The 115343-nt window shown below is 41.0% G+C and carries 89 protein-coding genes (1 of these 89 cut by a window edge); 39 read left to right on the forward strand and 50 right to left on the reverse strand.

The features are described 5' to 3' along the window. The 12 genes from B3P16_RS13600 to B3P16_RS13655 form a co-directional block, all read right to left on the reverse strand. Window positions 1-300, reverse strand: partial view of a purine-nucleoside phosphorylase gene (locus tag B3P16_RS13600; protein WP_286843274.1) — the 5' end (the start) only. The gene continues 516 nt to the left of window position 1, outside the view; only the first 300 of its 816 coding nucleotides appear in the window; the start codon lies at window positions 298-300; its stop codon lies off the left edge, out of view. A 119-nt stretch (window positions 301-419) separates the two neighbouring features. Then, a complete protein-coding gene (locus tag B3P16_RS13605) occupies window positions 420-1910 on the reverse strand; it encodes a sodium:solute symporter (RefSeq protein ID WP_115046435.1) in 1491 nt (496 codons plus the stop codon). A 37-nt stretch (window positions 1911-1947) separates the two neighbouring features. Then, window positions 1948-2760 (reverse strand): N-acetylmuramic acid 6-phosphate etherase, encoded by an 813-nt coding sequence (gene murQ / locus B3P16_RS13610; protein ID WP_046672659.1) that lies wholly within the window; start codon window positions 2758-2760, stop codon window positions 1948-1950. 22 nt (window positions 2761-2782) lie between these two features. Next, window positions 2783-3418, reverse strand: coding sequence for a polysaccharide deacetylase family protein (locus B3P16_RS13615; protein ID WP_286843276.1), 636 nt, complete (start codon window positions 3416-3418; stop codon window positions 2783-2785). 59 nt (window positions 3419-3477) lie between these two features. Next, window positions 3478-5304: a glycoside hydrolase family 9 protein gene (locus tag B3P16_RS13620; protein ID WP_286843277.1), complete on the reverse strand. Its 1827-nt coding sequence runs from the start codon at window positions 5302-5304 to the stop codon at window positions 3478-3480. Window positions 5305-5346: 42 nt separating this feature from the next. Further along, window positions 5347-7206, reverse strand: coding sequence for a PQQ-binding-like beta-propeller repeat protein (locus tag B3P16_RS13625; RefSeq protein WP_286843279.1), 1860 nt, complete (start codon window positions 7204-7206; stop codon window positions 5347-5349). A 143-nt stretch (window positions 7207-7349) separates the two neighbouring features. Beyond that, on the reverse strand, window positions 7350-9191 hold the full coding sequence (locus tag B3P16_RS13630; RefSeq protein ID WP_286802848.1) for a RagB/SusD family nutrient uptake outer membrane protein: 1842 nt from the start codon (window positions 9189-9191) through the stop codon (window positions 7350-7352). A gap of 13 nt (window positions 9192-9204) precedes the next feature. Then, window positions 9205-12696, reverse strand: a complete 3492-nt coding sequence (locus B3P16_RS13635; RefSeq protein WP_159333453.1) for a SusC/RagA family TonB-linked outer membrane protein — start codon at window positions 12694-12696, stop codon at window positions 9205-9207. 51 nt (window positions 12697-12747) lie between these two features. Beyond that, window positions 12748-13992, reverse strand: a complete 1245-nt coding sequence (locus B3P16_RS13640; RefSeq protein ID WP_286843281.1) for an exo-beta-N-acetylmuramidase NamZ family protein — start codon at window positions 13990-13992, stop codon at window positions 12748-12750. Between the two features lie 444 nt (window positions 13993-14436). Beyond that, on the reverse strand, window positions 14437-15084 hold the full coding sequence (locus B3P16_RS13645; protein WP_159333454.1) for an N-acetylmuramoyl-L-alanine amidase: 648 nt from the start codon (window positions 15082-15084) through the stop codon (window positions 14437-14439). A gap of 53 nt (window positions 15085-15137) precedes the next feature. Then, window positions 15138-16910: a SusD/RagB family nutrient-binding outer membrane lipoprotein gene (locus B3P16_RS13650; protein ID WP_159333455.1), complete on the reverse strand. Its 1773-nt coding sequence runs from the start codon at window positions 16908-16910 to the stop codon at window positions 15138-15140. 12 nt (window positions 16911-16922) lie between these two features. Continuing rightward, the gene (locus B3P16_RS13655; RefSeq protein WP_286843283.1) at window positions 16923-20084 is read right to left on the reverse strand and encodes a SusC/RagA family TonB-linked outer membrane protein; all 3162 of its coding nucleotides are present in this window, start codon (window positions 20082-20084) and stop codon (window positions 16923-16925) included. A gap of 594 nt (window positions 20085-20678) precedes the next feature. On the opposite strand from B3P16_RS13655, the gene B3P16_RS13660 reads away from it, so the two are divergent. Further along, complete coding sequence (locus tag B3P16_RS13660; protein WP_159333457.1) at window positions 20679-21326, forward strand: DUF6266 family protein; 648 nt, start codon at window positions 20679-20681, stop codon at window positions 21324-21326. Window positions 21327-21341: 15 nt separating this feature from the next. On the opposite strand, the gene B3P16_RS13665 is transcribed toward B3P16_RS13660, so the two are convergent. The 3 genes from B3P16_RS13665 to nagA form a co-directional block, all read right to left on the reverse strand. Then, complete coding sequence (locus B3P16_RS13665; protein ID WP_046672667.1) at window positions 21342-21896, reverse strand: acyl-CoA thioesterase; 555 nt, start codon at window positions 21894-21896, stop codon at window positions 21342-21344. A gap of 180 nt (window positions 21897-22076) precedes the next feature. Then, window positions 22077-23702, reverse strand: coding sequence for a glycoside hydrolase family 10 protein (locus B3P16_RS13670; protein WP_286843285.1), 1626 nt, complete (start codon window positions 23700-23702; stop codon window positions 22077-22079). A 94-nt stretch (window positions 23703-23796) separates the two neighbouring features. Next, window positions 23797-24906: an N-acetylglucosamine-6-phosphate deacetylase gene (nagA, locus tag B3P16_RS13675; protein WP_286843287.1), complete on the reverse strand. Its 1110-nt coding sequence runs from the start codon at window positions 24904-24906 to the stop codon at window positions 23797-23799. A 147-nt stretch (window positions 24907-25053) separates the two neighbouring features. Between nagA and B3P16_RS24260 the strand changes: the two genes are divergently transcribed. The 9 genes from B3P16_RS24260 (at window position 25054) to lipB (ending at window position 37133) form a co-directional block, all read left to right on the forward strand. Next, window positions 25054-25185 carry a DUF6728 family protein gene (locus B3P16_RS24260; protein ID WP_312128511.1) on the forward strand — a complete coding sequence of 44 codons (132 nt, stop codon included), beginning with the start codon at window positions 25054-25056 and terminating at the stop codon, window positions 25183-25185. A gap of 12 nt (window positions 25186-25197) precedes the next feature. After that, the gene (locus B3P16_RS13680) at window positions 25198-25584 is read left to right on the forward strand and encodes a RidA family protein (protein WP_159333461.1); all 387 of its coding nucleotides are present in this window, start codon (window positions 25198-25200) and stop codon (window positions 25582-25584) included. 3 nt (window positions 25585-25587) lie between these two features. Then, window positions 25588-26511, forward strand: a complete 924-nt coding sequence (locus B3P16_RS13685; RefSeq protein WP_286843289.1) for an EamA family transporter — start codon at window positions 25588-25590, stop codon at window positions 26509-26511. A 436-nt stretch (window positions 26512-26947) separates the two neighbouring features. Next, window positions 26948-30007: a SusC/RagA family TonB-linked outer membrane protein gene (locus B3P16_RS13690; RefSeq protein ID WP_286710261.1), complete on the forward strand. Its 3060-nt coding sequence runs from the start codon at window positions 26948-26950 to the stop codon at window positions 30005-30007. A 96-nt stretch (window positions 30008-30103) separates the two neighbouring features. Then, the gene (locus B3P16_RS13695) at window positions 30104-31774 is read left to right on the forward strand and encodes a RagB/SusD family nutrient uptake outer membrane protein (protein WP_070561324.1); all 1671 of its coding nucleotides are present in this window, start codon (window positions 30104-30106) and stop codon (window positions 31772-31774) included. Between the two features lie 304 nt (window positions 31775-32078). Beyond that, on the forward strand, window positions 32079-32504 hold the full coding sequence (locus B3P16_RS13700; protein ID WP_070561326.1) for a hypothetical protein: 426 nt from the start codon (window positions 32079-32081) through the stop codon (window positions 32502-32504). 65 nt (window positions 32505-32569) lie between these two features. Then, window positions 32570-34675, forward strand: coding sequence for an ATP-dependent DNA helicase RecG (gene recG, locus B3P16_RS13705; RefSeq protein ID WP_286843291.1), 2106 nt, complete (start codon window positions 32570-32572; stop codon window positions 34673-34675). A gap of 511 nt (window positions 34676-35186) precedes the next feature. Continuing rightward, on the forward strand, window positions 35187-36377 hold the full coding sequence (gene hflX / locus B3P16_RS13710; RefSeq protein ID WP_046672676.1) for a GTPase HflX: 1191 nt from the start codon (window positions 35187-35189) through the stop codon (window positions 36375-36377). Window positions 36378-36437: 60 nt separating this feature from the next. Next, window positions 36438-37133 (forward strand): lipoyl(octanoyl) transferase LipB, encoded by a 696-nt coding sequence (lipB, locus tag B3P16_RS13715; RefSeq protein WP_070561330.1) that lies wholly within the window; start codon window positions 36438-36440, stop codon window positions 37131-37133. 183 nt (window positions 37134-37316) lie between these two features. On the opposite strand, the gene B3P16_RS13720 is transcribed toward lipB, so the two are convergent. The 3 genes from B3P16_RS13720 to B3P16_RS13730 form a co-directional block, all read right to left on the reverse strand. Continuing rightward, on the reverse strand, window positions 37317-38537 hold the full coding sequence (locus B3P16_RS13720; protein ID WP_286843293.1) for a hypothetical protein: 1221 nt from the start codon (window positions 38535-38537) through the stop codon (window positions 37317-37319). Window positions 38538-38755: 218 nt separating this feature from the next. After that, window positions 38756-39136, reverse strand: a complete 381-nt coding sequence (locus B3P16_RS13725; RefSeq protein ID WP_070561333.1) for a hypothetical protein — start codon at window positions 39134-39136, stop codon at window positions 38756-38758. A 26-nt stretch (window positions 39137-39162) separates the two neighbouring features. Beyond that, window positions 39163-39579, reverse strand: coding sequence for a hypothetical protein (locus B3P16_RS13730; protein ID WP_070561335.1), 417 nt, complete (start codon window positions 39577-39579; stop codon window positions 39163-39165). A gap of 186 nt (window positions 39580-39765) precedes the next feature. Here B3P16_RS13730 and B3P16_RS13735 point away from each other — a divergent pair, with 186 nt between their 5' ends. Genes B3P16_RS13735 through B3P16_RS13745 form a run of 3 tightly spaced genes read left to right on the forward strand, consistent with a single transcriptional unit; the run spans window position 39766 to window position 42741 of the window. Then, entirely contained in the window at window positions 39766-41037 is a 1272-nt protein-coding gene (locus B3P16_RS13735) for a hypothetical protein (RefSeq protein WP_286727417.1), read from the forward strand. A 23-nt stretch (window positions 41038-41060) separates the two neighbouring features. Continuing rightward, entirely contained in the window at window positions 41061-41564 is a 504-nt protein-coding gene (locus B3P16_RS13740; protein ID WP_286843295.1) for a hypothetical protein, read from the forward strand. After that, window positions 41506-42741 (forward strand): HEPN domain-containing protein, encoded by a 1236-nt coding sequence (locus B3P16_RS13745; RefSeq protein ID WP_286843296.1) that lies wholly within the window; start codon window positions 41506-41508, stop codon window positions 42739-42741. The genes B3P16_RS13740 and B3P16_RS13745 overlap by 59 nt, the downstream gene beginning before the upstream one ends. Window positions 42742-42840: 99 nt before the next feature. On the opposite strand, the gene B3P16_RS13750 is transcribed toward B3P16_RS13745, so the two are convergent. After that, entirely contained in the window at window positions 42841-43479 is a 639-nt protein-coding gene (locus B3P16_RS13750) for an NAD-dependent epimerase/dehydratase family protein (protein WP_286752761.1), read from the reverse strand. A 76-nt stretch (window positions 43480-43555) separates the two neighbouring features. After that, window positions 43556-45133 carry a Na+/H+ antiporter gene (locus tag B3P16_RS13755; protein ID WP_286843298.1) on the reverse strand — a complete coding sequence of 526 codons (1578 nt, stop codon included), beginning with the start codon at window positions 45131-45133 and terminating at the stop codon, window positions 43556-43558. Between the two features lie 173 nt (window positions 45134-45306). On the opposite strand from B3P16_RS13755, the gene B3P16_RS13760 reads away from it, so the two are divergent. Next, the gene (locus tag B3P16_RS13760) at window positions 45307-45678 is read left to right on the forward strand and encodes a hypothetical protein (protein WP_112375059.1); all 372 of its coding nucleotides are present in this window, start codon (window positions 45307-45309) and stop codon (window positions 45676-45678) included. Window positions 45679-45680: 2 nt separating this feature from the next. Beyond that, a complete protein-coding gene (locus B3P16_RS13765; protein ID WP_201640018.1) occupies window positions 45681-47096 on the forward strand; it encodes a PLP-dependent aminotransferase family protein in 1416 nt (471 codons plus the stop codon). A 192-nt stretch (window positions 47097-47288) separates the two neighbouring features. Here B3P16_RS13765 and B3P16_RS13770 read toward each other — a convergent pair whose 3' ends face one another. From B3P16_RS13770 to B3P16_RS13800, 7 genes are all read right to left on the reverse strand, one after another. Continuing rightward, window positions 47289-48932, reverse strand: a complete 1644-nt coding sequence (locus B3P16_RS13770; RefSeq protein WP_286843300.1) for a PepSY-associated TM helix domain-containing protein — start codon at window positions 48930-48932, stop codon at window positions 47289-47291. Window positions 48933-48938: 6 nt separating this feature from the next. Further along, window positions 48939-49217 carry a hypothetical protein gene (locus tag B3P16_RS13775; protein ID WP_046672687.1) on the reverse strand — a complete coding sequence of 93 codons (279 nt, stop codon included), beginning with the start codon at window positions 49215-49217 and terminating at the stop codon, window positions 48939-48941. A gap of 10 nt (window positions 49218-49227) precedes the next feature. Further along, the gene (locus B3P16_RS13780) at window positions 49228-49560 is read right to left on the reverse strand and encodes a hypothetical protein (RefSeq protein WP_112375062.1); all 333 of its coding nucleotides are present in this window, start codon (window positions 49558-49560) and stop codon (window positions 49228-49230) included. Between the two features lie 29 nt (window positions 49561-49589). Next, window positions 49590-52007 carry a TonB-dependent siderophore receptor gene (locus B3P16_RS13785; RefSeq protein WP_112375063.1) on the reverse strand — a complete coding sequence of 806 codons (2418 nt, stop codon included), beginning with the start codon at window positions 52005-52007 and terminating at the stop codon, window positions 49590-49592. Between the two features lie 120 nt (window positions 52008-52127). Beyond that, on the reverse strand, window positions 52128-52844 hold the full coding sequence (locus tag B3P16_RS13790) for a DUF4198 domain-containing protein (RefSeq protein ID WP_286843301.1): 717 nt from the start codon (window positions 52842-52844) through the stop codon (window positions 52128-52130). Between the two features lie 389 nt (window positions 52845-53233). Further along, window positions 53234-54046, reverse strand: coding sequence for an MBL fold metallo-hydrolase (locus B3P16_RS13795; protein ID WP_286767509.1), 813 nt, complete (start codon window positions 54044-54046; stop codon window positions 53234-53236). Between the two features lie 76 nt (window positions 54047-54122). Then, window positions 54123-55550: an L-serine ammonia-lyase gene (locus B3P16_RS13800; RefSeq protein WP_286843303.1), complete on the reverse strand. Its 1428-nt coding sequence runs from the start codon at window positions 55548-55550 to the stop codon at window positions 54123-54125. A gap of 215 nt (window positions 55551-55765) precedes the next feature. Here B3P16_RS13800 and B3P16_RS13805 point away from each other — a divergent pair, with 215 nt between their 5' ends. After that, window positions 55766-57313, forward strand: coding sequence for a glycoside hydrolase family 10 protein (locus B3P16_RS13805; RefSeq protein ID WP_070561357.1), 1548 nt, complete (start codon window positions 55766-55768; stop codon window positions 57311-57313). Window positions 57314-57409: 96 nt separating this feature from the next. Here B3P16_RS13805 and B3P16_RS13810 read toward each other — a convergent pair whose 3' ends face one another. Beyond that, the gene (locus B3P16_RS13810) at window positions 57410-59116 is read right to left on the reverse strand and encodes a glycoside hydrolase family 3 protein (RefSeq protein WP_286843305.1); all 1707 of its coding nucleotides are present in this window, start codon (window positions 59114-59116) and stop codon (window positions 57410-57412) included. A 305-nt stretch (window positions 59117-59421) separates the two neighbouring features. After that, entirely contained in the window at window positions 59422-59964 is a 543-nt protein-coding gene (locus tag B3P16_RS13815) for a TetR/AcrR family transcriptional regulator (RefSeq protein ID WP_286843306.1), read from the reverse strand. A gap of 218 nt (window positions 59965-60182) precedes the next feature. Between B3P16_RS13815 and B3P16_RS13820 the strand changes: the two genes are divergently transcribed. Further along, a complete protein-coding gene (locus B3P16_RS13820) occupies window positions 60183-62924 on the forward strand; it encodes an outer membrane beta-barrel protein (RefSeq protein WP_286843307.1) in 2742 nt (913 codons plus the stop codon). Between the two features lie 47 nt (window positions 62925-62971). Here the strand turns inward: B3P16_RS13820 and B3P16_RS13825 are convergent, their stop codons facing one another. Continuing rightward, window positions 62972-63646 carry a response regulator transcription factor gene (locus B3P16_RS13825; RefSeq protein WP_070561365.1) on the reverse strand — a complete coding sequence of 225 codons (675 nt, stop codon included), beginning with the start codon at window positions 63644-63646 and terminating at the stop codon, window positions 62972-62974. Between the two features lie 121 nt (window positions 63647-63767). Then, window positions 63768-65204: a sensor histidine kinase gene (locus B3P16_RS13830; RefSeq protein WP_286843308.1), complete on the reverse strand. Its 1437-nt coding sequence runs from the start codon at window positions 65202-65204 to the stop codon at window positions 63768-63770. Window positions 65205-65323: 119 nt separating this feature from the next. On the opposite strand from B3P16_RS13830, the gene B3P16_RS13835 reads away from it, so the two are divergent. Continuing rightward, on the forward strand, window positions 65324-66691 hold the full coding sequence (locus B3P16_RS13835; RefSeq protein ID WP_201640011.1) for a DUF4270 family protein: 1368 nt from the start codon (window positions 65324-65326) through the stop codon (window positions 66689-66691). 3 nt (window positions 66692-66694) lie between these two features. After that, window positions 66695-67717: a Kelch repeat-containing protein gene (locus B3P16_RS13840; protein WP_046672697.1), complete on the forward strand. Its 1023-nt coding sequence runs from the start codon at window positions 66695-66697 to the stop codon at window positions 67715-67717. A gap of 548 nt (window positions 67718-68265) precedes the next feature. Here the strand turns inward: B3P16_RS13840 and B3P16_RS13845 are convergent. Genes B3P16_RS13845 through dnaG form a run of 3 tightly spaced genes read right to left on the reverse strand, consistent with a single transcriptional unit; the run spans window position 68266 to window position 71693 of the window. Further along, window positions 68266-69294: a glutaminyl-peptide cyclotransferase gene (locus tag B3P16_RS13845; RefSeq protein ID WP_286843309.1), complete on the reverse strand. Its 1029-nt coding sequence runs from the start codon at window positions 69292-69294 to the stop codon at window positions 68266-68268. Between the two features lie 30 nt (window positions 69295-69324). After that, window positions 69325-69681 (reverse strand): YraN family protein, encoded by a 357-nt coding sequence (locus B3P16_RS13850; RefSeq protein ID WP_286843310.1) that lies wholly within the window; start codon window positions 69679-69681, stop codon window positions 69325-69327. Window positions 69682-69689: 8 nt separating this feature from the next. After that, window positions 69690-71693 carry a DNA primase gene (gene dnaG, locus B3P16_RS13855; protein ID WP_286843311.1) on the reverse strand — a complete coding sequence of 668 codons (2004 nt, stop codon included), beginning with the start codon at window positions 71691-71693 and terminating at the stop codon, window positions 69690-69692. Window positions 71694-71919: 226 nt separating this feature from the next. Here dnaG and B3P16_RS13860 point away from each other — a divergent pair, with 226 nt between their 5' ends. After that, window positions 71920-73305, forward strand: a complete 1386-nt coding sequence (locus B3P16_RS13860; RefSeq protein ID WP_286752773.1) for a nucleotide sugar dehydrogenase — start codon at window positions 71920-71922, stop codon at window positions 73303-73305. A gap of 140 nt (window positions 73306-73445) precedes the next feature. On the opposite strand, the gene B3P16_RS13865 is transcribed toward B3P16_RS13860, so the two are convergent. Both B3P16_RS13865 and B3P16_RS13870 read right to left on the reverse strand, forming a co-directional pair. After that, window positions 73446-73766, reverse strand: coding sequence for a hypothetical protein (locus B3P16_RS13865; RefSeq protein ID WP_070561379.1), 321 nt, complete (start codon window positions 73764-73766; stop codon window positions 73446-73448). Window positions 73767-73893: 127 nt separating this feature from the next. Then, window positions 73894-76005, reverse strand: coding sequence for a M3 family metallopeptidase (locus tag B3P16_RS13870; RefSeq protein WP_286752774.1), 2112 nt, complete (start codon window positions 76003-76005; stop codon window positions 73894-73896). A gap of 170 nt (window positions 76006-76175) precedes the next feature. Here B3P16_RS13870 and B3P16_RS13875 point away from each other — a divergent pair, with 170 nt between their 5' ends. Further along, window positions 76176-77252 carry a DUF4407 domain-containing protein gene (locus tag B3P16_RS13875; protein WP_286843313.1) on the forward strand — a complete coding sequence of 359 codons (1077 nt, stop codon included), beginning with the start codon at window positions 76176-76178 and terminating at the stop codon, window positions 77250-77252. Window positions 77253-77358: 106 nt separating this feature from the next. On the opposite strand, the gene rmuC is transcribed toward B3P16_RS13875, so the two are convergent. Then, entirely contained in the window at window positions 77359-78681 is a 1323-nt protein-coding gene (gene rmuC, locus B3P16_RS13880; RefSeq protein WP_286843314.1) for a DNA recombination protein RmuC, read from the reverse strand. A gap of 222 nt (window positions 78682-78903) precedes the next feature. Further along, window positions 78904-80091: a formimidoylglutamase gene (locus B3P16_RS13885; protein ID WP_070561385.1), complete on the reverse strand. Its 1188-nt coding sequence runs from the start codon at window positions 80089-80091 to the stop codon at window positions 78904-78906. A 191-nt stretch (window positions 80092-80282) separates the two neighbouring features. On the opposite strand from B3P16_RS13885, the gene B3P16_RS13890 reads away from it, so the two are divergent. From B3P16_RS13890 to B3P16_RS13915, 6 genes are all read left to right on the forward strand, one after another. Next, window positions 80283-81254, forward strand: a complete 972-nt coding sequence (locus tag B3P16_RS13890) for an NAD-dependent epimerase/dehydratase family protein (protein WP_286843316.1) — start codon at window positions 80283-80285, stop codon at window positions 81252-81254. A gap of 104 nt (window positions 81255-81358) precedes the next feature. Further along, complete coding sequence (locus B3P16_RS13895; RefSeq protein WP_070561389.1) at window positions 81359-82651, forward strand: HAD-IB family phosphatase; 1293 nt, start codon at window positions 81359-81361, stop codon at window positions 82649-82651. 137 nt (window positions 82652-82788) lie between these two features. After that, window positions 82789-83373, forward strand: a complete 585-nt coding sequence (locus B3P16_RS13900) for a hypothetical protein (RefSeq protein WP_070561391.1) — start codon at window positions 82789-82791, stop codon at window positions 83371-83373. Window positions 83374-83375: 2 nt separating this feature from the next. Continuing rightward, the gene (locus B3P16_RS13905; protein ID WP_286752778.1) at window positions 83376-83507 is read left to right on the forward strand and encodes a hypothetical protein; all 132 of its coding nucleotides are present in this window, start codon (window positions 83376-83378) and stop codon (window positions 83505-83507) included. Between the two features lie 158 nt (window positions 83508-83665). Next, window positions 83666-87001, forward strand: coding sequence for a transcription-repair coupling factor (gene mfd, locus B3P16_RS13910; protein ID WP_286843317.1), 3336 nt, complete (start codon window positions 83666-83668; stop codon window positions 86999-87001). A gap of 219 nt (window positions 87002-87220) precedes the next feature. After that, on the forward strand, window positions 87221-88411 hold the full coding sequence (locus B3P16_RS13915) for a trans-sulfuration enzyme family protein (protein ID WP_286843319.1): 1191 nt from the start codon (window positions 87221-87223) through the stop codon (window positions 88409-88411). A gap of 91 nt (window positions 88412-88502) precedes the next feature. Here the strand turns inward: B3P16_RS13915 and galK are convergent, their stop codons facing one another. The 5 genes from galK to B3P16_RS13940 all read right to left on the reverse strand — a co-directional run bounded on the left by galK (window position 88503) and on the right by B3P16_RS13940 (window position 94025). Continuing rightward, window positions 88503-89654 (reverse strand): galactokinase, encoded by a 1152-nt coding sequence (galK, locus tag B3P16_RS13920; RefSeq protein ID WP_286843321.1) that lies wholly within the window; start codon window positions 89652-89654, stop codon window positions 88503-88505. A 1-nt stretch (window position 89655) separates the two neighbouring features. Beyond that, window positions 89656-90705: a UDP-glucose--hexose-1-phosphate uridylyltransferase gene (locus B3P16_RS13925; protein WP_201640007.1), complete on the reverse strand. Its 1050-nt coding sequence runs from the start codon at window positions 90703-90705 to the stop codon at window positions 89656-89658. 68 nt (window positions 90706-90773) lie between these two features. Continuing rightward, complete coding sequence (locus tag B3P16_RS13930) at window positions 90774-92048, reverse strand: metallophosphoesterase (protein WP_070561399.1); 1275 nt, start codon at window positions 92046-92048, stop codon at window positions 90774-90776. Window positions 92049-92060: 12 nt separating this feature from the next. Further along, window positions 92061-93095, reverse strand: coding sequence for a ferrochelatase (gene hemH, locus B3P16_RS13935; protein WP_286843324.1), 1035 nt, complete (start codon window positions 93093-93095; stop codon window positions 92061-92063). A gap of 81 nt (window positions 93096-93176) precedes the next feature. Then, complete coding sequence (locus B3P16_RS13940) at window positions 93177-94025, reverse strand: 4-hydroxy-3-methylbut-2-enyl diphosphate reductase (RefSeq protein ID WP_070561403.1); 849 nt, start codon at window positions 94023-94025, stop codon at window positions 93177-93179. A 285-nt stretch (window positions 94026-94310) separates the two neighbouring features. On the opposite strand from B3P16_RS13940, the gene B3P16_RS13945 reads away from it, so the two are divergent. Beyond that, on the forward strand, window positions 94311-94730 hold the full coding sequence (locus B3P16_RS13945; RefSeq protein WP_046672716.1) for a nucleoside-diphosphate kinase: 420 nt from the start codon (window positions 94311-94313) through the stop codon (window positions 94728-94730). Window positions 94731-94869: 139 nt separating this feature from the next. On the opposite strand, the gene ybeY is transcribed toward B3P16_RS13945, so the two are convergent. Next, entirely contained in the window at window positions 94870-95298 is a 429-nt protein-coding gene (gene ybeY, locus B3P16_RS13950; protein WP_070561407.1) for an rRNA maturation RNase YbeY, read from the reverse strand. Window positions 95299-95347: 49 nt separating this feature from the next. Beyond that, window positions 95348-95761, reverse strand: a complete 414-nt coding sequence (ruvX, locus tag B3P16_RS13955; protein WP_070561409.1) for a Holliday junction resolvase RuvX — start codon at window positions 95759-95761, stop codon at window positions 95348-95350. A gap of 322 nt (window positions 95762-96083) precedes the next feature. Here ruvX and def point away from each other — a divergent pair, with 322 nt between their 5' ends. Continuing rightward, on the forward strand, window positions 96084-97310 hold the full coding sequence (def, locus tag B3P16_RS13960) for a peptide deformylase (protein WP_286769196.1): 1227 nt from the start codon (window positions 96084-96086) through the stop codon (window positions 97308-97310). Window positions 97311-97434: 124 nt separating this feature from the next. On the opposite strand, the gene B3P16_RS13965 is transcribed toward def, so the two are convergent. Then, window positions 97435-98424 (reverse strand): aspartate-semialdehyde dehydrogenase, encoded by a 990-nt coding sequence (locus B3P16_RS13965; protein WP_046671587.1) that lies wholly within the window; start codon window positions 98422-98424, stop codon window positions 97435-97437. Window positions 98425-99001: 577 nt separating this feature from the next. Here B3P16_RS13965 and B3P16_RS13970 point away from each other — a divergent pair. The 10 genes from B3P16_RS13970 (at window position 99002) to B3P16_RS14015 (ending at window position 108092) form a co-directional block, all read left to right on the forward strand. Then, the gene (locus B3P16_RS13970) at window positions 99002-99949 is read left to right on the forward strand and encodes an NAD-dependent epimerase/dehydratase family protein (RefSeq protein WP_286843326.1); all 948 of its coding nucleotides are present in this window, start codon (window positions 99002-99004) and stop codon (window positions 99947-99949) included. 2 nt (window positions 99950-99951) lie between these two features. Beyond that, entirely contained in the window at window positions 99952-100677 is a 726-nt protein-coding gene (locus B3P16_RS13975) for a YebC/PmpR family DNA-binding transcriptional regulator (protein ID WP_046671585.1), read from the forward strand. A 121-nt stretch (window positions 100678-100798) separates the two neighbouring features. Then, entirely contained in the window at window positions 100799-101950 is a 1152-nt protein-coding gene (locus B3P16_RS13980; protein ID WP_286843328.1) for a hypothetical protein, read from the forward strand. Between the two features lie 65 nt (window positions 101951-102015). Then, the gene (locus B3P16_RS13985; protein WP_046673148.1) at window positions 102016-102759 is read left to right on the forward strand and encodes a DeoR/GlpR family DNA-binding transcription regulator; all 744 of its coding nucleotides are present in this window, start codon (window positions 102016-102018) and stop codon (window positions 102757-102759) included. Between the two features lie 23 nt (window positions 102760-102782). Next, complete coding sequence (locus B3P16_RS13990) at window positions 102783-104243, forward strand: lipopolysaccharide biosynthesis protein (RefSeq protein ID WP_286843330.1); 1461 nt, start codon at window positions 102783-102785, stop codon at window positions 104241-104243. Beyond that, window positions 104244-105116 carry a glycosyltransferase family 2 protein gene (locus tag B3P16_RS13995; protein WP_286843331.1) on the forward strand — a complete coding sequence of 291 codons (873 nt, stop codon included), beginning with the start codon at window positions 104244-104246 and terminating at the stop codon, window positions 105114-105116. Between the two features lie 3 nt (window positions 105117-105119). Beyond that, window positions 105120-106034, forward strand: a complete 915-nt coding sequence (locus B3P16_RS14000) for a glycosyltransferase (protein ID WP_201640001.1) — start codon at window positions 105120-105122, stop codon at window positions 106032-106034. A 5-nt stretch (window positions 106035-106039) separates the two neighbouring features. Beyond that, a complete protein-coding gene (locus tag B3P16_RS14005) occupies window positions 106040-106795 on the forward strand; it encodes a glycosyltransferase family 2 protein (RefSeq protein ID WP_286843332.1) in 756 nt (251 codons plus the stop codon). Continuing rightward, complete coding sequence (locus tag B3P16_RS14010; protein ID WP_046673143.1) at window positions 106795-107010, forward strand: DUF3820 family protein; 216 nt, start codon at window positions 106795-106797, stop codon at window positions 107008-107010. The genes B3P16_RS14005 and B3P16_RS14010 overlap by 1 nt, the downstream gene beginning before the upstream one ends. Window positions 107011-107105: 95 nt before the next feature. Continuing rightward, window positions 107106-108092, forward strand: coding sequence for a rhodanese-related sulfurtransferase (locus B3P16_RS14015; protein ID WP_286843334.1), 987 nt, complete (start codon window positions 107106-107108; stop codon window positions 108090-108092). Between the two features lie 128 nt (window positions 108093-108220). Here the strand turns inward: B3P16_RS14015 and B3P16_RS14020 are convergent, their stop codons facing one another. The 4 genes from B3P16_RS14020 to B3P16_RS14035 form a co-directional block, all read right to left on the reverse strand. After that, the gene (locus tag B3P16_RS14020) at window positions 108221-108916 is read right to left on the reverse strand and encodes a DUF937 domain-containing protein (RefSeq protein WP_286752789.1); all 696 of its coding nucleotides are present in this window, start codon (window positions 108914-108916) and stop codon (window positions 108221-108223) included. A gap of 129 nt (window positions 108917-109045) precedes the next feature. After that, on the reverse strand, window positions 109046-110308 hold the full coding sequence (locus B3P16_RS14025) for a DUF5689 domain-containing protein (protein WP_286769203.1): 1263 nt from the start codon (window positions 110306-110308) through the stop codon (window positions 109046-109048). Window positions 110309-110311: 3 nt separating this feature from the next. After that, a complete protein-coding gene (locus B3P16_RS14030; RefSeq protein WP_070561428.1) occupies window positions 110312-111781 on the reverse strand; it encodes a SusD/RagB family nutrient-binding outer membrane lipoprotein in 1470 nt (489 codons plus the stop codon). 12 nt (window positions 111782-111793) lie between these two features. Further along, on the reverse strand, window positions 111794-115045 hold the full coding sequence (locus tag B3P16_RS14035; protein WP_286843336.1) for a SusC/RagA family TonB-linked outer membrane protein: 3252 nt from the start codon (window positions 115043-115045) through the stop codon (window positions 111794-111796). Window positions 115046-115343 lie beyond the last annotated feature (298 nt).

Here is a 115343-nt window from a genome sequence, read left to right on the forward strand (position 1 = left end):
TTTCATGATAAGGATCGGAAAGGTAATTTGTTGCATATCGTAACCTTCATAATAATGCAACCTCCCCTGCATAGCAACCACATTGCGGCCACTCAATTTTCCAAAAATGAGCTTACCAGAATGAAATTCAACAGTCGAAATGGGGAAATTTGGTATATTGGAATACATCAGCTGATACTCGACTTCAATTTCATCCACCAACTTACCTAAACCAGTACCTAGGATGATACCGAATTCTGGAGTAAAATCTCCAATTTTTCTACGGATAAACTCCGTAGTCTCATTTATGCTATGATACATACGTACAGAAAAACTAAGTATATCAAACTTAACTTAATTTTTCTGTACGTACAAATCAAAATCAATACTTGTATTTACATCTTCTCACCAATGGAGAAACTTTTTATCACTGGAATGCATTAATTGTGGGACAATGCTTTTTCACTTGCTTTACCTGGAGAACTGATCAAAAGCATCACAAACGTGATAAAACCATTAATAATGATCAAATCCAATCCGATAACATAAGGTGTATACACTTCAATAACATAGGTTTTAAGCAAAAATAAGACGGTAGGCGAAAGTACACAGATATAAGGTACAGCGTTATCCCGCACGGCATATTTTGTGAATATTCCGAAAACGAATAAACCCAATAAAGGTCCATAGGTATAACTCGCCGCAGTAAAGATTGCATTGACGACCGAGTCATCATTGATCAGCTTAAAGACCAGAATAACCAACAGCATCACAATGGAAAAACCGAAATGCACATAGTTACGCTGCTTGATCAGCGCTGGATCATTGGGATTTTCTTTTTTATTGAAATTTAGAAAGTCCACACAGAAAGATGTTGTCAATGCCGTTAGCGCACTATCTGTCGTTGCAAAAGTAGCAGCCGTTAATCCCATCATAAAGATGATTGCAGGAACAATAGCCAAGTGGTTTAATGCAATTTCTGGGTACAAATAATCGCGTGTTGCCAGTTGAGTCACATCAATTCCGTTTTTAGCCGCATAGATATACAGCAAAGCACCGACAGCTAAAAAGAAAATATTAATGACCACAAAAACACTTGTAAAAGTGATCATGTTCTTTTGGGCTTCTTTAATGGTCCCCATCGATAAGTTCTTTTGCATTAGATCCTGATCAAGCCCAGTCATCGCAATGGTCACAAAAATTCCTCCCAAGAATTGTTTCCAAAAATTTGCTTTACTGCCGACAAAATCATCCCAGAAAAAGATCTTGGAATAACTACTTTCTTTTACAGCCTCGAAAGTATCGACGATACCAAAATCTAATCCTTTGGCCATAAAATAGATAGAGAGAATTACTGCGGTCACTAAAAAGGTAGTCTGTAGGGTATCTGTCACAATAATCGTCTTTAAGCCACCCTTGTTTGTATACATCCAGATTAACACCAAACATATAACGACCGTAATCGCGAAAGGCACATTCCAGGCATCAAAAATAAAATGCTGCAATACGATTGCGACCAGATAAAGACGAAACGCCGAACCGATCGTACGGGAAACCAAAAAAATAGCAGCACCGGTCTTGTACGTGGTGTGCCCAAAACGTTCTTCCAAATACGTATAAATGGAAGTCAAGTTCATTCTATAATAGAGCGGAAGCAATACATAGGCAATAATGACAAAACCAACGGCGTTCCCAAGAACAAATTGAAAATAGCTAAATTCAGACGCACCGACTGCGCCGGGAACCGAGATAAAAGTTACGCCGGAGAGCGCGGTACCGATCATCCCAAAGGCGACCATATACCATTTAGAGTTCCGGTTTGCGACAAAAAAGGTAGAGTTATCGGAAGCTCCCTTCGAGGTGAAGTGAGCTACAGCAAGCAGAACTGCAAAATAGATTATTATAAAAGATAATAATATTACTGGTGACATAGTTTGTTTTTAAATAGGTGATTTTAATAGGTTATGCTCAATGGGTATCCTGATAAGCTTCGATTGCCTGTCTTACATTACCAAATTGCTCAAGTAAAGCCGCAGCTTCTTCTTCAAGCGCCCCGGTCTGATCCATAATGATACGTACACCACGACCGACCAGCTTATGGTTTGACAATTGCATATCGACCATCTTGTTCCCCTTTACCCTACCCAATTGGATCATCACTGCGGTACTGAACATATTTAACACAAGTTTCTGTGCTGTACCCGATTTCATTCGCGTAGACCCGGTAACAAATTCTGGCCCAACAATAACTTCAACCGGATACTGCGCTATTTCCGCAATCGGGGACCCTCCGTTACAGACAATACAGCCCGTCACAAGCCCTTTCTCGTTTGCCGTTTTCAATCCGCCGATAACATAAGGTGTGGTTCCAGAAGCCGCAATGCCGATAACAACATCGTTTTCATCAATATCATACGCTTCCATATCTTTCCATGCTTGCTCCAGATCATCTTCTGCAAATTCAACTGCTTTTCTAATTGCAGTATCACCACCAGCAATCAACCCAATGATCCATTCAAATGGAACGCCGTATGTCGGAGGTAATTCAGAGGCATCCAGCACGCCCAAACGGCCACTTGTACCAGCGCCGATATAAAAAGTTCGACCACCAGCCTTCATTTTCTCCACAGTGACTTTGACTAATGCTTCAATCTGAGGGATAGCCTGCTCTACAGCAAGTGGCACAGATTTATCCTCATTATTGATATTTGTCAATAACTCATGCACAGACATCTTGTCCAAATCCTGATAATTCGAATCTTTCTCCGTTGTATTTACCATTATTAGTATATATTGTATTTCTTTATTTCAATAAATCGGGTACATCCACAAGTTGATACCCTTTCCCCTTTAATATGCTAATGATATCATCCAAATGATGATACAGCTTATCTTTCCGCCGATCATCAGTTCCCATATGAATCAATATCAAAAATCCATTGAGCCCATATCGAGCTTCGTAAGACCAGAGATTGTCGAGAATCGCTGTCGACGATAAATAACGCCCCCCCATTTCAGGATAGGTATAATCAGCCGCAGTCCGTATTCCTGGTGTATAATTAACCGAATTTAGACCAACTGCCTTTGCCCAGTCGACTGTTTCACTATTATACCATTCATAAGAAGGAATATAATAGGACAGCTGCTCTCTTTTGACACCCGCGCCTTCCAGTGCTTTCAGGTTTGCTTTTAGATCAGCGACAAAAGAGTCACGTTTGACCAAAAGCACCTCCCTACTCCCCCAGTCACTCACCAGAATATGTTTATCCGAATGCCCCGAAATCCAATGCCCATCGCTTAACATCTGACGGACATACGGCTTAAAACCTGGAGTTCTGAGATAATCGCCTGTCAGGAAAAAAGAGCCTTTAACGCCATTATGCTTTAGACTTGCTAATACCTCAGCAGTACCCTCAGATAAATCATGACCGGTAAACACCAGGGCCACCTGCCGTTTTGTCGAGTCGCCCCGGACAATAGCTCCAAAAATATCCCGTGTTACTTTTTTCCGGTAGGCTCCTCCATGGCCTTACCCTCCTTTGAAGCCAACAGATAAATCAACGAAGCGGTACCATCCATTGTCGGCTCATTCGTACTATAATCTCCGTAGTCGTCATGATAGACCGCCAGATCACTTTGAAACTCCGCATAGCTATCCGGATTATTCAACTTGATACCAATCAGATTGCGGTACGTGGATGCCATAATGGGCCCATCAACCAATCCGCCGTCGATCGGATGCTTTCCAAGAAAGGTAAACGCCGAATGCGGATCGACAGGTGTATCGCCTCCAGCCGGAAGACCATATACCATACTCGTGCCCCAAGGGTTCGCCCCGAATAACCAGTCAAAATTAGCTTGGGCTAGCTCATCAAAATGTGCATCTCCCGTCAATTCTTTATACCAGAGACATTGGATCGCAAAGGATACCGTTAAGTTGTTGCTACACCAAATAAAGGGAACTCCCCGAAAAAAAGCGTTTTTCTCAGCTCTCCGATTGACTTGCTCAATCCCCTGTTTATAATAGGAAACAATCTCCTCGCGATCTTGTCCTTTTAATCCTTTTGCCAACTCATAATGCCCAAGATTGATAAAAGGATACCACTGATAATGTGCAGCAGTATCGCTAACCATCCAAGGTGTAATCTTTTCTTGCCGGGCGAAGCGTAAGGCTTCTCGTGCAAACTTTTCTTTTTTTGTCATCGAAAAACCCATTGCAGCGGCCAACTGCATATCGTCTACCCAATTATCTTCGGCATAAATATAGGGCGATTTCACAGAAACTGTCTGTGTCACGCCTGGTTTTATATTGGCATAAGCATAGGCTGTTTCCGATTTCTTCGAAAGCAGCGTTGCATATTTCCGATCCTCTTTGTCAAACAACATCGCCCCCAGGCGAAAAGCACTACTAAATTTACCAGCAGTAGAGCTTGTCCCGGTTGTATTGTTCATAAACTTGCCACGCTGCTGTGGCTCGCCATCGATAAAATACACCGGTCTCTCAAATCCACGACCATAGTAAGGATCTTCCTTTGGCATCCGCATGCTGGCATGATCCCGGTCATCACCAATCTGATTGTACATTTGGTTGGCCTTGGGATGCATTTTCAACAGCCAATCCAAGCCCCATTTTGCCTCATCGAGCACATCGGCCCGGCCATTTTTTCCATCAAGACCATTTGCTTGCTTTAGATCACCAAACACCTTTGGAAAATCGCGGTAAGCCGCTAACAGATGAAATGTTGCATTTGCTGACGTTGTCGCATATTGCAAATAATCAGAAGCATCATGCCAACCGCCACCCGCATCGATACGGGAGCTATCGGGAATGCCAACCTTTCCTGCATACAGCGCAAAGCCATCGTGTGTATGGCAGCTATCGTTCAGAAAAGGGTTGAACAATGTCCGTTGTTGCCGCATATAACGCAGTACAAAATCTGCCGCTCCTTTATAAACGTCCCGAGCGATTCGGAATGTTGGAGACTTCACATCTCCGGCCTGAACAAAAAAGCGTCCAGTATCCTGCATGGAAGAGAAATCAAAACGAAAGCTCTGAACAAAAGGACCATAAGCCCCATAATCTTTTCCAACAGGATGTACATAGACTGTTTTACCCGTTTGTGCGTTTTTAATTTCAAAAGAACGAAGCTGCCTGATTGATTTCCCACCCCATACCGCGACCTTCTTGCCCGCTGGAGTATAGCCCAATTGGTTTATTCTAATCCAAGCATTTTGCTGTGCTTTCGCAAAGTTACAAACAAAACATGCAAAAACAAGCAAAAAAGCTTGACGTAAATTTAAGAAGTTTAGACATTTTTTTATCATATCAAGGCATTTATTTTCAAAAAGATCATTTCAATCGATTGCTTAAAACTGTAATGAAACTATTTTGCCATCCATCGTACTCGCTATCACGGTATTTCTCCCATTTAGTGCAACGGGATTAACCATTCCATTGGATATTTTATATTGCCATACTACCGCGCCTGTTTTTGCGTCAACTCCAGATAGCAAACCCGAATGACTCGGCACAAAGACCAACTTGCCATTGGATGTAATTGCAGAAGGTGTCAATTCGTAGGGCAATTTAAGTTTGGACTTCCAGGCAACATCCATACGATCACCAGCAACCGAAATACCTAAAAGATCCCCATCCATCGTCTTCACATAAACCAATTTATCATCTGCAGCCAACCCCATAGACTCGCGCACCCGAATGGTATCTTTCTTTTCCCGCCAGATGACCGCACCGTTCTTCGCATCCAGTGCTGTCATAAAACGATCCGGTGCAACTACAAAAACACGATTGTTTACCCCCACCGGATTGCATGCCGCAGCAGAAAACATCCGATTGGCCTGTCCATTATTCCACTCCCACGAAAGCTTACCCGTTTTGGCATCCAAAGCATAGAATCCATTGCTCCAGGAACCAAAAATTACATTCCCCAAATAATACGTTGGCAGCGTCGATACAAATCCTTTGACCTGGTCAAAACTCCACTTTACAGCTCCCGTCTTGATGTCCAGCGCTCTAAACTTACCATCCGAGCCACCGATAAAAGCCACGCCATCATGTAGCAAGGGTGAACCCAAAACCGCCTTCTCAGTCTCCACCTTCCACAACAACTTGCCATTACCGGCATCTACCGCATAAATTGCATGATCCGATGATCCCGCCACGACAATCCCTTTCCACACAGCTGGCGTAGAATAAACTTTACCGCCGGTACGGTATGCCCATAGCTTTTTGCCAGTTTTTAAGTCAAGCGCAAAGATATCGCCCGCGGTATTTGATGTAATCACGCTATTTTTGTAAACGGCTAGTCCCGCCCCGATATCGCTGGCGTCTTCAAACGTCCAATTAACTTTAACCTGGTCCGCATATTTTGCGTTCACAGCATAACTTGGTCTCGGGTAGCTTATCGTTTCATTTTCATAATGATGGTCGAACATTGGAACAACAACCCAAGGTTTCTCCTGCATTCCTACACCGGGATTACGTTCCTGATAACTGGCTTTGCCATCGGCGATGGTCACGATATTATAACCCCCAACCGCTTTATTCGCACGCAGATTAGACCGTCCCATCACCCCCGGAATTCCTTCCCAATCGTATAATTTATTGGCATGACCATGCCCACAAAGCGCCAACTGGACATTCCGCGTTTTAACTCTTTTCAGTGCGTCAAACCAGTTATTTAACGATGAATCCTGTGGATAATGATTAATATAGATCAATGGTAGCTGTTTATCCGGATTCGCTGCAAAAATGGAATCCATCCAAACCAGGTTTTCCCGAGGAATTTGACCAGGACTCATGCGCATATTGGGGCCTGAATTGGTTCCAATGAATGCGTAGCCTTTATGCTTAAAGAAAAAGGTTTCGCCACCAAAAACGGTGCGAAACGTGTTGGCTCCATTTTCTGACCAATTACCATCGTGATTTCCCGGAATCACATACCAAGGCAGCTGCAAACTATCTAAGATTCGCTTCGCAAGCTTTAACTCATGATCAGCACCAAACTCGGTGATATCTCCGGAGACTATAACAAAATCAATATCTTTCAATGTATTCAGGTCCTTTACAGTACGTCGCAAATCCTCCTCACCTGTTGCACCACCGACATGCGTGTCTGTTACGTGGGCAAATTTGAAGGACTGCTGTGCTATCGCAACGTTAAAAACGCAGGATAATGCAATAAAAAAGGTGATAATTGGAAACCTCATGCGTAATGTTTTCTTAAAAATAGCGTTTTTATGCATAAAACAGAAATGATATTGCATTTTTATGCATCTTCATATAAATCAAAATTCATTATGTATTAAAAAGCCTTTCTGAAATTCAGAAAGGCCTTTTAATACAATGCTATCTATTGCCAGCCTGGCGTCTGTGTTAAGATATAGCCCAAATTTGCATATTGTTGAATCTGATTCAGTCCAACAGGAGCCAAGTACGACCGATCGGTAAAACTTACCCTGTTTGCAAATTTCGGAACAACGTAATATCCCACCATAGCATCGGCGTTTTTACCATTGTACGTGATTGTATTTCCTGCTGCGTCACGGACTTTCAAAACACCTTCGTAAGCTTTTGTCAAACGATTTGGAAGATCCTTTTTGATATTTACCCAGGGACCCAATGAATAATCGACATTGCGCGAAAAGTTCATATAATCCAATTTTTTCCAGCGACGGATATCATTCAATCGCGCATACTCATATACAAATTCCATTCTTCGTTCGCGTCTGATTTCCCACATCAACGGCGATATATCCGCATCGCGGCTTGGATCGTTCGGCAGGGAATTTAATGTCAAAGGTGCCGTTTTCTTTACCCCTTTAGCTATGGCATCTGCGTCTAGCGGCCTATTCCGTACCGCATTGATTGATTTATCCAAATCACCTTGGGTAACAGCTGCTCCACCAAAAAACTCCGCAAGAATCTGCCTTGCCTCAATCCAATTCAACACAACCTCACCAAGACGCACAATCGGAGCATCATTTGTATTTGTATTACTACTCCATTTTGCTGGATAAGTTTTTCCAATATACGTCAAGGCTTCTCTAGCAGCAAATTTATGACCGTAAGCAAATGTTGATGAAGCTGTATTAACGGTATCCATCAACGAAGCTTCAAACCGTGGGTCTCTCGTTCTCGCCAAAGATTTCATCGAAAAGTCCGAAGCATTTGTGAGCGCTGAGTTTTGCCAAACCTTTCCATCGTTACAGATAAAAGATTTCAACAAATCCAAGTTAACGCCCTTCTGCCCTTCAGTACCATTACTGTAAGAACCTACGGCGTGCGTTACTTTCAAGGCATCATTATAAGTTCTGAAGAAAATTACCTCTGGATTGCTTGAAAGATCTTCAGATGCGAACAGGCTTTTAAAATCACTTCCAAAAGACCACTTTCCACTATTCATGACAACTTCGGACGCTTTAACCGCAAGCGCGAGATACTTTTTCGCACGATCTTGATCCAAGCCATGGTATTTTTCCCAGGAACCTTCAAACAACATGAGGTTAGAAATAAGTGCCGCTGCTGCATATTTATTTACATAACCTTTTCCGTCATCAGCACGCATATTATCAAGCACATACTCAAAATCTGTATAGACTTTATCCATAACCTCCCCGCGCTTGGTACGTTCCTTATACATTGTAGCCTGATCCATCGGATCAACTTCAACATCAAAATAAGGCACATCACCAAACACAGAAACTAACCTACTATATTCGTAGCCTCTAAAAAAACGAGCTACTGCAGTCCAGTGCTTATACTCAGCCTCTGACAATTTTGACTTGGCCTTTGTTTCAATCCTGGTCAACATCACATTAGCCTTTCTAACCCAGTAAAAATTCCAGGTCGGCCCTGAGTAGGTCGTCAACATATCAGGTGTCACCGTACTCGCACCTCTACTCGTCGGAACAACTGACTCAAAGCCACCTTGCGTTCCTTCAGAAGTAAAGTCATCTGCATAGTTATATCCCACTAAGGGAGCATAGGCCGTACCATAAAAAGTATTATAGCCAACAAAATAATTTAAATAAAAATCATTTGCATACAAACGAACATCAGCTTCATTTCTCCAAAAGTTTTCATCGATTACTTTAGTTTGATCAGGCCTATCCAGCACATCCTTACTACAGCCCACCCCCAATAACATGGCGGAAAGCATGATAGATCCAATTTTTATTCTATTTAATTTCATCTGTCAAATTCGTTTAAAAGTTTAACTGAACACCAAATGAGGCACTCTTAAATGTTGGTGTTCCAACACCTGTACGTCCACCGTTGTAATTCGTTTCATTAAAAATCGAGAAGCCTTCCACCTCTTCCGGATCAATCGGTAAGCCACGAAGCTTATCCCAAGTGAAGAAATTCTCCAACGAAACATAAACACGTAAGTTATTTATCTTAGCTCGTTGCACGATATGCTGAGGAATTGTATACCCCACAGTTAGGTTCTTAATTCTCAAATACGACATATCCAACAGATAGCGGGACTGAACTTGCATATTATTGACATTCGCACTACCGCCGTTGTTGAATGCAGCCGGATAGAATGCTCCTTGATTATCTTTCGTCCAGTAATCGTTTACAAAGCTTGCAGGCATTGCTCCATCTGAAGTGTTAAATCCTGGAATCGCCAAGAATCCTGCTCCCCAAACTTTACGTTGCCCCACACCTTGGAAAAATGCTGAAACATCGAAGCCTTTCCAATCAGCACCAAATCTAAAGCCATACTGATAACGAGGCGTCGAATTACCAATGATCTTCATATCGCCAGGATTATCGATCGTACCGTCACCATTATCGATCTCGCCGTCACCATTCAAATCTTTGAATTTAACATCCCCAGGACCAAAATAGAAATTAGTTGAATTTTGGAATCGTGGCTGATAGACAGGCTTTTCACCATTCGGCCCCTCTTTCAAGAGATAGACGTTATCTGTACTTCCATAATATTTGGTCATATCTGCATTTGGTTTTACCAACTGCGGATTGTTATTTCCATCCAATACAAAATCATTGTATTGGTACAGACGGTCTGTCTCATACCCCCAAATATCACCATATACCCGACCATTATAATTCACACCGGTAGTGCGTAATGACGTATAGCCACTAAAAACAGATTTAGAGTCATCCAAATTAGCCCTAAAATTAATACCCAATCCATTCTCAAATCGGTGATTAAAATCGATGGCCAATTCGAAGCCTTTGGTCGTCAAGGTACCGAAGTTACCCCAAGGCGCCGCAGAACCCAAGGTCAGTGTTGTTCCTTCCAAAGGAGCAAACATATTTTTGGTCTTCTTCTGATACCAGTCAAACGTCAAACCTAATTTATTCTTGAAGAATCTGGCATCCGCACCGAAATCCAGGGTTTCCAGATCTTCCCACGTAACGTTTGGCCAATTCAGTTTTGGCGTACCCACAGAATTCAACAATGCGCCATTGACGATGTAATTAATCTGACCCGCATCCATGTTTGAAACATAAAGATCAGAAGGTACCGTTTGATTTCCGATAACACCCCATGAACCTCTAAACTTCAACTGATTTAATGTAGCCCTTGACCAGTCCATGAATTTTTCTTCTGAAACTACCCAGCCTGCTGAAAAGGATGGAAACCATCGCCATTTCAAATCTGTTGGAAACTTGGAGGAACCATCATAACGGATATTACCTTCAAATAGATACTTATTCTTATACGCATAGTTCACACGGCCAAAATACCCTAATTGTGATTCCCAATACTCACCACCGCTACCCGTAATTTGGCCCACAGCCAAATCAAACTGAGGATTTGTGATATCCAATAAATCAGCACGCTGTGTCCAATGGTAAGAACCATCGTTTGTTACTCTATTTAAACCAAGGATAAATTTAAAGTTATGATCATCATTCAAGTCGAGCTCATACGTTGTAAATGCATTGACAGTATGCTTATGTTCATTTTGTGAACGCATATAGATATGATCTTGCGCAGAACCATTCGCTGTATACATATCATTGGAAAGATCATAAGCTAAAGTTGCATCAGCATCTCCCTTATTGACAACAGCTCCTTCTTTATTGACATAAACTGGATTTCCTTGTGCATCAAACCGTTGTTTAGCTGCTACCCAAGAATTGGCTGCTGTATATCTCGTCCCGTTTTTACGCCAGCTATAATCCTCATTGGTAAATGTATAGTCTACATCTACTTTCCAATTCTTCATTATATTAACTGTAGCACCAGCGCTTAAATTAATATAATTGCGAAGCATGGAAGCTTGGTTTGCCGCCTCATTTTCACTCCATGGACTCCTTATTGGGTTGTTATTTTCGTCATAGCCCATTGGATAAAGGGAACTCCAGCGATACATGTACAACCATGGATCGGCCGTTGTTGAGTTTGTCGCATAAGGATAGATCTTGTTCCGTTGTGCAAACATCGCTCCACCCCTAATAGTCACATATTTATTCAGTTCGGTATTTAGTCTTAATGCAGCATTATACCGTTTAAACTTATCCGAATCGCCGGCCTTTAACATACCGCTTTGGTTTAACGAACCAAATGAAGCTGTATATTGTGTCTTCTTAATGGTACCATTTAAAGACAAGTTATGTGTTTGTGTGGGAGCCCACTCGCGCACCATATAATCATATGGATCATACGTTCTAACACCGTACTTTTTCGTCGGCGACCCCGGATCTACATACCAGTCTCTGCCATATACCGTTGGATCATCTTTCCCGATTGAAGATCCATATTTTTTATCCCACTCCACTGCGCGTTCATAACTTTCTCTATTTACTTTATAGAAAGCACCAGTTTCGGTTCCGCCAACTCTTTCTAATGCGTCAATGGTATATTTCAAGGCATTAACACGTCCCATTTCCAACTTTTTATATGGATTTTGGAATGAGAAGTTATTGGAATAATTTACGGTAACCTTTTCCGCACTTCCACCTGTTTTCGTCTTAATCAATACGACACCAAAAGCAGCTTTCGCACCATAGATGGACGAAGAGGCAGCATCTTTTAATACGGTGATCGACTCAACATCATCCGGATTTACATATTGGATACTCGGGATTTCCACATTATCCACCAAGATCAATGGACTACTATTCCCTTGAATGGAAGATATTGCACCACGAATACGCATGGTAGGATCAGATCCAACCTCACCACTCGGTACAGTAACACTAAATCCTGGTGTCGTTCCTTGAATTGCCCGGCCGACATCGGCGATCGGACGACTCTGTAGATTCTCCTTCACATTGATCGATGAAACCGCACCAGTAAGGTTACCTTTTTTCTGGGTACCGTAACCGACAACGACCACTTCGTCCAACGCTTGATTATCGTCAGCTAGCGTTACATCAAGCGTAGCTGAAGTAACGGCAACCTCCTTTGTCACGTATCCTACAAATGAAAAACGCAACTTGCTCCCCACGGCAGCTGTAATTTTAAAATGCCCCTGAGCGTCAGTCTTAGTTGACGCAGTACCGCCAATCACAGACACACTTACCCCAGAGACTGGACCTTTTCCATCCTTTACAGTACCTTGCACCGTATTTTGAAACGCATTTTTTGCAGAAGAACTCAGAAAGGCGCTTGTTAAATTGTCGCGATTCAAAGCACCTTCTTTTTTTGCAAAAGAATAGGATTCAGAAGGAAAACTCAATCCAAGAGCAACAGAAAATAGTACAAATTTTCGCATTGATTATAGAGTTTTAAAATAAATGATTCTAGTTAATATTGTTAGTTATTGCTATTCGAAATCAGTATAAAGCAGATACTTTTTACGCATTTGCTTATAGGCTTTCAGGTCATCGGACCAAGAAGCACGAATCTGAGCTTCAGATTGTCCGGCAAGGATTTGCTTACGTAATTGATCTGTCCCCGCAAGCTTATCAAAAAATTCAGGCCGCGCGAAGAAAGTGGATTTATCAGGTGTCTTTTGATAAAAGTCCAACAGATATTTTAAGGTAAATTTTTGATGATCAGCATCCAGACCGCGCAAATCAACACCATAATTGACTGTTCCTTTACCCTCCACATGTTTGGACATACCGTGACGTTCGCCCGGTGTAAACGTAAAAGAGCCATAGACCGGATTTGTATAACCTAATACCTGGAACGGCCAATCCGTGCCCCGACCTACCGAAATATCCGTACCTTCAAAAAGACATAGTGAAAGGTACAACCGAACAGAAAGATAATTTGGCAGACTTGGCGATGGGATGACTGGCAGCTCATACCTGCTATTATGATCCCAATTTTTGACCTGTACAATCGTTATATCGGCCTGGCGGCCATGCTCAAGCCAGCGCTCTCCATTGATCATCTGCGCCAGTTCGCCGATTGTTAAACCATGGATCATGGCTATTTTATGCCAGGAAACATCTGATTTAAACTTATCATCATGCCTTACAGGTCCATCCACCTGGTCGCCATTCGGATTTGGACGATCCAGTACAATTAATTTTTTATTATGCTTTGCACATAATTCCATTACACGGTGCAAAGAAGTGATGTATGTATAAAAGCGTGCCCCGACGTCCTGCAGGTCGAAGATCATCACATCAATTGAATTGACGATAGAATCTTGTTTCTTATTACCTCCATATAATGTAAACAGCGGCAAACCAGTCTTTTGATCAACATCATTCCCAAACTTCTCACCACGTTCAACGTTCCCGCGGAAACCATGTTCAGGCGCAAAGGCAAACTTCAAATCAACCTTATTATCGATCAAGACATCGACAAGATGTTTTTTATCAGCCCCTACAATGGAAGTTTGATTTCCCATTATTCCCACTTTCTTACCTTTTAGTTGTGGTAAATACAGCGTAAGTTGATCTGCACCCGGAATAACAACTTGGCTCGTTACCCGGCCGGTCATGCTGTTTACTGCGGTTTTGCTCGCTTGCGTAGACTTCAACGAATTCCCACAGGAAACCCAAGCAACAACAGAAATTAAAAAGGATAGCTTTAATAAGGCATTTTTCATCATAAATAGACTCTTAGATCATGCACAAATTGCAGTTTTATGCACGAATAATTGAAAATCAGAATAAAAGTAAGTAGAACTTTTCGTTTTTAAAACTTAAAGCAACATAAAAACGCAAAAGAAAGTAAGTATTCACTTACAAATTACTTCTGTAACAGGAATTAAACCGCAATATATTAGTTGAGACTGAAAGCAAAAATACATTACAACAAACTGAAAAACAGTCGATTACAATAAATCAGACGATTAAAAAGCAAAATAAGTAAGTGTGCAGAGCACACGCTCACGTAACAAATCAAATACAATTAACATTTTATTAACAATGCAGCAAAATACAGCAAACCAGCAAAATATATTGCAAAACGATCACCAATTGCACACTTATTACTTATTCCTGTAGGAAAACGCAATTTACCTGCAGAACGAAATTCTTCGATTAGGCATGATTTAAGGTAGGGGGTTCAATTTCAGATCGACAAGATGCTTTCTTAGCTCATGCATAAATTTATCTCCCGGATCATCTTTACCCGTGATGTAATTGGGATCAGTTTCTTTCCACCAGCTTGTTTTCTTAAAACGTTGGTACTCATGGTGACCTAAAACAAATTCGATGGGATATTTTTTACTGAGGTAACGGATAAGCTCTTCGTTCGCTTTCAATTGTGCATCAGTCAGTGGGTTCTGGCGACTACCTATATTTTCTATCCCTATTGCACAATAATTGAGACCTATGGTATGCCGTGCAAAAATAGAATCTGGTAAAAACTGATAAATCGTACCGTCACGATCGATGACAAATTGCGAAGATACATTCAAGGCACTGGCCTTGGTCAGTTCCGGACGCCCCGGAAGCCGCGTAGGATTGAATGTATTAAAGGTCGCTTTCACGCTGTTATTCGCGGTCCAATGCACTACCACCATTTTGGGATGGATAACCGGAGTCGACTGCGATAGACCGTGCCGATTTTTGAGGTACTCCAATGAAAGTTGAATACGGTCCTTATCCCAGGTAATCGGTTTTTGAATAATTTTGGGTGATTGTGCAAAAAGCACAAATGGTATAAAAAGAAGAAGGAAATTAATACAATATTTCATAACAAAAACAAACTAGATAAAGAAAGCCGCAGTTGCGGCTTTCAAATTTAAAATTATTCTTTAGTATCCCACCAAACCGGGAATGACCAGATATCGTCATTTAACGCATTCGGATGAGATGCTTTTAAATTATCGGAATTGTAGTTGATCTCATGCGAAACCTGACGTACTCTTCTGAACTGCTTTCCTTGCGGTATTTTAGTTTGTGCTGCTGCGGTCACCGTGTACTCATAGGGAACTGACCAACCGGGATAGACTGAACTGCTAAAATCATAGCGACGCATATCATTCCAGTTTTGCTGTGAAAACGAAAGTGCGATAAATTTTTGCGTCATAATTTTAGCCAATGTAATATCTCCCGCCGTACCAATGCCATTGTTCAGAAAATTATCGATCTTGGCCTGGGTCATTGGCGATTTGCTCGGACTGGCGTCTGCATAAGAACCCAGCTTTATATTCATTAAGTCAATATGTGCTTTAATTCCCTCTTTATAGGCATTGAAGGCACCTGCTTTATCTCCCTTATTAAATAAGACCTCAGCTTTAATAAAGCACATTTCGGGGTATGCAACCAGATGGGTAGGCGCATCGGGACGCGAATAAAATGTACCTGAAGCAGCCACGGTACCATCTTTCCATCTATAGGTATCTGACACATCGCTGTCATATCCCTTGGAACTACTTTTAATGGATACATAAACGGTATCTCCCCAACGTGCTGTATTGGCACTGTTAATATACCAGGAGTGTGGGTTTACCGTACGGCCATTACTCTGAATAGCCACATCTTTATCATTATAAGAGGACGCTATAGGCCCGGAGTTCATGCGGATAGTAGACTGCATATCTACTCCCTTGGAACGGATCATCTTTTTGGGATAACCGTATTCTGCCCAAGGCAATAATTTGTCTGCCCGCGGATCCTCTATGCCTTTATTGTCAAAATTGGTTAATAAATTCTCATACCATTTCGTAACCAAAGTATTGGTATTCATACCCGCATTATTAAAAACGATAGAGGTTTTTACAGGATCTGCAAATAGGATATCCCCGATATTATCAGTCGCATCATCCATATGAGTTATTACTGTACTTTCTCCCACCGAAGTGGCAGCCTTATTTAACGCCGCCAATACATCATCCGGTTTGTACAAAGCGCTCTTTTTCGATAGGTTATTCAACCATCGCGCTTTTAAGCCATAACACATCTTCAGCCACTTACTTACATCGCCACCATTCCAGCTGTCGCCGGCCGACAAGGGAGCAGCAGTGCCAGGCTGCGTCATATTAAAGTATTCAATTGCCTTATCAATATCAGCAAGACAACCTTCGAAAATCACTTTTCCACCATCAAATTTTGGCGTTATGATGGTACCCAAGGCCTCCGTGTAAGGCATCTCACCATACCAATCCGTCATTAGCATAAAACCCATGGCACGGATAGCATGCAATGCACCAAGATAATGGTAAGCCTTATCGGCCGTAGCCTTATCTTCCATATCCTTAAAATTTGCCCCTGCACCGACAAAGAAAAACTGATAAGGTGTGGTCGACATACCTGCCGCAGGGTTCCAGCCAGCAATCATACTGTTTGATGCAGTACCGTTGACAAATGTCAGTTGCTGTGTCACAAACCCCGCCCGTGTCCCCGCTGTCCCTTGTGCATACATATAATAATGCTGTATCCAAGCCAAACGACTCTGGACCGAAGCCACGGTGCTGGATGGCGTATTCGGGTCTATATTGATATCCAACCAATTCTTACTACAGGACGAAAATAAAGTTAGAACCAACAGAAATGAGACTATTCTCTTATATTTATTCATGACTTTTCTATCTTAAAATCTAAAATTTAAACCAAACATAACACCGGCTGTACTTGGCACACCGTTGTAATCAATACCTACCGAACTAGATCCCGTTACACCAGATCCGGCAGCGGAGGCCTCCGGATCAAGCCCTTTGTAGTTGGTCAACAACCAAAGATTAGTACCAGTCAAAGTAGCTGTAAGACCTTTTACCACTTTGGAAACACCGGCATTCTTCAGGACACCGTCCGAAAAGTTGTAGGACATCGAGATATTCCGCAAGCGCAACCAGTTTGTTTTCACCATAAAGTTCGCACTTTCACGGGCGTAGAAATCACTCCAATAATCTTGGATAATCTTCCGTCCGCTTGTTGACACACCTTTAATCGTGTACATCTGGTCGGCCAAGAAAGTGAATGTTTTGTTTTCGTACACCGGAGCGTCGTTTGTTCCGCCGTTACGGATGGCTCCGTCCAAAATCAGCTGATCACGATCTTCGGTTCGCTTGCTCATTCCATTAATCGTCATCGCATAATCTGTACCGTTATAGATATCGCCACCTATACGGAAATCAAACAGGAAGGACAGATTAAAATTTTTATAAGTCAAGCTGTTATTGAATCCACCTGTCAGCTTAGGCTCACGGTTTCCGATATTATATGTCGTCTGGTTGTCACTTGTTGGCATACCCGTATTAGCGTCCAAAACAACTTTTCCATCAGGTGTACGGGTCCATTGCGAACCTGAGATCCCCATAAAGTTTCCTCCGTTAAAGGATGCAGCTTTCGCATTCCCTACCTGCACGTCTGTGACATACAAAATATTGACCCCTGCGAGCAAGTTATCTACTGTCCCTTTGTTTCTGGACATGTTTAACGTAGATTCCCAAACAAAGTCGTTTTTCACAATCGGCTTACCAGTTAAGGACAACTCCATCCCTTTATTGTAGATATCGCCACCGTTGACTGAGATGAAAATATATCCTGTCGATTGTCCTAAACGTGGAGACAGAATCTGGTTATAGGAATTATTGGTATAGTAGGCATAATCCACGCCCAATCGCCCCTTAAAAAAGCGCAATTCAGCACCGACTTCAAACGAACCTGTTGTTTCAGGTTTCAAAAACGGATTACCTTTCTGCCAGTTATTTCCCGCGCCTACAATTCCACCTAAATATTCAACAGGCTTCCAAAGGTAGGTATTGGTTACATACGGATTTGCGTCCTTACCCACGCGCGCCCAGGAAGCTCTCAGCTTTCCAAAATCCAACCAGTCTGGGCGACTGTCTTTCATGAGTTCGGTAAACACAAAGCTACCACCAACAGAAGGATAAAAATAAGACCTATTGTCTAATGGTAACGTCGAGGTCCAGTCATTTCTTCCCGTAACATTCAAAAACAACATATTTTTATATGAAGCTCTTAACTCACCGTACAAACCAAAAAGACGTTTTTTTGTATTGTTTACTGCGAACTGTTTATTCGCTGCTGCTATATTTTCGAAGCTGTAAAAATTGTCTACCTCAAAATGATAGCCCATACGGCGGTTTGTTGTCGTCTTGGTTTGTTCCGAGAAAAATCCCACTAAAGCGCCTAAATCAAAATCACCTACCTTTTTATTGAAATTGGACATGATGTTGGAAGACCAATAGTTGTATTTGAAATCACTTTCCGACATCATACCTTTTTGCCAAGGTTTCTTAATTGCACCACCTTCACCGATAATAGTTGAGTTTTTAGTCAGATAACTATCCATCCCGACACGATAGGTCAGGCTCCACCAATCGAAGATGGGCATACTTGCATTGATACTACCTGTAATACGCTCAGTGTTATCGCCCAAAATATTTTTATTGATTGTCCAGTATGGATTTTCGACATCAGATTCTAGCGGCTGGCGGCCTTCAAACATCCGATACTTCGACCCGTCATCGTTGAGGTATTTCTTCATATTATCACTTCTTGACCAGCTGTACAGGGACTCCATCGCTCCTGTACCACCTGATCCCCATAGCCCCGCAGAAGTTAGGGTTTTATCTGTATTTGCCAGCGAATACCCCACATTAGCGCCCACCGTCAGTTTACCAAATTTTTGATCCCCATTAAAGCGGAACGTGGTTTTATCAAAGCTTGTATTAGGTACGATACCCTTTTGATCAAAGCGGGAACCAGACAAATAGAATGATCCATTTTTATTTCCGCCGGATAAATTAACGGTATTGTCAAATACCGTCGAATGCTGGAAGAAATCTTTCACGTTGTTATAAACAACATCATTACTTCCAAATTTTTCGCCCCAGGATTGCGTGGTATAATCATCCAGTACACCCGCACTGTTATAATAGCCACGTTTGTATTTTCCTTGCTGCTCTGGCAAGCGATTCACCCAATTATTTGAAAATCTACTTGAAAAACCAATCTCCGTACGCCCTTCTTGTCCCTTTTTCGTCGTAATGATAATAGCTCCCGCAGCAGCTCTTGACCCGTATAAGGCTGCCGCAGCCGGACCTTTCAACACCGACACATTGTCGATATCTTCGGGATTAATATCCATCACCCGGTTACTGTTAGAGGTTGCTGTTGCTTGAGCGCCATCGAAGGCACTATTTCCTCCAATAACCGTAGAGTTATCGTAGATCACACCGTCTACAACAAACAAGGGCTGGTTGTCGCGCTCAAGAGAAGTTCCGCCGCGAAGAATAATCTGCGCTCCGGCACCGGCAGAACCCGAAGCCTGTGTTACATTAACCCCTGCAATCTTCCCTGCCAATGAATTAACCACGTTTGCCGTCTTATTCTTCATCAACTCATCCGATTTTATGTCCTGAACAGCATAGCCAAGCGCCTTTTTTTCCTTCTTAATTCCCATGGCCGTCACAACCACCTCTTCAAGCGCCTCCTCACTGCCAGAAAGCGTAACATTGATCGTTGCATTTGTCCCAACCAGTTGTTGTCTTTCCTGAGAACCCACGGCTCTGAAAATCAAAATATCGCCTGGCTCCGCATTGATGGTGAAACTTCCATCAGGCTTAGTTTGTGTACTGACAGATTTACCTTTGATGCTTACGGTTACATTAGGCATTGTACCACCATCAGAAGCATTCGTCACTTTACCCGTTACAGTTTTGGTCTGTGCCCATAAACTGGTTGACAGCATCACCCCTGAACAGAATAAGAGAATTTTTTTATTCATGGTTTTTAGTTAGTTGTTAATAATTTTCCATAACGGGCGGTTCCAACCCTAAGTTTATATCAATTACTACACAATAGTATGAAAAGCTTCCTATTTTTGCAAGCTTATGCATAATTATTTGAAAAAGAAATAACAATAAACACATTAACGCACAATCTGACAGCAAAAAAACCATTAATTCCTATAAAAACAGATACAAAAACGCATAGCACAGCAAAATAAAAACCAAAACATCTTATAAAAGCATTTAGCAAGACCTTTTCACCGAATTTGATAGCAGAAAACAAACATTAGCACAACAAAACCACCAATAGCATGCAGCATCCAACACATAACAGCGTGCTTATGCAAAGGAATATTCGATTTACACCGCCATTTTAGACTAATTATTAGCTACTGTATTCGGAGATTACTCGGTGCTTCTTCGGTGCTTCTTCGGTACTCCTTCGGTGCTTCTTCGGTTGCAAGCGAATAAAGTCCGACTAAATTCCGTTCAAGATTCGTTGTAAATCCGAAAAAAGGTTGAATCTACTATTGATCAATACCTATTTATTTTGTAACTTAAAGAAAAATCAATCGCAATTAACTTAGATTATGGCAGTCATTAAAAACGGTGCCAATGGCACGCTTTCGGGCAAAGCAGGATCAGTAGTATTTGTTACCAATGGAAATACAACCTATGCAAGGGGCTTACCTAAGAAAAGTAGAAAAAAACCTTCTGCAGATCAAATTCAATCAAGGTCACGTTTCTCCCTCATCCAAAAATTTATCTCCCCAATGCTAGATTTAATACGGGTCGGATTTAAAAATTATAACCCCGAGAAGAAAGCATATGGCAATGCGATGTCTTACAACCTCAATAATGCCGTAGAAAAAACGGCAACTGGCTATGTCATCAATTTTGAAAACTTTCGCGTGAGTAAAGGAACCCCCAATCCCATTTCCACCCATACATTTCAGGTAGATGAAGAGACAGGAACATTTACACTCACCTGGGAATATGATGCAGATACTGCATCACAACATAACATCAGCTCGAGTAATTGCCGTTTGCTGCTATACAATCCCGATGAGTGCGCTTTCACAAATGAAAGCATGAATCCTCTTACGCATAAAACACAGACAGCTATCCTATCCCGACAGCAAACCGTCGGCAACTATCATGTCTATGTATTTTTCTACAAAACAGACGGAAGCGATGAATGCACAGACAGTAAATATCTAGGGACATTTGAATGGTAAGAAAGGAAAGAAGGCCTAGGAGCTCAGACTGATCTTCACATCAAAATGCTGCTTGATATAGGCCTGCTGCTCCGCAGAATCTGTCTCCAGATCATGAATAGCACGGTCTCTTTCTTTGTCGACTTCCATCTTCACCACACAGCGGTAGAAACGAAATACATCTTTTTCGGTCTCCAATATTAACCTTGGCACCCGGGCGGGCTTGCCTGTTTCATCTTTTGCCACCATCGTAAAATAAGAGGAATTACAATGCTTGGTTTCGCCCGTCTGAATATTCATGGCTTCTACCCGAATACCGACTTCCATAGAAGAGTTACCTACATAATTCACAGAAGCGATCAATGTCACCAATTCGCCCACCTCAATAGGCTTCAAAAAATCAACTTTGCCAACGGAGGCCGTCACACAATAATGTGCAGAAAATTTAGATGCCACCGCAAAAGCGATCTGATCCATCAAAGATAAAATATAACCGCCGTGAATTTTACCGCCAAAATTAGCATTGGAGGGCAACATCAGCTGTGACATCCGAATCACAGATTCGCTTACCGTTTTATAGATTTCTTCCATACCCATAAATTTACTTTGGATAGATTACAATTCAAAACAAAACCTGAATGAATCACATGGGCTTACGTACACGCGCCAACAGAAGGTTCGTCCTGACCATTACCGATAGATAATGATACAAAAAAGGGATATCCAAAATTCAGATATCCCTTTTTTACGCGTTGATGAAACAACAGCTCGTTATTTTATCTTCTCTGCGGCATAAGGACCTTCGTTGCTCAAACGGTCAACAGCCTTTACCGCAACATACTGTAGTTTTTTGTTGTTCAATGTCGTTGGGATGTCCTTACCTGTAACCCCAGGCTCCAATATTTCATATTGCCACACGCCACCGTAGTTGAGATACAATACCCATTTTGCAACCTGATCAATTTGCTGGTGCTGCCATTTCACAAAAGTAGTACCCCCCTGTGGAGTTACCAGCAAAGTAGGTTTCAACAAAGGATTTGCATTTAACCAAGGACTTGTTGGTACCAATGCTTTCACCTGATAAGGCCCATTCACCAAAGCTTGTGTCATGGCCGGGTTTTTGGTAAGCCCTGCCAGACTCCAGTGGATCACCCCTTCTCGGTTATCAGGCAATAGCGTACGTGCTGCCTCCACTTGATTAACAATTTCCTGAACATATTCCGGACCACGTCTGCCAACCGTATTGATGCCCGGCCAAAGGTGGCGTCCCATGGTATTCTCACTTTCCCACCATTTTAACAAAGCCGTATAGCTTTGTCTGGCTGGCTGTATAGGCCAATACAACTGGGGAGCAAAATAGTCTATCCAGCCTTTGTTCAACCATAATTTAGCATCTGCGTAAAGCATATCATACTGGCTAGATCCCTGGATTCCTGACGGATAACCCGGTTTCCAGATACCAAAGGGGCTGATACCGAATTTTACAAAATTCTTCTCTTTCTTAATATCCTTATAAATCCGTTCGATAAAGGTATTCACACTATTTCTGCGGAAGTCTCCGCGTGATAGATCCCCGCCATTACGTTTGTATTCATTGTAACTATCCGAATCCGGGAAATCCTGTCCACCATTATATTCCGCGTAAGGATAGAAATAATCATCGAAATGTACACCATCGATATCATAACGCTTGACAATATCCATAACCACACGTGCAGCGTGGTCCTGTGTAGATTGTTTGGAAGGATCAAACCAATAATAGCCCTGCTTCAATTTGACAACCGACTCAGGCATTTTACGTGCCATGGAAGCTGAAGTAACAGCACCGCCAGCAGTATGATGAGCACGGTAAGGGTTCAACCAAACATGCAGCTCAATTCCTCGTTTATGCGCCTGCTCAACCCAAAAATCAAGCGGGTCATAATAAGGGGAAGGTGCCTGTCCTTCTGTACCTGTCAAAAAATAAGACCAGGGTTCAAGATCACTTTTATAAAATGCATCGGCTGATGGACGCACCTGAAAAACAACAGCATTAAAATTATTGTTTTTCAAAAAATCCAAAATACCAATTGCTTCCTGTTGCTGCTCGGCGGTACTCAGGTTATTTTTGCTCGGCCAATTGATATTGGCAACAGAAGCCACCCAAGCGGCGCGAAACTCGCGCGGTAATACCGGAAGATCAACAACAATTTCCTTCTTCTTTTCTGCAACCGGCTGTTCTTTTGTTTCAATTGTATTTTTCACCCGTTCGCGCTTGGGTACCGAAGGCGGATCTTTTTTTACAATTTCGACATTTGTAATTGTGGTATTGACAGGCTCTTGTTTTTTATTTTTCTTGGATGAACAAGAAGATAAAACAAAAAGTGCTGTCGCTAAAAATAATAGGGAACGTTTCATCAAGCTATAGAATAGTGTTTTTTCAAAATAACGAACGAAGATACATATAATATTAGTCAATCACGGCCAATCGGTTAATCTTCTCCGACATAGATCAACGCTTGAACTCTCCTTTGAAGATCACCTGCTTCAGCTTAAAGTCGTCGTTAAAGACAATGACATTCGCTATGCTCCCCTGATTGAGGTTTCCAATATCCGTCCTTTTTAAAAGATTTGCGGGATACCGTGTTGCCATTCGGATCGCTTCATCAAGCGATATACCAACTTTTTGCACAGCATTTTTTACCCCCTCAAGCAAGGAGATTGCCGCTCCTGAGATGGTGCCATCAGGCAGGGAATAATAGCCATCGTTCAATACGTGATGATAGATGTCTTTATCGCAGGCGGCTACAGCATCTGTAATCATAAACAGCCGCTCAGCCATCTGACGTTTCGCAATTTTTACGGCTTCAAAGCTGACATGATGTCCGTCGACAATAATACTTGCTTGTGCAGTCGGATGATTAAAAATTGCGCCGACTAACCCGACTTCGCGATGATGTAACGGCGACATGGCATTAAACAGGTGGGTACTTGTTGGAATCCCCAGATCATAACCGTGGGTACCTTCCTCAAAAGTCGCATCACTATGTCCGGCACTGAGCAATAGATTATAGCCCTGCAAATGCTGTAAGATATCATCAGCGATACATTCTGGCGCAATGGTCATCATCTTGACAACCTGATTTCCGGACAAAAGATCGTCAATCTTTTCCTTTGTAGGCTCGATAATTAATTCCGCGGGATGCGCACCCCGTTTTTTAGGATTCAAAAAGGGACCTTCCAGATGCAATCCTAAAAATGCATCGTGCCGAAAGCCTTCTGCCACCCGAATGGCATCCTTAAATACGGGAATGGTATTGGTCGCTAAGGTCATCATAAAAGAAGTTGTGCCTTTACGGACCAAACCCTCAGCGATGCGTTCCAAAGAGGCTACACTACGTTCGGCAGAATACAAGTCCGATCCGTCACCATACAATTGAAGGTCAATCAGCCCAGCACAAATATTAGACCCGCCGACTGGATAACTGGTATAATCTGCAGGCACCTCATCATCATGGACAATCGCTACAATTTTGCCTTCGCTGATCAGCAATGCTCTTTGCTCCAAAATCGACTCACCAGTGTATATTTTGCCACCAATTAATGCTATCTTATTATTCATATAAATTCTATTTCATTACCAAGTTACCAAAATTCAAAAAAAACCTGTCACTTGCATAAGATTTTGTTTCGTAGCCTACAAGAAATCCGTTCAAAGTTTTTGATCTTTTCATTTTCACTTTCTAATTTACTGTTGTAACTTAGTTCCATGTACTTCTTTAGAAAGCGTAACGCCGATCGCCCCACAAATGGCAGCATAAAAGCTATGCATATTATTAATGCAACGGCCATTATTGTCTTTTTATTGGGCCTGATCTACAAAATATTTTTTACTTCCTAAACACTGTTATCCATGTCAAAAAAAGAAATTTTAAATACCGACAAAGCTCCTGCTGCAATAGGACCATATAACCAGGCAATCAAAGCCGGTAATACATTATATGTCTCTGGACAAATTCCTCTGGTTCCCGAAACAATGGAATTAATTTCATCGGGTGTGAAAGACGAAGCGCATCAGGTACTGAAAAATGTAGAAGCTATCTTGACCAATGCGGGATATACTTTTGAAGATGTTGTCAAAGCTTCGATTTTCTTAAGTGATATGGGCAATTTTACCTTAGTCAATGAAGTCTATGCCGAATATTTTAAGGAAGCGCAACCAGCACGTGAGTGTGTTGCGGTAAAAACCCTTCCTAAGAATGTAAATGTCGAAATTTCGGTCATTGCCTGGAAAGATTAATCCGTGGAAAATAACAACGAAACAGCAAGCCGCGGAAAATATCTTTTCGCGGCTTTTTTGGCCCCTTTTATCTGGGGTTTTATGTCTATCCCTGTACGCTGGATACGCGTCTATCCGGCCGAGGATCTTCTCTATTTTAGAATAATAACTGCGCTCCTGATCCTTTGGATATACCTGCTGCTGTTTCGAAGAAAAACCTTTAAAGCTGATATTCTTAAGTTTCAGCTTCTACCTCGAGTGGGCAAGATCCGTCAAATTTGTCTTACCTTCCTCGCTTCGGCGTTAATCTTTGGCAACTGGTTTACTTATATCTATGCGGTCAACCATATTAGCATTCAGTCTGCGGCATTGGCTTACCTGACCTGCCCCCTGATCACGGCGGCGGGTGCCTATCTCATGCTCCAGGAAAAGCTAACGAACTGGCAAAAAACAGCGCTTTTTATTGCCTTTGGCAGCGTTTGCCTCCTTGCAAATGGCTCGCTTCATGATGTCCTATGGGCTATCACTATTGCCACCTGTTACGCTTTTTATCTGATCGTACAACGGGTATCTACGGGTTTCGATAAACTCAATCAATTGGTGGTCCAGCTCAGTATATGTGCATTATTTGTGATCCCCAAACTAATCTATAATCATCATGCAATTCCTACAGACCCCATATTTTGGAGCACCATAGTTCTTATCGCATCGCTATTCACGATTATCCCCCTATTCCTGAGCATGTATGCACTCATTGGCATTTCATCAACAACGACTGGCGTTCTGCTCTATATTAATCCACTGATCGCTTTTACTTTGGCTGCAACCTATTTCGGAGAACCCGTTTCTCCAATCAAATATGTCGCTTACGGAATTATACTGGTTGCGATCATGCTATTTAATGCTGCAAACATCAAACAGGTTTTTGCAAGGCCATCACGCGGTTAAGCACAATGATACCCAATGCAATAGGAAACTTCATCCACATGGAATGGCCAGTTTCTAGCAGAAAACAGTTATTTTATTCATATCCACCAACCAGCTAAAATGCGACAAAAAAAATGACAAAACACAAAATACACTGATTATCAAAATATTAAACACTAAAAACAGTTAAAGTGTATCATTTTTGTTTCATAAAATTTTTGATTTTTGCTCAACTATAGTAAATTAGATCTTTATTAAGGGAAATCATACCGCTCTTTTTTCTTATAACAGGTATTGAATAGCAAACACACTATTACAAATAATCACTTATTTTGCCCCCCGATTATTCAATATCTTCTCTTCTAACCAAAATGCTAAATGGAATTAGCCCATTTCATTAAAATTTCACCGTTATGAAAATATGTATATAAAAAACTGAATATAACACATATACTATATGAATAACAAATTATACTCTACATTAAGGGTGTTAGGTATTGTTCCAACAATACTTTTTTCAGCATCTTTATTGCACGCGCAAACCAGCCAAGTAAAGGGAACTGTTGTAGACGCTAAAACCAAAGCTCCTATTCCAGGTGCCACGATCAAAGTATTGGGCACTTCCAACGCAAGTTCTACGGACGTTAAAGGTGCATTCCAGATCAATGTCGATGACAAAAACCGCATATTAAACATCAGTACGGTCGGCTATGAAAACAAAACGGTAACTCTTGGTCCTGGCGAAACGACAGTGACGGTAAGTCTGGACGAACAGACACAGCAACTGGAAAGCGTGGTCGTTACTGCTTTGGGTATTAGCCGTGCACAAAAATCATTAACATACTCTACACAACAGGTCAGTGGTGACGAATTAAACAAAGTTAAAAGCACCAACTTGGCGAATAATTTAAACGGTAAAGTTGCAGGTGTTAACATTGCTTCCAGCTCTTCTGGACCAGGTGGTTCAGCAAAAGTTATTTTGCGTGGTAACAAATCGGCTTCTGGGAACAATCAAGTACTTTATGTTGTCGATGGTGTTCCGATCAACAATCAGACATTAGCAAGCCAGCCAGACAACGTTTTCGGCGGACAACGTGATGGTGGCGACCCTATTTCATTGATCAACCCAGAAGACATCGAAAATATCTCCGTATTAAAAGGAGCATCCGCGGCGGCATTATATGGTAGCCAAGCGGCCAACGGCGTTATCTTGGTAACAACGAAATCAGGTAAACAAGGCCGCACAACGATCAACTTCTCCTCAAGTGCACAGATCGAACAGGCTGTATCGACACCGAAATTCCAAAGCCAATATGGTCAAGGTTCAGGTGGCAAAAACAGTAACACCAGTGTATTTAGCTGGGGCGACAAAACCAATGGTGCCGACTATGATAACTTAGGTGAATTTTTCCGTACGGGTAGCAACTTCACCAATTCATTGACTTTGTCAGGTGGTAACGAGAAAAACCAAACGTATTTTTCTTATGCCAATACCCTTGCAAAAGGTATTCTTCCAGAAAATGACCTGATGCGTCACAACTTCAATCTCAAGGAAAGTGCTTCATTCTTTGATAATAAGCTGACCGTTGAAGGAAGTGCCAATTACATTACGCAAAAATTAGATAATGCACCTACTTCAGGTTTCTATTATAATCCATTAGTGGGAACCTACCTATTACCTCGCAGCTTAAATATTGCGGATTATAAAAATTTCGAAACGTTCAACACAGGCCGTAATCTTTACGATCAAAACTGGTTTACGCTTTCGGACGACGAAACCACCCAACAAAATCCTTGGTGGATTATGAACCGTAATTCTACACGTTCAACACGTAATCGTTTGCTCTTGAATGGTAGTGCGAAATACAAAATTGCACCTTGGATCAGCGTGCAGGCCCGCGGTAGTGTAGACCGTACCAGCGAAGTATGGGACCGGAAAGCTTATGCCGGCACACAGCACATTTTAGCGCGTGAAAATGGAGCTTATAGCTATACCAATACCACGATCACCCAACAATACGGTGATTTAACGGCCAACATGAACTTTAATATTGGCGATAAATTACAAATTACAGGATTGGTTGGAACGAGTATCACCGACTGGAAAACAGAAGGTACAGATTTTACCAGCGGCAAAGATGGACTCAAAGTTCCCAATCAGTTCTTTATCCAAAATACGACAACTCCGGTCACTTCGACATTGTCTGCAAACCGAAGACAATTGCAATCGGTATTTGCATCGGCTAACTTAGCCTATGACAACTGGATTTATTTGGATCTGACTTCGCGTTGGGATTGGTCGAGCACATTAGCCTATACACCGCAAAACCCATACGCTTATCCGTCGGTCGGTTTGGGCATCGTTTTGAACGACAAGCTTAATCTACCTGAATTTGTGAATATGGCCAAAATTCGGGGTTCATACGCAAAAGTCGGAAATGATCTTCCTCCTTACACTACCTTGCTTACCAACCGGGTAGACCCATATGCGGTACTAACCGTGAATGATATTGCCTTTTTGAAGGAATTAAAACCAGAAAAAACGGCTTCCTTGGAGATCGGTACGGAATGGCGCATGTGGAATAACCGTTTGAATGTGGATGTTACTTATTACAAAACAAACACCACCAATCAGTTTTTCAAAATTGCAGCTGGAAATGCATCCCTCAACAACATGTATGCAGTTAATGCCGGCGACATTCAAAATCAAGGGGTAGAAGCATTGGTATCATTGGATGCGATCAGAAATGACAATTTTAAATGGACAACCAGCCTCAACTTTACGTATAATAAAAACAAAATTGTAAAACTTGCAGACGGTATTTCTGAATTTACCCTAACAGGTGAGGGACGTAATAATTTTGCATCTAAATTGCAAGTTGGTGGTTCTTTCGGAGACATCTATGGTCAAGATTTTATACGTGACGACCAAGGAAGGATTCTTATTTCCGAGGACGGTATTCCGCAGAAAAACAACACCTATACCAAACTCGGAAATTCGAACCCAATTTGGCAAATGGGCTGGAACAACAGTTTCAATTATAAAAATTTCAACTTAAGCTTCCTGATCGATGGTAAATTTGACTACGAAGTGATGTCCGTGACGCAAGCGTTGCTTGACGGTTACGGTGTCTCGAAAGCGAGTGGCGACGCCCGTGCCAATGGCGGTGTTAGCATCAATGGGGTTACACCAAGCGGTAAAGCCGTAACAACAGTGGACGCCGAAAAATGGTACACTTCCACGGCTGGTATGGGTCCGGTTAGCAGCCAATATATTTACGACGGAACGGTTGTGCGGTTGCGTGAATTGACTTTCGGTTATGACTTCAATATTAAAGACAGTTTCTTCAAAAAACTTCGCGTAAATGCTGTAGGAAGAAACCTATTCTATATTTCGAAAAAGGCTCCATTCGATCCTGAAGTAACGATGTCTACAGGTAATTCCTTAAGTGGGGTGGATATCTTTATGATGCCGGCAACACGTAATTATGGTCTTACACTAAATGCGACTTTCTAAACGACCAACAATGAAATATCCCTCGTTAAAAAACACATATATCGGTAAAAATGACGAGGATATTTTATATAGTCTTAAAATACAAACGATTAAAAGATGAAATTTAACATAAAAAACATATCCAAGTTCTCACTCGCTTTTTTAATGCTTGGCGGCACCTTAAGTAGTTGTACCAAGAATTTTGAGGACTATAACAAAAATAACATTGGCGTTACGGATGAGGATTTAAAAGGTGATGGCCAAGATCTTGTCATTTTCTTGCGAAATGCACAGATGTCTATTTACAATTTCTCGGGCGCGGGCGATCCCAATTCCTATCAGGTACAACAGAATCTAAATGCGGATGTATTTTCAGGTTTCTTCATGTCTCCTACTCCGTTTAATAGCGGGCAGAACAACCTGAATTACGCCATGGTAAATGGATGGAATGGAGAACCATTTAAAGTACTCTATTTGAATGTTATCAAATCTATTGAAAAGCTAAAAAGCAATGGACTTGCAGAGACTTACCCTGCATTATGGGGTTCGGCTTTGGTGATCAAAGTAGAAGCTGCCAGCCGAGTGACAGATATCTATGGTCCTATCCCCTATAGTAAAGTAGGCACCTCCAATACTGTTCCATACGACAAACAATCCGATGTATATGCTGCTTTCTTCAAAGAGCTCGATGAGGCTGTAACAGCATTAAAATCATACAAAGCGGATAGCCCAATGGCTGCTAAAATAGACCAGATCGATTTGGTATTTCCGAATACCGATAATCAGGTCAGATTTAAAAATTGGCTAAAAATCGCCAATTCGTTACGTCTTCGTTTAGCGATGCGTTTGGTTAAAATCGATGCAACTTTAGCAAAAACACAAGCTGAAAAAGCATTGGATCCAGCAAATGGCGGTGTATTGGAAAGTAATAGCGAAAACTTCAAGATCACTGTACCAGCAGACGGAACCTACAGCAACCCACTTTGGTTTATTTCCAAAAACTGGGCTGACACGCGTATCAATGCGACACTTTCGTCTTATATGACCGGATTGAACGACCCTCGTATCTCTAAGTATATGTCTCCCGTCATTAAAGACGCAACAACAACAGCTTTCGCGGGAAAATATATCGGAATCCGTGCAGGAGCAGACGGCATCGAAAAGGATAAATACCAAAAGCTATCGGCATTGAATACTGAAGGTACAACGCCAACTTTCGTAGCGACTACAGCACCGATATTAATGACTGCTGCTGAGGTTTACTTCCTCCGTGCCGAAGCAGCATTGAGAGGTTGGAACAATGCTGGGGGAACAGCGCAATCACTTTATGAAAAAGGAGTGGAAACGTCCTTTACACAATGGGGTGTATCAGCTGGGTTAAGCACTTATCTCAATGATAATACAAGTAAGGCAGCGGCTTACGAGGATCCTTTCAACGCGAAGAATAACGCAGCTTCACCTAGCGCACTGACCATCAAATGGAATGAGGGCGCTACCAACGAAGAAAAATTGGAACGTATCATTACGCAAAAATGGTTGGCGATCTTCCCTGAAGGACAAGAGGCCTGGAGTGAATTCCGCCGTACAGGATATCCGCGTCTATTCCCTGTTGTGGTCAACAATAGCGGTGGACTGATCGATACTAAAATACAGATCCGTCGTTTACCGTTCCCACAAAATGAATACAATACAAATGCAGCTGAAGTACAATCTGCAATCTCCTTGTTGGGCGGACCTGACAACGGCGGTACCAGACTTTGGTGGGATGTAAATAAGGGTAATTTCTAATCAAGAGATTAGCCGAGATAAATCTCAAAAAGGGGCAATCCATAGCTGGATTGCCCCTTTTTTATGATATCTTGAAAATTAATCAAAGTTTCCAGACTGTTGTTTCTATATTACAAGTCAACTAAATTATGTTGTTTTAAAACTACATTTTTACCAACATATTGTTGTTTCGAACCTACAATACAACAGAAATCATCCACAAAAGATTTCAAAATCAAATTTCTCTTAACAAAAACTTAATAGAAAGTTCCTGTAGCAGAGATAAAGAATTACCCGTTCAATTAAAAAAACCAAGAAGAATATTATGAAAAATCTCTCAATCCTGGGTTTTATCACCCTCCTGGCATGTTGCATGCTATTTGTTGTTTGTAAATCAGAATCACATTTAGAAAATCCCTACAAGGACAAAACAGAAAAGGAACTCGAATCCCTATCCGATGAAAAATACAGTAAAATCATTGCCTTTGCGAGCCCTAAAGCATGTTCTGATGCCACAGAATGGGAAATGATAGAAATACGGACAGTATGTGGAACAAGTTACCTCCCCTATCATAAATCGGTAGACAAAACAACCTTGCAAAACATGATCAATGACAACAACCGACTAATGGAAATATACCAACCAATGATGGCGCCCAAAATAAATTGTATATCTTATCGCAAACCATTGGGCGTGATCTGTAAAGAAGGAAAAGCGGACATTAAATATGAAGAATCCGCTTCAAAATAGTTACTCGAGCCTAAGAAACAGCTCCATAAACGCATAAATTTTTCGTAATTTAGCCATCAAGAAGAATGGCTGAATTACGTTTAATTACCCCGATAGAATACCTCAAAGGTGTAGGTCCACAAAAAGCAGATGTACTCAAAAAAGAGCTACAGGTATTTACGATTGGTGATCTATTGACACAGTATCCTTTCCGTTATATCGACCGTACGGAGTTTCATAAAATCCGGAAACTTCATCCCGATATGATGGCTGCACAGGTGCTGGGCCGTCTGGTTTCTTTACAGCTCGTGGGCGAAAAGAGAACGAAACGTCTTGTTGGCTCATTCAAAGATGAGACCGGCTCCATGGAACTGGTCTGGTTTCAGTCCATCCCCTGGCTTCAAAAATCATTGAAAGTCGGATCCGCCTATATTATATATGGCAAGCCGAGCGAATTCAATGGCCAGCTATCCATTACCCATCCCGAAATGGATCTGTATAACCCGCAGGTAAAACAGATCGGCAATATGAGTTTACAGCCGGTTTATTCATCGACAGAAAAACTCAAAAAGTTTAATCTGGATACCAAGGGAATCCAACGTTTACAACAGACTGCATTGGAAACCGTATTCCGTAGTATTGACGAATCGCTTCCCCAGGATGTGCTTGCTAAACATGGTCTCATTTCCAGGCAACAGGCTTTCGCTTCCATCCATTTTCCAAGCGATCAAAAGGAGCTGAACCAGGCCATCAAACGCATCAAATTTGAAGAGCTATTCTTTATTCAGCTCAAGCTGCTCAACAACAAGCAGCTCAATACACAGAAATTTAGAGGCCAGCGGTTCAATAAAGTCGGTGAAAAATTCAACACGTTCTTTAACGAGCGCCTTCCATTTCCTTTAACAGGAGCGCAGAAACGCGTTGTAAAGGAAATCCGCATAGATACCAATACAGGTGCACAGATGAACCGCCTGGTACAGGGCGATGTAGGTTCCGGGAAAACAGTTGTTGCCCTCATGAGCATGCTGCTTGCTGTCGACAATGGATTTCAGGCTTGTATGATGGCTCCTACAGAAATCCTGGCGACACAGCATTATCATGGACTAAAGCAGCTCGTGGGCGATGACATCGTCAATATCAAGCTACTTACAGGATCCACAAGCACAAAGGAACGCCGTTTGATCCACCAGGCACTGGAAGATGGCAGCTTAGATATTTTAATTGGCACCCACGCCCTGATCGAGGATAAGGTACAGTTCAAGAACCTGGGCTTCGTTGTTATTGACGAACAACACCGCTTTGGCGTGGAACAACGGGCCAAACTCTGGCGCAAGAATGTCATCCCACCACACATGTTGGTCATGACAGCGACGCCAATTCCACGGACATTAGCCATGACCATGTACGGTGACTTGGACATTTCCGTGATAGACGAATTACCTGCTGGTCGTAAACCGATTAAGACTGTTCACTTTTTTGAAAGCTCCCGTTTACGGATGTTTGGTTTTATGCGCGAGGAGATCGCCAAGGGCAGACAGGTCTACGTGGTATATCCCCTCATCAAGGAGAGCGAAAAACTGGACCTGATCTACCTTGAAGCAGGTTTGGAGAACTTACAGCGTGAATTTCCCCTTCCACAATACAAGATCAGTATTGTTCATGGCAAGATGCCTGTAAAAGACAAGGACTTTGAGATGCAGCGCTTTGTCAAACACGAAACACAGATTATGGTTGCCACTACCGTTATCGAGGTGGGCGTTAATGTTCCCAATGCATCGGTGATGGTCATTGAAAATTCCGAACGATTTGGATTATCCCAGCTGCACCAATTACGTGGTCGTGTAGGCCGTGGTGCTGAACAGTCTTTCTGTATTCTGATGTCGGGCAATAAGCTGAGCAAAGAAGGACGATTAAGGCTGGATACCATGGTGCGTACCAATGACGGATTTGAAATTGCAGAAGTCGATCTACAGTTACGTGGCCCGGGCGACATCTCTGGAACGCAACAATCGGGTGTTCTTGATCTCAAAATGGCAAATTTAGCCACAGATCAAGCGTTGCTCACTGAGTGCCGTAATACCGTTATCGAAATCTTCAAAGAAGACCCGACGCTCCAAAGCGAAAAGAATCATTTGCTCCGAAGCTTCCTCGCCAGAAAATCAGATGGTATCGCCTGGGATAAGATTTCTTAATCGTATGTCATTTTCGAAATAAAAAACGGGGCCAGCAAATAAATCAACAACGCGTTTAAGTGAATAAACAGAGCACAGTGGAATCTAAAGGCCGCTCGTCAACATAAATAGGATACGAATTGTTGTTAATTAGCTCTTGAAGACAATTTATCTTTTTTGTATATAAAACCAAATTTATTTACTTTTGCATCATTATGAACATGATATAGAAAAATATCCCTTCTTTTACTAGGCAAAAGATGGCGACCGAACGCTTACATATTTTGAGTTGCCCTGGTAAGCAAATCACAGGAAATTTATTGGTTAATGGAGAATTATGTCATAATCGGCATCAGTCTTGTGTGGTGTACAAACGCATAAATTCTTAAATTTACCTTTTCAAACAAAAACCGGGCTTACAAGCTCATTGAAAATAATTTAAAAAGTGAACGTATAACAAGAGGTAGGCAATAGCATACATTGCAAAGCTTAATGACCTCCCTACTTCACTTGAAAGACTTAATAGTACAAAATGGCCAGAATTAAAATACACGATACAGCAATAAAACCCGAAACAGCCGTCTTGGTGAGTGTGATCACGCCAAGTGTGACGGAGACAAAAGCAAAGGAATATTTGGAGGAACTTGAATTTTTGGTACAGACTGCCGGTGGCGAGACCAAAGGCATGTTTACACAGAAACTGGGCTTCCCAGATCGCGCTACATTTGTCGGCAGTGGAAAGCTGGAAGAAATAAAAGCATACGTTGAAGCGGAGGAAATTGACATCGTTGTTTTCGACGATGAGCTTTCACCTTCGCAGCTGCGTAATATTGAGAAAGAATTGAAACGCAAAATATTGGACCGCTCCAACCTTATCCTGGACATCTTTGCCCGACATGCCAAAACTGCTCAGGCAAAGACACAGGTCGAATTGGCACAGCTGCAATATCTATTACCACGTCTGACCCGTATGTGGACCCACTTGGAACGTCAGCGCGGGGGTATTGGTATGCGTGGTCCGGGGGAGTCACAGATCGAGACCGATAGACGGATCATCCTGGACAAGATTTCCCTGTTCAAAGAACGCCTAAAAGCAATCGACAAGCAAAACGAGACACAACGAAAAAACCGTGGCGAGATGATCCGTGTAGCTTTGGTAGGTTACACCAATGTCGGAAAATCAACGATCATGAATATGATCTCGAAGTCTGATGTACTGATCGAGAATAAACTTTTCGCAACATTGGATACGACGGTACGTAAAGTTGTGATCGACAACCTTCCTTTTTTGCTTTCAGATACCGTTGGTTTTATCCGCAAACTGCCACACCACCTGGTGGAATGTTTCAAATCCACATTGGATGAAGTTCGGGAAGCCGATGTCCTGATCCATGTGGTCGACATCTCGCATCCGAATTTTGAAGATCATATCCAGGCGGTAAACGAAACATTGAAGGACCTTAAAGCACTTGACAAACCGGTGATTACAGTGTTCAACAAAATTGACCTTTATAAACCGGCCGTCGAAGAAGGACACGATGGTGAGGAAATCGAGGTCACGTTGGATGATTTTCGTAATTCCTGGATGGCAAAAAATTCTGATCCAGCAATCTTTCTATCAGCAACGAATAAAACGAATATCGAAGAGTTCAAACAAAAACTTTACGATATTATTGTGAAAATGCACAATGAACGCTACCCTTACAATAACTTATTGTATTAATTTTGACAAACAATGCTGTGAACGGGCCTTATACCTGTTCACAGCTTAATAAAATACGAAATGAACAAAGAGGTGCAGTTTCAAGATTGGGGCCTTGTCGATTATCAGGAAGCCTGGGACAGACAAGAATCCATCTTTAAGGGCGTATTGGACATCAAACATGACAATAGAGTCAATGCAACAGCAGCAAATACCCCAAATTACTTGATCTTTACAGCACATCCCCATGTTTACACCTTAGGGAAAAGCGGGCACGAGGAATACCTGCTCCTAGATGAGAAAGGACTGGAAGAGAAAGAGGCCAAATTCTACAAGATCAACCGTGGTGGCGACATTACCTATCATGGTCCGGGACAGATTGTCGGTTATCCGATACTGGATCTCGACAACTTCTTTACGGATATCCATCTGTATCTGCGTACACTGGAAGAAGCTATCATATTGACCTGTGCGGATTATGGTATCGAAGCAGGGAGATATCCCGGGTTTACGGGAGTATGGATAGAACCGGATAAACCAACTGCACGCAAGATCTGTGCAATGGGCGTGCGTGCTTCACGCTGGGTGACCATGCATGGCTTCGCATTCAATGTCAATACAGATCTTGATTATTTCGGCAACATCATTCCTTGCGGCATCGACGATAAGGATGTAACGTCTTTAAAACGGGAGCTTGGCAAAGAAGTTGATATGGAAGACGTGAAAGGGAAACTTAAAGGCCATATTGCCCAACTCTTTGAAATGCAAATAGTGTAATTTAAGTTTTCAATAACATACAAAGGCCCTTTGAAAGCGGAATTTTAATCTCCTTTCAAAGGGCCTTACTTTTTTGAGCATCCCTGTTCCTCATGGTTAATAAAACCCCTACTAAAGACACAAACGAGGGACATTTTCAGACACTTGGAGGTCTTTACGTGACCCCGACGCTATTTCCGAATATCAACAATAATACATACACTCATAGCTGGCGAGTTTCCCATCAACAAATCTGAAAATAAATAATCCTGCATCGCCATTTTGAATATAGAAAGTATGTGGCGTTGAAATCCAGTCTGCCGAAAGCAGTTCACCAAAGTGGTTTACAAAGTCTCTTTCCGCATAATTGGCATCCATCCGCTGGTCCCCCAACACAATAGCTTCACCCGCACTAAAAAATAGCTTATACAAGGTTCCGACCACTTTGCCTTTATAATTTTCTTCAAAGGCAACGATCATATTCGGTGTTTTATAATAATACCGCGGCTCCCAGCCACATTCGGGCATATCGGGGATTTCGGTAACCCGCTGCAGCGCCAGTTGCTTCATTTGTCCATCTGTGATTTTACCATCAAATAAAGACACTCCTTTCCATTCGAAATGGAAGTTTAAGGCCTTCAGTTTCTTTGCGTACACTTCGGACTGGAACTCATGTTGAAATTTATCGGCCATTAACAGTTCAAAATCGATATCAACCTTGGGGTCCACTTTTCCCGCTTTGTCGTAAGATTCCTTCCAATAGGTAAGCGCCTGTTTTAACTTGGAATACTTCGTCCAGCCGATTTCACGTAGACGGCCTGCCTGTATCAGTTCTTCCTCCTGGTCCTTCCCTTTGACAGCCAAATATTCTTTAAGGACCTTGTCATAGCTTAACTCAGCACCCAAAAATTTCATCTGAATGTACTCCGGATTTTCATGGAAGTGGTCTCCGATGTAGACCCATCCATCTGTGTAGAGCGGCACATAATCGATACATACCATTTCATTGAGCCCCGCCCTACGCACAGCGGTACTTGTGGTATTGGGTGCCTTACGCACGCGCAATTGCGAGACCTGTACATAGAAATGTGGGCATTGAGCGCCTTCGGTTCCGCGATAGAAATATTGTTGTGGTTCTCCGGCAGACCTTTTTCCATCCATGGCACTTTTCAGAGGCTGACGGTCTATAAAACCGATATCCCCATTATTCACCTGCACTTTGTACTGCGTGTTGGTGGAATCCAACAGATACACAGGTGCCTCTGTTGGAAAAACTCCCAAGAGGTCTTTATTATTTCCTGCTTCACGGAAAAGGTGCCCCCATGTTGAGGTATAAAGTGGCCGTTGACCCGCTGGCTGTCCTACTGCGTGATGCACAAACCAACTAACAAAAAAGCAGAGTATGAGTAATCCTTTTTTTGGCATAAAATTAATTCTTTGAATACATGACCAGTGGTCGCTCCATTGCGATCAACAGCAGGGAACGAGACATCAATAAATGCAACAGAAACTTTTCCTGGCTACCGGTCAAACACGCACCGTTGCAATAACGAAATTAATACAAAAAGGAGGCCAATGAAATCACCGGAATCAGGTATTTTTTTGGGCAGGAGATTGTTTGGTTTCTAAACTACGCAATGTGGCTATTTGCGCTGTAATAAACTTACCTGACCTTCCAATGAGAGGATTGTTTTTTCCTGTGCCTTGACCGTTTGCTCTAAGGCATTAACCAGCTGTTTATAAATACCAAGACCTTCGGCAGTGACATGAGCTGTTTCGGCAGGTAGAGCACTGAGTGCCCCCTTCTCATCCTTTCGCATCATAGTCCCTTCACCCATGAGCAACCAGGCTGGGCTAATGTCAGGATGTTTGGACAGTATAGCCACCATAGCATCTGAACTGAGTGCAGTATTTTTCTGCCCTCCCTTAAAGTTTGCATAGGAAAGTTGCACATCTTTGAAAAATTCGGTCTTACTGATGCCTTTGGTTTCAGCGATCAGCAGCACACGTTCCTTTACATTCACTTATAGCTTTTTTAAATGTTGGCTGTTTATTTATTTCTTAACGATTTTATTTCTTGCTCTTGAATCGACAATAATCGCTCCAACGAAATAATTGTCTTCTCCTGAGATTTAATTGTGATATTTTGTGACGATATAACCTGTCTTAAGGAGTTGACAACGGCATTAGTAACGCCCTCAATTTCATTTGTCACATAACCCTCCTTTTCTTCTTCCTGAGCAAGAACGGGCTTTAGCATCTCACCTTCGCCTTTTAACAACCATTCGGAAGAATATGCAGGATATTTTTCAACAATACTAACTAACCATTTCGCCTGTACATCTGTATTGTTGGTTAAGGCACGTGTAAATACGCCTCTACTAGCTCCAACGGCAGTTTCAAAGGCTGTCACGCTCAGTCCTTCTCGATCTGCAATAACTTTAATTCTCGTTAAAAAAGAACTCATAATCAATAATTATCAATATAAAATTTGATTAATTGAAAATTAGTGTTTAAATTAGTTTAACTATTGATAATTATAAACACATCATTCACCAAAAACTAACAAATGAAACCAACAGGGCTATAGATCAGTGCACAGATCATTATGAGCCCAAGCAGCAGTTTCATCAACTTTAAAACATATAATCTGATGAAAAATACGCAAAAGAAACTAAAAGCGAAACATTTTCGCTATTTAACCCAAGAACACATCGACGATCCGATGAAATATCTCATTGGGTTCTTTGAAAGCGAAACATCCATACGTGACTGGTTAGCGGACCTAAATACGCTAATTAACGCGGCTTCAAACGCAAAGATGAACCCACCACGTTCCTCTACCGGATATCTCACTAGAAAATTAATTGAACAGGTGGAATTGGCCTATGTTATTTTTAGGAAATGTAAACTAAAAACAATAGAACAACCGCTGAAGTTCAACAAAGGCGTTTCAGACTACTGGAATCAGCTATTAGCAATAGACTCATCGGCAAGCAATATTGATACTGCAGCAGACAGCATTAGCCGTTTTTTTTCTTATGAGTCTTTACAACAATGGTACAACATTCTTGATGATTTATGGATAAGTTTAGGAGACAGAGATAATGGCTTTTTAGGCGACAACGGCCATGAAATTCTTGCTATAAAAGAATTCCTACTGCGCCTAGCTGCTGCTCTCGGAAAGATCTATGAAGATCAAATACTTCCAAACAATGTTATAGAAAATCAAGAAGACATTACAGATGCGCAGCGCCAAACCCAGCAATCTTTGGACGAAACAGAAGACGAAATACTTCATCCAAAAAAACGCATTATATTGCCCGACTGGCTTGCTTCCCAATCTTACTCCGTCTCAGCATTAAAAGATTTCTTTGATAGAGACGATCTAAATGGCTGGCGAGAAGATATCCGATATTGGTACAAAACGGTCATCGACGAAAAAAAATTCTGGTCTGCTGATCATGAAAACAGTAAATTTTCGGGGGCACATCTACTCTTTAACTACGCCTGTCTTTACTCCTTATTAGAAATGTTATCCAATAAATCTGAGGAATCCCCTATTCTTCCAGTCTGTATGGACAATTCATTTTCGATATTGCCCGAATGCCAATCAATTTTGATTAGGCATGCAAAAGAGGAGATTATACTTTATTATGTATCGAATGAAGAATTAGACAATCCTTTGTCAGCACTATTGGCAACAGTTAAAACATACGATCAGCAAGAATGGAATGAAATCTTGTATGAATGGATCAACTATGGCCTCGCCAAAAACCGATATACCGGTGCCTATTCAGACTACAGTACACGAATTTACCAGACTATGATCAAAATATTAGAACTGGCCTATTTAACAGCTTTTTCTGAAGAGATAGAATTCCCCAATCAAGAACAAATAGCTCCAATAGAAACAAAAATATAACCTCCATTTATTCAACCCATATTATGAATACCGATATTAACCCTATTATCGAGGCAATCCTTCGTGCTGTTGCTGTCGATGAAATCTACCAATGGACTTTTGACCACGATGGTAAAAAGTATCAGATGCTACAGGTCAATCTTACCTCAAATGCCGGAATTCGATTTTCCGACGCCAACAGTCTGATAAACAAAACTGTTGGCTCCTATCCCAATGTGTATATCAATGTGAACTTCACGCACGAAATACAACAAAAAGTGGATCAAGGTTTAGGCCGGGCCTATCTTATTTGCCAACCTGAAAACCGCATTTATCAGAATCCTGTGCAAGAGATTCCCCTTGTCTTACCCAATAATAAAAGTGACGAAGTCATCGAAAAAACACGGACATATATCGAAAAGGAAAAGAGCAAGATTCGATCTTTTATTGATGGCTACAATTTCTATTTTGAGCATAAACGCAGCATTCATGCTACATCAAGCTTTGGAGCTTGCATTTCGAACATCCGAAAATATCCTCGTTGTTGAGGATAAGAAGTCCCATTCCTTAAAAAACCATATAAACTATCTCAGAGCTTTCGACGATCGCCTCGGTACACTAGCCGATAATAACGAAAAAAAACAAGCTTTGGAGAAAATTAACAAGGCTTACATCGACTATCGATATCACTTTGGTTATTTTATCGATGAAGATGTATTAGAAACAGCCTATCAGATTGCGATCAATACATTAAACTGGATATACGATTATTCCAATCTTCTCTACGAAGAAATAAGGGTAAAACTAACCATTCTTCAAAATAGTAATAACGAAGTTGAAAATTACAAAAATAACAATGATATATACAAAAAAGATTATTGTAACTCCAATTTTCGGGATCTTATTCTTAATGCAATTGAATGTTATTGTACACCTGCTTTGGTTGCTTGTTTTGGTTATGACTCTGATTATCACAGACACCATAATGCGCTCCAAAGAGCCAAAAAGGACCACATCACCCATTCCTACTATATTTTTGTTGCTTATGAGACTTTAAATGGCGAACTCAATAATTTAACACAATTCATTGCGGATATGCTTCCCAACAATGTGTCGCTCACGCTGGCCCTGGAAAACTCAGCCGTTTTCAGCAAACAGTTTTCAAAGGGTCATCCCTTTTTTCTTTCACTCCTGAAAGCAGGTGACATCTGGTTGCAAAATACATCCATGGCCAATATCGATCTGGAAAGCATCGTTGCCCCACAGCTAAATCTAGATTATGTACGTCAACAATGGAAGACGCGCTATAATAATGCGCGCACATTATACTTGCCTTATGAGGAATACTGCTCGGCAATAAGTATAGAGGCCGTATATTTTATGCTATCTCAAGCGCTGGAACAAGTTTGTCTTGGCGTAATCAATACCGTACTTCAATACAAACCGCAACGGGTCAACCTTACTTTCCTCATGCAACTCTGCAAATTGATAGTTCCTGATGCCTACTTCATTTTTTGCTTGGATCATCAAGATCAGCTTAACGCCTTCAAAAACATTACGGAAGCACAGCAGGAATTTAGATATAATGCAAATTATAAAGGAAATCCACTAACAATTATAGAATTGCAAAAACGCACAAAAACGTTTATAGAAAGGTGTAACCAAGAGATGGAAAGCTATTTCGAGAAAATTTCTAGCCAACAGCTGGTCGAACAAGTTGAATAGAAGGCCGCTTATGAAGGAATAAACCAATTATAATTATGTCAAATAATTTGCAAATAATCGGGATTATTCCGATTGCTATATAAATATTTAACAAAGCGGTCAAGCAAGGGCCCGAATATCTTTAATCTCCAATATATTCTTAACGTTATCTCTTTCCACTGCATGTATCATGGCACGTCCGACTTCATGTAGGGAAAGTACTGCTGAAGGGGCAAAAAATTTGATTATTTTGGCCACAAAAGCAAAGGGATTGGCATGCTTTTGCCCTGAAACAGTCGTCATTGCTCCTGGTCTAAAGTTATACTCCTTTTTGAACGGTAATTTGGCAAGATCATTCTCTGTTTTACCCTTAACCCTAGCCCACATCACTTTGCCTTGCTCCGTACTATCGGTGCTTCCTCCGGAAACATAAATAAAACTGATCTCCGAATTGATTTCCAGCAGGGACTTTGCAAAAGCTAGTGTTGTATCATAAGTAATATAACGGTACTTGTCTTCTTTCATTCCCACAGAACTCACGCCAGCACAGTAAAAGCAGGCATCATAGCCTGCAATCGCATCTCTAAATAGCGAGAGTTTAGTAAAGTCTTCGACCAAAAGTTCCTTTAATTTTGGATGCTGAATGGCAGCAGTCCGACGGGAAATGCTCAGCACGGCTGTTACCTTTTCATTTTGTAGACATTCCAGCAAAACGCCTTCGCCAACCATTCCGGTGGCTCCTGTTATAATTACCTTCATATTTCAGCATGGCTCCTCATTGGAACCTTTAGTTAAAAATACATTATTGCCCTGAGGCATTTATAAAATTCTATGACTAAATCCGCCGCAACCGCTCTTCTTCCAAGTCCAGTTGATATAACTGCGAACGAACAATCCCCTCATCAATGGTCGACTCGCAGTTTAGCTTCTGAAGATATTCCCGTTGCACATCCAAAAGCTCCATAAATATCACTTTCGCTTTTTCATTCATCCAGGAATCATCGGCCGCATTCACCTTTTCCTCCCAATGTTTCAAAATGCGGTCCATAACATCACGGTTGTGCAGTTCTTTCTCATGTTTATCTTTCAGAAATTGGTAAACATGATGTTTCAATCCTTGCTTCATGCGACTTCGGACCTGCTCTTCGGGCTCTTCTTCAAACGTTTCGAACAGCCTAGTCCTTCTGATTAAGTAGGGCAAGGTAAGCCCTTGTATCAAGAGCGTGGATAAGATCACGACAAAGGTGATAAATAAGATCAGGTTTCGCTGCGGAATAGCCACACCATTCATAACGACAGGAATGGATAATGCTGCTGCCAATGACACCACACCACGCATGCCGGTCCAGCCCAACAAAAGAGGCATTAGAAAACGCTGTTTGGTAGATCTCGATCTTGGCGCCACACCCGGGCGAAAAATAAGGGTAGCAATCATGGCTGCATACGAGCTGATAATACGGGCAAGGATCAATACTCCCGTTACCAAAAGACCGTACCCGATGGCTTCCAACAGCGACGTTCCATTGGACCGCAAACCCGCAACAATCTCCGGAAGATCTAATCCAATAATAAAAAATACGATACCGTTCAGGATAAATACAAAACTCTCCCAGACACTCAGCCCCCGCACCCGGCTCGTACTATTGAGAAATGTCAGCCGCTGACCGGACATCAAAAGGCCACCGGCAACGACAGCCAACACCCCTGAGCTATGAAATTGCTCTGCGATCCAATACATAAAGTAAGGTTCAATCAAGGTAAGTGCAATATCCGAGGGCGCATCTGTCGGTAGACGCTTGTGTGCCTGTATAAAAAACCAACCCAATAACAGGCCAATACCCACACCACCGACCAGCATCCAGATAAAGGATACCGCAGCTTGTCCCCATACAAATTGACCTGTCCCAACAGCAATAAGAGCAAAACGTACAATGATCAAGGAAGAAGCATCATTTAATAGGCTTTCGCCTTCCAGGATCGCAGAAGTAGCTTTGGGAACTTTCACAAATTTCATAATCGCTCCTGTGCTGACAGCATCTGGCGGTGACACAATGCCTCCCAGCAGAAAGCCCAACGCTAGTGTAAACCCCGGTATATAATAATTGGCAACAACCGCGACAGAAAGTGCCGTAAAGAATACAACCAAGAAGGCAAAACTCCCGATAATACGCCACCATTTCTTCATCTCCTTAAACGAAATTGACCAAGAAGCCTCGCAAAGCAAGGGCGGTAGAAAAATGAGAAAGATGACGTCCGGATCAATCGTCACTACGGGCAAAGTGGGAATAAAACTAATGAATAGCCCCGCCAGAACCAAGAGAATGGGATAGGCTACCCGTAGTTTGGTCGCCCACATTTCGATCAATACGATGATCGCAATCATTGCGATAAATAAAGGAAATAAGCTGTGCATACTACTTCATAATTATAGATCCGGAGATATCCTTTTCGTAGTGTAAAGATCTCAAATGGAAATTACAAAAATCACCGGACAACCTAATTTTTTTCTGTACCCCTATTTTAACGGCACTCTGTACCTAAACAGCATCCTGTACCCTACTTAAATTAGCAAAAAGATTTATTCTTATGGCGACAACTGCACATCAACCGTATCTGATCAGACAAGTGGATCTTTCTGATTTAGCGCTTATCAAAGAAATACAAAACAAAAAGCAGGTAGATACAGCACGCATAAGCATGCCTTTCCTGGTGCTCGACCAAGGCAATCAATTAAAAGCCTTTTCGTCTGTAATACTCTGCAGAAAGAATTTACTGTCGGTCGAAATGACCTACGACGGTCCTATTTCGGATACGCTTTCCAACGTATTTATGAACAAAGCGCAATCCTTCTTTGAGCAACAGTTGATGAACCTATTTGGTTCGGAAGAATCGCTCAGAAAAGGAATCCGCCGATATAATAACTGGTTAAATCAAAACAGAAACAGTAAATTAGCATAAGGATGGAACAGCAACTGTTATATAAAAAAATAGCCAATATTGTTGAAAACCAGATCAAAAATGGTTCCTTGGTCTATGGCGATCGTTTACCTTCTGTCCGCAGCGCTCAGAAATTATACAATGTAAGTTTAAATACGGCAAAAAGTGCCTATATGGAACTAGAGAGTCGATCGCTCATTGAATCACGCCCCAAATCAGGCTATTTCGTTAGCCGATCCGGGCTTCGTCGGATGGCTATCCCGTCCATTTCTACCTTCAAAATCGACGAAAAGAAACAAGATCCCGCGGCATTGATCGATAAAGTTTTCCACTCCCTGGAAGACAAGGAAATTACACGCTTTTCACTGGGTTTACCCAGTGCATCATTACTTCCGATTCAGAAACTCAATCGATGCATTATAGAGTCGGTTCATGAGCTGCATGATTACGGTGATCAATATGGACAGGTACAGGGAAGTCCGAGCTTACGGAAAGAAATTGCCAAATGGTCATTGGTACTTGAGGGAAAAATAAGTGACGAGGATCTTATTATCACGTCGGGCGCCATGAATGCCATCTACAGCTGCCTTCGTGCCGTCACTAAACCCGGCGACACCATAGCGGTAGAAAGCCCCCTTTACTTTGGCTTTATTCAGGCTTTTCAACTACTGGGCCTCAAGACCATCGAGATTCCGACCCACCCTATTACGGGAATTGAATTGGATGCCCTGAAAAAAGTTATTCATAAAATTGATGTCTGTTGTTTTGTCACCAACTTTAGCAATCCATTGGGCGCACTCATGCCTGAGGAGCACAAGAAAGAGCTTGTCAAACTGCTCGCACACCACCATATTCCATTGATTGAAGACGACCTATATGGAAACATCTATTTCGGTTCGTCACGGCCCAAACCATGCAAATATTTTGACGAAGAGGGACTGGTGATGTGGTGTGGATCATTTACCAAAGTATTAGCCCCAAGTTTTCGGCTCGGTTGGGTTGAGCCCGGGCAATACAAAGATAAGATCCTAAAACAAAAGCTCATACAAACGATTTCGCAGCCTGCAATTTACCAGGAAGCTGTTTCCAAATTCTTACAGATCGGCCGGTACGACCACCACCTCAATAGCTTCAGAAAAAAACTGTACAGCAATTATGTCAATTTTAGAAACAGCATTGAGGCCCATTTTCCGGAAAATACCAAAATGTCGCAGCCCGAAGGTGGCTTTGTACTTTGGTTAGAGCTGGACAAAAAGATAGACTCAACGGTGCTCTACGATTATGCGCTTAGGCAAAAGTTGAGTTTTGCACCGGGAAGGATGTTTACACAGCACGATCAGTTTAAGAACTGTATTCGGCTTAACTATGCTGTGGACTGGAACGAAAAGACAGCACAGGATCTGATGCGCCTCGGCCGATTTTTTAAGGCTGTATTGTAAGAGGAAATTTCCGCGATCATCAGTATGGTATCCTTGGATAAGAATTGCTCTGCGCCATGAGGCGTTGTCTACCAGGATCTGACCTTAAAGGTATTTAAGCCGTACCCTATAAACGTTCCAAGGGCACCTTGTGAGCACCCTTGGAATCAAAAAACAAAGTGTATACACTTCGCAGAGAGAAAAGAATCTTTGTTAACGAATCGTCTCAAAGAATTTTTTAGTCTTGTTATAGGCGATTACACCAATTATACCGATCATCAGCCATAAAAAGTCGACGACGAAAATATCCCGCTGTCCATTGCGGAAGGTATCCCAGATCCAGTTACCAGTCATAAAACCATTGGCAAGTGGAATAAAAAATGCCAATATGCTTCCAACCAGCAATGTTTCGCGATTGGTTCTGCGTATGCTTCTCCGGATAATGTAATACAGTGAAAATAGGAGCCAGCTATAGAAATAAACGCGGTATATAAAATCCTGATTGACCTCAGGGCTCAATTTAATAGCAATGAAAGTCAATGCAGTGACAGGTAACATCGTCAAACATATTGCCGTGAAAATATTGGCCGCCCAGAAATTGAATTTTCGTTTTCGTGGAATTACGTTGTTTTTGTCACGCGCTACCAACCAGATCAATATACCCGAGATAATAACAAGACACCCCATAACTCCCAAAATAAAGTACACCATCTTGAGCGGATAGCCTCCATAATCGCCATAATGCAACCGGTATATAATGCTGCGCACCCCATCTGCATAGCTAGCATCGCTAACTGGTGATTTCTCGGCAACAACTTTATTGTCGGCCGCTCGCACAGACAACAGCCCCGAGCCAGCAAAGCTTTTGTTAAAATGCGGTTCCAGCTCCATGATAACATGCATATTGGAGTCTGCGTAGTTTTTGATCGTAATACGCTGAAAATCGGCTTCCGGCCATTTGTGTTTTGCCAGATCTAAAAATGGAGCGATATTAATGTCTGCATTTAAAGGTTTGTAGGTATAAGGAAAATTGGTTTCGGCACTAACCCCCATCTCCTGATACATTTTTTGCTGATCACCATCATACAACAACTTGCTCAGCGGCAAAGCGAGTACTGAATTGATGATCAAGAACGTACCTGTTACCGCGAAGATAAATTGAAACGGAAAACCAATGACGCCCAATGCGGTGTGCATATCGGTCCATACCGTTTTCCATTTACTGAAGGGTCTGAACACAAAGAAATTTGAGACGATCTTATCCCAATGCAGCAATAACCCGGTAATAAGGGCAAACAGAAAAATAAAAGCGGTAATACCTGCAATAAGATAACCAAATGGCGCTATGCCTACCCGAATCGGCACCTGATTGAGCTGGGCCAAGAAATGCAAACGAAATAAAAACTCGCCCATATCGTAATTCTGCACATAGTCTCCAGCCTTTTTATTGGTAAAATTATAGGTAAAGTTCTTTGAATCATCATCTCCACCCCTTCTGCGGCTATTCTTTTTTGCAGCTTTTTGTTCAGGCGTGATCTTCGCCAGGTTTTCTTTATTGAGTATACTATCGTTGGATGCACTCAAGCCCACGTAGGCTGAAGTCCCTTCCCGGTGCATATAAAAGGTAATATCGCGTCCATGCAAATTTGTTTGTCCTTTGAGTGAGTCGAGCAAATGATCAACGTTTTTATGATCTTCGCGATAAGTCTTATACGACGTGTTATTCTGCCAGGCAGCGATTTCGTTTCTAAAAAATGCAAATGATCCGGCAAAAAATATCACATAGAGGATGGCGCAGATGATAATGCCGCTAATGGTATGTGTATTGAAGTAAATATTATAATTTCGGTTATTCATGATGACTTACAGTTTGAAGAAATAGGGCAGGGAGAAAAGGACAGCCAACACTAAATATATCCCCCATATTTTCCATCCACTCTTAGCAAGAAAGGCCAATAAGAGCAGTACTGCCCATAGGAGATAGCCCGTGAAGCAAGCCGTGGCAACAACATCCTTTTTCTCAAAAATATGAGTGACCAACACGTGGAAAGAGATCATGACGACATAACCACCGATAAATCCGGCTGTAATTTTCAGGAATCGCTGAAAGGGCGTACTGAGGTATTTTTTATTAGCAGGCATATTTAATCGGTTAAGAAATCAATAATTCAACACAAAGGCTAAATACATACAATCCCATAATTGGGTATAATTTGAAATAGCGATAAGGATTTAATAGGACCACAAGACACATCATGCACATGAAATAGGCAAAAAAAGCAAAAAAACCTGCTCCAAAGCCTTGCAGATAAAGAACAGCTATAAATGGAAAGATCAACAGTAGCATGCTCAATGTGCGCACAAACTTCGTTTGTGCGCACAATTTTTCGAGCCATTGTGGTCTAGGGCCAAACTTCACCTTTTTGCTCGTGTTGTAAAAAAGATAGGCTCCCATGAGTATAACGATTAACAGTGTACTATACATCGATTCTATAATTTATCTGGATCGGTCCGTTAAAATTTATAGGTCACTCCCATGCGGAAGTTACGTCTGGCTTCGACGATATAGGAATAATAATCCACACCACCGAGCTTCTGAACGGCCGCACTTGCTTTGGAGATCGATCCAGCAGTCAGCAATTTGCGGTTGTCCAACACATTATTGATTACGACCGAAATGGCATACTTCCCTTTTTGATAGCTGATGCCTGCATCGGTACGCAGATAATTCTTGAAATTACTTTCTTTTGTTGTCCCAACTGCACGGTCAAACATTCCCTGAACACTTCCCATAAAGCCAAGTCCACGCACTTTCCCATCCTGAATACGATAGGATACAAATGCATTGGCTGTATGTTTGGCCGTATTCGGAGTGATATTACCTATATTTTCTTCTTTGGTATCTTTGGAGATCTTCGAATCTGTCAAGGCATAATTTGCATTCACATTCAGCCCCTTAATAATTTCACCGGTGACATCAAATTCGATACCCTTGCTTCTGGTTTCTCCCAATTGGGTCTGGAATGACACACCATTAACGACGTGACTCGGATCGGGGTCAGCTACCAGCGCATTTTTACGGGCAATAGTGTAGGCACTTAACGTGGAGATCCATTTTCCACCCATCCACTCTTTCTTAACACCTGCTTCTAAATCATTTCCGCGTATTGGTTTGAAAGCATTACCTTCCCAGTCGGTACCAGCGACAGGAACAAAAGATTGATCAAACAAGCCATATACACTCATGGATTTATCGATCGAATAGCTCAACCCTACCCTCGGCGTAAATGCTTTATCGGTTCTGTCAGCTACAGACGTTTTTCCTATGGTCTCATTAATTGTATAGCGTAAGCCAAGCGATAAACGCAATTTCTCTTCCAGGAACGCCAATTCATCGTGCGCGTAGAATGACATATAGTTTGTTGAAGTCACGTAGTTGCTACCGCCCGCACGGACCTTTACACTCTGCGAACGATCCAGCGTAGGGAATACACTGCCTGGAATACCGTATTTAGGATCATAGACGTTGAGCGGAGCTGAAGGAATCGAATCTAAAATCGTTCTAAAATCGCCCCAGAACTTCTTATTACCATAGTCGGCTCCCACCAAAATCCGATGACGAACGCTTCCGGTATATTCTTCTCCGTTTAAAGAAACCTGACCAAAACTATTTTCACCATGTTCGTCGGCAATACTGTAATAACGTGGCATATCGCCATTGGCTTTCATGTAATTCAGCCATGTACTGGTGGCTTTCATATCAAAATTGAAATAGGCCATCTGTGCATGCAATTTCCAGTTTTCGTTTAGTTTGCGATCCAGGTAAATATAGGCACTATGGTCTTTTAGCTTTCCGGGCTCCATGGAGGGATCACCATAGAAGAAGTCATTGGCAATACCCGGATCGGCAAATCCTTTGGGTGAGAACGTATAATTACCATTTGATAGGTAGGTAGACCCTTGGTAGGTGTATTCAAATGTTAAGTTCGTCAAAGAATCTACTTTATAGGTAACCACTGGCGCTATAACAAGCCGGTTACTGTAATTATATTTTGTAAAAAAATCTTTTTGTTGTCCGGCCACATTCAGACGGTAAAGCAGTTTGCCATCTTTGCGCAATTTACCATCCAAGTCAACGGCAGCGCGATAGGTACTGAAGCTCCCTGTATTCAGGGTAACAGACCCCTTGGTATTACCGGTAGGTTTTTTTGTTACCACATTATAAAAGCCGCCAGGTTCGCCATTGGCAAGCATAAAACCGGCTGGTCCTTTTACAAATTCGATCCGTTCGATCATACTTGCATCTTCGGCTGTAGGCCCCCAAGAAGCTTCAATGTTCATCCCATTACGGAATGCAGGGATCTTAGAGCCACGCATACGGATATTGGCATATTGGTTGTCCCAATGGCCCTGACGTGTTGCGCCACTAACATTACGCGTAATACCATCAACAATGTCGAAAACCTGTTGATCTGCCATTAAATCGGAAGAAATAACCTGTATATTTTGAGGCAGCTCTAGGATTGGTGTTTTAAGGCGTAACGATCCGGAGATACTGTCAAACTTATAATGCTCATAGTATTTACCATAAACCGCAACTTCGTCAATAGCTTGCGATTGGTCCTTTAAGATAATGGGACCAAGGTTTGCCGTCTCATCTGTTACGTTCACTTCCATCGTATGCTTACCGTAACCGATCGCTTTAATCTCGATATGGTAGGTTTTGGATGAAAGCTTATGAAAAGCGAAATGCCCCTCACTATCTGTGCTGGTGGTCACACCTGTATTAGTTAATTTTACTGTCGCTCCTGTGATAGGTTCGGATTTTTCATTGATAAGAATTCCTTCAATGACTTTGTTCGTCTGTGCTTGTGCAACAGAAAAGACCGAACTAATCATAGGAATAGCCAAAAAGGATAAAGTTTTATTCATGAATGTAGTATGGTAGATGTTTTATTATAGTAGATTTTTCTTAGATATTTTTTTGTAAGGACCCATTGGTGTTGCCATCGTTTCAGATAGATCCTTATGCTGTCTGCGCTATAGCTGCGATTATTTGACGGTAATGAAAGTTGTACTTCCCTGCCATGCCGAAGCATAGGCTTTCCCTTCATGTTCACCTGCAGTTTCAGCAAACGTACTTGCTTCCAAGACGTATGGACCAGCCCATATTGCGTCAAATGTCAGGATGCCATGCTCGTCCGCAACAAACTCTTTTCCCCAACCGGTAGTCGAAAAAACAGAAACTTTGGCCTGTGGAACAGCTTTGCCGAAGCTGGTGATCTTTGCTTGTATACGTTGCCCCTTTTTTGCGTTAGCCGCACCAAGCAACTCAATTTGCAATGGGCTTTTTACATTTTTATAATCGAGTGTTGCAGACTTTCCTACGATAACAGGCACTAAGGAAGAAAATTCATATTTCGTTTTACCGCCTAGATCTTTAGGTGCTTTAACAATGGATAGGAAATAGGTTCCGGCTGCTGTAGGTTGGAATGAACCGCTAAAGTGATCGCCTTGATTCGTCAATTGAAGCTTGACGGGTTCCTGTCCCGGGGCATGCAACATTAATGAGAAGTCCTTCACGTCGGAGTACCATTTGTCGACCTGATCTCTTTCATTCGTTGCAAACTCGCCGTAATATACCTTGACTTCATGGGATTGGTTTAACGTTCCATAAGAAGATGATTCAATCCAAAGGGCATGGGCATGACTAGAGTGACTACACAGTAATACCGTAAGGAATGTAAAAAATGAAATTAAAATTTTCATAATATGTTGATTGATGTTTAGTTTTCTTCAACTTATTATGGGAGAATTTGCAGGTTTTGCATATGCTTAACAACGAATAAAATAATAAAATTCGTTATCTTGCAAGTTCTTCCATATCGTATATCGGGAGTAACTGACACAGCGTGCTGTTTCAGTCATCTACATGCAGTTGCCGCTGTATGTAGATTAACGCCATGTGATAGATTGCCGTCTATTACATGGTGTTTTTTGTTTCTTGTTGTCCAAATAAGTATAAAAGATATTATTTAGACTGATTAAAAACAAAGCAAATATAACAGGAAATCTTTTTAAAACAACTAATTTTTTCATTTTACAGTATTCTTACGCTTTAACTGAAGAAATACAGCGAACAAAAAGAGCGTTGTTAGTTAGGAAGAGAGTGCGGAAAGGATTGAAAAAGATGCCACATGGTTTTCCAGCACAAGTTTCAGGTCGAATAATTCTGTTTCCTGGTAACGTGTCGCGACATGTAGCTGGATACGTTCGCAATGTGGTTCGAAAGTTTGCTGTACCAGATCGACGGTATTATTTTCGCCGGAGAGGTGAGTGAGGATAAGATGTTTAAGACGGTCGGTTTTATAGGCGTTAAACAGTTCGACGGCAACACGATTTGACAAGTGTCCCCAACCACTGCTGATCCGATTTTTCAGAAAATAGGAATAGCGTCCTGTACGCAACATCTCCTCGTCATAATTTGATTCCAGGAGCAAAACATCCGAATGTTGAATAACATGCTGCACATTTTCGCAAGGTCGTCCAATATCTGTCAGGACACCGATATTGTATGTTCCATCTGAGACAAGAAAGCTGCAGGGTTCTTTGGCATCGTGATATTTGGGAATACCATACACCTTAAGCCCTCCAATTTCAACAACCTGATTAGGAGAAATGATATGGACCAAATGGGATGGAAGATGCAAACGGGTACCATCGTAACTCCCCTTGGTAATATAAACCGGTAAATTATATTTTTTGGCAAATACAGATAGGCCCCTAATATGATCAGAATGTTCATGGGTAATGAAAATTGCTTTGATCTGAGTCGGTAAAATACCCAGGTTGTACATCCGCAGGTGCATATGCTTGCTGTTGATTCCAGCATCTATCAGGATAGCAGAATCATCTTTAGCGACATAATAACAGTTCCCATTACTTCCGGAGGCGATTGCACAATATTTCATTCGTTTACGCTATTTATAAGAATAAATCTATTTTACCGCGTCAAAGATACGAAAAACGAGAAAACTTCGGCAGTCATTAACATTCCGGCAAACTCAATGGAATATTGACGGCCAATCCACCGTCTGCTGTTTCCTTATATTTGGCATTCATATCCAAAGCAGTCTCCCACATAGTTTTAACCACCGTATCCAAACTTACTTTTGCTTTATCCGGATTCGATTGCAGTGCCAATTGTGCAGCAGTAATTGCCTTGATGGCTCCCATTGTGTTACGTTCGATGCATGGAATTTGTACCAGTCCACCGATTGGATCGCATGTCAATCCGAGGTGATGTTCCATGGCAATCTCGGCAGCCATCAGCACCTGGCGCTGTGATCCGCCCAGCACTTCTGTCAGCGCCCCGGCTGCCATCGCTGATGAAACGCCAATCTCGGCCTGACAACCGCCCATTGCGGCTGAAATGGTTGCATTTTTCTTAAATATCGATCCGATCTCGGATGCGGTAAGAATAAATTGGATAATTTTATTTTCACGCATTCCGTCGTGGAAAGTAATGTAATATTGCAATACTGCTGGGATAACGCCTGAGGCTCCATTGGTAGGTGCTGTAACCACACGCCCGAAAGAGGCGTTCTCCTCATTTACGGCAAGTGCAAAACAACTTACCCAATCCAGAATATATTGAAAGTTTTGGCCGCCCTCGCGAATGGCCGCTACCCAGGACTCATAATCTTGATAACTTCGTCCCTGCATTAACTTCTTGTTTAGCTTGGCTGCTCTACGTTCGACATTTAAGCCCCCAGGTAATGTCCCGCCAGTATGACAGCCGCGGTAGATACATTCATGTATTGTTTTATAAATATTCAAAACGCCTGCCACGGTTTCACTTTCTTCACGCCATGCACATTCATTTTCAAGGACCAGCTCCGAGATTTTCAGACCCGTTTTCATCGTCCAATGCAAGAGTTCCTGTGCAGTATCGACAGGAAACGGAAGGTCCACTTCAGACAAAACACCTTCAGTATCATTTTCCTGCACCACAAAACCACCCCCTATCGAATAATAGGTTTCGGTCATTGCCTTACCATTGGATAGGAATGCCTGAAAGGTCACTGCGTTGGGGTGAAAAGGTAAACTTTCCGCATATAGAAACAAGAGGTCTTCCGGATAGGAAAAAGGAATCGTCCGTTCGCCAGCGACTTCCAGTTCGCCGACTGTCTTAATATGCTCGACTTTGGGCATCACGCTATTGACATCAAAGGTAACCGGATCATCTCCACTTAGTCCCAGGAGCACAGCAATATCGGTACCATGTCCAGCACCGGTTTTGGCCAAAGAACCATACAGCAGGATTTTGACTTGTTCGACTTCATGCAAGACACCTTTTGACCTGAGAACAGCTGTAAATTGCTGGGCTGCACGCCAAGGTCCCAAGGTATGCGAACTCGAGGGTCCTATACCAATCTTAAACATGTCAAAAACGGATATTTGTTCTTTGCTCATAATCTTTTTTATTGCGGTCAGCCGATCAAGCCATTGCTTTTGTGAAAACCGCATCTAAATTAGCACAAATAAAGTACAATGTTACTTGTATTTGCATTATTATCAATTTGAAAACCAAGCTCAGGTTCTTTTAACAAGTATCCAACAAACATCTTACATTTTTTAGGGAAAAAGTAAGAAATGCTTCCCTATCTTTGTTGGCTATAATTTATAGAATGACGGGAAAAACATATTTATATTCTTTTTTTACCATTGTTATCTGTTTATTTTCGATTAGAACGTATTCCCAGCAACTACCTAAGCGGGAGTTTCGTGGCGTGTGGGTTGCAACCATAGGTAATATAGACTGGCCCTCTGTCAAAGCGGGCAATAATGTCGCACAGCAAAAACAGGAGTTTATTGATTTATTGGACCAGCACCGCAGCGCGGGACTGAATGCCATTATTTTGCAGGTACGTCCGGCTGCCGACGCATTTTACGCGAAGGGCAGAGAACCATGGAGTAGATATCTAACCGGGAAACAGGGATTACCACCTTCGCCATTTTATGACCCCTTGGAGTTTGCCATCACCGAGGCCCACAAGAGAGGAATGGAACTACATGCCTGGTTCAATCCGTATCGTGCTTCGACAACATTAAATCCGGCCCATTTTTCGGATGAGCATATTACCAAGCGTCACCCGGAATGGTTCTTCACCTATGCTGGCAAGAAGCTTTTCAACCCCGGTATTCCGGAAGTTCGCAAATATATTATTGATGTCATCATGGATGTGGTCAAAAACTACGATGTAGATGGCATTCATTTCGATGATTATTTTTACCCCTATCCCGATAGCAGAAATACACCGGTACCGGATCAGATTACCTTTGGTCAATATAATAATGGGATCGAGAAAATTGACGACTGGCGACGCAACAATGTCAACGTACTGGTGCACGATCTTGGTGTTGCCATCAAAAAGATAAAACCATATGTCAAATATGGCATTAGTCCTTGTGGGGTATGGGACAACAAAGAAAATAACAGTGCCGGATCAGATACCCGTGGTCTGAGCGCTTACCGGGAACTGTATGCTGACGGTGTCAAATGGATGCAGGAAGGTTGGATCGATTATATCAATCCACAGATCTACTTTCCATTCAAAAATCGCGCAGCAGCCTATGAGATCTTGGTTGACTGGTGGCAGAAACACACCTATGGCCGTCACTTTTATGTCGGGCATGGAGCTTATCGTGTTACCGAAAATAAAATCGGCTGGACAGACCGTAGTCAGATCCCCAGACAGGTACGCCACTTAAGGGAGGAGCACGATGTGGAGGGAAGTATTTATTTCAGTTCCAAATCACTTACGGACAATCTTGTTGGATTGCAGGATTCCATGCGAAATGACCTGTACCGTACACCGGCTTTACCCCCTACAATGCCTTGGTTAGATAGTATCCCACCCAATGCCCCCTTCGGTCTTCTGGTGAAAAATTCGGCCAATGGTAAAATGAACACCTTATTTTGGCAAAAACCCGATGTGGCCAATGATGGGGAGTCGGCTTATGGCTATGTGATCTATCGGTTCAACCTCGATGAAAAAGTAAACATTAAAGACCCTGGAAAAATCATTTTTATCACCTTTGATGGGGATAAGCTTCAATATACCGATGACGATATCAAACAGCATCAAAAGTATAAATATGTCGTGACGGCGATCGACCGTATGAAAAATGAAAGTAAGCCATCCGATAGCAGGTCCGCCCATGAAGAGATTTAAGTGCTGCTAAAAAAAATACCCCTTCCGAAATGGCTTTGCAATTGCAGGAGGGCCATTTTTGGAAGAGGTACCGTGTTGGTGTGATTTTATAATGCTTTATTTCCCCTGTCCGTATTTAAATTTTTTGTTTATCGTAACAGGGAGTTTTCCTTTCGGCGTATTTTGCCCTAAAATAGTTTTCACTGCCGCTTTCTGCATGAAAGCATCATTTTGATAGGCCAGCAAAATTGTTTTTGCTTTTTTGGATGCTTCAAATCCATCCACAGCATAGGCATTGGTAAATAAAGTCAGGATTGATTTTTTTGCAAATTTCTTCATCAGGCCCTGAACATCTTTATTTAATACCATGGTCGGACGTGGACGAAGTCTCGTATCGTGTACGGCAATAATAAATTGTTTGTTCTTCTTGATTTCTTTGGTAAGACGCTTGATATCATCCTTACTTGTGCTATCCGTGATGAAATATTGTGTTTCATTGGTCAGCGCACTCGCTAATTCATGCTGGAAAGTCTGATTAGCTGTAATTCCGATATTGATAATAGCGGTAGGTAAATCCTTTTTGAATGATTTTATTTTTTCGGTAGAATTTAATGCCGTGATCGCTGCATTTGACAGTTCGTCAATGAGCTGAACCGCTGAGGCACGATGTAAATCATTATATAGATTCTGTTGTGCTGTCGCCTGATATTTATCTAAACCAAGCCAGAGCTTAGCGGCAAGCACTCGTTTTACCCGCGCATCAATATCGGCCTGTGCTATGCGTCCCTCTTCAATGGCTTTTACAATCAAATCGATCGCACGCTTGCTATTCTCCGACACTTCAAGTAAATCATGCCCTGCAATAATCGCCTGTACGTCGGCTTCTCCATTTGGAAAAAACTTCTTTACACCTTTCATGTCCATTGCATCAGTAACTGTTAGTCCTTTAAAGCCAAGTTCATTACGCAAAAGATCGGTTACAACCTTTTTAGAGATGGAAGATGGCATATTAGGCGTGTCATCTAAACTCGGAATATTCATGTGGGCCACCATAACAGCAGGTGCACCGGCTTTAATAAGCTCTTTGAACGGATACAACTCCAGGGTATCCAAGCGTTTTTTGTCAAAAGGTAGTTGCGGCAGATCATAATGAGAATCCACATCTGTATCGCCATGCCCCGGGAAGTGTTTAATGGAAGCCAGGATACCACCATCCACCATACCGTCCATATACGCTTTAGCTTTCTGGGTTACATTATATTTATTATCACCGAAGGAGCGGATACCGATAACGGGATTTTTAGGGTTATTGTTGATATCCACATCAGGGGCAAAATTGAAATGCATACCTATACGTTGGAAGTCTAAAGCAACCTCACGTCCCATGCGATAAATCAGCTGATTATCCTGAACGGCCCCTAAAGTCATCTGATAAGGGAACGACAAAGTAGAATCTGGCATACGCATGCCTAATCCCCACTCGCCATCAAATGTCACCATCAATGGGACCTTGGACAGGGATTGATACCGATTGAACATATCAACATGGCGGACAGGACCGCCCTGAAAAACAACGAGACCGCCCAAATGTTGGTCCTGTATAACCTGAGCTACGGAGTCAATATATTTCTGTCCTAAATTGGTGTGTGCCCTAACCAAAAATAACTGTGCAACTTTTTCTTTTGGCGTCAACGTATTGAATACCGCATCGACCCATGCATGCTGGGAGTTCATGTATTTCACAAAATCTTTTTTGTCCTGAGCTTTCAAAAAAGAAATTGTGCCGACTAATGCCAATATTCCCAGACCGAGTTTTTTGAACATAAATTAGTTTGTATAATGTATTTAAAATAGAAATACTAAGGACGTTATTATTTTGGACAATATGAAATTGTTTTTGCAACAATTTCATATAAACACGCATAAAACAGCAATTCGTAAGGTGCAGAGCTGAAATATACCGCATGTCAATTGGTGGGAGCAATACTAACACTTAATATATAGAAAAATAACAGCGCCGGAATACAACTGCCATCCAACGATTACAATTCAATTATCGGTTTGATAAGCACGAAAGAACTTTATCAAGGAATAGATGTTTAGAAAAGACTATAATTCAGCTTTTTAAGCTAAATCAGGTTATATTTTTTCTCTAGAAACAGCGTCAACTCCATCACATTTTCCAATTCACCTATCGCTTCCTTTTTCCACAGCTTGTCGATAATCAACAAGAGAAATTGTGTTTCGAGATCTGGATTTTCATAGTTCAGATCTTCAAAAGCACGATGGATAATGGGCTGCACAGGCTTCATAAACTGCTCGTGCTGTTGTTTGGAAAAGGGGTGATGAGACAAACGCTCCTGCAATTTCCAAAATAAGGGTTCCGCGGTAACCAATTTATTGGGTAGATTGATCATTGTGCGCAGAAATTCCCTTGGTTCACGATAGGTCATCATTCCGCGGTGGTGCGTAAGAACCTTACGATAACCTGATTTAATCAAATAAACCAACAGTGCGTCTTTATTCCCAAAATGTTTAAAGATTAATGCTTCGGAAACTCCTGCATTTTGGGCAATCGTTTTGGTAGAGGTATTCGTATAGCCTTGATCTGAAAAAAGCAACAAGGCTTCTTTCATAATACGCTCTTTTCTACTCAAAACACTTTCTTTCATCTTTTATTTTTTTAATCTATATCCGCATATCACTCGATCGTTATACGGACTTGTTCAGTTGATTTTATAATTCTACTGCAAATATATCTAATCTTTCCATTCACTTGGGGTTATTGTAACTAAAATGATAATAATTCGTAACAAATAGTGCCATATTTTTGGGAAATAAAATTATATAACCGTCAACAACACATTAAAACACATTTGCACCTCGACCGATGAAGATCAAACTTTGGCCCATTTTGTTCTTTTCTATCTGCTTATCGCTATTGGGGAAAAACGGGCAAGCCCAACAGTATATTACGGGCAAGCTGCTTGACAATACGACTTCGCAGCCTATCAGAGGTGCAAGCATCACCATTATAGCGGTAAAAGATTCCAGTAAAGTCCAGGTTCCGACAGACATTTTGGGCAGATTCAGCAGCAGTACACTTCCCAACGGAGATTATTTGGTCAGTACACAGCCGATGGGATACAGCATGGATCTTCGGCGTGTAAAACTAATCGGGCAAACAATCGATTTAATGTTTAAACTCACTAATGCCGAGATTGTACTGGATGAAATTAACATTTCTTCGAGCAGTATACAGGTTAAAGGAGATACGCTGGAGTTTGACACCAAGAAATATATCACGCAGGATTTTGCAGATGCTGACGAATTGGTCAAACAGATTCCTGGTGTTGAAATTGATGAAGATGGCAATGTAAAAGCGCAGGGCGAACCTGTCAATAAGATTATTATTGATGGTCGGGAGTTTTTTAGTACCGATCCTAAGGTTGCTCTAAAAAACCTTCCGGCCGATGTTATCGCCAAGATCCAAATTATCGATGACAAAACCGAGCAGGCCAAGTTTAGTGGTTTTGACGATGGAAAACGCATGAAAGTGATCAATATTGTCACCAAGCCTGATAAAAGAAAATCCTATTTTGGCAAGCTCTCCGGAGGTGCGGGTCCCGACCGAAAATATGCCGTCAATACACAGGTAACCAAAATGAACCCCAAACGGCAATATTCAATTGACATCAATACCAACAATGTTAATCAGCCCAATGGTTTTGCGACCCGCGGAAACACCAGAGGACGTACCGGACAAGGGGTGACGACGCGCTTTAACGCCGGTTTCAACTACTTGGATCGCTTTTTCGATGACCGCATGGACTTCAATGCGAATTATACCTACAACTATACGGACAATAACATCGTCAGCCAAAATAAAACAGAATATACGGCAGGTAACCGGGCCAACCAAATCAACAATCAAGATCAATTAAACAGTACTTACGGCAACAATCATGCTTTATCTATCCGCGCAAACTGGAAGATAGATTCGATTCAGAAACTGGACTTTCAGCCTAATTTCTCCTATCAAAGTAACGATAGGAATACAAGTTCCACAGGCAATACCTTGTTAAATCTAGCAGAAATGCTGAATAGTTCCGACCGTAGGAATAAGAGCTTTGGAGAAAACTTCAACTGGGGCGGAGACCTAACTTACATGCGGAGACTCAACAAACCTGGGCGCACGATCAGTTTTAATTTCAATGGCTCATTTAACAGCAACAAGAGTCATGCGGAAAATTTTGCACTAAACTCCTATTATAAAGAGGGCTTATTCAGCCGGGTCGACACCGTCAACAATAGGAACTATACCATGGGTGACAATAACGGCTTTCGCTCAAAGATAGCCTATACCGAGATGCTCGGTAAGTATTCCCGGTTGCAAGAGAATTATACTTTTCGGAATACGGCACGCTATTCGGACCGCAGGACCTATGAATTTCTGGCCGAAACAGGCCAGCTAGGGGAATTAAAAAATCGTCTTTCCAATGAATTCCGGAATGATTTTGTTTACCATAGTGGTGGGGTTTCCTACTTATTTAACAAAAAGGATAGCATAAGATTTCAGATTGGTTTAGATTATCAGACGGCTTCACAGGTCAATGATAAATTGTTTCCGAATATACTGACCACAAAAAGCCGCTTCAATAGCCTACTACCTAACCTCAACTTCCAATATAATTTCAATAAGGATACTCGGGTCGAGTTTCGGTATAATGCAAAGACAAATACCCCTTCCATCGAGCAATTGCAAGATTTTATAGACAATCAAAATCCACTACGCATTAGCTCGGGAAATCCGGATCTTAAGCAAGAATATGACCATAACCTTGTGGTACAATTTAGATCGATCAATAAAGGCTCGGGCAGAAGTTTCACCTCTGACATTACAGCAGATTTTATTGAACATAAAATCTCCAATACCATTTTCACCACAGATTCAGCATTTACGATCGCAGCGGATGTTATACTCGGGCCTGGTGGGCAATACATCAGGCCCGAAAATTTCAATGGGGTCTATAATCTCAAATGGCAAAATAGCCTTGGATACCGCCTTGAACCATGGAAACTTAACTTCAACCTAAACAATAACCTCTATTTCAACCAGAATTACACCTTATTGAATCTCGAAAAGGTCAATGCGCAAACGTACGGCCTGAGTCAACGGGTCGGTGTAAACACGGCATTCAGTAAGGATGTCATTATCGGACTGGATTACAATGGAAACATCGCCTTCTCCAAGAACTCAGCCAGCGAAAAATCGAATTATTCGGTCTATAAACATACCATTGGTAATTCCATTGCATTGACTTTATTAAAAACTTGGACGCTCAATTCAACGTTCAACTACCTTTACAATGGCAGCATCCTGAATTCACCAAGTACGACAAGTTTGTTGTGGAATGTCTCTATCGGCAAGAAATTGTTCAAACGTAGGAATGCCGAGATCAATCTCACGGTATTTGATCTATTTAATGACAATAAAAACATCAATCAGCAGGTCAATGATCTTTGGGTACGTGTATCCCAATCAAATGCAATAACACGCTACGCCATATTAAGTTTTACCTACCATATTCGGGGACTCGGCAGAAAAGGAGAAATGAAAACCCGTCGTTAATATGCACCATTGCCAATCCACGTGGAACACTCCGATCAATCAATCAATCAATCAACAGTAAGCATATAGCCAACTCCTCTGACATTGGTAATCTTGATGCGGTCATCCTGACTGAGGTATTTTCGTATCCGGCTGATAAACACATCCAAGCTTCGTCCCGTAAAATATTTATCATGACTCCAATAGGCACGCATGATATCCTCGCGTGGGATGACCTTATCTTTTTGTTCGTATAACTTCCGCAGCAGTTCACTTTCACGGAAAGACAGCTTAAGCACCTCACCTTGATAGGTCAACTGATGTTTTAGGCTATCGAGGCTATAGTCTCCTATCATTAGCTTTTGGCCGAACAGCATTTTGGGGCTATTTTTTAACAGGGACTCTATCCGCACAACCAATTCTTCAATCTTAAACGGTTTTTTGACGTAATCGTCTCCGCCCAAACGAAATCCCTTTACAACATCCTCTGTCTGCACTTTGGCCGTCAAGAAGATAATGGGTATCTGCGTGTCTGATTCGCGTATTTTTGTTGCCAATGTAAAGCCATCCATGACGGGCATCATGACATCTACGACCAAAATATCCGGCCGAGCCGCTGTAAATGCTTCCAAGGCTTCATGACCATTGCTACAATGGGTGACATTAAATCCATTCGCCTCCAGGCTATCGGCAACGATCATCCCAAGACTTGGCTCATCTTCTACATATAAAATTTCAATCATAGCGTTGTCATTCAATCAAAATATATTTCGGCTTTGTTTCTAAGAAATCTTTAGGATAAATCAGCCTAATTACTGTCCGATAAACGGCCCTACTTTCTTTCTGAAATATAAATATTGCTTTTTATTTGTAAGGTAATCGGATATTAAAGGTACTCCCTTTTTCCAGCTCACTGTCCACTGTGATCTTGCCCTCGTGCCTTTTTACAACCTGCTTGACATAAGCAAGCCCCAAGCCAAAACCCTTCACATCGTGCAGATTACCGGAAGGAACCCGAAAGAACATATCAAAGATTTGATTATGGTATTCTGCGGATATTCCGTTACCATTATCTGTAATACGAATATGGACATTTTCTTTCATTTCCTTCACTTCTACCTCGATATAAACGTGCTGTCCAGCATATTTTATCGCGTTTTCCAGTAAATTATTGATCACATTTTTTAAGTGGGCTTCATCGCCATTGATCCTTATCTCACTTGGAACGGCAATGAGCTTAAAGTCCACTTGCTTGGCCTTATTCAGCTGCGCAACTTCAATGGCTCCTTTCACCATCGCGACAAGATCAAAATCAGAACGCTGCAGCACAATCCCTCTCGTTGCATCAATATCCATCTGAAGCACTTTTTCAATCATATTGGACAGATGCTCCAGTTCTTTTTTGGAGATATTCAGATAACGATTCATCTTTTCCCGGTCATCCTGTACACCATACAACTGTATCGCTTCTATAGCTGCCATCACAGTGGAAACCGGTGTTTTTAGTTCATGCGTCATGTTATCGACAAAGTTCTTACGCAGCTCGGCCATCTTATTTTGGTTGAGAATGGTTTTCATCAAATAGAAGAATGTCCCAAGCAGCAGTCCAATCAAAAGCAGTGAGATCAACAGCTGCCAACTTAAGCTATACAGCAAATACTTCCAATCCTCCTGAAACTTGATAACAAGAAATTCATTTTTTATGGGATTAACCATCATGGGTCTCGTCCAAGCAAGATTTGCTTCGCGGTATTTGCGTCGTACATCTTTGATTTGATCGTGTGGAATCGTGACAATAGCCATTTCAAATGGTACTGCTATGCTCTTATTGTTCAGGGATTCTTTAAACTTCCTTTCGATCAAATCCAGATTAGCTTTGTTCATCTCAAAGTCCCGGAACAGAAAGGGCGGGATAATTGCGCCTTGCCCTTCGCGGTCTTTGGGAAACATTTTCTCCCGCCTACTGTGGATCTCGCGATCAAATCGCTCGTTTTTAGGCCGTTCGGCGCTTACACGTTGTAAAGCCTTATCGAGTTCAGTAGCTGGCAATAAGCCCAGAAGCTCTCGTTTTACATCTTGGAGGAGGCGATTCCGATCAGCCTCGGGGCCATCTAACTTCCGATCACCATTACGCGCTTGGTATGCCTCCTGAACAGCATTGAAGAGTGAACGCTCTGCGGTAGAAAGGAACAGGTCGCGACGATTGGTATAACTTCCATAAAGCCAAAAGCCTAGCACTACAGTAATTCCTGCCCCTATTAAAACGATCAAACTGATCAGTAATTTAAATCTTCTACCCATAACTAAAACAAATTTAAATTACTAGATTTGCAATCGCTGTGGTAATTAACCATATTTAACAAAATATAACACTGATTAACAGTTCGCATTGATTACTTTTGCACTATTCAAAAATTAATATGATTAAAGACTTTAAGAGACGTAGTATTCAACTTTTACTTCCACTTTTTACATTGGCCGCTTTTGTTGGTTGTAATAAAGACATTTCGCTCTCATTGGATAGTTCAAGAGATGAAACAATCGGTTTAGTACCAATTGATACGGTTTCCGCCAAAGTTTCGACTTATCAATTGGACGATATTCCGACTTCTGCTACTGGAACAATGCTCGTAGGAAAGAATAGCAATGCTGTTACGGGTAGTATGAAGTCTACCGCCTATATGCGCCTAGGAGTAGGAACGATAAGTAATGCTTCTATACCTGACGATGCTACCTTGGATTCTGTGACCTTGGTATTAAAGCCAAACAAATATTTTTACGGTGATACAACGAAAGTACAAAAGATAGCAGTACACCGTGTCACAGAAGAAATTACGCAAACACAGATTGATTTAACCAAACCTGTTGATGAACGTCCTGTTTTTGTCACTTCTGCGGCAATATTCAGTAAACAAAAGTTTGCTTATGAAAATACGCCATTGGCACAACTTTCCTTTAAACCGCGTATACAATCGGCAGATTCTTTATTTTTTAGATTCAACAACAGCATTAGCAATGAGTTGTTTACAATGATCAAAAATAATGACAACCGGATTCAAAATAGTACAAGTTTCCAAGAGTATTTCAAAGGATTGGCACTTGTCCCTGACAATAGCAATACGGCAGTTATTGGATTCAAAGACACTGTATTTTTACAGGTCCATTATTCATTCCTGAATAATGAAGGTACAAAATCTGTTGGCAAACAATATTTTTCCATTGACAACAAAGCTTACCAGTACAATCAAATTGAAGCGGATCGCTCTGCAACAAAATTTGCACCGTTGACCTTAAAAAATCCTCAACTTGCGAGTCAACAAACTGATGGAAATGTATTTTTAGAGGGCTCAACTGGTGTTGTAGCAAAAATTGAGTTTCCAACGTTATTAGAATTGGTGAACAATCCATCCATTGCGATTAATAAGGCAGAGCTTGTCATTGAAGTCCCTAATGGCGCCGCAAGTATTTTTGATCAGCCTCAAAGTTTGGTTTTAATGGTGGCAAGTAATAATGGGAATCCGATCAGTTTGTTAACGTCTCCATATTCGACAACAACGCAACAGGCGACATTAGTGCGCGGCAATGATTTTGGTTCTAATGGTACTTATACATTCAATTTGATTGAATATTTGACAAAAATTAAAACAACAGCATACAATAATACTTCATTATATCTATCTTTACCAACATCGGGTTTGTTTTCAACTGGAAATAGATTAATATTGGCAAAAGATAATGAAAATGATCCGAAAATTAAATTAAACATCCTTTATACTAAATTTCAATAATTTATGAACAAGAAAAATTGGCTACTCGTTTTATTAGCTTTTGTATTTACAGTTACAACTATCTCTTCTTGTAAAAAAAGTGACGACAGCACAACCAAATCAGATGAATGGTTTGCAAAAGCTGCTTTTAAAGGGCCACAAACTTCATCTGCTGCTAGCTTTTTGATAAATAACGTTGCATATGTCACTACTGGTCTAGCAAGTAACGCTGGTGGTAAACCATTCCGCGTGAAAGACACGTATGCGTATGACGCAGCATCAGATACTTGGGCTGAAAAAGCACCTTTCACAGGTGTTGAGAGAAACGGTGCCATCGGTTTTTCCATTGGTAATGTCGGTTATGTTGGTGGTGGAAATGATGGAACAAACAACCTAACAGATTTCTACAAATTTGACCCTACAGCTAACGGCGGAAAAGGTGCTTGGTCAAGCATTGCTCCACTTCCTATTGCTTTGTCTAATGCAGTCGCTTTTACTTTAAACGGTGCGGCTTATGTTGGAACAGGTGAAACTGTCGTTAGTGGTGGAACAACAAATACCAATGAGTTCTACAAATATGATCCTGCGGCGAATACATGGCAAGCAATCAGTGATGCTCCTTTTTCAGCGAAAAGAAAGGCAGCTTTCTCTTTTGTTGTTAACAATGTAGCTTATGTAGGTGGTGGTATTTCTAACGGTTCTTACCCAAAAGATTTCTATAAATTTGATGGTAGCAAATGGACTAAATTGAACGATATCAATAGAGCTGATAATTCATATACTTACGATTTGACTCGTTCAAATGCTTCTGCTTTCGCAATCAATGGTACGCCATTCGTTGTTGGTGGTTACAAAAATGCAGTAATCAACAGTACATGGAAATATAATATTTCTGGTGACTACTGGACGAATGATAACGGCGCTTTCGCTGGTTCAGCACGCCAAGATGCTGTTGGTTTCGCTGTAGGAAACAACGGTTACATCACGACTGGACTTAACGGTTCATCTCGTTTTGACGATACTTGGATGTTTACTCCGATTTATTAATCGAAATAAAATCAATATAAAAAAAGGGATGGAGTTTCAAACTTCATCCCTTTTTTTGCTTCAACTATTTTGCTTCTATTGGCTGAAAAGAATTTCTAGTTTCCTTTTATAACTGCCTACTCTAGCGAAATCAGCCATCAATAATAGCATATAACCATCAGCTATATTGATGTCGGGTAAACTCTGCTCTTCTTTATTAGAGAGGCACGCTCCCGGAGATCTGCTCGCCATAATGTTTCATTCGCTCCATACAGTTCTAAAAGCAATCTGTCTCAGCCCTTGAGGTGTCATTATACAAAAGATTGAATTGCATGCCTCATACGATAACATCCATACTTCAAAAAAGGATGGGGCCAATAAAAAAGAAAATGCCCAAAAAGCCAAATCAAACCCCTTGAGAATTGAATCTCTAAAATGATGTGGCATCGGAATACGTATAAAGTTGCATGAAAAAGGGGTTATCCAATCTTTTGAATAACCCCTTCTAATTTTACACGAACTTGCAATACTGTCGACCTTACGAAGAAGGATCAAGACTTGAAGTTCATTTATTTTTCAACTGTCTTGATCTCAAATAATGTATTCCATAACTTCCCTGTTATAAAAAGACGTTTTCCAGCTTGGTCGTAAGCAATTCCATTCAATTCATTGTCATAAGCGGAAGTATGCTCATAGATACCGACAAGATTAATCCGTCCTTCTACCGCTCCTGTTTGAGGATTGATAATAACAATAACATCTTTTTGATAGACATTTGCGTAGACTTTGCCGTCTATATACTCCAGTTCATTAAGTTCATCCACTGGTCCAGCTTCATCGTAAACTCCGATAGCATTTAGCTCTTTACCGGTCGTTGCATCTAAAAAGAACAATTTATTGGATCCGTCAGACTTTATCAAATGCTGCCCATCGTAGGTCAAGCCCCAACCTTCTTTACTATTTTCATATTTAAAGGAATTTTCCTTGACAAAAGAGTTTTTATCAAAGACATATCCTTCTCCCTGTTGCCAAGTTAACATAAATAACTTATTACCTACCAATGTCATTCCTTCGGCAAAAGTCTTTTCATCAAATTTGATCTCCTGTAGTACTTTGCCTGTTTTTAGATCGACCTTTCTCAAGTTGGACTCTCCATAACGGCCATTGGATTCGTAGAGAATACCATCCGCAAACTGTAGCCCTTGTGTAAAAGCTGTGGTATCGTGCGGGTATTTGTTGACAACCTCAAAACCATAGTTCTTCGCATTTTCAGGTACAACATAAAATGTACTTGAAACAGAATCGGGTTTTCCAGCATTGTATACCAGGGCGGAAATATTACGTGTACCATAGGCCATGTCTTTGGTATCAACCGTAATTGCCGTTGTATCTGTTGATGACCCTACATGTTTATCATCTACAAAATAAGCCACAGAGTCCATTGATACAGATTCAAATTTCAATTTCAATTGGACCTGAGCACCTTTTAAAACAGCTTGATTTGCTCCAGGAGAGGCAAATTCCAAACTTGATTTTTTTGACTTACAAGAAGCAAAAGCTAGTGCTGCAATTGCCATAAAATAAGTTATTTTTCTCATCTATGTATAGTTATTTATAAGTACGTATCCTCAACTATCCCAAAACGCATCTTTGATATGATTGAGTGCTGTTTTGGGAGATTTTGTTATTGCGACAACATCAAATCTGACTTCACCGACATAACCTGTTTTAAGAATATAAGCCTGAGCTGCACGAATCAGTAGACGCTGTTTTTTGCGATCCACAAATTCGTAAGGTTCGCCGAAATCCGTTCCCGACCGCGTTTTTACTTCAACAAATACCAAGGTATTCTTGTCCACGACAATCAAATCTACTTCTAAATTCTTAAATCGCCAATTTCTTAACACTATTTTATAGCCTATCTTGACGAGGTATTCCATGGCCATTTGCTCGCCCCATTCGCCCGTTTCAAGATGCTTTGCCATATCAAAGATTACTTTACAATAGTGTTGCCCAGAAAGCCGCCTAATAGACGTTCGGCTTCTTTTAATTTTTGATATTTAAAAATAAGGACTTCCAGGTTGGCCACATCTTGTTCATGTTTCATTTCTTCGCGAATATGATGCATTTCTGCTTCGATCTTACGTTTCTTGATCCGATAGATCGCTGTAACGACAAGTTGTTTTAGATGTTCGTATTCTTGCGTTACATAAATTTTACGCTTATCGTCATTCCAATTTTCGCTGAGCGAATATTTACTGGCAACGCAATTGATCGCCAAATCTGCTATAGCAGGGTCAGAGTTTGAATAGAATTGTTTCGTATCTGGAATTTCGTATTTTTCCGCAGCTTCTCTATAGACGTTTAAAATATAAGCCGCAGCTTTATCCTTAAATTCAATGTCGCTGATATTTCCCAATAGCAATCCTGCAACTGGAATATCACCGTCACCTTCCCAGGTTGCCAGATAATCACCATAGTTGATTAAAATTCGGACGATCTCACGTTCCTGGAGAATTTCCGAAGTCAGCTGTGCAGGCTGTTCTACAGACTCTATGGGAGGTAATCCCGCCCTTTCATCATCTGTCATAAAGAAATCCGGCGGTGGCCCGTCCATTCCGAAAGGGGGCATCCCTGTATTTGGCGGCGGACTCTGAGTTTTACGAGCAGCATCCTTATCCGCCTTCTTTGCTCTATTGAGCCTAATCTTGTTGAGTTCAGCCAACAAAATACGCTCTTCGATATCCAAAAGGCTGCTACATTCGCGGATAAAAACAGAAACCTTAATTTCATCGGGAATCAATGCAATACTTTCGACCACATCGCGAATAACCTCGGCCCTTTTTATGGGATCGTTATTGGCATCGCGAAGCAGAATATTCGTTTTGTAGAAAATGAAGTCCTGCTGATTGGATTTGACATAATCTTTAAAAGCCGTGGCACCAAACTTTTGCACGTAAGAGTCGGGATCATTACCGTCGGGAAAAAGCAGCACCTTCACGTTTAAGCCTTCTTCGAGCAGCATATCTGTACCTCGTAGGGAGGCTTTGATCCCCGCTTCATCCCCATCATACAGTATGGTCACATTTTTGGTGAATCTGGAAATAAGCTTGATCTGACCTGTTGTCAACGAAGTTCCCGAGGAGGAAACAACATTTTCGACTCCAGCTTGATGTACCGAAAGAACATCTGCATACCCCTCTACCAAGTAGCAATTATCCTCTTCCATAATTGCTTTTTTGGCAAAATTCAATCCATACAGTACATCGGATTTATGGTAGATTTCGCTTTCAGGAGAGTTTACATATTTGGCGACTTTTTTGTCGGTCTTTAGTGTCCGACCACCAAAGCCAATGACACGTCCTGTCAGGTTATGAATCGGAAACATGACCCGGCCACGGAAACGATCATATAAAGATTTATCATCGCGTTCAATAGCCAAACCACTCGCGGCCAAATAATCTGGGTGAAAACCCGCTAACTGTGCTTTATCGACCAATGCCGTCCATTCCTCAGGCGAATAACCCAATTCAAATTTTTTGATGATATCCTCACGGTAGCCGCGCTCCTTGAAATAGTTGAGTCCGATCACCTGCCCCATTTCAGTTTTCCAGAGTTGCTCGGCGAAGAATTTACTGGCCCAAGCGCTTAGCACATATAGACTTTCCCGTTTATCCTGCGCGGCAAGCTGGGCTGGAGAACGCTCAACTTCTTCAATTTGAATGGAATATTTATCGGCTAAATAACGAATGGCTTCGGGGTATGAGAACTTTTCCAGTTCCATGACGAATTTAAGGGAATCCCCACCGACACCACAACCAAAACACTTATAGATGCCCTTCGAAACAGAAACGTGGAAGGAGGGTGTCTTTTCATGGTGAAAAGGACAATTTCCGATCAAAGAAGTTCCCCGTTTCTTTAAATCCACGAAGTCTCCCACCACCTCCTCTATCCGTGCTGTTTCCAGTACCTTATCAATAACTTCCTGCTTTATCAAAACGTTTCTTTTTTAATGTAAAATTAGAATAAATCTTTTGCATCTCCACTACGAAATGGCTTCTTTAATAGCATTGCATAAGGGCAATTATCCAAATAGAAAGCAGAACAAGTGATGAGCCAGCTCCTATAAATAAATTGTTTTGATATGCTGTGCTTTGTATTGCATATCAAAAGCAATTTATCTAAGTTTGTTCTTCAATTTATAGCTGATTAAGATAATCAAAATGAGCAAAACAATCAAGAAAATATGCTGTATCGGTGCTGGTTATGTTGGTGGACCTACCATGTCAGTTGTTGCAAAGCAATGTCCACATATTGAGATTACGATCGTCGACGTCAATGCAGCCCGTATCGCGGCTTGGAATGATGAAAATCTCGACAACCTTCCTGTATACGAACCCGGTTTACAAGAGATTGTTGCGGAAGCGCGTCATCGCAATTTGTTTTTCTCAACCGATATCGAAAAAGCTATCGACGAGGCCGACATGATTTTTATTTCGGTCAATACACCGACTAAGAATTACGGAAAAGGCAAGGGGATGGCTGCGGACTTAAAGTATATTGAACTTTGTGCACGGCAGATCGCAGCGGTTGCCAAAAACGACAAAATTGTCGTTGAAAAATCGACTTTACCCGTTCGCACAGCGGCAGCTTTAAAAAGTATCCTGGATAACACGGGTAATGGTGTTAATTTCCATATTCTTTCCAACCCTGAATTTTTGGCTGAAGGAACAGCGATACAGGATTTAATCAATCCGGACCGCGTGCTTATAGGTGGAGAGAATGATGAAGCTATTGCTGCATTGGTCGATATCTATGCACATTGGGTAAGTCGCGACAAGATTCTCACAACAAACCTTTGGTCGTCTGAACTGTCAAAACTAACCGCAAATGCCTTTTTAGCACAACGCGTCTCCTCCATTAATTCCATCTCGGCACTATGCGAGAAAACAGGCGCGAACGTCGATGAAGTCTCCAAGGCAATCGGTATGGATTCCAGAATTGGATCCAAATTTCTGAAAGCTTCTGTAGGTTTTGGAGGCTCTTGTTTTCAAAAAGATATCCTCAATTTAGTTTATATCGCACGGAGTTACGGTCTCACAGAGGTTGCCGAGTATTGGGATCAGGTGATTTTGATGAATGATTATCAAAAACAGCGATTTGCGGACAACATTATCCAAACATTGTATAATACTGTATCGGGCAAAAAGATTGCTTTCTTAGGCTGGGCATTCAAAAAAGACACGAATGATACCCGTGAATCTGCAGCGATCTATGTGGCTGATTATCTATTGAGTGAACAAGCTGAAATCACGGTCTATGACCCCAAAGTTTCTGCTGAACGCATCTATGCCGACCTCGATTATCTGAATACCCGATCTTCGGAAGAAAACAGGGCCTTGGTAAAGGTGGTCAATACCGCCTATGAGGCTTGCAATGATGCACATGCAATTGCAGTATTGACTGAATGGGATGAATTTAAGAACTATGACTGGGCCAAAATCAAGGAGCACATGAAAAAGCCTGCATTTGTGTTCGATGGCCGTAAACTATTGAACCGTAAGGAACTTGAAGACCTTGATTTTAAATATTACGCGATAGGCGAGTAATCAATATATAGGTAAAAAAGAACCCTCAGGATACAGTTGCGTACACTTATGCAGCTATAACTGAGGGTTTTGTTTGTGCCTGTTGTCAACGCATAAGGAAAGAGAGATGAAACACAAGCGATGCAACAGGACTTTTTATCTTAATTATTCAGCATTCCATAAAACTCATTCATGTAATAAGATTCTTGGAGCGCATCTCTGAAATTCTGCCATTGTTCTTCGTCAAATGAAAATACGATATCTGGATAAGGTGTTTTCATGATCAATCGAAATTCACCATCTGGAAATGTGCTAAAAAAGAGTTCATCACCATTACTTTTCGTAATATTCAAGAAGTCGAAGAATTTTTTCTTCGTAAATGTCAGTACAAAACTTTGTTGCCAGATATAATAGGTCTGACACTTATGGCAAACACTAATATGGGTATCTCCTCTTTGGCTTAGAATTTTTGTGTCACACATAGCATCTTTATTTATTTAGACTCATTATAAATAATATTCAAATGTAAGAATAGTTTTTAGAATAACAAGTACCTGAACAAAAAAAAGGCGATATATTTCTATATCGCCTTTTTTTGATTAGTGAGTATTAGTTCAAACCTCTCTTTTTCAATAGATATTTTGGATCTGGATCCGCACCTCTAAACGTACGGTACATCTTAGCAGGATCATCTGTACCTCCTTTTTCAAGAATATTCTTACGGAAAGAATCTGCTGTCACTTGATCGTACAATGATTTTTCCTTGAAAGCTGCAAAAGCATCCGAATCCAATACTTCAGACCAGATATAAGCATAATAACCTGCAGAATACCCACCTGCGAAAATATGTTGAAAATATGTACTTCTATAGCGCGGAATAATAGCATCAATAATACCTATTTTTTTCATTGCCGTTTTTTCAAAGCCATTAATATCTTTTGAAATTTCTTTTGTGGTAGCATGATAATCCATGTCTAACAACGCAGCAGAAAGGTATTCAACGGTTGCAAATCCTTGATCAAAGGTACCGGCCTTTTCCATTTTCTGAATCAATGAATCTGGCATCGCTTCTTTCGTCTTATAATGCTTAGCATATGTTTTTAATACCTCTGGATCTGCTGCCCAATTTTCCATCACCTGTGAAGGTAACTCAACAAAGTCACGTGGTACAGAAGTTCCGGCCATTGAGCGGTATCTTACATTGGAAAGAAGACCATGCAACGCATGTCCAAACTCATGGAACAAGGTAGTTGCTTCATCAAATGTCAACAAGGCAGGATTTTTTCCCACTGGTTTTGTGAAATTGCATACGATGGAAATTACCGGAGCAACACGTTTTCCATCTTTTGTCGACTGATTACGATAAGAAGTCATCCAGGCACCGCCTCTTTTTGATTCGCGCGGGAAAAAATCAGCGTATAAGAGACCTAAATGTGAACCGTCTTTGTCTTTAACTTCATACACTTCTACGTCTTTATGGTAGGTTGGGACATTGTTTAAGGCTACGAATGTCAAACCATATAATTTATTGGCGACGCCGAATGCTCCTTCACGAACTGCCGGAAGACTCAAATAAGGTTTAATTTCGTCTTCATTCAATGCAAAACGTTTTTTGCGAATAATCTCTGTATAATATCTCCAATCGTAAGGAGCGACAGCAAAATTGCCGCCTTCAGCTTTAATTTCCTGTGCGATATCAGCCTCCTCGCCTTTCGCTTTAGCAAGTGCTGGAGTCCAAAGTTTATTTAACAGTGCATAGACATTGGTCGGATTCTTCGCCATGGATTCCTCGAGTACATAAGCTGCATGTGAAGAATAACCCAATAATTTTGCTTTTTGAAGACGGAGATTAACAATTTTTTGAATAATTGCCTTGTTATCGTTGGTGTTATCTTGATTGCCACGCAACTGATAGGCTTCCCAAAGCTGTTTTCTCAACTCACGATTTTTTGCATACTGAAGAAAGGGCATAATGGACGGATTCTGTAAGGTAAAGACCCATTTGTCTTTCTTTCCTTTTGCTAAGGCTTCTTCAGCTGCTGCCGTTTTCAACGATTCCGGCAAGCCTTCCAATTGGCTCGCGGAATCAACAACCAATGTATAAGCATTGGTTTCAGCAAGCAAATTTTGTCCGAATTGTGTTGTTAATGTTGAAAGTTCAGCATTAATTTTTTTCATTTTTTCTTTATCCGCATCCTTTAGATTTGCGCCAGAACGAACAAAACTCTTATAGGTTTCTTCTAACAGTTTATTATCCTGTTCGTCCAGTCCAAGTGTATTTCGGCTGCTCCAAACTGTTTTGATACGGTCGAATAATTTGGTATTCATCGAGATTTCATCCGAATGACTCGATAAGATGGGGGCCAGATCTTTCGCTATTGCCTGAATACTGTCATTCGTATTGGCACTATTGAGATTATAAAATACAGTTGATACATTATTCAGTAATCCACCCGCATTTTCTAAGGCGACTATCGTATTTTGAAATGTTGCTTTATCCGAATTGTTGACTATTGTGTCAATTTCCAAATTGTGTATTTTTATTGCTTCATCAAACGCTGGCCTAAAATGCTCTGTTTTGATCTTGTCAAAAGGTGGTACATTAAATGGGGTTTCGTAAGCCAATAAAAGAGGATTATCTGTCATCACTTTTTTTTCCTCACAACCAACAAATGCAGTTGCCACTATCGCAAAGAATGGCAAAAGTTGTCTTTTCTTCATATTATCTGATTATTCCTGATTTTTTTCAAAGATAATAAAATTAGGCAAATGCTGTGTCTTCTGGGGGAGGCGTTACAAAGGAGCATGAAAACAGTCATCCTATTGTAAAACAAAAACTTATTCATAAATCTTGTTAAAAATAATCTGTCAATTTGAGTAAAAATATATTAATGAGCGATATTAACCGTTTCTTTTGGAGATGTGCGGGGGTACATCAAGAAACTCTTGAAAAATATCCGGAAGAACATAGTAAGTACACAGCCATAGGTGCTACTATTTTTTTTACGGGATTGTTTGCCAGCCTTTCGGGTGGTTATGCCATGTATTTCGTCTTTAGTGGGGGAACATTTGACTGGCTTTTAGCTATTGTATTTGGTATTATTTGGGGTTTAGCGATATTTAACATGGATCGCTATATTGTGCTCAGTATTAATAAATCCAAAAGTGGCTTTATGCAGCTTCTGCAGGCCCTGCCGCGAATTTTATTGGCTATTTTGATCGGGTTGGTTATCTCTAGGCCATTGGAGTTAAAAATCTTCGATAAAGAGATCCGGGAAAACCTCCGTGTACGGTTTCTTGCCGACCAACGCGCTAAAATTGACACGCTCAACAGTACTTTCAATAAGAAATATGCCAATGAAGTTGCACTTTTGAAAGCAACCACGACAGAACGTGACTCATTGGAATCCAGCATTAAAAATGACCGTACAAAATTGAACTACGAGATATTCGGTAACAAAACAACTGAAACGTCCGGTGTCATGGGGTATGGCCCTTATGCCAAAATGAAAGAAGAAGAGCTGAAGAAAAAAGAGGGCTATTTGGACACTTTACGGAACAAGATAACGACCCAGCAAAACGCTATACGCCAGAAACAGAAATTTGAAGGGATATTGGACCAAAAAGTTTTATCCAACGCTTCTTTGGACAGCGCCGTCAATGTCGCTGGTTTTGCAGACCGCAACTCTGCGCTGGGCAATCTAAGGTACGATGCCGATGGAAAGGTTAACGAGTCCAATGCAAATGCTGTATTTTTTATTGCGTTGCTTTTTGTCTTCCTCGAATGTCTTCCGGTAATCGTCAAACTTTTGGCAGGAAAGGATCCTTATGATAATGAAATCCAAAATCAAAGGACTATTCATGATTATGAATCAGACACCAATGTCACTGTTCAAAAAGAAGCCGTAGACCGTTTAAAGGATACGTATGTTGATGTTTCCATCAATAAGCGCATGAAAGAGCTTTAGTAGAACCGCTAGCAGAAGTTAGCAAAGCAGGTTTTGCATTTCGAAGCTAAAAATTATAGACGGGCTTACCTTTCGGCAAGTCCGTTTTTGTTAATCTTCCTCATCTTTAATCTTCCTCATCTAAAAATTTGGAATCGATCTGTTTATTTGCTTTAGCTCCTAAACGTTTTAATTTCTCTACTTTTCCAATCACATTCCCAGCTCCTGTAGAAAGTTTTTTAGTTGCATCTTCATGGCTTTTTAATGCGCGCTCCAACTGATTCTGCACCTGCTCCATATCGTTCAGAAAGTTCACAAATTTATCGTAAAGGCTCCCCGCTTCCTTTGCTATTTCAATTACATTCCTGGTCTGACGTTCCTGTTTCCAGATACTTGCTATGGTACGCAGGGTTGCCAATAATGTAGAAGGACTTACAATAACGACTTTTCGATCCCAAGCCTCACTAAACAAATCCGGTTTTTGCGCCACAGACATACTCAAAGCCGATTCTATGGGCATAAATAGCAATACAAATTCTGGCGATTCTATACCATACAACTCGTGGTAGTTTTTTGCGGAAAGTTCTTTCACGTGATTTTCCACAGACTGTACGTGTTGTTTTGCGAAAATTGCACGATCCTCATCCGTGTCGGCGTTGACCCAACGTTCGTACGCAATCAGCGAAACTTTTGAATCCACAATCAGGTGTTTATCTTCAGGAAGGTCGATAATCGCGTCGGGCTGCATTCTTCTTCCTTCGGCATCCATAAGAGACACCTGTAATCTAAATTCGCGATCGCGCATCAGTCCAGAACGCTCCAGGACCCGCTCTAAAATTACCTCGCCCCAATTGCCTTGCTTTTTGGTATCCCCTTTTAATGCCTTTGTTAGGCTATTGGCTTCGTCTTTAATTTTAAGACTCTGTTCGACCAGCTGAAGGACAACTCCCTTTAAAGAATTTCTTTCCGCTGCCTCCTGATTGTAATTTTTATCGACTTTCTCTTCAAACAATTTGATTTTTTCCTTCAATGGGTCCAAAATCAACCCCAGGGAACGATGATTGGTCTCTGTAAACTTTTGTGTCTTCTCTTCCAATATTTTATTGGCAATAACCTGAAACTCATTGTTGAACTGCCGTTTAATCTCGGCGATTTCATTCTTCTGTTCCTGAAATTTATCGAGCTGCGCCTCATAAAATGAACGTGTACTTTCTAAAGACCGCTCTGCGACCAGAAGATTCTCCCGTTCCTTATCCAATTCATTTTTTAGCATAAGGCGTTCTTCCAGCAAACTTTGTTCCCGCTGTTGCGATCTGGCAAGCTCAATTTTTAGTGTTTCAACCTCTTTATTGTATGCAGGACCAGCACTGGAATCGGTATTCTTTTTTAATACCAATACGATCAAAATGACCAATAACAATACGATTCCCGCAAAGAAAAATATTTCCATGATTTGTATTTTCTGAAGATGGTGTATGCTTACCTGAGCAGGTCTGTTTAACCATCATTGCATTTAATTAAACCTATAACATCTCAAACTTAATGGATCTGCACGACTAAAAACACTTATAAAAAGTCTGTAGTCAGTTGGCAAGCTGTTGTCAATTTACAAGGTGCATCATCCGCTTCGCCATCGAAGCAGAATCAGAGCAATGTACCGTTCAACGAAGCTTTATTGCAATTTTTGGTGTGTTTTCCACCATAGATCGGGCATTTCACCTGAGACAGCCAATTGATAGTCTTCATAACGGCAAGGCACGAGGTAATAGCGTTCGTTGACTGATTTAGATCCAAAATAAGGCACTTGAATCCACCAGCGGTCTGATTTTTTACTTTTCACAAAGACCAATTCATGCTCCTCGTTTTCCAGTGTGGTGCGATAAATGATATAAGATGATTTGGGATACAACGGCGTATCTTGTTTCCGATTATAATAACCATCAATAAAGCACCAAATCATTTGCGAGACCAACATAGCCGTCTGTTCCATTGGATCAAATGTTGGATTGAATTCATAAAAACCGATGGAAGAACATTTATCCGACATCCCCGCATAACGGGCAAGTTGACAAGCTTCATCGCCAAATAAACCATTGGGCATTGCATTGGCATTTCCAGGCGCCTCAGAGGCCCGAATGGCTCCTATGTCAAAACTAATCAAATCCGCTGCTCGGATCAAAGGCTCTGATTGGTCCATTTTACCCGCAATCATACCGACTCGTGTTGCATTAAAAAATAGTTTATCATACATATGGATAGACTCTTTACTGACGAGGTAAGTTTGATAGGCTATGGCATTTAAATTGAATAAATAGTCAGGCTGATGCAAAATAATATGGTTCACATAAGATCGGGAATTCAGGCTTACATTTTCGGCGTTCTCCTCATCAAGGTCAAACCGAGCATCTATAATCGCTAGCTCGATCTTTCGTTCTAAATTTTGATACCCCAAATATTGTGCATAGGTAAGGTCCTGTCCACCGCCAATGATAATCGGAAGAATATTCTCTTTGACCAGTTCCTCCACGACAGATTTTAAAGCGATATAGGTATCTTGAATCGTATTACCTGCTTTGATATTTCCCAAATCAACTATATTCATCGTATAATCGCCCTGATATAGTGCATAAAGATGTTTTCGAACAGCATCCGGCGCTTTATCCGTTCCATTATTATTGATGGATGCACGATCTTCCTCCACACCGACAATAGCCAACTGAGGCTGTTTATCCGTTTCCCAGCTCGGAAAATCTGTTTCATAGGCTTGAATAACGTTTCCTAGTTGAGAACTCAAGAACCCATGCTCAGGAGCAAAACCTGTAATTGAAATCGGGCTAAAGAATACGGACAGTGATGACATAAGCTATAATTTGTAAAATCTCCTATTTGTTCTGAAAGCGACTGTTTTAATTGGACTGAAAGAATCTACCTTGACTTTCATGGTATTTGATACCCGCGAAAGCATGAAGGTTTTTTCAGGATGCAATTCACACAAATATCCATTTATTAACTAACTTTTGAAAACATTATTTTTAACAGTATCTTTATCAAGTGATATTAATAACTGGAGGAACAGGTTTTTTAGGGTCTACACTAATCAGACAGTTGATAGACCAAGGAATTGACGTCATAGCCATCAAAAGAGCTCAATCGACTATTCCGGCCTCGTTGTTATCTTCTTCGTTGGTGCAATGGATCGACGCTGATATCAACAATTATTTTGAATTAGAAGATGCTCTTGAAGGCGTTACTAAAGTTTTCCATTGTGCAGCATTGGTTTCCTACCAAAAGAAAGATGCTAAAGCGCTTTTTAAAGTGAATGTGGAAGGAACGACAAATGTGGTCAATCTTTGCCTTGAAAAGGGCATTCGCTTACTCCATGTCAGCTCAATCGCAGCTTTAGGGACAAATAGAGACAACCTGCCGGTATCCGAGAAAGACCACTGGGAGCACAATTCACTGACATCCAACTATTCGTTGTCAAAATATCAGGCGGAGATGGAGGTATGGCGTGGCATTACCGAAGGTTTAAGTGCAGTAATTGTCAACCCCGCCGTAATTTTAGGTGCTTCGGCCAACGACAAAGGCTCTGGAGCTATTTTTTCGATGATCAATAAAGGGCTACGATTTTACCCAAAAGGAAGTGTTGGTGTTGTTGATGTAGAAGATGTTGCCGCGATCATGATTCAATTGATGGAGCGAGACGATATTACTGCTGAACGCTATATCATTAATCATCTCAATATAAGCAACAAGGATCTGTTGAGCGTTGCAAGTGTATTAATGAACAAGCCAGAACCGACAATCGAAGTTTCCGAGACCTTACTCCAAATTGCCTCTACTGTTTCCAGCATGCTTTCCGTATTTAAAAAATCGGATTCAACATTGACAAAGGAAACAGCGGCGGCTTCAAGTGCCAAATTGCAGTATTCCAACGCTAAAATCCAGAGGCTCCTAAACCACAGTTATCGGCCTTTGGAACAAACGCTGAAGGAAATTGCAGATTTATATAACAAACAATAAAACGATAACATAACAAACAACCGAACCTTGAAACCATCGGCACCTACCGATATCGGAGATTAGCATTCAGCACTCTCACGATCGTTTCATAAAAAAATAACAAGATGAAAAACTATTACATCATTGATTTTGATAGTACATTTACACAAGTAGAGGCACTTGATGAACTTGCACGAATCTCTCTTGAGAACCATCCGGATCGCGAATCTATCTATCACGAAATTGAGCGGTACACCAATCTTGCCATGGAGGGTAAACTATCTTTCCGTGAGGCTTTGGCTGGTCGCGTAAAACTATTAAATGCCAATAAATCTCATCTAGATAAACTTGTTTCACATCTTAAGAAAAAAGTTTCAACCTCTTTTTCCCGAAATCGTGAATTTTTCAAGAAACACGCCGACACCGCATGGATCGTTTCAGGAGGTTTTAAGGAGTTTATTACACCTGTTGTTACACCGTATCATATCAAGACCGAAAATATCTATGCCAATACATTCAGATTTGATGAAGACGGTAATATTATCGGTTTTGACGAAGAGAATCCATTATCAAATGAAGGTGGAAAAGTGCAATTATTAAAACAATTAAATATTGAAGGAAGACTGTTTGGCATTGGTGACGGTTATTCAGATTTTCAACTGAAGGAATCGGGATTAATTGAAAAATTCTTTGCATTCACAGAGAATATCCAACGTAAAAGTGTCACTGAGAAAGCAGACTTCATCACACCTAGTTTTGATGAGTTCTTATATGTAAATGATCTGCCCCGTGCCATCTCTTATCCTAAAAATCGTATCCTTTGTTTGATCGTGGGAGATGTACCAGAAATAGCGGCTCATATCTTAAAAAGAGACGGTTTTTCTATCCGCACAAAAGATACATTCGAAGAAAAGTATGTAAAGGATGTAGGGATGCTGCTCTTGGGCGACAATATCGACATCAGTGATGAACAGCTTCAACAGGCCGACAAATTAAAAACAATCGGATATTTGGGCGATATCAAAGGGCATATCAATAAGGATATCTGCAATGCAAAAGGTATTGTCGTTTTCGACGACAAGAAAAATAAAAAGAAAAATTCAGAGTTTATTCCGCGTCGAATGGCCGATTTTATCAACAATGGTGATACTTATTTAAGTCGCAACTTCCCAAATCTAATTTTACCAAAAGTAAAACAGGTCACAAGATTGCTGCATATCCACCAAAATGTTCCCGGAATTATGGCTCAGATTAATAAGGTCTATGCCCAAAATAACATCAATATCGTTGCACAATTTCTAATGACCAAAAGTGACATTGGCTATGCGGTAACCGATATACAAGGTGAATATGATAAAGATCTATTGAAACAACTCAAACAGATCGACAATACAATTAAGTTCAGAATATTGTATTAATAGCAAGCGACGGTAAATGTGGGGCAGCTATTGCGTACATAAACTCCGGCTGATGAAACGAGCAATTTATTCGGGCACACTGACAGCGTGCCTGAATTTTCGCTCAATAACTCTCTTTACACTAAAACACACAGATTATGTCCTTACATCAAGATGCCGAACTAAAGAAAGCTGTCCTTGACCTACCCCAAAAGGAAAAAGACAAACTCCTCGTACGCCTGATAAGCAAGGACAAAATGCTGATCAAGCAATTGCATTTCCAATTATTGGAGAATGCGGAGGATTTAGAGGAACGTATTGAAAAACTACGAAAGCAGCTGCAACAATTGTTCGATAGTGGTTTGAGTCAAATTGGTAATACGCCACAACACAGTAATTTTATTGCGCTTAGCAAGCTTATCAAACAAGCAAGCGGTTTAGTGAATGAGCACGAAAAAGTCACGAAGGATAAAATCAGTGAAGTAGAATTCAGATGCTATATCCTAAAGAGAGCCATCGCTGATTACGACAGGCTTTTCGCCTCCTCCTATCAGTCTGCTGCCCATAAATTACATAAATATATAACAGGGCGTATCAAGCATGCGGTGGGCAAATACAGTAAACTTCATGAAGACTTTCAATTTGACTATCGGGAAGATTTTCAAAATACACTGGATGCTTTTGGTAATACAACACTTAAAAGCTATATTAGTGAACAGAAGATTGACCTCGACCTAAATTAGTTATGAGAAATAGCAAAAATCGCGTTAAAATTGGATCCTTTCATGTTACAGCTTATGAGCAATATAAATTAATTTACCTGGCCACCTTATTGGTGTTGCTCGCTTTTGCCTATACTTTTTACCTCGCGAAATAAGCCCCTGCACAGATTCATCTATTATAGCTTTTGAGCTTCACAAAGTCATCTCCTTCTTAACGAGCAAGTCAGCTATTTTTTTACCAAAAAATTTAGTACTTCATACCCGATACTTGATACTATTTCGTTAAATTCGCACTTATTCGAAATTTTTGCTCGTGGGAATTCAAGAAATATTAGAAAAATACAGCCAAAGCGAAACTGTTCAGTCGCTTACCAAGGCTTTACAATCCAAAAACCCCAAGATTCAGTTGAAAGGGCTTATTGGTTCTTCGGATGCATTCATAGCCGTATCTTCTTACAACTTACAGGAACGTCCAATGGTCTTTATCTTACCGACTCATGAAGACGCTTCTTATTTTTTAAGTGACCTGGAAAGCCTGTTGGATAAGCAGGTTCTTTTTTTCCCTTCGTCTTACCGCAAAGCATTTGATTTTACGCAAACGGACTCCGCCAATGTATTGCAACGTGCGGAGACATTAAGTTCGCTCAATCATACGTCGGAATTACCGAAAATGGTTGTTACTTATCCAGAGGCTATCGCGGAGAAAGTGATCAACCGCAACGACCTGGATAAAAACACCTTAGAAATAACAGAAAACACGGCGCTAAGTATTGATTTCATCAACGAATTTTTGATCGAATATGATTTCGAACGTGTCGACTTTGTGTATGAACCAGGACAATTTGCGATACGCGGTGGCATTGTAGATATCTTTTCTTTTTCGAATGACCTCCCATACCGTATTGAATTCTTTGGCGATGACATCGAAAGCATACGTACATTTGACATTGAATCGCAGCTGTCTGTCAAAAAAATCCACAAAGTAACCATTGTCCCAAATGTTCAAGCGAAATTCCTGACATCCCAACACATTTCACTATTGGAATATGTAGATCAGGACGCTACAATCTGGATCAAAGACGCTCAATTTACGTTAGATATTGTGAAAGATGGGTTAAAGAAAGCGGAAAAATTATGGGCGGGATTAACCGATAAGCAGAAAAAGGATAATCCGGAATGGCATAATCCAGCCTATGAATTTACAGACGAGAAAAACCTCAATGCGTTATTTTTTGAGTTTCCCATCATCGAATTCGGCAAACAGTTCTTTTATAAAGCTGAAGCCACGTTCAAGTTCGATATACATCCCCAACCTTCATTCAATAAAGATTTTAATCTCTTAATCCATAATTTCAAAGAGAATGAGAGCCAGCGAATTCAGAATCTGATCTTTTCAGATTCGACCAAACAGGTCGAACGCATCTATACGATTCTGGAAGATCTCGATAAATCAGCCACCTTCATTCCGATTCATAAAGCGTTACGCGAAGGTTTTAGAGACGACAGTTTAAAGTTAGCCTGTTACACGGATCACCAGATATTTGACCGTTATTATAAATATAAACGTAAGAAGGCTTACGAGCGCTCACAGGCAATTACGCTCAAAGATCTACGAGATCTTAAACCTGGCGATTTCATTACACACATTGACCATGGTGTCGGCCGCTACGGAGGTTTGGAGAAAGTAGATGTCAACGGTAAGTCTCAGGAAATGATCCGCTTGATCTATGCGGACAATGATCTTTTGTATGTGAACATCAACTCTTTAAACCGTATTTCCAAATATTCCGGTAAGGAGGGAACTGTTCCCAAAATGAATAAATTGGGTACCGACGCCTGGGACAAACTCAAGAAGACGACCAAGAAAAAAGTCAAGGATATTGCGCGCGACTTGATCATGCTTTATGCCAAACGAAAGGCACAGCATGGAAATGCGTTCTCACCGGATAGCTACCTACAGAATGAGCTGGAGGCCTCCTTTATTTATGAAGATACACCCGATCAGGAAAAGGCTACTGCCGATGTGAAAAAAGATATGGAATCGCCACATCCGATGGACCGATTGATCTGTGGGGATGTAGGCTTCGGAAAAACGGAGGTTGCCATCCGTGCGGCCTTCAAAGCTGTAGCAGACAGTAAACAAGTTGCTGTCCTGGTACCGACGACTATCCTGGCATTACAGCACTACCGGACATTTTCGGAGCGTCTAAAGGGCCTTCCATGCACAATCGACTATATCAACCGTTTCAAGACGAGCAAACAGATCAAAGATACCTTAGCCAGGCTCGCTGAAGGAAAAATAGACATTATCATTGGTACACACCGCCTTGTTAGCAAAGATGTCAAATTCAGAGATCTCGGCCTGATGATTATCGATGAGGAACAAAAGTTTGGGGTGGCAGTAAAGGAAAAATTGAAAGTCATGCGTGCGAATGTAGACTCGCTAACATTGACAGCAACGCCAATTCCAAGAACATTGCACTTTTCATTGATGGGGGCCCGCGATCTAAGTATCATCTCGACTCCACCACCCAACCGGCAGCCCGTACAGACCGAACTGCATGTTTTCAATGAAACATTGATCGGCGAAGCTGTCAGTTACGAACTTGATCGTGGCGGGCAGGTATTTTTTATCCACAATCGTGTTGCAGATCTTCCGCAGCTGGGCAATTTGATTCGCAAGCTGGTTCCCGGAGCACGGGTCGGTGTGGCACATGGCCAACTTGAAGGGGATGAACTTGAGGATGTGATGCTCAAGTTTATCAATCACGATTTTGATGTCTTAATTGCAACAACGATTATTGAAGCGGGTCTTGATATCCCAAATGCGAATACGATCATTATCAATCATGCCCATATGTTTGGCCTGAGCGACCTGCACCAAATGCGGGGTCGGGTGGGCCGCTCCAATAAGAAAGCTTTTTGTTATCTACTGAGTCCGCCATTGTCGACCTTAACACCGGAAGCCTATAAACGACTTTCTGCAATAGAAGAGTTTTCGGAACTGGGCTCTGGATTTAATGTTGCCATGCGCGATTTAGATATACGTGGCTCGGGAAATCTCTTGGGCGGCGAACAATCGGGCTTTATTGCCGAGATCGGTTTCGAAATGTATCATAAAATCTTAGACGAAGCTATTCAGGAGCTAAAAGAGGACGAGTTTTCGGCAGTATTCGCGGATGAGAAAGAACGAAAATATGTGTCCTTTACGCAGATTGACACAGACCTTGAGGTATTGATCCCTGATGAATATGTAACCAATATTACAGAACGGTATAATCTGTATACTGAACTCTCCAAATTGGAAAACGAGCAGCAATTGGCAGCCTTTGAAAAAGAACTTGAAGATCGCTTTGGCCCTATCCCACGCGAAGTCTTTGAATTATTCAATACACTCCGTTTACAGTGGTTTGGGAAGACGATCGGGTTTGAAAAAATAGCGTATAAAAAGCATACATTGAAAGGTTATTTTGTCAATAACCCCAAATCCAGCTACTTTGAATCAGATCAATTCGGCCGTGTGCTGTCCTTTGTACAAAGCCATCCCGAGATCAGCAACCTCAAAGAAGTCAAAGGCCAGCTTCGTTTAGCGTTAAACAATGTGAATACCATTGGGTATGCGTTGAGCCTGCTGAAAGAAATGTTGTAAGACGTATTAATGTTGTAAGCCATATTGATGCACCCGATATAAATAAAATCTACATATTGAGTAGATTTTATTTATATTTGAGATACAAGATAAACCGTCTTCGCGCTATTAGCACCAACAATGCTTTCAAACGAGCGAAGGGTTCCTTACGATCAAAGATTCGACAAGATCGAATTATAGACTCTTAAGGCAATACAAGCATCAATCAACATTATTAGTATGACTACCAATACCGAAACGATACTCGTCCATGAAGGACAGCAATTCAACCAGACATCTGCAGTAACTACGCCAATCTATCAGACATCCACCTACATTGCAGATCCTGATCCAACGGAATACATCAAAGCTGCGACCGAACCGAAACACCCTTATTTTTATCATCGTCATGGCAACCCGACGAATAGCCAAGTAGCCTCCATCCTAGCAAAATTGGAAAAAACGGAGGATGCACTGGTCTTTGCAACAGGTATGGCAGCGATCAGCACGGCCATATTGGCCATCGTTAAATCGGGGGATCACATTGTCGCCCAACATGCACATTATTCCGGAACAGCTATTTTCTTTAAAGAGTTCTTAACAGATTATGGCATCACGGTTACCGCCGTAGACCAGACCGATGTTTCAGCGTTTGGTGAAGCTATTCAGGCAAATACCAAGCTGATTTATATAGAGACTCCATCGAACCCTAATCTCCATATCACAGACCTAAAAGCGATCGGGAAACTCGCCAAACAACATGGGATTCAGAGCATGGTCGATAACACATTTGCCTCCCCTATCAATCAAACACCGACAGATTTTGGAATAGACGTCGTTGTCCACAGTGCCACGAAATACTTAGGTGGACATAGTGACCTCACTGCTGGTATCGTCTGCGGTACGCAGGACTATATCGCCAGCGTATGGAAACGATCCGTCGCTTTGGGCGCATCACTCGCACCGCTTGATTCCTGGTTATTATTACGGGGGTTAAAAACATTAAGTCTACGCGTCAAACAGATCAATACCAATGCGCTGAAGCTGGCGGAGTTTCTGGATCAACATCCAAAAATCAAAAAAGTCAGTTATCCTGGATTACCCAATCATCCACAACATGAGCTCGCAGCCCAACAAATGAGTGGATTTTCGGGTATGATTTGCATCGATATCAATGGTAAAGATGAAGAGGATGCATTTTTAAATGCACAGAAACTCATCAATGGACTGCACATATTTATTAACGCGGCCAGTTTGGGGGGTGTCGAATCGCTTATTGTACACCCTGCGAGTATGTGGGGAGGTCACCATACGAAGGAACAGAAAGAAGCTTCGGGAATCACGCTAGGGATGTTGCGTATCTCTGTTGGCATCGAACATGCCGATGATCTCATCGCCGACTTAAAACAGGCATTGGATCAGCTTGACTAGGACTTATGTGGTAAGTCCTTATCAAAAAAGGCAAAAAAAGAAGGGGAATAACACGTGAATGTTATTCCCCTTACTGCACACCTATTTTTTATTAAAGTACGCGGGTACCATCGGCAATCCTGACCTGAATGGCCGAAAGTTCTTTATCAAATTTCTCTTTGTATTCTTTTTCAAGTGTTGGCAAAATTGAAGGTAGTACGCCTTCTTTTACGATATTGATTGTACATCCACCGAAACCGCCACCCATCATTCGGGCACCGATCACCTCAGGAAACTGCTTGACGTAATCCACTAGATAATCCAGTTCCGGACAACTGACTTCATACACTTTACTTAATCCCTCATGGCTCTGAAAAATATACTGTCCAAGCTGAACAACATCTCCCGAGCGTAGTGCATCACAGGATTTCTCTACGCGTTCATTCTCACGAACCACAAAGCTTGCTTTCGCATAGATATCGGCATCTTTATCTTTCACCAATTCATCAAGCATCGCTATGGTTACATCGCGCAAGTTCTTTACAGCGGGGTACTTCTCCTGCACCCATGCAGAAGCTTGTTCACATTGTTCACGACGTGTATTGTAAGCTGTGGAAGCTAATGAATGCTTTACGTTTGTATTCAATAATACAACTTCATAACCCTTAAGATCAAGTGGAACATACGCGAAACCCAAGGTGCGGCAATCCAGTTTGATGACATTTTTTTCTTTACCAAAGGCTGAAGCAAACTGATCCATGATACCACACATCACACCAGCATACGTATGTTCGGCCTTTTGAGCAATCTGTGGAATATCGAGTCGTTCGACCTGCAAATCGAACAGTTCGCTGAGTGCTAAGGTAACGGCACATTCAACGGCTGCTGAAGACGATAATCCAGCACCCAGTGGCACATCACCATCAATATACAGGTTGAAGCCACCTAGTGTTGCACCACGTTTCAGGTACTGGTCAACAACCCCCAAAATATAGTTTGGCCAATGTTTCTCAGAAATAGCAATAGCCGCTAGCTTGACCTCATGACGTTCCTTGTAGTCTTCCGCGTAAAGCACAATGTTATCATCCGATCGCTTGCTTACAGCAACATATATTGCTTTGTCAATTGCAGCAGGCAATACAAATCCATCGTTATAATCCGTATGTTCTCCAATGATATTAATCCGGCCGGGTGAAGTAACGACAAGAGGTTCTTCTTGATAGAGTTCTTTAAATTTATTTACAATTGTATCTTTTGTTATCATCTTATTTAGCTTTATAATGTACTGTCGAACAATTTCGCAACTGTTCTGCGGCAACCTCCGGTGTGATATCACGTTGTGGATTCGCTAGCATTTCATAACCAACCATAAATTTTTTAACGGTAGCAGAACGTAACAGTGGTGGATAGAAGTGCATATGCCAGTGCCATTCCGGGTGGTCACCGTCATTTACTGGGGACTGATGCATTCCTGCAGAATAGGGGAAGGATGTTTTGAAGAGATTGTCATAACGCGTCGTCAGCAACTTGAGGATAGCGGCAAAATCCGACTTTTCCTTCTCGTCAAAGCCGGCAATGTTTTGGATAGATCGTTTGCTCACAATCATCGTTTCGTAAGGCCAGGCGGCCCAGAAAGGGACTAGCGAAACAAAAGAATCATTTTCGTCAATAATGCGCTCTTCTTTTCTCAACTCCGCTTTAACATAATCTGACAGGATGGTACGTTGATATTTACTGAAATAGTGCAGTTGCTGAACGCATTCTTTCTGGATTTCTACAGGCAAATGATTTTGTGACCAGATCTGCCCGTGGGGATGCGGATTACTACAGCCCATAATCGCACCTTTATTTTCGAAAATCTGAATGTATTTGATCCAGTCAACCTTCGAAAGTTCGACAAACTCTTTTTGCCAAAGATCGACCACCGATTTGATTGCAGCCTGATCCATTTCGGGTAGTGTAAGATCGTGCCGCGGGGTGAATGCAATTACTTTACAGATTCCTTTTTCGGTTTCGGCGATAAATAATTCATCTTCATTAAATTCCTGCTGGCTTGTATCTTTTAATAAAGCTGAGAAATCGTTCACAAAGACAAAACTTTCTTTATAATCTGGATTGATATCACCATCTGCTCGTTTATTTGTCGGACACAAATAGCATTGAGGATCATATTCCGGTCTATTATCCCCGGGAAGATCTTCTACTTGCCCTTGCCATGGTCTTTTACTACGATGCGGAGACACAAGTACTTTTTCCCCGGTAAGAATATTAACACGTGTGTGGGGAGAGTCCCCAAAGTTTAAAGTTGATTGCATGTTATGTATAACTGGTGTACAGAATACACAATTATAGCTATATTAAGTCAAAAGTCAAAGGGGATTTTTTAGGCTTTAAACTTTGGGTCCTGCGCTTTTAGCAATTCGAATATGGTAATTTCAGGCAGAATTCCAACACGTCCTGGATAACCCAAAAAGCCATAGCCGACATTAACATATAATCGTTTGTTCTGTTGCGCACGATAAAGCCCTGCCCATTCCTTATAGATATATTGTACCGGACTCCATTGCAACATCTCGGACCTTACACCAAATTGCATACCATGTGTATGTCCGGCAAACATCACATCCACGTCGGTATCCAATACCTGAGCCCGCCAATGCGACGGATCGTGCGATAACAGCAACTTAACAGGTTGCTCTTCGGTACCCATTAATGCTTTTTTGATATCACCATGTTTCGGAAAACGACCTGTCCCCCAATTCTGGACCCCGACAATACAAAGCTCTTCACCGTCGACCTTAATCTTACGATTTTCATCCATTAAAAGATCCCAGCCCATGATTTTATGCACATCGATAACATCCTGGAGGTTCTTACGCTTTGCAGGAGAATCTTCTTTACCATAATAATAGTCACCATAATCGTGGTTACCTAATGTAGAAAACACACCTAAATCAGATTTCACACGCGCAAAAATATCTTGATAACCACGCATTTCAGAAGCTTGGGCATTCACGATATCACCTGTAAAAAATGTCACATCCGCTTTTTCCTTTAAAAGCATATCAATACCACCGCTGACAGCCTTTTTATTATAGAAAGATCCTGAGTGCACATCTGAAATCTGCGCAATGGTCATTCCATGGAATGCTTTGGGCAAATTTGGCAAATACAACGGGACTCTCCTGACACGATAGTCGTAGGCTCCTGAAATAATTCCCCAGCTCAGGGGTATCAAGGGTGAGGCACCAACTAGAATACCAGCTTTGGTCAAAAATTCGGATCGGCTAATCCCTTTCACTGGATTCTCTGGTAAAGGGTCTCCGGCATCGTCGACCAAATCCTCAACAGATCTCTTTTTTGCGAACAGACGCTTCAACCATACACCCCCACGTCGGATATCATCAATCAACAAAATCAAAAAGAAAAATATCTTTGACGCCGCTGTCAGAAAAAAGGCGACTAAAATAACCGACCGTACGATTAAAGGAATACTATATTGTGCTGAGATAAAAACGCCCAATAGCAGTAAAACAGAATAAGACCACCAGAGAATGGAAAATACCTTTGTTTTGGGAAATTTAATCTTCGTTGCACGGAGCGCAAAGAAAATATAAAAATCCAATATGAGTAATACACACGCGTTTACTAACAACATCTTTTATCGATTTTAGTTTTTGGCATTAAGCGCCAATTGTTTTAAAGATTCGATCCATTTGGGATCATCATTAAGACTCTCTACCAAACACACTTCCTCCCCCCCTAAATGTTTAAATTCATTAGCATATTCCACGCCAATTTCATCAATGGTCTCGATACAATCCGCCACAAAAGCAGGACTAAAAATTAATAACTTCTTATAACCCTTAGCGGCAAGATCATGCAATAAATCGGAGGTATAGGGCTGTATCCAGGGTTCTTTACCTAAACGGGATTGAAAGCAGAGCGAATATTGTTCTTTTTTCAACCCGAGCTTGGCAGCTATCGTCCGTGTTGTCGCATAACATTGCGAAAGATAGCAATATGAATTGACTGTCATTTTACAAGAATCACAGCCTGATTCGGGGCATTTAAGCTGACCTGTCGGATCTACTTTTCCAAGCTGCCGCACAGGAAGGCCGTGATAACTAAAGACAAAATGGTCAAAACTTTCCAAATCGTTCCTGCGGGCATGATCCGCATAAGTTTCTGCCATTAAGTCGTCCGTACAGAAATTGCTTACGAAACTGATTTCTGGCAGATAATTCCATTTGCGAATAAGCTCCATGACACGATCGATGACCGAACCCGATGTTGCTGAAGCGTACTGTGGAAATAAAGGAATGACACGAATGGACTCCAAAAATAGACCCTCCATATTTTTCAATGCAGCCTCAATCGATGGGTTTTGGTAACGCATCGCTAATTCCACATGGTATTCTTCACCCAACGCTTCTTGAAGCAGATTGCGTTGCAAAATACTATAGTGCATCAAAGGTGATCCCGTTTCTTTATCCCAAATCGTTTCGTATACTTTTGCCGATTTGGGCGCACGTGTACGTGCAATGATTCCCTTGACCAATAAGGTGCGTTGAAAATAAGGAATATCAATAACTCGCGGATCCATTAGGAACTCCGTTAAATATCTCTTTACATCTGGAGTAGTGGGACTATCAGGTGTACCCAATTGTACTAAAAGAATACCTTTTTTGCCTTTATTGCTCATAGCTTACAAAGCTACGCAAAAAAGAATGCACTCCGGATCTAAACCGCGGAATTATGAAATATCTGTGACGGGTAATTGTGCTTATAATGCTTCTAAACTTGCTTTTACATCTTTCATCAACCACATTGGCGTTGAAGTGGCACCACAGATACCAATACGATCATTTTCAGCAAAGACTGATGCATCTAATTCAGCAGGATCAGAAATAAAATAACTAGCGGGATTGGCATTCTGACAAACTTCAAACAGCACCTTTCCATTGGAGGATTTCTTACCTGAGACAAAAACGATCTTATCATATTGTCTGGCGAAAGCGCCAAGATCTTCGTATCGATTGGAAACTTGTCGACAAATGGTATCATTAGCTTTCACTTCATACCCTCGCCTGATCAGTTCGTCTTTGATGGCATAAAATTTATCCACGCTTTTTGTTGTCTGGCTGTATAAGGTAAATGAGGCGGGCAATTCGACTTGATCCAATTCGGAAATATCCTGAAAAACTAAGGCTTCATTATTTGTCTGCCCCTGCAAGCCGATCACTTCAGCATGCCCGTGCTTCCCAAAGATTAAAATTTTCTCCTCTTGATCGAACGACGTTTTTATACGGTTCTGTAGTTTGAGCACTACAGGACAAGAGGCATCTATCAAGGTAATGTTATTTTCCAAAGCAACACGATAAGTCTCGGGGGCTTCACCATGAGCACGGATCAATACCTTTTCATTGCTCAAGGTCGGCAGGGCGGCATGATCGATAATGCGTAAGCCTTTTGCTTTCAATCGGGCAACTTCTTCGTCATTATGAACGATATCTCCCAAACAATAAAGATAACCCTCTTCCTCCAAAATTTCCTCTGCCATATCAATAGCGTATACCACTCCAAAGCAAAAGCCTGAATCTTTATCGATGTCTACTGTTAGATTTAATGCCATAATAACACAAAGTTACATATTCGTATTGAACTTAGATCAATTGTTTTTTTACTTTTCTATAAACGGCCAGATACAAAGTTTTGTTACATACAGAGAAAAACATTGGGCTGGGAACAAAAGGAAACATCTATTTAAGTAGAGGCACAAATCCGGGAACAAAAACCAATAATTTAGCGATAAGGGTGACATCAGCTAGTCGGCTTATCAATAATTGTGTCTATATTGAGGCGTAATGATATTGCATATGAAAAGCAATTTATCTAATTTTGCAAAAAAATTAAAATAATGGCAACTAACAGAACTTTTACGATGATCAAACCTGACGCAGTAGCGAACGGTCACATCGGTGCAATCTTGAACGATATCATTGCTGGTGGTTTTAAAATCATTGCAATGAAATACATCCAACTTTCTCAAGAGACAGCAGGTGCATTCTATGCAGTACACAAAGAGCGTCCTTTCTATGGTGAGTTGGTAAACTTTATGACTTCAGGTCCTATCGTTGCTGCAATCCTGGAAAAAGATAATGCTGTTGAGGATTTCCGCACATTGATCGGCGCGACTAATCCTGCTGATGCAGCTGAAGGTACAATCCGTAACAAATATGCTAAATCTATTGATGCAAACGCTATACATGGATCGGATTCAGATGAGAATGCTGCTATTGAAGGAAACTTCTTCTTCTCTCAATTTGAAAGATTCTAGTCGTTAGAAACAACATAAAAAAAGCGTTTTACAAATTGTAAAGCGCTTTTTTTATGTATTGCTTCCTTCTCTCGAGTAAAATAGAATCTTCAGTCGGTTCACCGAACTGTGGGTCCTAATGAATGCACGAAGGAGTATATTAAAAGTTTCTTTTACCGAGATACTCATCCTCCTTGGCGGTCATCTTGGCTTTATCTGCCGGCTTTTTATCCGGATAACCGCACAGATGCATTACACCATGAATGATCACCCGATGAAGCTCGTCTCGCACATCAACCTTAAATTTTTCGGCATTCTCCTGAATACGTTCCACACTGATAAAAATATCGCCGGCGATGGTGTCCTCATATTCGGAAGAATCAAAAGTAACGATATCAGTATAGGTGTCGTGATTTAAATATTGCTTATTGATTTCAAGCAAGTAAGCATCCGAGCAAAGGATAAAGCTCAATTCGCCCACACGCTTAAATCCTTCGCCTTTGATGGCATCAGCAATCCATTGACGAATCTTTCCCTTTTCTTTTAATTTGAAATCCGTATCCTCGGTAAAAAATAATATGCTCTTCATCCTTCTATTTTTTATTCATTCTTATTTTGACGTATTAGTCGCTGTGTATCTAAAAATTACGGCTATCCATGTAGCTTTGCAAAATAATCGTTGCAGACACCGTGTCAATCAGCCCTTTTTGTTGACGATCCTTCTTTTTTTTGCCACTTTGTGCGATCGCTGCAGAAGCCATTTTAGAAGTAAAACGCTCGTCTATTTCAGCGACAGCAATTGTGGGATAAGTCTTTTTCAGTTTTCGAATAAACCCGACAACATGCTGTGCGGATTCAGAGTCGGTCCCATCCAGTTGCCGTGGCTTGCCTACAACAAAAGTTTCCACCTGTTCTGTCTGTAAATAATCGGCTAAGTATGTCCAGATATCCTGCGGGTGTACCGTCGTCAATGCTGTAGCAATAATTTGCATTGGATCGGTCACCGCAACCCCTATTCGTTTTGTACCGTAATCAAAGGCCATCAATCTCATGGATATATATTTTTCACAAAAATACAAAGTAGTCCTGAGTATTACACAGGAAGATGTAATATTTCAATTGGACACTTCTTTTCAATACATGCCCTTTTCATTTTTGATCTTTTAATTCTGACTTTTTAATCAAAAAAAACTATAACTTTGATAGACTATTTAACAAAAGCAAACTAACTTGCTTTTTGGGGCAATAGATCACCGAATTCAATCCGATCATAGCGGGTCTACCGACTTACCCTATAAGTAAACGGATCAAAATAACAGCAAAAGCAACAGGGCATTGGGCTGTATGAAATCGGGCAAATAAATATGCAAACAAATGAAAAAAACACTTATTGCCAGTTTCCTTTTGGCCTTATGCTTGAATACGCATGCCCAAAGTAAATACGAGCAACACATTACTGCTCTTCGTGAAGAAAAAGCCGCTGAATTGGCGAAAGAACAATATGGCCCATTGAAATCAGATCAGGTAGCGTTTTTGGATTACTTTCCTGTAGACGCCAGTTATAAAGTCAACGCCAAAATTGAAGTCCTATTTGATGAACCGGTATTCCGGATGCCGACCTACGACGGCACAAGCAACGAATACAAACGTTATGCTATCATAACATTTACGCTTCATGGAAAAGAACATACGTTGAATGTCTACCAAAGTGTCGCATTATTTCAAAATCCTGCATACAAAAAACATTTATTTTTACCATTTTTAGATTTAACAAATGGTCAGGAAAGCTACAGTGGGGGCCGGTATATTGATTTATCCACAGACGACATTAAAGGAAACGATGTTGAGATAGACTTTAACAAAGCCTACAACCCATACTGTGCCTATAGCAACGGGTACCGTTGCCCAGTACCCCCAGTCGAGAACAATTTAGAAACAAAAATTATGGCCGGAGAAAAAGCATTTCATAAGTCAAAGAATGAAAGACCAGTCAATCTTAACGCAGGACAGGAGTTCAGTGCTGCCGACAAGAAAATCATTTTATCAGGAGATGAAAATGCAATTCTTCGCGTATTGCAAACAACAGACGATAAAGATCTGAGAGTTTTAAAAGCGACAAGCAGTGATGTCAAATACAACGACCCATTGATTGAGTCTCTTTCCAAAAGAATGTTCGCGACTGTACGTGATCCCAATCACCCCGGTGTAGGCATCGCAGCGCCACAGATCGGCATCAATAAAAATTTAATCTGGGTACAGCGATTTGACAAACCGGATCAGCCATTTGAATTCTATGTAAATCCTAAAATTCTATGGCGCTCCAAACTGAAGCGCAAAGGTGCAGAAGGCTGTCTTTCTATCCCCAACCGTAAAGAAGATGTATTACGGAGTTATGCGATCCGCCTGCAATACATCAATAAAGAAGGTAAAGTTATCGAAGAAAATATCGAGGGTTTTACTGCTGTTATTTTTCAGCACGAAACGGATCATCTTTTCGGCATTCTATTTCCAGATCGACTGGAAGAGCAAAGCAAAGAAAGCTATGCTCCGTTGAATGACAAGATTGAATTTTCGATCCACCCCACAACATTGACACCATAATTTATAGCCCCGACATCAAGGACCAAATCATAAGTATCTAAATTGTGATTTGCTAATGGAACAAAAAAGAGCCCCCATGAACGAATTCATGGGGGCTCAATATTTATTATGGAATCTACTTGAGTTAGATCAATCCTTTTTCAGCCAATAATTCCGCTACCTGAACTGCATTTGTTGCAGCACCCTTACGTAAGTTATCCGCTACTACCCACATGTTGAGCGTATTTGGCTGAGATTCATCACGACGGATGCGTCCTACAAAAACCTCATCTCTACCGTGTGCATCCTTTGGCATTGGATATTGTAGTGACGCAGGATCGTCGACAACAATACAGCCACTTTGCGCGGCTAAAGCTGCACGTACATCATTCAAATCAAAGTCATTTTCAAATTCGATATTCAATGATTCAGAGTGTCCTCCCATAACAGGAATACGCACTGTCGTTGCAGTTACTTTAATAGAATCATCACGCATGATTTTATTTGTTTCCAAAATCATCTTCATCTCCTCTTTGGTGTATCCATTTTCTTGGAAAACATCAATATGCGGAATCACGTTCAGATCAATCTGATAAGGATAAGCTTTTTCACCATCTTTTCCGGCACGTTCATCCATCAATTGGTTAACGGCCTTAACACCTGTACCTGTTACAGATTGGTAGGTAGAAACGACAACACGTTTGATTTTATATTTATCATGTAATGGCTTTAAAGCCACCACCATTTGTATAGTTGAACAATTCGGGTTTGCAATAATTTTATCTTCAGCAGATAACACATCACCATTTACTTCTGGAACAACCAACTTTTTCGTTGGATCCATACGCCATGCTGAAGAATTGTCGATCACTGTAATTCCAGCTTCTGCAAATTGAGGGGCAAATTCTTTCGAGGTATCACCGCCAGCAGAAAATAACGCAACATCAGGTTTCAAAGCAATAGCCTCAGATGGTGTAACCACCTTATACTTCTTTCCCTTGAATTCAATTTCCTTACCCTTACTACGCTCTGAAGCTACTGGAATTAATTCTGTTACTGGGAAATTTCGCGCCGCCAACACGGTTAGCATCTCAGTACCTACAAGGCCTGTTGCGCCGACTACTGCCACTTTCATTTTTGTCTGTGTTTAAATTGTGTATATTAAAATTGTTATTTGATTTTGTTTTTAGTTGATTCTCGAAGAATGAATTCTTCAAATTTAAAAAATATTCCCCAGTTCCACTATTAAAATAACAAAATATTAAGCGCTTAGCTAAAAATGTCACAACATTTAGCATTTTCCCGCCTAAATTGCTAAAATGGAATCGTTAAGTTCTTTGATTCATGCTATAAAATTAGAATTAAAGCAATTCAAAAAAAATAAAAATTTTCACCGCTTATTCAAAAAAAAAGAACAAACGATTGAAACAGTTTAAAATCTCATAAAAACAGTCCCAAGAGTCTAAAAATTAACATTTTTTCCCGACTTCCTAAAAGACCACAAAGTTGATAGATACTGAAAAGCCTTTATATTTGCATCATAAACCGCCATGGTTGAAATTTCATTTTTCATTACATGATGAAACGTAAATTATGTCAGGCTAGATCCTATCATATCGATAGGAAGAAACGAGCGAAGCGATTCATTTATATTTTTGAGCATAAACACTCATTATAGTGAAAGCAGGAGCTTCATAAAATAAAACTTACAAATGAAAGAAAGCATTATTATCATTGGTGCAAATGGCCAGATCGGCACAGAATTAGCTATCGCCTTGCGCAAAAAATTTGGTGCAGAGAATGTTGTAACCACTGACATTAGAGAACCACAGATTAAAAGCCCTGACGAAAATTTCGAAATCGCTAATGTCCTTGACAAAAATGGACTCGAGACATTATTTCAACAATATAAACCTACTCAAGTATATCTATTAGCTGCCATGCTTTCAGCTACAGGTGAAAAATACCCTGAGAAGGCTTGGGAATTGAACATGAATGGTCTGTTGAATGTGCTTGATCTAGCCGTGAGCTATAAAGTTTCAAAGATATTTTGGCCAAGCTCGATTGCTGTTTTTGGACCGCATTCTCCGAAAACAAATACCGAACAATATTGCGTAATGGATCCGAACACAATTTATGGCATCAGCAAGCTTGCAGGTGAGCGCCTTATAGAATGGTATCAAGAACACCGTGGTCTGGATATTCGCAGTGTCCGTTATCCAGGTATCATTTCTTGGAAAACAGAACCAGGGGGTGGTACAACGGATTATGCAGTCGATATTTTTTATGAAGCATTGAAAACCGGGACTTACGCCTGCTTCTTATCTGAAAACACGGCCTTACCAATGCTCTATATGGAGGATGCCATCCGTGGTACACTCGAATTAATGGATGCACCCAAAGAAAGCCTAAGCATTCGCCACAGCTATAACCTTGGTGGAATTACGTTTACTCCAAAAGAACTTGCGCAAGAAATTAAAAAAATTCTTCCTAATTTTGCAATCTCTTACATCGAGAACGATCCAAGACAACAGATTGCCGATTCATGGCCTGCTAGTCTAAACGATTCTTATGCAAGAAAAGACTGGAACTGGACGCCGGATTTTGACATCCAGAAGATGACAGTCGACATGATTGAAAATCTTAAAAACAAAATATAACAATGGGAAGAGCTTTCGAATTCAGAAAAGAGCGGAAATTCAAACGCTGGGCCAAAATGGCCGTTCAATTTACACGTTTAGGTAAAGAAATCGCTATGGCGGTTAAAGAAAGCGGCCCTCACCCTGAAACTAACTCGAGACTTCGTACAGCAATACACAATGCCAAGGCAGTAAATATGCCAAAGGATCGTATCGAAGCCGCAATCAAACGTGCTTCGGAAAAAGATTCAAAAGGTTACGAAGAATATGTATACGAAGGCTACGGCCCTCATGGCGTACCTGTATTAATTGAAACTGCAACAGATAACACCAACCGCACCGTAGGAAACATCCGTAGCTATTTCACAAAAGCAGGTGGTTCATTGGGGAAAACAGGATCATTGGATTTTATTTTCAATCGTAAATCCATTTTCCGTTTTGCTGCAACAGATGAACTGGACCTAGAAGAGCTTGAATTAGAGTTGATCGATGGAGGCTTAGAAGAATTGTACGTAGAATCTGATGAAGAAGGCAATGATATTGCTGTCGTTCAAACTTCCTTTGAAGACTTTGGTAATATGCAAAAATTACTGGAAGAAAAGGGAATTGAAGTAACATCTGCAAAATTGGAACGTATCGCATTATCGCATTCAGATATTACGGAAGAACAAGCTGCTGATGTATTGAAGATGATCGATAAAATCGAAGAAGATGACGATGTTCAAGCAGTTTACCATAACATGGCTTAAGCTATTGAACCTATAAAACTATAAAAAAGAGCGCTTGTCGCTCTTTTTTATTTAAAGCACCACCTAGCCCCGTCAGAAAAATTACTACATTTGTAATAGACAAAATCAAACTCGTACCAGAATGACTTTTGAAGAATTTTTCATAAAAAAGAAAATTGATTTAAAAGCTTTAAAAGCTGCAGATGAACCTTTATTTGAAGAGTTCAAAGCACATTATTCTGCTATGGGAGAAAAGAGTTTTGACCACAGCAAAAAGTGTTGGTTCAACAAGCTTCGAAAAAGTTTCCATTTAGCAGAGGAGGAAACTGTTATTGCAAAACCTGTTGAAAAGCAGGTTACCCCAGATGCATCATCCGAGACCTCCAGTATTCCTACGGCAAAACCAGCAGGCTTTAAACCGCGATTCAAGGCTCCTTATGCCGCTGTAAAAGATGAAGCTCAAGCAACATCCAAACAGGAAATAGCTGATTCAGCGGAATCCACTCCAGATTCAATACCGACAGGCTTCAAACCGAGGTTCAAGGCCGGAGTAACCAAAGCTCCTGACGCAGCGGCAAGCACTCCTGCATCCGAAGAAACGACCGACGAAGCGACGACGGCGGCTCCAAAACCAACGGGTTTCAAACCGAGGTTTAAAGCTGGAGTAACCAAAGCTCCTGACGCAGCGGCAAGCACTCCAGCATCCGAAGAAACGACCGACGAGGCATCGACATCGGCTCCAAAACCTACAGGATTCAAACCAAGGTTTAAAGCTGGAATAACCAAAGCAGAAACTGCTGACCAGACACCGCTGTCCGATACGAAAGACGAACTTAAGTTAGATGCGAGCATAAAGGCTGAACCTGAAAACAACAGCACAGAAACACAGGAACCTGCTGCCAGTAAACCTACGGGTTTCAAACCGAGGTTCAAAGCCGGAGTAACCAAAACAGAAACTGCTGAACAAACACAGCTGCCCGATACCAAAGAAGAAATTAAGTTAGATGCGAGCGTAAAGGCTGAACCTGAAAACAACAGCACAGAAACACAGGAACCTGCTGCCAGCAAGCCTACAGGCTTCAAACCGAGGTTTAAAGCCGGAGTAACCAAAATAGAAACTGCTGAACAAACACAGCTGCCCGATACGAAAGACGAAATTAAGTTAGATGCGAGCGTAAAGGCTGAACCTGAAAACGACAGCATAGAAACACAGGAACCTGCTGCCAGCAAGCCTACAGGCTTCAAACCGAGGTTCAAAGCTGGCATAACAAAAATTGATAAAAAGGAAGAATAATTTTCACTACATTTAGACTGATTTCTCAATTAATTTTAAAATTCCGATTAAAAACCAAAAGACCAATGTTAAAGGAAGAAAGACAAGCATTCATCATACATCAGATCAACCTACATAATAAAGTTTTATCCTCAGACCTCAGTGTTCAGCTGAATGTGTCTGAAGATACAATCAGACGCGACTTGAACGAACTTGCTGAGAATGGTAAAGTTCTAAAAGTCTATGGTGGAGCATTATCAAAATCATTTCAGTTCCCTTTTCAGGATGGAAACGTATATGCCAAGGAGGCAAAGAAAGAAATTGCCAAGAAAGCAAGCACTTTAATCTCCAATGGAATGACTGTTTTAGTCGGCGGCGGGACAACCTTAATTGAATTAGCGAGAACAATACCCGATCACCTGCAGTGTACGTTTTTTACTATAAGTCCATTAGTTGCACTAGAATTGGCCGAAAAGCCAAATCTTGAAGTCATTTTAGTTGGCGGAAAACTTTCACGCAATACAAACATTGTTTCGGGAGCCCAAGTCGCTAATGAACTGGCCGATCTTAAAGTCGATCTTTGTTTGTTGGGAACAAATTCTCTTTCCGTAGAAGATGGGGTGACCGATTCAGACTGGGAAGTGGTGCAAATCAAACGTGCGATGATTAAATGCTCAAAAAAAGTAGCTATTCTGAGCATTGCGGAAAAACTTAATTCAGTTCAAAAAATGAAAGTAGTTCCGTTACGTGATATTTCTTATTTGATTACCGATGTCAATCCAACTGACGTTTCCCTAAAAGAATTTGCGAATACAATTGCAATACTTTAATATTGCCGCTCATTTAATTTAGCATGTCATCGCAAACGAAAAATGACTCTTTAAAATCAAAAACAACAAAAGGACTGCTATGGGGTGGTATGGCCAGTATCATCCAGCAGTTTTTGGGCTTCGGCTTCGGCATCTTACTAAACCGTAAGCTAACAGCAGAAGACTATGGTTTAGTCGCTATGATCACCATCTTTTCTGTTCTCGCTTCTGCTTTTCAAGAAAGTGGATTTGTGTATGGGATTGTCAATAAAAAAGATGTTGAACATAAAGATTATAACGCGGTTTTCTGGACAAGTGTAGGGATTGGAACATTTATTTATATCGCTCTATTTTTTGCAGCTCCTCTTATCGCCTTATACTATAATCAACCAGTACTTGTAGAACTAAGCAGATTTACCTTTTTGTCCTTTTGGTTAGGTAGCTTTGGTATTGCGCACAATGCTTACCTCTTCCGGAATTTAAAAATCAAAGAAAGGGTCATCACAGGCACCTTTGCTCTGATCGCATCAAATATAGTTGGCGTTTATTTAGCCTATAAGGACTATGCCTATTGGGCATATGCGATCCAAATTGTCTCCTATAGTGGTTTCAATATGCTCGGATTCTGGTATTTTTCCAAATTCAGGCCTACTTTCCAGTTCGATCTTAAACCTATTCGTGACATTTTAGGATTTAGCAGCAAAATACTGGTCACCAACATTTTTATCAATATCAACAAAAATATATATGCAGCGATCTTAGGCCGGCATTATACCGCTGAAGAACTGGGGTATACCGTGAATCCAAATCGTTGGAGCATCATGGCCCAGAATATATTGACTAATATGGTCAATAATGTGACACAGCCTATTTTAAAAGAAATAGAAGATGATAAGGATAGACAAGTTCGGGTTTTTCGCAAACTGATTTCCTTTACAGCCTTTTTAGCCTTTCCAATGTTATTGGGTTTAACCACGGTAGCACAAGATTTTATTACTATTGCGATCACCGACAAATGGGCGCAAAGCGCCATATTTCTTCAAATATTTTGTATTGGTGCCGCATTTGATTCTGTAAGCAATGTTTTCTCTAACTTAATCATTAGCAAGGGGAAACCTGAAGTTTATATGCGGAATATCATTGTTTTTGGCCTACTCCAAATTGCCATCCTATTTTTCGGCAAATCATTAGGCCTAGAACTGCTCATTGGATTGACCTCGGCATTAAATGCCCTCTGGATATTCGTTTGGTACATATCAGCCAAACCTTATATGAACTATTCATTTCGTTATCTGCTAACAGATATTTTTGCTTATGCACTATTGGCAGCGATAAGCTGCTTAGCAGCACATTATGCCACCGCAGCCATCGCCAACCTCTATCTTCGGTTTGCAAGTACAATTGGAATTGCAGTATGCAGTTATATCATCGTAAATAGAATCTTTAAACCCAGTATTTTGTTGGAATTATACCACTATTTCCTAACAGTTATCCGAAAAAAATAGATGGCCAGGATTCTCACCATAATCGTCTCTTATAATTTTGAGCCTTGGATTCACAAGTGCTTACCCAGCTTATTGGATTCAAGCTACCCAACAGATATTTTAGTTGTAGACAACAATTCGTCAGACAACACAACACAGATCATAAAAGAAAAGTATCCATCAGTAAGACTCATAGAAAGTTCCGAAAATTTGGGTTTTGGAAAGGCCAACAACATTGGACTTGACATCGTTTTGAAAGAAAAGTATGATTATGCATTTTTGGTCAATCAGGACGCCTGGCTGGATCGGGACTGTATTGCCAACTTAGTGAAAGTCAACGCAGACAATATCGGAATTATCTCACCTATTCACTACGATGGAACCGAAACAACGCTGGACTATGGTTTTGCTGTCTATACAAAAAACGCCATCATCGAAAATTCTAATCGAATTTGCACGTTCGTCAATGCTGCATTTTGGTTTATCCCCAATCCGGTGATCCGAAAAGTCGGTGGTTTCGCACCGATCTTTTTCCATTATGGAGAAGATAAAGATTATGCCAACCGCATCAAGTACTACGGATTAATCATTGTTCTCGCTGAAGGAGCCAAAGCCTACCACGATAGGCAACAACGTAAAATAGACCGAAAGGCCTTTCTGAAAAGCGAATTTGTCTATCATTTGACAGAATATTGCAATATCAATTATACTTTTGTAAAAGCTTTTTCCATGGCAATATTGGCAAGTCTAAAGAAAATGGCGTCTTCATTTTTTAAAGGTCATGCTTTTGAAGCAAAAAGCTACTTAAACATTGCTTTTAGATTGCTGGGCAAAACAGGAGCAGTTTACCGTACCCGTGTGACCAACAAAAAAGCCTTCAACAAAATCTATTGATAAATGAACAATACTGCTCCAGTCATACTTTTTGTGTACAATCGTCCTGATCATACAATAAGAACACTCTCAGCTTTAGAAAATAATATATTAGCAGACCAGACCACGCTATACATCTATTCGGATGCTGCAAAAAACGAAAAATCTGTTCAGGCAGTTACTGAAGTACGAAAGATTATCAATAAGCAATGGAACTTTAAAGAGGTTATTGTTGTAGAAAGGACAGAAAATTGGGGTTTGGCAGCCAATGTGATCGATGGTGTTACAAAAGTGGTCAATGCCCATGGAAAGATTATTGTTTTGGAAGACGATCTGGAAACTGCGGTGTTTGCACTAGACTATTTCAATCAGGCACTGGAGCGCTATAAAGATCAAGATCGGGTTATGGAGATCAGCGGTTATGGTTATCCGTTAAAAGATTTAGATAAACTGCCGGAGACTTTCTTTTTTCGGGTCGCCAATAGTTGGGGCTGGGCAACCTGGGACCGCGCCTGGCAACATTTCAATCCCAATATTGATGAACTTGTATCGGATTTTACCGCCGACCAAATACACCAATTCAGTATCGAGGGAAAAGAAAACTTTTGGAAACAAGTGCAAGAATTTAAAGCCGGAAAGATCAACTCTTGGGCCATACGCTGGTACGCTTCTGTATTCAAAAAAAATGGTTTAGTTTTGTATCCAAGGAATTCAATGACGCAAAATATTGGTAACGATGGTTCGGGTACACATACAGCTGCAGAAGCTACGTATCAGGTTACACTAGCGGAAAGTCCTATACGGTATTTTCCGACGGAAATTTCAGAAAACAAGCAAGCTTATGAAGCCATCAAGTATTTCTACGCCCATCGGAAAGGATCTTTATTCAACCGTGGCATCCGATTCCTGAAGAAGAAAATAAATAAATTCAATACATAAAAAACATGTCTGCTCATCCTAAATTTTCGATTATAACTGTCGTTTACAACAATGTGCGTGACATAGAACACACCCTGAAATCTGTTGTCAATCAGAGCTATGGTCATATAGAGTATATTGTCATTGATGGACAATCAACCGACGGAACGTTAGAGATCATCCAAAAATACAAGGATAAAATCGCCGTCATCCTCTCCGAAAAGGATAAGGGTATCTATGATGCCATGAATAAGGGTTTAGCCTTAGCAACAGGCGATTATGTTCTTTTTTTAAATTCTGGAGACGAGATCTATGATCTGAATAGCATTGAGAACCTCGCCAAACTGAGCGATAACGCAGATATTCTTTACGGCGAAACAATCCTCGTGGACGACAACAGGAATATTATTGGTGAACGGCGGCACAAGGTTCCGGCTCATTTCGACTGGAAAAGCTTTCGCTACGGCATGAATATCTGTCATCAGGCGATCTACATCAAGCGGGAAATCGCCGAGCCATACGATCTCAATTATAAATTATGCGCTGATATTGACTGGGTTATCCGTTGTGCCAAAAAGGCAAAAAACACGGTCAATGCACAGCAATATGTTGCCCGGTATCTTGTGGGCGGGATGTCAAAACAAAGACATCAGGAATCCTTGAAAGAGCGTTTTGCGATATTCAAACGCTACTATGGAGCCATTCCCAATTTATTCAATCATGGCGTCATTGCGCTAAAAGCAGTTTGGTACCGTCTCAATTATGGAAAACCTCAAGACTAATGTTGAATCCTGAAATTTTAACCGAACTTGTTACAGTCAAGATGCCATTTGGCAAATACCAGGGATACACCTTATGTAATCTTCCTGAGCCCTATCTCGTGTGGTATAACCAAAAAGGCTTTCCAAAGGGAAAACTAGGCCAGCAGTTAGCAACACTCTATGAAATAAAGCTGAATGGCTTGGAATACCTCCTCGAACCTTTGAAGAAAAGGTGACGAGGGTCATTTTATTCCACTTATTATTTTTCGTAGCTTTGCACTAAATTTATTTTTAGCATTAAACGCCGTTTGCAGCGGTATCAATGAATATCATGACACAATATCAAACTTTGCTGTACTATTGTTACAGCCCTATCGAGGATGCCGAAAAATTCGCATCAGATCATTTAGAATTTTGTAAATCACTGGACTTAGTCGGCCGTATCATTGTAGCTGATGAAGGTCTTAATGGAACTGTTTCGGGTACTGTAGAATCCTGTAAAAGCTATATGGATGCCATTTATGCCGATGGTCGTTTCAATAAAACAGAGTTCAAAATTGACGATGTAGATGAACCATCATTCATTAAAATGCATTGCCGCTACAAAGCCGAAATTGTTCACTCTGGTTTGAGAGATCCAAAAGAAATTGACCCCAACCGTCAAACCGGTCTGCACCTTGAACCGAAGGATTTCTTAGCCATGAAAGACCAAGAGGATGTGGTTGTATTGGATGTACGCTCAAATTACGAGCACAATGTTGGTCATTTTAAAAATGCTGTTACCCTCGATATTGATAATTTCCGCGAGTTCCCCGAGAAAATCAAAGAGCTCGAACAATATAAAGGAAAAAAAATATTAACGTACTGCACAGGCGGTATCAAATGTGAGAAGGCATCTGCTCTCTTGTTAAAAGAAGGCTTCGAGGATGTTTATCAATTACATGGCGGCATTATCAAATACGGAAAGGAAGCAGGTGGTGAAGATTTTGAAGGTCAATGCTACGTCTTTGACAATCGCGTTACTGTCGATGTAAATTCTGTCAACCCATCCGTGGTATCAACTTGTTTTAACTGTGGCAAGCAAACCACCAAAATGATCAACTGCGCCAACCCAACTTGTAATGAACATTTCACACAATGTGATGAGTGCGGCTGGGAGATGGATGGATGCTGTTCGCCAGCATGTAAGGAAAATCCCAATAAACGTGAATATGACGGAACAGGATATTATGTCAAGGTACCTCAACCCGTCAATATTGACAAAATCAGCAAAAGAAAACATAAAAATTTTCCACCGAAAGTATCGGCCGAAGATTAATACAAATTGAACAAACAGAAAGCGGTCGGAAGTGTAGAACTTCCGACCGCTTCCTATTTAGGATCTGCACCATCTTAGCTTAATCCCATACTAGCTTTTTATCAAGAAAAATAATAACCGAACACAGCTTACTTGCCAAACATACCGGCGATTGAATCAAGAATATTGCCCTTTGCCTGCCCATCGTTATTTTTATCAAAAAAACTACCTGCCAATCCACCCAACATGTCGGTAACACTACCTCCCGATGCCGGCTGCTCAGTTGCTTGCGCCTGTTCTTCTTGGCTACCGCCTAAAAAAGAGCCTAATATACCACCCAACATACCGCCACCAGCATTTTGTTGTGTTCCACCACCAAGCACAGAGCCGATCAGATCACCAATCCCACCGCCGCTTGAAGCCTGCTTTTGTTGCCCTAAATATCCCATTACGATAGGAGCAAGTGTGGCCAGTACACCCGTCACTTGAGAAGAACTCAAGCCTGCTTTATCCGCTATATGCTGTGTCACGACTTCGGTATTTTGGCCGAACATATGGTTGACAATTTTATTACCGTCTTCAGAAACATTTTGCTCCGCTCCTCCCTGTCCAAATAGATCTCCAATTTTATCGAGAATCCCGCTACTGCTATGCTGGTCAATAGCCTTATCAATATTCTCCGCCTGCCCCTTGTTTTTCGCATTGTAATTCAATGCTGCAATCATCAAAGGAACTGCCGCTGCTACAATCCATTTTGCCTTGGATTCGCTGATACCAGTAATTTTTGAAATAGTCTCTATCGCTTTAGAGCCTACTCCACCTGTAACTAAATCTGTTAAGTTCATAAGTCTTCGTTTATAGTTATATAATGAAGATAACGATTTTTTTTGATGAGTTGAGATAATAGCTGATGATAAAAAAGCCCCATTGGATTACACAATCCAATGGGGCCATTTGAAAATCAATTTTTCAAATTAATAACTTTTATAAATAGCAATATCGTCCAATCCCAACCTTCCGTTATTAATCACATTGTTACTTGTCCCTAATCCAAGTTTGGTAACTCTAAAACGAACCGGCCCCTGAATATTCATTAAGAATACAGCCTGTTTTGAATTCATGCTCTCTGTCGTTGTATGCGCGTCCGAAATAGGCTCGCCTGTTTGCTTCCATGTCGTTCCTCCGTCGGTCGAGTATTCCAACTTGAACGTACACGAACGATCGGTGTAATACGAACCATACCAAAGCGTTACTTTTGAGGCCCCATTCGGCACATCAAAATTCATTTGCACATAACCATCAACACTTAAGTTCTGCTGCATACGGATGGCATTTTTTCCAGAAACGATACGATCACGACCAGCAGTTGTTCCTAGAATAGCCTGATACAGGTTCCATTGCCCCGTTGGAAAGGAGACCGCGTTTTTATCCTTCATATCATAGCTACCTTTCACACTCGCATCTACAGCATCAAAAGTTTCAGGCCAACCTGCATATAACTTACCGCTGGCATAAGCCATATCAGCATAACTCTGCATCCTAACTTGTAGCTTTTCGCCCTCCTTGAATGCAATTCCTCTGAATGATGCACTTGGAGCGATGGACTCCCCAGCAAATGTCGCATTATCTTGTGTATGCAATATAATCTCATTTTTATCACCATCCATTAAGATTTTATCTCCTTTCAACGCTGTCCCAGCTGCGGGTTCAGGTTCAACATCGGCTGTAATATCGATATAGGTTGATTCAAACTCATCAAACTTCGACTTTAGACTGGAAACAGCAACAGGTAATGGGGCAATAGTATTACCAGATGAGTAGACTTTAAGCTGTTGATTATTATCGACTGAAAGAACTAATAAGCCATCTTTTTTAATCAGTTTTGAACCGCTAATATTGATCTGAACCGAATCTCCAAATTTAAATTCAGACGCATTGGGTACCTGAACTAATATTCCACGGCGTTGATTTCGCCAAATATTCTGTACAGCAAGTGTATTTTCTGGTAAATTCTTATTTTCCGCATGCGAAACGACCACTGCTTTGATATGTTCTGCCCCTTGTAGCGAAGACGCATTAAGCTGTAAATCGGCATTTTTATATAGACTGCGTAGCGCATACAACGATATTTCAGGATTTAGCGTCCCTATCGATTCATTGACGTTGTCTTTGATACAGCCGGACAGCAATGCTGACATCGCCAACATACTGCATAGTATTGATTTTAACTTTTTCATTGATTAGTTGATTGAAGGTTGCCACCACATTTTTTCATTTATCCCGTCTCCCCCCATACGACTCACAGCATCCTGATAATTTACTTTGTTTAAAGATTGTACAATTGTTGGATAATTTAAACGTACTGGCATTTTCCCTTGATTCAACAAGCCCGGACCTTTGTATAAATCCAATAATTGGGTTCTACGATATTCGTACCACTGTTGGAAATCCGTAAATAGCATCGCATAGTATTTTTGCAAATGCACCTTTTTCAATTTCGCATGATCACTATCTGTGGGCAGCAACTGAACCTTTGCACTGCTTAGGTAAGATGCTGGCGCTGTTAGCCCCCAGTATTCCATAGCCGCGTTCACCCCCTTTAAATAGGCTCCAGGCGCATCAACCTGAGCATACCCTCTCATACCACATTCAGCAATAATAAATTGCAACTCGGCGTAATTCATGATATTCCCCATATGCGAGTCGGCTTTTAGACTTGTTAAAAGCGTTGATTGTTGCTCGGGGACATTTCCTCTCTGGTATCCGGACTGCATACCGCCATATACTCCTAATGTGGCTTCAGTGGCCCAAATTTTTAATCGTGGGTCTGAAAGGTCCAGCAGATTATTGATAAAAAACTCTGAATAGCCTTTGTTTCCATTAAAATCTATGTCACGGCTATTAAAATAAGGATTCATATAAGGCTGTACATTGGTGTAGTATAAAGCAGCCGTTTCTGCATTGCTTTGCATCACCGGATATTCAGCGGCATTCGTTTCTAATATTTCTTTGATCTTTGCAACGGCATTGGTTTCTGACTTATGTGCTATACGTAGCAATAATCGGAGATATAAAGAATTACCAAATTTCTGCCATTTTCCAGGATCTGAATTAAATATAGGATCCATCGCTAAATTGGTCGATTCGACAGCAACCTTACCTTTCAAAAGCGTATTGGCCTCTTCTAATTTTCTAAAGATATCCGCATAAATATCGGACTGTTTATCAAATACAGGAGTTAAATTACTATCACTATACCCTTTATTGCTGTCTGTATAAGGTACATCACCATACATATCAGTTATTAACGAACTCACCCAAGCATCCAATATAAGCGAAATACCCTGGTATGTCTGGTAACCCTTCTGCTGCCCTTCCCCTGCCTTCTGATAAATGTCGCGTATATTCGTCAACTGTACGTACCATCCGGACCAGGTAGATTCCGCTTCTGACGGTCTGATTTCATACCGTTGAATCTCCAATGCATCATTCACCGTTACAGTCACTTGCATAAGCTCGTTGTTGATGCGCATATTCCGTGATAAATTTGTGTTTAACACATTGAGTAAAGCTGGCGCGATGAGACTTTGTGGCGCTGCCGCAGAAATTGCATTTGGATTTGTATTTATTGCGACAAAATCTTTTGTACAGCTCTGTAGTATCCCACAGGCTGCCAACAAAATAAAAGCTTTTCTTATATTCTTTTTCATAATACGCTGGATTTAAAATGAGAATGATAAATTGACACCCATTGTGCGGGTTGAAGGGAACTGGGCAATCTCTGCGCCCTTCTCAATACCGCTTGAATTTAGCGATCCAAACTCTGGGTCAAATGAAGGCCATTTGGTCATGACAAACAGATCTCTTCCGTACACGCCAATTGATGCGCGCTCAATTTTCAAGCGTTCAACAAAAGACTTAGGTAATGTATAGTCAAATCTGACCTCACGAAGCTTTATAAAGTCCGTGGAAAACGTATTTGATTCTATATTATCCCGATTAAAATGTTTAGCATAATAATCTCCAGCAGACGCAACAACTGTATTCTTGCTGTAGCTTCCATCACTATTCTTCACAACACCATCGCCGATAATACCATTATATCGTCCCGGAATTGTCTTTTTTAATTTTCCCTCTTCCATCAATACGGCATGCGTCAACGAATATCCCACTCCGCCGAATTGACCATCAAATAAGAAATTAAATCTAAATCCTTTGTATTTAAATTCATTACCCCAACCAAATTTGGTCGTTGCATTTGGATTACCGATATACATGTTCTGTTGGGACAATACAGGAAGTCCATTTTCATAAATAATTTGACCATCCTGATTTCGCTCATATCCGAGTCCATAGATATCACCAAATCGTTTACCAGGTATGGCCACAATTGTTCCTCTACTTCCAAACAACGTGGATAGCACTAATTCTCCTTGCAGATCTGCAGGTATGGAAATAACTTTCGAATCATAGCTCGTAAAATTTCCATACATATTCCAATTTAAGCCATCTTTCTTCTTGATAATATCGCCAGAAAGCGCAATCTCTATCCCCCTATTCCGTACCTCTCCAGCATTCGTAATCTGATTTCTGAAACCGCTTGAAGGATCCAGCGGAGACTCAATAATCTGATCAAATGTCGAGTTTGAATACAGAGTAAAATCTAATCTAAGTCGATCTCTGAACATTCTAAAATCTGTTCCTACTTCATAAGAACGCGTACTTTCGAACGTCAGATTTTCATCTGGAACGGTGGTTGGATTTGTAAGCCCTCCAGTGGTCCCCTCAACACTACGGTAACCATAAGAGTTTAGATAAGCCCGTTTTCCTCCACCTCCGACTTGAGCAATCGATGCTCTGACTTTCCAAAAATTTATCGCTTTTGGCAGGTTTAGCAATTGGGAAATAACAAAACTTGTATTAAGCGAAGGGTATATAAATGGTTTAACTTCATTCCGTTTCGGAGATGCTAATGTACTCGCCCAGTCGATACGATTCGTTGCATCGACAAAAATCATATCCTTATAACTATAATTTAGTAAGGCATATAAGCTATTGGCTGCATATTCCTCGCGGTAAGGTAAATAAACGATTTTTTCCCTCGCATTGGCAAAATTATATTGGTTTGGATAAATTAGACTATTAGCGTAAGCATCATCTTTAATATACTTATTGTGCATCAATGAACCTCCAACCGATGCGCCAAATTTGTGAAGATTGCTCCGTTGATTGTTATATTGCAATAAAAAGTCGGAAGTAATTTCCTGGTTATTGATGGACTGCTCCCGGTAATAGCCATAAGCATATTTATAGGTATCAAATGGCCTGGATTGTTTGCGTTTATCATAGCTCCAATCGATTCCTGTCCGCACCATCAAATTCAACTCCTTATTGAATTTATAATCGGCCTGTAAATTTCCAATAATATTGTTTTTATCCTGCGCATTGATCATATCATTAGATATGGTTCTTGGATTATCCAACAGGTTTGAAAACGGAGTCATCTGTTCAATTCCTTCCTTTCCTGGAATCCAATTCTGCTCTAGCCAAGCTGCATTCACATTCGGCACAATGCCCCGTACAAAGTACATGTAACTTTGATTGTTATAACCGCTATTTGGTAAATTGTCTGATCCTCTATTATTAAAATTAATTTTTGTTGAGAGGCTCAGTTTATCCGTCACCTTGTTATTGAACTGCATAGCGATGGTATTCCGATTATAACCCATGTTGGGAATAATCCATTTGTTCGTAACGTTGGTATATGAAAACCGTGAACTGGTCTTTTCAGTAGCACCAGAAATACTGATCGAATTAGTAGACGTGAGCTCCGTTTGGAAAAGATCCTTTCGGTTATTTTCATAGGGTCTCCATAATGTCCGCTCTGGAGGTGTCAAACGATAGAAATTAGGATCGTACTGGTAATAATACTGTCCATCAAATTTGGGTCCCCAAGCAGAAGACGTACTTAAAGTACTTGCACCATCCTCTGACTGTCCGTAGGAATAATAAAGATCCTGATCAATCGCACCTTGACCATATTCGTATTGATAATCGGGCCATCTGTTAATTGTCCCAATTGCCGTATTCGAATTAACGGATACACCAATTTTATTTTTAGCCCCTTTTCCCTTTTTTGTGGTAATAATCACAGCGCCATGTGCGCCACGGGAACCATAGAGCGCTGAAGCGCCTGGTCCTTTCAATACTGAAACGGACTCGATATCATCCGGATTAATATCCGCCAATGATGTTCCAAAATCTACAGGAGAATCACTATCCAAATAATTGGAACTACCATTACCGGTCATCCGCGTCCCTCCTCCCATGACAACACCATCCACAACAATCAATGCGGAATTATCGCCCGTAAAAGATGTTTCCCCTCTTAAAATAATCTGATTGGATCCCAATGGCCCCGCACCCGACTTTACCAAATTCAAACCAGCGACTTTTCCTGTTAGAGCATCCGTCCAATTGTTTGAAATTGCATTCGTCAATTCCTCGCCTTTGACCGTGCTTATGGAATAGCCTAATGCCTTCTCTTCTCGCTGTATGCCTAGCGCTGTCACAACGACTTCATTGAGCGCCTCCGATCTCGCACTTAAAAAAATTTTAGCATTCAATTGGGCTGACGAAAAAGTTTGCGTTTCAGCTTCGTAACCGATTAGCTGAAAACGGATTGCTGTCCCTGATTCTACTTCAATATCGAAATTACCATTTCTGTCCGTCGCTCCTTTAACTACACCCGCTGCAAGGATTGATACGGATGCCAAAGGTTCTTTCGTCTGATTATCGACAACTTGCCCTTTTACTCTAATCTTGGTCTGCTTAACTGCATGCACAGCTTGATCAGATCCTAGTGGAGCCGCCATTGCTGTAAAATCCATATTACAGGCAATTGCTAATGCCACAAATAGCACTTTCGAGGAGGAGTGCCTTAGATTAATTTGGATAGGGTTAATACTAAACATAGTTATTGGTGTAAATTGTTAATTTTCAATTTGGCACAAAAATATATTCTTAACAAAAAGTTTGTTTTAACTTAATGTTTTCTTTTTGTTAACAATTGTTTCGAATAGTATTTCCTTTTATCATACTATTACCGTTTTAATAAAATGCTTTGAAGTTCACCCTGAAGGGATTATCATGCATTAGGCACGCTTTTAAGCGATCTTTCTTTGGTTATTTTATATTACAAATCGAAAATAATTAATAATATTTAAAAAACGAAATAAATCGAAATAATTTAAAACCCCATTTTAGAATAAA

The organism is Sphingobacterium sp. UBA7631 (assembly GCF_002483935.1).
GTDB lineage: Bacteria > Bacteroidota > Bacteroidia > Sphingobacteriales > Sphingobacteriaceae > Sphingobacterium > Sphingobacterium multivorum.

Bases quoted from the DNA above. Each gene is read 5' to 3' on its own strand.
- B3P16_RS13860 (WP_286752773.1), top strand. From the start codon at position 71,920: ATGAGCAAAACAATCAAGAAAATATGCTGTATCGGTGCTGGTTATGTT.
- B3P16_RS13875 (WP_286843313.1), top strand. From the start codon at position 76,176: ATGAGCGATATTAACCGTTTCTTTTGGAGATGTGCGGGGGTACATCAA.
- B3P16_RS13975 (WP_046671585.1), top strand. From the start codon at position 99,952: ATGGGAAGAGCTTTCGAATTCAGAAAAGAGCGGAAATTCAAACGCTGG.
- B3P16_RS13930 (WP_070561399.1), bottom strand. From the start codon at position 92,048: ATGTTGTTAGTAAACGCGTGTGTATTACTCATATTGGATTTTTATATT.
- B3P16_RS13815 (WP_286843306.1), bottom strand. From the start codon at position 59,964: ATGAAAGAAAGTGTTTTGAGTAGAAAAGAGCGTATTATGAAAGAAGCC.
- B3P16_RS13630 (WP_286802848.1), bottom strand. From the start codon at position 9,191: ATGAAATTAAATAGAATAAAAATTGGATCTATCATGCTTTCCGCCATG.
- B3P16_RS13740 (WP_286843295.1), top strand. From the start codon at position 41,061: ATGAATACCGATATTAACCCTATTATCGAGGCAATCCTTCGTGCTGTT.
- B3P16_RS13700 (WP_070561326.1), top strand. From the start codon at position 32,079: ATGAAAAATCTCTCAATCCTGGGTTTTATCACCCTCCTGGCATGTTGC.
- B3P16_RS13895 (WP_070561389.1), top strand. From the start codon at position 81,359: ATGAAAAACTATTACATCATTGATTTTGATAGTACATTTACACAAGTA.
- B3P16_RS13695 (WP_070561324.1), top strand. From the start codon at position 30,104: ATGAAATTTAACATAAAAAACATATCCAAGTTCTCACTCGCTTTTTTA.
- B3P16_RS13670 (WP_286843285.1), bottom strand. From the start codon at position 23,702: ATGAAACGTTCCCTATTATTTTTAGCGACAGCACTTTTTGTTTTATCT.
- B3P16_RS13680 (WP_159333461.1), top strand. From the start codon at position 25,198: ATGTCAAAAAAAGAAATTTTAAATACCGACAAAGCTCCTGCTGCAATA.
- B3P16_RS13905 (WP_286752778.1), top strand. From the start codon at position 83,376: ATGAGAAATAGCAAAAATCGCGTTAAAATTGGATCCTTTCATGTTACA.
- rmuC (WP_286843314.1), bottom strand. From the start codon at position 78,681: ATGGAAATATTTTTCTTTGCGGGAATCGTATTGTTATTGGTCATTTTG.
- B3P16_RS13990 (WP_286843330.1), top strand. From the start codon at position 102,783: ATGTCATCGCAAACGAAAAATGACTCTTTAAAATCAAAAACAACAAAA.
- B3P16_RS13940 (WP_070561403.1), bottom strand. From the start codon at position 94,025: ATGGCATTAAATCTAACAGTAGACATCGATAAAGATTCAGGCTTTTGC.
- def (WP_286769196.1), top strand. From the start codon at position 96,084: ATGAAAAAAACACTTATTGCCAGTTTCCTTTTGGCCTTATGCTTGAAT.
- B3P16_RS13985 (WP_046673148.1), top strand. From the start codon at position 102,016: ATGTTAAAGGAAGAAAGACAAGCATTCATCATACATCAGATCAACCTA.
- B3P16_RS13775 (WP_046672687.1), bottom strand. From the start codon at position 49,217: ATGCCTGCTAATAAAAAATACCTCAGTACGCCCTTTCAGCGATTCCTG.
- B3P16_RS13730 (WP_070561335.1), bottom strand. From the start codon at position 39,579: ATGAGTTCTTTTTTAACGAGAATTAAAGTTATTGCAGATCGAGAAGGA.
- nagA (WP_286843287.1), bottom strand. From the start codon at position 24,906: ATGAATAATAAGATAGCATTAATTGGTGGCAAAATATACACTGGTGAG.
- B3P16_RS13995 (WP_286843331.1), top strand. From the start codon at position 104,244: ATGGCCAGGATTCTCACCATAATCGTCTCTTATAATTTTGAGCCTTGG.
- B3P16_RS14030 (WP_070561428.1), bottom strand. From the start codon at position 111,781: ATGAAAAAGAATATAAGAAAAGCTTTTATTTTGTTGGCAGCCTGTGGG.
- B3P16_RS13870 (WP_286752774.1), bottom strand. From the start codon at position 76,005: ATGAAGAAAAGACAACTTTTGCCATTCTTTGCGATAGTGGCAACTGCA.
- B3P16_RS13770 (WP_286843300.1), bottom strand. From the start codon at position 48,932: ATGAATAACCGAAATTATAATATTTACTTCAATACACATACCATTAGC.
- B3P16_RS13765 (WP_201640018.1), top strand. From the start codon at position 45,681: ATGGAACAGCAACTGTTATATAAAAAAATAGCCAATATTGTTGAAAAC.
- lipB (WP_070561330.1), top strand. From the start codon at position 36,438: ATGAACAAAGAGGTGCAGTTTCAAGATTGGGGCCTTGTCGATTATCAG.
- B3P16_RS13970 (WP_286843326.1), top strand. From the start codon at position 99,002: ATGAAAGAAAGCATTATTATCATTGGTGCAAATGGCCAGATCGGCACA.
- B3P16_RS13655 (WP_286843283.1), bottom strand. From the start codon at position 20,084: ATGAATAAAAAAATTCTCTTATTCTGTTCAGGGGTGATGCTGTCAACC.
- B3P16_RS13690 (WP_286710261.1), top strand. From the start codon at position 26,948: ATGAATAACAAATTATACTCTACATTAAGGGTGTTAGGTATTGTTCCA.
- B3P16_RS13835 (WP_201640011.1), top strand. From the start codon at position 65,324: ATGATTAAAGACTTTAAGAGACGTAGTATTCAACTTTTACTTCCACTT.
- B3P16_RS13750 (WP_286752761.1), bottom strand. From the start codon at position 43,479: ATGAAGGTAATTATAACAGGAGCCACCGGAATGGTTGGCGAAGGCGTT.
- B3P16_RS13850 (WP_286843310.1), bottom strand. From the start codon at position 69,681: ATGGCAAAGCATCTTGAAACGGGCGAATGGGGCGAGCAAATGGCCATG.
- B3P16_RS13825 (WP_070561365.1), bottom strand. From the start codon at position 63,646: ATGATTGAAATTTTATATGTAGAAGATGAGCCAAGTCTTGGGATGATC.
- B3P16_RS13605 (WP_115046435.1), bottom strand. From the start codon at position 1,910: ATGTCACCAGTAATATTATTATCTTTTATAATAATCTATTTTGCAGTT.
- murQ (WP_046672659.1), bottom strand. From the start codon at position 2,760: ATGGTAAATACAACGGAGAAAGATTCGAATTATCAGGATTTGGACAAG.
- B3P16_RS14005 (WP_286843332.1), top strand. From the start codon at position 106,040: ATGTCTGCTCATCCTAAATTTTCGATTATAACTGTCGTTTACAACAAT.
- B3P16_RS13790 (WP_286843301.1), bottom strand. From the start codon at position 52,844: ATGAAAATTTTAATTTCATTTTTTACATTCCTTACGGTATTACTGTGT.
- B3P16_RS13820 (WP_286843307.1), top strand. From the start codon at position 60,183: ATGAAGATCAAACTTTGGCCCATTTTGTTCTTTTCTATCTGCTTATCG.
- B3P16_RS14010 (WP_046673143.1), top strand. From the start codon at position 106,795: ATGTTGAATCCTGAAATTTTAACCGAACTTGTTACAGTCAAGATGCCA.
- B3P16_RS13650 (WP_159333455.1), bottom strand. From the start codon at position 16,910: ATGAATAAATATAAGAGAATAGTCTCATTTCTGTTGGTTCTAACTTTA.
- B3P16_RS13945 (WP_046672716.1), top strand. From the start codon at position 94,311: ATGGCAACTAACAGAACTTTTACGATGATCAAACCTGACGCAGTAGCG.
- B3P16_RS13795 (WP_286767509.1), bottom strand. From the start codon at position 54,046: ATGAAATATTGTGCAATCGCCTCCGGAAGTAATGGGAACTGTTATTAT.
- B3P16_RS13810 (WP_286843305.1), bottom strand. From the start codon at position 59,116: ATGTTCAAAAAACTCGGTCTGGGAATATTGGCATTAGTCGGCACAATT.
- B3P16_RS13800 (WP_286843303.1), bottom strand. From the start codon at position 55,550: ATGAGCAAAGAACAAATATCCGTTTTTGACATGTTTAAGATTGGTATA.
- B3P16_RS13760 (WP_112375059.1), top strand. From the start codon at position 45,307: ATGGCGACAACTGCACATCAACCGTATCTGATCAGACAAGTGGATCTT.
- galK (WP_286843321.1), bottom strand. From the start codon at position 89,654: ATGATAACAAAAGATACAATTGTAAATAAATTTAAAGAACTCTATCAA.
- B3P16_RS13625 (WP_286843279.1), bottom strand. From the start codon at position 7,206: ATGAGGTTTCCAATTATCACCTTTTTTATTGCATTATCCTGCGTTTTT.
- B3P16_RS14000 (WP_201640001.1), top strand. From the start codon at position 105,120: ATGAACAATACTGCTCCAGTCATACTTTTTGTGTACAATCGTCCTGAT.
- ruvX (WP_070561409.1), bottom strand. From the start codon at position 95,761: ATGAGATTGATGGCCTTTGATTACGGTACAAAACGAATAGGGGTTGCG.
- B3P16_RS13980 (WP_286843328.1), top strand. From the start codon at position 100,799: ATGACTTTTGAAGAATTTTTCATAAAAAAGAAAATTGATTTAAAAGCT.
- B3P16_RS13635 (WP_159333453.1), bottom strand. From the start codon at position 12,696: ATGCGAAAATTTGTACTATTTTCTGTTGCTCTTGGATTGAGTTTTCCT.
- hflX (WP_046672676.1), top strand. From the start codon at position 35,187: ATGGCCAGAATTAAAATACACGATACAGCAATAAAACCCGAAACAGCC.
- B3P16_RS13735 (WP_286727417.1), top strand. From the start codon at position 39,766: ATGAAAAATACGCAAAAGAAACTAAAAGCGAAACATTTTCGCTATTTA.
- B3P16_RS13900 (WP_070561391.1), top strand. From the start codon at position 82,789: ATGTCCTTACATCAAGATGCCGAACTAAAGAAAGCTGTCCTTGACCTA.
- B3P16_RS13785 (WP_112375063.1), bottom strand. From the start codon at position 52,007: ATGAATAAAACTTTATCCTTTTTGGCTATTCCTATGATTAGTTCGGTC.
- B3P16_RS13755 (WP_286843298.1), bottom strand. From the start codon at position 45,133: ATGCACAGCTTATTTCCTTTATTTATCGCAATGATTGCGATCATCGTA.
- B3P16_RS13915 (WP_286843319.1), top strand. From the start codon at position 87,221: ATGACTACCAATACCGAAACGATACTCGTCCATGAAGGACAGCAATTC.
- B3P16_RS13645 (WP_159333454.1), bottom strand. From the start codon at position 15,084: ATGAAATATTGTATTAATTTCCTTCTTCTTTTTATACCATTTGTGCTT.
- B3P16_RS13640 (WP_286843281.1), bottom strand. From the start codon at position 13,992: ATGATGAAAAATGCCTTATTAAAGCTATCCTTTTTAATTTCTGTTGTT.
- hemH (WP_286843324.1), bottom strand. From the start codon at position 93,095: ATGAGCAATAAAGGCAAAAAAGGTATTCTTTTAGTACAATTGGGTACA.
- B3P16_RS13805 (WP_070561357.1), top strand. From the start codon at position 55,766: ATGACGGGAAAAACATATTTATATTCTTTTTTTACCATTGTTATCTGT.
- B3P16_RS13780 (WP_112375062.1), bottom strand. From the start codon at position 49,560: ATGTATAGTACACTGTTAATCGTTATACTCATGGGAGCCTATCTTTTT.
- ybeY (WP_070561407.1), bottom strand. From the start codon at position 95,298: ATGAAGAGCATATTATTTTTTACCGAGGATACGGATTTCAAATTAAAA.
- B3P16_RS13965 (WP_046671587.1), bottom strand. From the start codon at position 98,424: ATGAAAGTGGCAGTAGTCGGCGCAACAGGCCTTGTAGGTACTGAGATG.
- B3P16_RS14015 (WP_286843334.1), top strand. From the start codon at position 107,106: ATGACACAATATCAAACTTTGCTGTACTATTGTTACAGCCCTATCGAG.
- B3P16_RS13660 (WP_159333457.1), top strand. From the start codon at position 20,679: ATGGCAGTCATTAAAAACGGTGCCAATGGCACGCTTTCGGGCAAAGCA.
- B3P16_RS13840 (WP_046672697.1), top strand. From the start codon at position 66,695: ATGAACAAGAAAAATTGGCTACTCGTTTTATTAGCTTTTGTATTTACA.
- B3P16_RS14035 (WP_286843336.1), bottom strand. From the start codon at position 115,045: ATGTTTAGTATTAACCCTATCCAAATTAATCTAAGGCACTCCTCCTCG.
- B3P16_RS13925 (WP_201640007.1), bottom strand. From the start codon at position 90,705: ATGCAATCAACTTTAAACTTTGGGGACTCTCCCCACACACGTGTTAAT.
- B3P16_RS13830 (WP_286843308.1), bottom strand. From the start codon at position 65,204: ATGGGTAGAAGATTTAAATTACTGATCAGTTTGATCGTTTTAATAGGG.
- B3P16_RS13665 (WP_046672667.1), bottom strand. From the start codon at position 21,896: ATGGAAGAAATCTATAAAACGGTAAGCGAATCTGTGATTCGGATGTCA.
- B3P16_RS13885 (WP_070561385.1), bottom strand. From the start codon at position 80,091: ATGTCATCACTGTCCGTATTCTTTAGCCCGATTTCAATTACAGGTTTT.
- B3P16_RS13845 (WP_286843309.1), bottom strand. From the start codon at position 69,294: ATGAGAAAAATAACTTATTTTATGGCAATTGCAGCACTAGCTTTTGCT.
- B3P16_RS14020 (WP_286752789.1), bottom strand. From the start codon at position 108,916: ATGAACTTAACAGATTTAGTTACAGGTGGAGTAGGCTCTAAAGCGATA.
- B3P16_RS24260 (WP_312128511.1), top strand. From the start codon at position 25,054: ATGTACTTCTTTAGAAAGCGTAACGCCGATCGCCCCACAAATGGCAGC.
- B3P16_RS13720 (WP_286843293.1), bottom strand. From the start codon at position 38,537: ATGCCAAAAAAAGGATTACTCATACTCTGCTTTTTTGTTAGTTGGTTT.
- B3P16_RS13865 (WP_070561379.1), bottom strand. From the start codon at position 73,766: ATGTGTGACACAAAAATTCTAAGCCAAAGAGGAGATACCCATATTAGT.
- B3P16_RS13620 (WP_286843277.1), bottom strand. From the start codon at position 5,304: ATGATAAAAAAATGTCTAAACTTCTTAAATTTACGTCAAGCTTTTTTG.
- B3P16_RS13745 (WP_286843296.1), top strand. From the start codon at position 41,506: ATGCTACATCAAGCTTTGGAGCTTGCATTTCGAACATCCGAAAATATC.
- recG (WP_286843291.1), top strand. From the start codon at position 32,570: ATGGCTGAATTACGTTTAATTACCCCGATAGAATACCTCAAAGGTGTA.
- B3P16_RS14025 (WP_286769203.1), bottom strand. From the start codon at position 110,308: ATGAAAAAGTTAAAATCAATACTATGCAGTATGTTGGCGATGTCAGCA.